The following is a 110,007-nucleotide window of genomic DNA, read 5'->3' on the forward strand; positions in this document are numbered from 1 at the left end:
GCTGATCTTCGACATGGACGGCACGCTGCTCGACACCGAAACCGTCAAACTGGCGGCGTTCCGAGACGCGTTCGCACCGCTGTGCGCCGGGAACCACCGGTCGCTGGCAGCGGTCCACGAGTACAACGCGGCCCATCGCGGCGTCCCCCGGGACGCCAAGTTCCGGCACGTCCTGGCGATGCTCGGCGCCCCGGAGGGCGAACTGGCGGCTGTTGCCGGGCGGTACGCGGACCTGCTGGCCGACCGCCTGCCCTCGTGCCAGCCGCTGCCCGGTGTGGCCGGGTTCCTGAAGGCGGTGCCGGCGGTTCGTTTCGTGGCCAGCAGCGCTCCGCGCGCGGAGATCGTCGACAACCTGACCCGCCACGGCCTCGACGCCGCCTTCACCGACTTCTACGGCCACCCCTGGTCCAAGGAGCAGGCACTGCTCGACGTGGCGCGGCGTCATCCAACGGCCGCCCGGGTCTTCTTCGGAGACGCGCCCGCCGATCTGGCCGCGGCCCGGGCCACCCGGACGAGGTTCATGGCGATCAACCCGAACCCCCAGCCCGAACCCCTCACGCCGGACCAGGCCCGCGACTTCCAGGACGTGGGCGCACTCGCGGAGTTCCTCCGCGACGGGTGACGGCTCGTTCGAGACCGGTCCCGTGCCGAACCTCGATGAGCACGCTTCCGAACCGCTGTGATCAGCGGATCCTCCGCGAGTGCGAACGCGGGCGCGACGCCACAAATCCGGCCTGGTCCGCGCATGTCTCAGCATTCTTCGGGCACGATGTGACGGTGAGTCAGCAACAGAGCGCAACGAGTACGCAGGACATCATCCGCACCGACATCCCCGCCCGGCTGGACCGGTTGCCGTGGTCGCGGTGGCACTGGCGGATCCTGGTCGGGCTGGGCACCGTCTGGATCCTGGACGGCCTGGAGGTGACCATCGTCGGCAATGTGGCCGGGCGGATGGCGCAGCAGGGCAGCGGGATCGCGATCAGCACCGAGCAGGTCACCACGGTGGCGGCGGCGGTCTACGTGGCCGGCGCGTGTGTGGGGGCGCTGTTCTTCGGGTGGCTGACCGACCGGCTGGGCCGCAAGAAGCTGTTCATGGTGACCTTGGCCGTCTACTTGGCGGCCACGGCGGTGACCGCGTTCTCCTGGACGGCGTGGTTCTTCTTCCTCTGCCGGTTCTTCACCGGTTTCGGCATCGGCGGGGAGTACGCGGCGATCAACTCGGCGATCGACGAGCTGATCCCGGCGCGGATCCGGGGGCGGATCGACCTGGTGGTCAACGGCAGCTTCTGGGTCGGCGCGGCGGTCGGCGCGTTCGCCTCGATCGCGCTGCTGAACACCGCCTTCTTCGCGGAGGACCTGGGCTGGCGGCTGGCGTTCGGGATCGGTGTGGTGCTGGGGCTGGTGATCCTGCTGGTGCGCCGGCACGTGCCGGAGAGCCCGCGCTGGCTGGCCCTGCACGGGCGGACGGGCGAGGCGGAGCGGGTGGTGGCCGAGGCGGAGCGGACGGTCGCGGAGCAGACCGGCGAGCCGCTGCCCGAGGCGCACGGCACGATCAGCATCCGTCCGCGCGGCGCGCTCGGGTTCGCGGCGGTGGCGCGCACCGTGGTCACGCGCTACCCGCGCCGCACCGTGCTGGGCCTGGCGCTGTTCATCGGGCAGGCGTTCCTCTACAACTCGGTGACCTTCGGCTTCGCGGTGATCCTGACCACGTTCTTCGCCGTGCCGAACGGGGACACCGGCTACTACTTCGCGGTGATCGCGGTCGGCAACTTCCTCGGCCCGGTGCTGCTGGGGCACCTGTTCGACTCGGTCGGCCGCAAGGTGATGATCAGCAGCACGTACATCGGCTCCGGGGTGCTGCTCTTCGGCACCGCCTGGCTGTTCCAGCGCGGGGAGCTGTCGGCCGTCACCATGACGGCGTGTTGGACGGCGGTGCTCTTCCTGGCCTCGGCCGGGGCGAGCGCGGCCTACCTGACGGTGAGTGAGATCTTCCCGCTGGAGACCAGGGCGCTGTGCATCGCCTTCTTCTACGCGGTGGGCACGGCGATCGGCGGGATCACCGGGCCGCTGCTGTTCAATGGGCTGGTGAGCAGCGGCCGGGTCCCGGACACCACGCTGGCGTTCTGCATCGGCGCGGCGCTGATGACGCTGGCGGGGCTGGTGGAGGCGGCGATCGGGGTGCGGGCGGAGCGGCGGAGCCTGGAGTCGCTGGCGGCGCCGCTCAGTTCGGTGGACGAGTCGGGCGCTGCGGTGCCCTGACCGGCCGCCCGCCACCTGCCCGCCACCCGTCCGGCCAATCGCTGCACAAGTGGTGCGAGTGGGAAGGCGGTGCGCAAGCGCTGCACCTTGACGGTGTGACTGCGCGTACCGCACCAGCGACCTACCCACGGCCCACCGGACGCTCCCGCGCCGGGTCGGCCCCGGCGACGGCGGACGAACTCGGGCCCCTGGTCAGATCGGTGGTCCTGGGCGACCGCGCCGCCTTCGAGCTGCTGTACGACGCGCTGGCCCGCCCGGTCTACGGGGCGGCGCTGCGCACCCTGCGCAGCCCGGCGCACGCCGAGGAGGTGGCGCAGGAGGTGCTGCTGGAGGTGTGGCGCACGGCCGCGGCCTACCGGCCCGAGCGGGGCACCGTGATGACCTGGGCCCTCACCATCGCCCACCACCGGGCGGTGGACCGGGTCAGGTCGGTGCGGGCGGCCGTCGAGCGGGAGGCGCGGGTCGCCCTGCGGGACGGGGCGGCGCGCGACTCGGTCAGCTCGCCGGCCGAGTCGCTGCTCGACCGGCAGGGCGTGCGGACCGCGCTCGCCCGGCTGACCGGTGCCCAGCGCGAGTCCCTGGTGCTGGCGTACTACGGCGGGTACTCGCAGAGCGAGATCGCCCGGCTGCTCGGCATCCCGCTGGGCACGGTCAAGACCCGGATGCGGGAGGGGCTGCGGCGACTCCGGGACGCGTTCGAGGAGTGGTGACCCGCGCGGCGGCGCGGGAACGAGGATCATGACAGCGCCGGGCCCGCGCGGGCCCGGCCGATCAGGAGGTATGGACCATGGCCGCCACCGTCCGCACCACGGCGCGGCAGCTCACCGGCCCCGCCCAGGGACCGCCGGAGGGGACCGACGCGCCGGAGGGTCCGAGCGAGCCCGGCATGCCGACGGGGGCGGTGGCCCGTCACCTGGGGGTGTCGGCGACCACCGTCCGTTCCTGGGAGCGCCGTTACGGCATCGGCCCGTCGGAGCGTCAGCCCGGCCACCACCGCCGCTGGCGGCCCGAGGACATCGCGCTGCTGGAGGCGATGTGCCGGCTGACGGCCCGTGGGGTGCCGCCGGCCGAGGCCGCCCGCGCCGTGCTCGCCGAGCAGCGGCACGCCCGGAGCGTCCTACCGGAGCAAACCGCCCAGGCAGTCAGGGAGCCCACGGCGGCCGCACCCCCCGCCCCGCGCGGCCCGGGCGGCAGCGGCGTGCTGCCCGTGGGCACCGTCCGCCCCGAGTGCCGGGGCCTGGCCCGGGCCGCCGTGCGGCTGGACGGACCGCAGGTGGGCCGGATCCTGCGGGAGACCGTCGACGGGCTCGGGGTCGTCGACGCCTGGACGGAGGTGATGGTGCCCGCGCTGCGCGCCACCGGACGCAAGTGGTCCTCCTCGGGCGAGCGGTTCGTCGAGGTGGAGCACCTGCTCTCCTGGCACGTGTCGACCGTGCTGCGCGCGGCGGCGGTGCGACCCGTGGCGGTGCGCCCGATGCCGCCGGTGCTGCTCGCCGCGATGCCCGACGAGCAGCACGCCCTGGCCCTGGAGGCCATGGCGGCGGGCCTGACCGACCGGGGACTGCCGTTCCGGATGCTGGGCGCGGCCGTCCCGCCCCGGGCGCTGCTGGACGCCGTGCACCGGGTCGGCCCCAGCGCCGTGATGCTCTGGTCGCAGCTCCCGCGGACCGCGGACCCGGGCGTGCTGCGGCAGGTGGCCCACACCGTCTGGGGCCCGCGCGGCTCGCGGGGCGGCGCCCTGGTGGTGGCCGGCGGGCCCGGGTGGGACCGGTCCACCCGCCCGCCGGGCACCGCCGGGCCGCGCAGCCTGACGAGCGCGCTCGACCTGATCGAACGGGCCGTCAGCGACTGACGGACCGTCACTCCGCCCTGGCGCAATCCGCACGGCCACCCCGCTCCGAACACCCCGACCGCCCGACCCGACCATCCCGACCCGACCATCCCGACCCAACCATCCCGACCATCCCGACCAGCACACCCGCGAGGCCCCGCCCGTGACCACCTCGATCGCCCTGTTCACCCAGGACCTGCGCCTGCACGACAACCCGGTCCTGCACGCCGCCGCCACCACCGCCGACCAGGTCGTACCGCTGTTCGTGCTCGACCCCGGCATCGAAGCCGCCGGCTTCGCCGCGCCCAACAGAATGGCGTTCCTGGCCGACTGCCTCGCCGACCTGGACTCCTCGCTGCGCCGCACCGGCTCCCGCCTGATCGTGCGCCACGGTGCGACGGCCGAGGTGGTGGCCCGGGTGGCGGCCGAGACCGGCGCCGGCGCGGTGCACCTGGCCGCCGGGGTGAGCGCCTTCGCCCACCGGCGCGAGGCCCGGCTGCGCGAGCGCTTCGGCGACCGGCTCCTGGTGCACGACGCCTCGCTGACGGTGGTCCCGCCGGGGCGGGTCACCCCGGCCGGCCGCAACCACTACGCCGTCTTCACCCCCTACCACCGGGCCTGGCAGCAGGCGCCCTGGCGCACTGTGCTGGGCCCGCCGCGCACGCTGCGCACCCCGGCCGGCGTCGGCAGCGAGAACCTGGTGGTCGGCGGCCCGCTCTCGCCGGCGCTGCCGCCCGGTGGCGAGACGGCGGCGCGGGCCCGCTGGCGCCGCTGGAGCGTCGACCCGTACGAGGAGGTGCACGACGACCTGGCCGCCGACGCGACCTCCCGGTTCTCCCCCTACCTGCACTTCGGCTGCCTCTCCCCCACCGAACTCGCCACCCGCGCCCGGCAGCGCGAGGGCGCGGGCGCGCAGGCCTTCGTCCGCCAGCTCGCCTGGCGCGACTTCCACCACCAGGTGCTGGCCGCCCGCCCCGACGCCGCGCGCCACGACTACCGGGCCCGGGAGGACCGCTGGCACCAGGACGAGGCCGAGGCCGAGGCGTGGCGGCAGGGCCGCACCGGGTACCCGATCGTCGACGCCGGCATGCGCCAACTCGCCCACGAGGGCTGGATGCACAACCGCGCCCGGCTGGTGACGGCCGGTTTCCTCGCCAAGTCGCTGTACCTGGACTGGCGGATCGGCGCCGCCCACTTCCTGTCCCTGCTGGTCGACGGCGACCTGGCGAACAACCAGCTCAACTGGCAGTGGGTGGCGGGCACCGGCACCGACACCCGCCCCAACCGGATCCTCAACCCGCTGCGCCAGGCCGACCGTTACGACCCGGACGGCGCCTATGTGCGGCGCTGGGTGCCGGAGCTCGCGCACCTGCCGGGGCCGGCCGTGCACCGGCCCTGGCTGCTGGCGCCCGACTACCCGGCGCCGATCCTCGCCCCGGACGAGCTCACCGCCCGGTTCCGGCACGGCCGGGCACTGGACTGAGGCGGACGCCGGGGCCGAGCGTCGGGGCAGCCGCGCCGGTCAGAACGCCGAGTGCGCGAACCAGAGGTCGAGCAGGCCCTGGTCGCCCGAGGTCCGCACGGTGGCGGCGGTCCGGTCCAGGCGCCCGTAGAGGAGCAGCAGCAGGTCGGCCGCCGGGGCCTGGACGGTGGCGTCGGCCGGGGCGGCGTCGGGGGCGGTGGCCGCCGGCTCCAGGCCGAACCCGTCGGGGCGCAGCCGGACGGCCCAGTCGCCGTCCCCGTCGGTGCAGCTGAACCGGATGACCCGGTCGTCGGCCCGCAGTTCGGCGGTGCCGGGGGCGAAGAAGACGGCGAACGGGAGGTTCACCAGGAACTCGTCCACGCCGTCCGCCGCGAGCTGACGGTCGATCACCGGGCTGATGCAGAGGGCGAGTTCGGCGTCCGCGCGGTGGACCAGGGTCTCGAAGAGCATCCGGCGGGCCCAGAACCGGGCGTGCTGGTCCGCGCCCCAGGCCCACATCGGCGCGTCGGGCTCGATGCTGCCGAAGGCGGCGGCGGCCTCGGCAGCGCTGTCGGTCAGCCAGTCGGGCAGGCCCTGCGGGTCGGCGGGCAGCTTCAGCTCGACGTCCCGGCTGGTCGGCCGCTCCTGGAGCCGCTGGCGCAGCAGCACCGAGAACCAGCGCTGCACGGAGCCGGCGTGCCGGATCAGGTCGCTCAGCGCCCAGTCCGGGCAGGTCGGCACGGGGGTGGCCAGGTCGGCCCCCTTGACGGTCTCGACGAACCGCGCCGTCTCGGCGGCGACGGCGGCGTGGTGGTCCACGGTGCTCACAGCGGTGCCCTTCCCTGTCCCTGATCTGCCGCGCCGGCGTGCCGTTGGTGGCGCGCCGCGCGGACCTGGTTCGCCGGGCAGCGTCTCACGGCGGTGTGGCGCGGGCCCAACCGGCCAGCCGGTCGGCGAGTGCGGCCACCAGCTCGCGCAGCTCGTCCGGGCGTTCGACGGCGAAGGGCCGGTCGAGGGCGGCGAGCAGCGGCGGCAGCCAGTCGAGCCGCTCCACCCGCAGCTCGACCCGCCGCCAGCGCTCCGCCGCCGGCTCCGCCCGCTCCTGCGGCGCCAGCACGGCGACGGCCTCGGGCAGCCGGGCGCGGACCTGCTCGACCGTCGCGTGGATCCGCAGCACCACCTCGTGCCGGTAGCCGGCGGTGGCGAAGCCCGCCAGCAGCCGCCGGGCCGGGTCGGCGGCGGGCGGCGGGTCGAAGGAGCCGGGCAGGGTACGGGCGTCGGCGATCCGGTCGAGGCGGAAGGTGCGGTCCTGGCCGGCGGCGGGGTCGGCGCCCGTGACGTACCAGCGGTCGGCGTGGGCGACCAGGCCGTGCGGGTGCAGGGTGCGTTCGCTGGGCCGGCCGTCCCGGTCGGTGTAGTGCAGCCGGACCGGCCGGCCGTGGCGCACCGCGTCGGCCAGGGTGAGCAGCACGCCGGTGTCCGGCGGCGCGGGCTCGCCGGGCCGGTCGGTGAAGGCGACCGACTCCAGCAGGCCGTCGAGCCGGTGCACCAGGTGCGCGGGCAGCACCCGGCGGACCTTGGCCGAGGCGGTCTCGGCGGCGGTGCGCGCGGCTGCCGTCAGCCCGGTCCGGCGCCCGGCGACCAGGCCGAGCAGCACGGCCAGCGCCTCGTCGTCGGTGAGCATCAGCGGGGGCAGGCGGTAGCCGGGGGCCAGCCGGTAGCCGCCGTAGCGGCCGCGCACCGACTCCACGGGCAGGTCGAGCTCGACCAGCTGCGCCACGTAGCGCCGCACGGTGCGCTCGTCGACGCCGAGGCGGTCGGCGAGTTCGGCCACCGTCCGGGTGCCGCCGGACTGCAGCAGTTCGAGCAGGGTCAGCACGCGGCCGGTGGGTCGAGCCATGCCCCAGAGCCTAGACGGTGAATACCGGGCCGATCCTGTCCGGTATCCCGCCTAGCGTGCGGAGCGACCGATTCCGTCACTCCCGAAGGAGCTCCCCGTGGACTTCGTCTCCATCCGCGTCATCACCGCCGACGTCGCCCGCCTCGTCGCGTTCTACGAGCGCGCCACCGGTGTGCCGGCGGTGTGGGCCACCGAGGACTTCGCCGAACTGCGCGTCCCCGGCGCGACCCTCGCCATCGCCGGCACCCGCACCGTCCCGCTGTTCGCCCCCGGCTCCGCCCGGCCGGCGGAGAACCACAGCGTGATCACCGAGTTCCTGGTCGCCGACGTGGACCAGCTGGCCCGGGACCTGGCCGACGTGGTCGACGAGTTCGTCGCCGGGCCGACCACGATGCCCTGGGGCAACCGCTCCCTGCTGCTGCGCGACCCGGACGGGAACCTGGTCAACTTCTTCACCCCGGTGACGCCGGCGGCCGTCGCGAAGTACGCCCGCTGAGGCGGACGGCCGGCGAACCGCACCTGAGCCGTGCTCAGGACGCCTTCGGCAGCCGGATCACCGCCGAACCGCGCGCCAGGTCCACGCCGGTGCGGTTCGGCGGGGCGCCGGCCTCGTCCTCGTCGCGCAGCAGCAGCGCCGACTGGCGCTCCTTGAGCTCGTGCTGCTTGCCGGCCGCGAAGGTGGCGTGCAGCTGCTCGAAGCCGGTCGCGGAGATCTGCCCCTGCCGCGCGCCGGTCCGCCAGGGCAGCAGGCCGGCCCGGCCGGCCCGCAGCAGCACCTGGTCGACCAGGGCGAGCGCGGTGAGCAGCAGCACCAGGCCCGGCAGCGTCAGGAAGAGGAGGAATCCCATCGGGCCAGTATCCCCGGCGAGTTCAACTGCCGGCCAGCAGGTCGGCCCGGCGGCAGCCCGGCACGGCCGCCGGGTGGTCGGGGGTCGGGCCGCCGGCCCGGCGCTCCGCGTCCCGCAGCGCGCCGGCCAGCACCGCGGCGTGCACGGCGCGGGCCAGCCGGGCGCCCCAGCGCGAGCGCGGGCCGCCGAACTCGTCGGCCGGCTCGCCCGGGTGCGGAGTGCGGACGGCCACGCAGACCGCGTCGGACGGGGTGCCCGAGCAGTCGAAGCCCGCGTCCAGCAGGGCCTGGACCTTCGCCTCGGTGGCCGTGGCGAGCAGGTTGACCAGCCCGGCGTCGGCGACCGGCGCGGGGACCACGGCGAGGATGTTGATGGTGCCGGGCACGTACTGGGGCGCCGCGACGGCCGCCGGGTCCGCCGCCCAGGTCGGCGCGCCGATGCCGGTGGTCACCGCGGCGGTCACGCCCTGGTCGTCAGCCCAGGTGCAGTCGTCGACCTGAGCCGCCGTCATCAGCCCGACGCCCGGCCCGGTCAGCCCGTGCGCGGCGGCCAGCTCGGCGAGGTGGCGCTCCGGGTCCATCCGGGCGTAGCCGGGCCGCACCTGGGCGTTCAGCACCCAGCCGCGCTCGCCGAGGCCGCCGCCGAGCACGGCGCTGCTGACCATCCGCCAGCCCGGCCCGGCCCGCCAGAGCAGCAGGTGCCGGCAGGCCCCGTCCTCCTGGCGGGCCCCGCGCGCCAGCACCGGCCTCACCCGCGCTCCCCCGACCGCCCCGAACGCAACTGCCCGGCGGCCAGCCGCCGGGCGCGCAGCTCGGCCTCCACCCGGACGGCGTCCGCGCTGGCCCGCACCTCGTGCACCCGCACGGCCCACGCGCCCTGGGCGGCGGCCAGCACGGCGCTCGCCGCCGTGGCGTCGTCGCGCGCGCGGGCCGGACGGGGCTCGCCGGTGGCCGGGTCGGCGAGCAGCTCGCCCAGGAAGCGCTTGCGGGACGGGCCGACCAGCAGCGGGCGGCCGAGCACCGACCAGGCGTCCAACTCGGCGAGCAGCGCCCAGTCGTGCTCCCTGGTCTTGGCGAAGCCGAGCCCGGGGTCGACGATGATCTGCGCCGGGTCGACGCCGGCCGCGACCGCCGCGTCCAGCTGCCGCTCCACCTCGCCGAGCACCTCGGCCACCAGGTCGCCGTCGCCGTACTCGGTGAGCCGGTCCATCTCGGTGGACTGGCCCCGCCAGTGCATCACCACGAACGGCACGCCGGTGCGGGCCACCGCCTTGGCCATCGCGGGGTCGGCCTGGCCGCCGCTGACGTCGTTGACGATCCGGGCGCCGGCCTGCACGGCCGCCTCGGCGACGCTCGCGCGCATCGTGTCCACGCTCACCAGCACGCCCTGGCGGGCGAGTTCGCGGATCACCGGGATCACCCGGTCGAGCTCCTCGGCCTCCGGCACCCGGCGGGCGCCGGGGCGGGTGGACTCGCCGCCCACGTCGACCAGGTCGGCGCCCTCCGCCACCAGGGCCAGGCCGCGCTCGACGGCCAGTCCGGCGTCGAGCCAGTGCCCGCCGTCGGAGAACGAGTCGGGCGTGACGTTGAGGATGCCCATCACCCCGCAGCGGCCCCAGTCGGGCAGCCCGGGCGGCGGGTAGGCGCGTGTGGTCATGCGGACATTCTCCAGACCGCTGACCTGCACCCGGTCGCCGGGTGCCGGTCTCCGGCTCCGGTCCCGCCAAGCGCTTTGACCGCTCACGCACCGCCCCCTAGGGTCGGCCTGGGAACGCGACGACGTCTGGAGGCCCCACCGGTGGTAGCGACCCTCGCCCAGGTGGCCGCGCTCGGCCCGTTCTTCGCCTGCGAGACGCACGGGGACGGGCCGCCCGCCGCGCCGTGGTACCCGATGGGCCAACTGCTCGACGACCCCGGCGTGCTGGCGGCCCGGGTGGCCGCGACCCGGGAGCACCTGGCGCGGGTCAACGGCCGCCCGGTCGAGGCGGTCGAGCCCCGGGTGGCCGCCTCCGTCACCCAGCTCGGGCTGACCGCCCGGCTGCTCTCCCCCGCCTTCGGGCTCGCCGTGCTGGGCGGCGCCGTGCTGCCGTACGGGCTGCGCGACCTGCACTGGCAGCCGGAGCAGCCGGGCGGGATCGTGCCGCTCTCGCTGCCCGGCCGCGCGCCCGAGCCGGTCGGCGGCCCGGCGGAGCTGGCCGACCGGGTGGCCGCCGAACTGCGCGACGGCGCGGTGCGCGAACTGGTCGAGCTGGCCGGCGCCCACTCGCTCTCGGCCCGGGTCCGCTGGGGCAACGTGGCCTCCGCGGTGCACGGCGCGGCGGCCGCGATCGCCTGGTCGGCGCCGCACCTGGCACCCCGGGCGCGGCAGTTCACCGCACTGCTGCTGGACCGGACGCCGCTGCGCGGCACCGGCGCGCTCACCGCCCGGGGCTTCCGCCGCCGCAGCTGCTGCCTGATCTACCGCGCCGCCCCCGACGGCGCCGGGGCACTCTGCGGCGACTGCGTGCTGGCGGGGGTCCGCTCCAGCGGTACCTGACCGATCGTCAGGGTGCCTGGTCGGGCGCGCGGAAGGCGGACAGGATCCGCTCCGCCGCCAGGGTGGCCGTCAACTCGCCGTCCCGGACCTCCCGTTCGAGGCCGGGCACGAGCTGACGGACCGTCGGGTGGGCGTGCAGCTGGGCGAGCAGCTGGTCGTGCACCATCGCCCAGGTCCACTCCACCTGCTGCTCGCGGCGCCTGGCCGCCAGCTGGCCGGTGGCGTCCAGGATCTTCCGGTGCTGTCGCACCCGGTCCCAGACGGTCTCCAGGTCCGTGCCCTCGCGGCCGCTGCAGGTCAGCACCGGCGCGTTCCAGGCAGCCTCCGGGTTGCGCAACAGCCGCAGCGCACCGGCGAGTTCGCGGGCCGCGGCGCGCGCGTCCAGCTCGTGCGGGCCGTCCGCCTTGTTGACGGCGACCAGGTCGGCCAGCTCCAGCACGCCCTTCTTGATGCCCTGGAGCTGGTCGCCGGTGCGGGCCAGGGTGAGCAGCAGGAAGGTGTCCACCATGCCCGCCACGGTGGTCTCCGACTGCCCCACGCCGACCGTCTCCACCAGCACCACGTCGTAGCCGGCGGCCTCCATGACCACCATGCTCTCCCGGGTGGCCCGGGCGACCCCGCCCAGGGTGCCCGAGGTCGGCGAGGGGCGGACGAAGGCGTTCGGGTCGACGGCCAGCTTCTCCATCCGGGTCTTGTCGCCCAGGATGGAGCCGCCGGTCCGGCTGGAGGTCGGGTCGACGGCGAGCACCGCGACCCGGTGGCCCTGCCCGGTCAGCATGGTGCCCAGGCCCTCGATGAAGGTGGACTTGCCGACCCCGGGCACGCCGGTGATGCCGACCCGCACCGCGTTGCCCGCGTGCGGCAGCAGCTCCATCAGCAGCCGCTGGGCGAGCTCGCGGTGGTCGGGCCGGCTGGACTCCACCAGCGTGATGGCCCGCGCGATGAACGCGCGCGAGCCCTCCAGGACACCCCGCACGTACTGGTCCAGATCGATCACCCGGGCCATCGGCGGATCAGAGCTCGTGGCCCAGCTCGGCGGCCAGCGACCGGAGCAGGTCCTGGGCCGCCTCGGGGATCACCGTGCCCGGCGGGAAGACGGCGGCGGCGCCGGCCTCGTACAGGGCGTCGAAGTCCTGCGGCGGGATCACGCCGCCGACCACGATGGTGATGTCGTCGCGCCCGGCGGCGGCCAGTTCGGCCTTCAGCGCGGGCACCAGGGTGAGGTGCCCGGCGGCCAGCGAGGAGACGCCGACGATGTGCACGTCGGCCTCCACCGCCTGGCGGGCCACCTCGGCCGGGGTCTGGAAGAGCGGGCCGACGTCGACCGTGAAGCCCAGGTCGGCGAAGGCCGAGGCGATCACCTTCTGGCCGCGGTCGTGGCCGTCCTGGCCCATCTTGGCGACCAGGATGCGCGGGCGGCGGCCCTCCGCCTCCTCGAACGCCTCGACCAGGTCGCGGGTCTGCTGCACGGCGGTGGAGGCTCCGGCTTCTTCTCGGTACACACCGGTGATGGTACGGATCTGGCCGGAGTGGCGCCCGTACACCTTCTCCAGGGCGTCCGAGATCTCGCCGACGGTGGCCTTGGCGCGGGCCGCGTCGACCGCGAGCGCCAGCAGGTTGCCCTCCAGGCCGCCGCCGTTGACCGGGCCGCGCTCGGCGGAGGCGGTCAGCGCGGCCAGCGCCGCCTGGCAGGCGGCCTCGTCGCGCTCGGCGCGCAGCCGGCGCAGCTTCTCGATCTGCTGGGTGCGCACGGCCGAGTTGTCGACCTTGAGCACGTCGATCTGCTCGTCGCTGGCGACCTGGTACTTGTTGACGCCGATCACCGGCTGGCGGCCGGAGTCGATCCGGGCCTGGGTGCGGGCGGCGGCCTCCTCGACCCGCAGCTTGGGGATGCCGGCGTCGATCGCCTTGGCCATGCCGCCGGCCGCCTCGACCTCCTGGATGTGCTGCCAGGCGCGCTCGGCCAGGTCGTGGGTGAGCTTCTCCACGTAGGCGCTGCCGCCCCAGGGGTCGATCACCCGGGTGGTGCCGGACTCCTGCTGGAGCAGCAGCTGGGTGTTGCGGGCGATCCGGGCGGAGAAGTCGGTCGGCAGCGCGAGCGCCTCGTCCAGCGCGTTGGTGTGCAGCGACTGGGTGTGGCCCTGGGTCGCGGCCATCGCCTCCACGCAGGTCCGGGTGACGTTGTTGAACACGTCCTGGGCGGTCAGCGACCAGCCGGAGGTCTGCGAATGGGTGCGCAGCGAGAGCGACTTGGGGTTCTTCGGGTCGAACTGCCCGACCAGCTTGGCCCAGAGCAGCCGGGCCGCGCGCAGCTTGGCGACCTCCATGAAGAAGTTCATGCCGATCGCCCAGAAGAACGACAGCCGGGGCGCGAAGGCGTCCACGTCCATCCCGGCGGCGATGCCGGCCCGCAGGTACTCGACGCCGTCGGCCAGCGTGTAGGCCAGCTCCAGGTCGGCCGTGGCCCCGGCCTCCTGGATGTGGTAGCCGGAGATGGAGATCGAGTTGTAGCGCGGCATCTTCTGCGAGGTGTACGCGAAGATGTCGGAGATGATCCGCATCGAGGGCTGCGGCGGGTAGATGTAGGTGTTGCGGACCATGAACTCCTTGAGGATGTCGTTCTGGATGGTCCCCGCGAGCTTCTCGGCCGGCACCCCCTGCTCCTCGGCCGCCACGATGTAGAGCGCCAGGACCGGCAGCACCGCGCCGTTCATGGTCATCGACACCGACATCTTGTCCAGCGGGATGCCGTCGAAGAGCTGGCGCATGTCGTAGATCGAGTCGATCGCCACGCCCGCCATGCCGACGTCGCCGGTCACCCGGGGGTGGTCGCTGTCGTAGCCGCGGTGGGTCGGCAGGTCGAAGGCGACCGACAGGCCCTTCTGACCCGCCGCCAGGTTGCGCCGGTAGAAGGCGTTGGACTCCTCGGCGGTGGAGAAGCCGGCGTACTGACGGACCGTCCAGGGCTGGTTGACGTACATCGTCGGGTACGGGCCGCGCAGGTAGGGCGCGATGCCCGGGTAGGTGCCCAGGAAGTCCACGTCGGCCAGGTCGGCCGCGGTGTAGAGCGGCTTGACGCCGATGCCCTCGGGGGTGTCCCAGAGCTGCTCGTCGAGCGGCTTGCCGGTGGCCTGCTCGAAGGCGGCCCGCCACTGCGCGGCGTCCGTCCCGCTGCCCGCGTCCGCGGCGTCGAGGTCGATCTGCGTGAAGTCGGGGATCATCGCGCCGCTCCGTCCTGGTCAACAATCCGGTCGAACACGGTGCCGAGGACGGCGACCGCGTCGCTGCCCAGGTGGACGAACTCGTCCACCCCGGCCCGCTGGTAGGCCTCGCGCTGCTCGCCGGGCTTGCCGGCCAGCAGGACCAGGCGGGCGCCGGCGCCCTTGAGCGCAGTGGCGAGCGCCTCGGCGTGCTCGGCGTACAGCTGGTCGCTGGAGCAGATGCACGCCACGGCGGCCCCGCTCGCGGCGAACTCGGCGGCCAGCGCCTGCGGTTCGGTCACGGCGGCGGGCACCGTCTCGATGCCGCCGGCCTGGAACAGGTTGGCCGCGAAGGCGGAGCGGCCGCTGTGCACGGCCGCCGGGCCGATCGAGGCCAGGAAGAGCCTGGGGCGGGCACCGGTCCCGGCCAGCACCGCGTCGGAGCGGCTGCGCAGCGCCTCGAAGGCCTCCGCCCGGCGCACCCGGGGCAGGCCGCCGCCGAGCGGCGCGGGCGCGGCCTCGCGGACCACCGGCTGCTCGGCCAGGTTCGGGAACTCGCTGACGCCGGTGATCGGCTCGCGCCGGCGGGCCAGCGCGGTGGAGCGCTTCGCCCAGGTGGCGGCGATCCGCTCGCCGACCAGGCCGGCGGCGAGGGCCTGGCGCTGACCGCCGGCCCGCTCGATCTCCTGGAACCAGGCCCAGGCGGCCCGGGCCAGCTCCTCGGTGAGCTGCTCGACGTACCAGGAGCCGCCGGCCGGGTCGATCACCCGGGCCAGGTTGGACTCCTCCAGCAGGACCGCCTGGGTGTTGCGAGCGATCCGGCGGGAGAACGCGTCGGGCAGGCCGAGCGCGGCGTCGAACGGCAACACCGTGACGGCGTCGGCGCCGCCGACCCCGGCGGCCAGCGCGGCCACCGTGGTGCGGAGCATGTTCACCCACGGGTCGCGCTCGGTCATCATCACGGTGGAGGTGACGGCGTGTTGGCGCTGCGGGGCGGCAGCGGCGCCGCTCACCTCGGTGACGCGGGACCAGAGGCGGCGCGCGGCACGGAACTTGGCGATGGTGAGGAACTGGTCGGCGGTCGCCGCGTAGCGGAAGTCGAGCTGGCCGACGGCCGCGTCGACGCTCAGCCCCGCCTCGGTGAGCGCGCGCAGGTAGGCGACGCCGGTGGCGAGCGCGCAGCCGAGCTCCTCGGCGGCGGAGGCACCCGCGTCGTGGTAGGCGAGCGCGTCCACCGTGAGGGCGCGCACATCCGGGAACTCGCCCGCGCAGCGGGCGGCGAGCGCGGCCGCCTCGGCCAGCTGCCGGTCGGTGCCGGCCTCCTCGCCGGTGCGGGCGAACAGGCCCAACGGGTCGGCGCCCAGGTTGCCCTGAGCGGCCGCGGCGGGCACCTCGCGGTCGGCGTACACCTTGAACAGCTGCTCGGCAGCCGCCCCGAACTCCGGCCCGGCGTCCAGCACCACGGGCGCCAGGTCGAGGTAGACCCCGTCCAGCACGGCCGGCAGCTCGGCGACCGGCAGACCGGCCGCGCCGACGGTCAGCCAGACCGAGGACACCCCGTTCTCCAGGTCGGCGAGCACCGCCTCGTTCGCCCGGCGCGGGTCCGGGTGGCCGTGCAGTTGCCGCACGTCCCACCCGCCCGGCGCGGCGCCCTCGGCGCGACCGCCGCGGGTGTACGGCGCGAAGCCCGGATAGCCGGGCTCCACCGCCGTGTCCTCGGCGGTGTAGAGGGGACGGACGCGCAGCCCGTCCCCCACCTCCGTGGCGAGCGCATCCTCGGCGGATGCGCCGTCGGCGAAGGTGGCGCCTGACTTGCGCAGGACGCCTTCGACCAGGGTTTGCCACTGCTCGCGGCCTGCCGCCGGGAATTCGGCGGCCAGGGGAAGCCTCTCGGGCGGGACCGTCATGATCGGAGGTTAGCGCCCGCCGTCGGGATCGCAGCAGGTCCCAGCGGTGTGAGCTTTGCCATTCCCGAGTAATTCGGGGGTTCTACAGGGGGACTCCAGTGTGACTCCAGGGGGCGTTAGGGGTTGCTTTAGCTCAGCGGGACGCGCAGCGCCTCGAACCCGGCTGACGGCCCGTCAGCTCGGCCGACCGGCCGTGTCCGCCCGACCGGCCACCCACACCGCCCCCCGCACCCCACCTGACCTGCACACCTGCCCCGATCCACGGCCGGCCGCAGCTGTACGCTGTGCGCCACCACCCACCCCCCGGAGGATCGATGTCGCACACCTTCAACCAACTGACGGGCATAGTGATGAGCGTCGCGTTCTTCATCGCCGGCCTGTTCACCTTCCAGGGCATCATCACGCTCCCCCCGCCGTCCCGCCCCTACCCCACCTTCGAACGGGTCTTCCCGAAGTTCCTGGGCGGCTTCGGCATGGCCATGGGGGTCTACGGAGTGATCTGCGCCATCCTTGCACTCGTCTGACCTGACCCTCTTTCACAGCGGTGCGCCGCGGTGGACGGCATCACACCCCTGGCGGGATGGCGAACGGGTCGTACTCCTCCGGCATGAAGCAGCCGTAGTCCTGGAGCGGCTGCGGATCGTTCAGCACGATGTGCCTGCACTCGCCCGCAGGTGAGAGACCGTCCGGGCGGTCCAGGATCCGTTGGCCGGAGAGTCCGGCGGACGCCGGTGCGTCGGCGGCAAGTCGACCGAAGCGGTCCAGCAGAGCCCACACGGCGTCGTAGACATCGCGGATGTCCTCGGCCGCCCTCTCCTCGGTGATGTCAGGGGAGGCTTCGCGGTACGCCGCGCGGGCCGAGGCGACGAAACGCTCCGGATCGACGATCACCACGTCCTGGCGCATCCGAACGCTGACCGTCATACCCGCCGTCGGAGCTGGCATCTCATCCACCGGCCCACGGTACTGCGTCACGAGCGCGACCTACCGCGCACTCAGAGGCAGATCCAGCAGTAGACCCGCTCGTCGGCCTCGCGTGCGCGGCGGGCCAGGGCTGACAGCTCGTCGAGGACCTCGCGGAGCGTCTCGGGGCGGGCCGGGTGCAGTTCCTCGGCCCGGGCCCAGCGGGTGGCGATCGCGAGGGCGTCGGTGTCCGCGACCCCCGCCAGGGCCGCGCACGTCCTCGGGTCGAGCTCGAACACCCAGGGTCCGGTGCTCCACGGATCGTCGTCATCCGGGATCATGCCCGGACCGGGCTCGGGGCCGAGCGGCCACACGGCCGTGTCCTGCCGAGCCGGATCGAACGGCGCCTGCTCGATCGCGGCGATCAGCTGCCCGAGGACGACGCTCGGCTCGATCCCCTTCGCGTCGATCCCGTCGAACGCCGCGTCCTCGCCGATGACCGGGGAGGAACCCTCCGTCAGCTCCAGTACCCGCCGCACTGCCTCCGCGTCCGGCGCCCGGAAGTAGTCGCACAGTATGCCCACGTTCGTCCTCTCCTCTTCCCGTACCGCTGGAGTGCACCACACCCCTCGGACACAACTGCATTCTGCGTTGCGCGTGGTCGTAGCGGCAGCGCAGGCCGAGGGCCGATCCAGCGGGTGATGGGGACGGCGGCTCCGGGCTCTGCGGTGGTGACGGCTTCGCGGTAGCGGGCGAGGCCCCGGTCTCAGACGGCGAGCTCGACCTGGCCCTCAGCCTCAGCCTCGGCCGCGGCCGCGCGATCGCCGACCGCGGCGTCGACTTGAAGGCTCTTCACGATCGAGGGTGTGGTCGCGGTCGCGGTCCGGAGCCCGTGACCTACTGCCGCCCGGCCTCAGGCTGGTGCACAGCCGCCGCCACTCCTCCTGCGCGAGTTCCCGCACCCGCGCGAGCCCCGTCTCCCCGAGGATGCTGCGGTAGTCCTCCAGAGGCCTGTCACTCCTGTTTATCGCGGCCGCTTTCGAGGATGCGTGGGAGTGGTCGGGGGTGCTGATCGACGTCATGGTCCACATCGGCGCCACGCTCCTCCTGGTCCCTCTGCTGCCGTTCGTCGAGAAGAGCCTGACGCGGCGGGTCGTCCAGGAGAACAAGCGCATGGTCTGAGGTGGCCCCCAGGCGGCGCACCCAGCCCGGTGCCAGATAACCCGCCCAGTCACATGGGTGCGTCCTCAGACGGACTCCCAGCCCCGGTCGACCGGCTGCGGACCGAGCTGGCCGGCCTGCCGCGGGCCGCGGACGGCCGCCTGGTGCTCGCGGTGGACGTCCCGCCGCGGCTGCGGCCGGACGCCGGGACCCGCCCGGACCGCTCCTTCTGCCATACCTACGGCCGCGGCGACGCCAAACACCAGACGATCCCCGGCTGGCCGTACTCGTTCGTCGTCGCGCTGGAGGCCGGGCGGACGTCGTGGACGGCGATCCTGGACGCGGTGCGGCTGGAGCCCGGCGCCGACCTGGCCGCCGTCACCACCACCCAACTCCGCGACGATCTCGACGGTCGGCCTGATCACCGGGTGGCCGGGGTGGACCACGGGTGGCGAGGCGCCCCGTCCGTCAGATGTCGATCAGCTGTTGATCCCGGCCCTCCAAGATCCCCGTGCAGGACGGGCAACGAACCTTCGGCAGAGGAACAAGTATTGAAGACCAAGAGCAAGACCAGGATCAAGGGCAGGCTCGGCGCGCTGACGGCCGCCACCTTGCTGACCGCGGGCGTGTCGGCCCTGGCCACCGGCACCGCCCAGGCCTCCACCGGCGGCGGCTGCGCCGGCCAGTGGAGCCAGGCCTGCATCAGCGAGAGGCCGGACGGCGTCTACTCTGACGCCTACACCAACTTCGCCACCGGCGGCTGCACCGTTGACGTCGTCCTGTGGGACGTCACCACCAGCTACCGCTGGGATCACTGGTACACCTGCGCGACCGGCGAGGCGCACTACGACGGCGAGCAGCTGCACGGCCCGACCCAGGGCCACGACTACCGCACCGACCTGGTGGTCAACTGGCCGGGCAGTTATCCGCAGACCATCACCGGACCGGACCTGTGGGCCGACGCGGTCGGCACCGGCGGCGGGGGCGGCACCGGCGGCGGGGGCGGCACCGGCGGCGGGGGCGGCACCTGGACCCCGACGCCGCTGCCCAAGCCGGGCCCCAACGCGATCAGCATCCACAACTTCTGCCTGGACGCTCAGAACGGCGGCACCACCCCCGGAACAGTCGTCCAGCTGTCGGCCTGCAACGGCAGCGCCGCGCAGCAGTGGAAGATGACGTTCGACGGCACCCTGCGCAACGACACCAGCCTGGTGAACACCGGATCCGGCCTGTGCCTGGACATCCCGTCGGACAACACCGCCAGCGGCACCCAGCTGCAGTTGTGGACCTGCAACAACTCCGACGCCCAGCACTGGGACATGCCGGATGAGCCCACGGGCGGGGCATTCGTCGGCCCGCGGTGGACCCGCATCCGCAACTACCCGTCCGGCCAGGTGCTGGACGTCCCCGGCGGCAAGTTCGACCTCGGGGTGCGCCCGCAGCTGTGGGGCAGCAACAACACGAGCTCGCAGACCTGGTTCCCCGACATCTACGGGGCCGGCGGCGGCGGCGCCGTCGACCCCTGCTCCCGCTCGGCGGAGCTGCCGCACAACTGCGACCAGTAGAACCCGCTGCAGACCCCGCCTCCCGCCCCCACACCCAGGGGCGGCGGGAGGCGGCATGCATGCCCGGAAAGGAACATCGCACGGGAGCTCGGGATCAACGAGACCACCCTGGCCACCTGGGTCTCGCGAGCGCGGAAGGCCGGCGGCGACGGCACGCTGGGCGGGTCCGAGCGCGAGGAACTGGCCCGGCTGCGGCGGCAGGACGCCGAACAGGCCAAGCACGTGCGAGAGTTGGAGATGGATCGTGATGCCCTCAAACGCTGCATGGTCCTGTGGGTGAAGTGGCTGTGGCGGACCCGGCGGCACTCGTCGGCGCGATCAGCGACCAGAGGGCCGAGCACGGCGTCCCACACACCGCCTCCTGCCGTGCACTCGGCGTGTCCGAGGCGTGGTACTACAAGTGGCGCCGCAGACCCGCCGAGCCCACGGATCGCGAAGTCAGGCGCGCGCGACTGGAGGAGAGGATCACGCACTTCTTCTGCCGGTCGGGCGACACCTACGGCTCGCCGAGGATCACGTTCGACCTGTGGGCCGAGGGCTGGAAAGTCTCGGTGAACACGGTCGCCGAGATCATGGCCGAGCTCGGGCTCCAGGCCCGCAAGCCGCCGCGTAGGCACCGCTCGCTGACCCGGCAGGGCAAACGCAGAGGAGCCACGTCTGCCGACAGCCACGGATTCGCGGGCAGCCACAGATCCGATGCTCACTCAGATAGGTGAACTCCGACCGGTGCTCTCGACATCTTTTCCTGCCCGGCGCCAACCTGTCCCTGAACGATCCTGCGCAGACTTATCAATCAAGTTCCAGCACCGCAGATGCCCACTCCATGTTGGCGAATGGTGCAAGTCCCCCCACTGACACCCCCTCACCCCCGGCGCGGCGGGCGGGGCAGGAAGGAGCTGGTGCGGGCGGCGTAGGCGGCCCAGTCGGGGCGGGTGGCGGCCATTCGGCGCTCCAGTAGGGGGCGGCCGCTGCCGAAGGCGAGCAGCCAGGTCATCAGCAGCGGGGCGGGCAGGAACGCCCAACCCAGCGGCGAGTCGGCGCCGAGCAGGAAGAGGCCCCACCAGACGCAGGCGTCGCCGAAGTAGTTGGGGTGCCTGGTCCAGCTCCACAGGCCGCGGTCCATGATCGCGCCCCGGTTGGCCGGGTCGGCCTTGAAGCGGGCCAGCTGCCGGTCCCCGACCGCCTCGAAGAAGAGCCCGAGGCACCACAGGGCCACGCCCACCCCCAGCAGCGGGCCGGGCGAGGCGGTCAGGTAGGCGGCGGCCTGCACCGGCAGCGAGACGAACCAGACCAGCACCGCCTGGAGCAGGTACACCTTGCGCAGCGCGTACCGGGTGCGGGCCGGGCCGGCCGGTGCGCGGGCGAGCATCCGGGCGTACCGCGGGTCCTCGGGGGCGCCGCGCGAGCGGCGCCCGATGTGCACCGCGAGCCGCAGGCCCCAGGCGACCACCAGCACGGTCACCAGCAGCCGGCGGGTGGCGTCGCCGTAGCCGCCGGACGCGGAGAGCCCGTAGCCGGTCAGCGCGACGGCGGCGAAGGCGGCGCCCCACGCGACGTCGACCACCCGGTGCCGCCCGGTGCGCACGCCGACCGCGAAGGCGGCGAGCAGGACCAGCAGCGCGGCCGCGGCGGCGGCCAGCAGGTTGACCCCGAAGGCCGCGCCGTTCACCGCGCATCCCCCTCCCGGTCCGTCCCGTTCCGGACCGTCCCGTTCCGCACCGCCAGGATCTGGTCGACGCCCATCCTGCCCTCGGCGAAGGCCAGCGAGCTGCCGACCGTGTACAGCCGCCACAGCCGCACGGTCGCCGCCCCGACCAGCACCTCGAACTCGGTCCGGCGGCTCTCCAGGGTGGCGTGCCAGGCGTCGATGGTGCGGGCGTAGTGCTCGCGCATCGCCTCGACCGCGCGGACCTCCAGGCCGGCGCGCTCCAGCAGGGCGACGGTCTCGCCGACCGGCCGCATGTGCATGTCGGGGGCGATGTAGGTCTCGATGAACGCGCCGCCGCCCGGCCGGGTGCCGGCCGCCCTGGACATCTGCTGGACCAGCAGCCGCCCGCCGGGGCGCAGCAGCTCGAACAGCCGGGTGGCGAAGGCCGGGTACTGCTCGGCCCCGACGTGTTCGCCCATCTCGATGCAGCTGATCGCGTCGTAGCCGCCGTCCGCTCCCCCGTGCAGCTCGCGGTAGTCGCGGCGCAGCACCTCCACCCGGTCCGCGACCCCGGCGTCCGCCATCAGCCGGGTGGCGTAGGCGTGCTGACGTTCCGACAGGGTCACCGCCGTCACCCGCGCCCCGTACCGCAGCGCCGCGTGCCGGGCGAGCCCGCCCCAGCCGCAGCCGAGGTCCAGCAGCCGCGTGCCGGGGCGCAGGCCGAGCTTGCGGCAGACCAGGTCGGCCTTGGCCCGCTGCGCCTCGGCCAGATCCTCGCCCTCCCCGGTCCAGTAGCCGCAGGAGTAGGCCATCTCGGGGCCGAGCAGCAGGGCGTAGAACTCGTTGGAGAGGTCGTAGTGGTGGCTGATCACCGCCCGGTCCCGGGCCCGGGTGTGCGGGGCGCCGTGCACGGCGGCCCGGCCGGCGGGCGGTGCCGGTCGGGGGCCGAGCGCTCCCAGCCTGGCGGCGCGGGCGAGCAGCCGGGGCCAGTCGCGCGGGGCGGGCCGCTGCGGCGCGCGCTGCTCCAGGGCCCGCCGCACCGCCCTCAGTCCGCTCCGCAGTTCGCCCTCGACGTCGAGCTCCCCGGTGATGTAGGCGTCGGCGAGGCCGAGTTCGCCCGGCTGCCAGAGCAGCCGGCGCAGTGCCCGGCGGTGGCGCAGCACGACGGTCGGGGCGTCCTCGGGGCCGAGCGCGGAGCCGTCCCAGCAGCGCACCCGGACTGGCAGCGGGCTGCCGAGCAGGCCGGTCAGGGGTGCCCGCAACAGCTCGGCGGCGGCGCTCACGGGGTCACCCCGGCTCGGGTCAGCAGGAGTTGCTTGACGTCCAGGTAGCCGGTGCGGAACCCGGCCTCGGAGTAGGCCAGGTAGAGCTCCCACATCCGGCGGAACACCTGGTCGAAGCCCAACTCGTCGATCTCCGCCTGCCGTTCGAGGAAGCGTTCGCGCCACAGCCGGAGCGTCTCGGCGTAGTGCGCGCCGTAGCCCTGGTACATGGCCATCCGCAGGCCGGCGCCGGCGGCGCCCTCGTCGATCGCCCGGATCGAGGGGATCAGGCCGCCCGGGAAGACGTACTTGATGATCCAGGTGTACTTCTCCGCGGTGGCGAGCATCCGCGCGTGCGGCATGGTGATGGCCTGCAGCGCGATCCGGCCGCCGGGCGCGAGCACGCGTTCCAGGCAGCGGAAGTAGGTGGGCCAGAACGCGCGGCCGACGGCCTCGATCATCTCGACGCTGACCACGGCGTCGTAGCGTCCCTCGGCGGCCCGGTAGTCGCACAGCCGCACCTCGGCCCGGTGGGCCAGGCCGGCCTCGGCGATCCGCCGCCGGGCGAGGGCGAGTTGCTCCTCGGAGAGGGTGAGGCTGACCACCCGGGCACCCCGGGCGGCGGCGCGGATCGCCAACTCGCCCCAGCCGGTGCCGATCTCCAGCACCTGAGAGCCGACGCCGACCCGGGCCAGGTCGAGCAGTTGGTCGATCTTGCGGTGCTGGGCGGCGGGCAGCGCGGCCCAGTCGGCCACCGGGCGGCCGCCCGGGCCGGTGCGGAAGACGGCGGAGGAGTAGCTCAGGGTCGGGTCGAGGAAGAGCGCGAACAGGTCGTTGGACAGGTCGTAGTGGCGCTGCACGTTGCCGGGGGCGTTGGCCACGGTGCCGAGTTCGGCGGCGGGCCGGTGGCGGTCGTGCAGGCGGCGCAGCCAGCGGGCGCCGACCGGGACCAGCTTGTCGGGGTCGGCGGCCAGCGCGGTCAGCAGGCCGACCGGGTCGGGGGTGTCCCAGTCGCCGGCCTGGTAGGACTCGCCGAAGCCGATGAGTCCGAAGGCGCCGATCCGGTGCAGGAAGTCCCGGGGTCGGCGCAGCCGCAGCACGGGTGCGCCGGCCGGGCCCGGCACCAGGGCCCGGCCGCCGGGCAGTTCGATCCGCAGGCCCCGGTGGCGGGCGACGTACCGCAGCAGCCGTTCGGCGACGGCCGCCCTGGCGGGGACGTTGGGCACCCGGGCGACGTCGGGCCACCGGGTCGGGTCGATGCCCTGGACGGTGCCGATGCGGGCGGGCGGTGCGGAAGGGTTCACGGTCGGGGTGCCTCCTCCTGGGGCGCGTGCTGGGGTCGCGGGTGGACCGGCAGTCCGCGCAGCCACAGCCGGACGCCGTGGTAGCGGATGCCGGCGCTGACGGCGAAGGTGGCGAGCGGGTGCCGCAGCACCGCGCCGAGCAGCGCGGCCGGGCCGGCGGGGCGGCGGCTGCCGTGCACGGTGGCGGTGAACGGCCGGGCGCCGTCGAGCTCCAGGCTGACGGCGAGCCGCAGCCGCGGGCCGGGTTCCGGCAGCGACATCCGGTAGCGGCCGGCCACCGGGAAGAACGGCGAGACGTAGAACTCCTTGGCCGTCTCGGCCCGTCCGCGCGCGTCGGTGCGCAGCAGGTAGCGGTGGCGCTGCCCGTAGGTGTTGTGCACCTCGGCGACGGTGCAGACCGGTCGGCCGGCCCGGTCGTGGCACCAGTAGACGGTGAGCGGGTTGAAGACGTGGCCGAGTGAGCGGGCCTGACAGAGCATCAGGACCCGCCCGCCGGGCGGCTCTAGACCCTGGGCGGCGAGGAACGCGTCGAGGTCGGCCCGCAGCGCGGCGCCTGCCGGGAAGCGGGCCAACGGCCGCAGCGGGGCCGGGAGTTCGGGCATCCGGTCGAGGTCGACCAGCCACAGGTAGCCGCGCTGGCGGACGGCGTGCCGCACGGGCGCGGTGCGCAGGTGGCTGATCCGGCTCTCGTAGAGCGCGGCGCCCCAGCGGCCGGGCAGCGGAGTGCTCAGCGCGTTCACGGCGCACCCACCGGCAGCAGCGCCCGCGCGGCCGCCAACCCCGAGCGGCAGCCGTCCTCGTGGAAGCCCCACCCGTGGTAGGCGCCGGCGTAAGCGGTCCGCCCGCCGGTCAGCTCGGGCAGCCGGCGCTGGGCGGCGACCGAGCGGGCGGTGTACACCGGGTGTTCGTAGACGGTGCGCGAGACCACGAGTTCCTCGGGGACGGGGTCCTGCCGGTCCTCGTTGAGGGTGACCAGGTACTCCTCGTCGCAGTCCAGGCCGAGCAGCCGGTTGAGGTGGTAGCTGACCCGCACCCGGTCGGCCCGCTCCTGACAGTCCGTCATCCGGTAGTTCCAGCAGGCCCGGGCGCGCGGCGCGGTGGGCAGCTCGGAGGCGTCCCGGTGCAGCACGGTCGGGTTGCGGGAGTAGTCGAACGCGCCGAGCACCGCGCGCTCGGCCGGGGTCGGGTCGGCCAGCAGCCGCAGCGCCTGGTCCGCGTGGGTGGCGATGACCACGGCGTCGGCCTCGGCCCGGGCCCCGTCCGCGGTGGTGATCGCCACGCCGTCGGGGTGGCGGCGCACGGCCCGCACCGGCGCGCCGACGCGGACGTCGGGCAGCGCGGCCGCGATCCGCTCGACGTACACCCGGGAGCCGCCGACCACCGTGCGCCAGGCCGGCGAGCCGGTGACGCCCAGCATGCCGTGGTTGCGCAGGAAGGCGAACAGGTAGCGGGCCGGGTAGTCGCCGGCCAGGTCGGGCGCGCAGGACCAGACGGCGGAGACCACCGGAGTCATGAAGTGGCCGACGAAGTACCGGGAGAAGCCGCCGTCGGCGAGGAAGCGGCGCAGCGAGGGGTCGCCCGCCGCCGGGTCGGCCAGCAGGGCGCGGGCCCGGCGGTGGAAGCGCGGCACCTCGGCCAGCAGCCGCAGGTAGCGCCCGTTGCGCAGCGCCGCGCCCTGGGCGAGCAGCCCGGCGGGCCCTTTGGCGCCGGCGTACTGCAGGCCGCAGCCGTCGCACCGCACCGACATGCTCATCTCGCTCGCCCGGGTCGGCACGCCGAGTTCCCGGAACAGCCGCACCAGCTGCGGGTAGGTCCGCTCGTTGTGCACCAGGAACCCGGTGTCCAGGGGCAGCAGCCGGCCGTCCCGCCCGGCGGTGGGCTGGGTGTGGGCGTGACCGCCGAGCCTGCCCTCGGCTTCGAAGAGCACCACATCGGCGCCGGCCCGGCGCAAGGTCCAGGCCGCCGTCAGCCCCGCGACCCCCGCGCCGACCACCGCCACCCGCCCGGCCCGACCACGATGGGCGGGTGCGGTGTCGACGGTTCCGGGGATGGTCATGGGGTTCCCTGTCTGCTCGGTCGGGTGCCGCGCTGCTGCCACCCGGGATTCGGGGCCGGGCGGCGAGCGGATTGGTCGGCCCGGAGTCCGTGTTCGCACCGAACCGCGACACGGGCCCGCGCCGAACCACTGGTGCGGGCGGGTGCGCGGGAGATCATCGAGCCGTCCGGCCCGCACGCGGCTGACCTGGAGGCCTCGATGAGCGAACCGTCCAATCCCCGCCTGCCATGGAGGCCTCGATGAGCGAACCGTCCATCCCCCACCTGCCGTGGAGGCCTCGATGAGCGAACCGTCCACCCCCCGCCCGACCTGCCTGGTCACCGGCGCCACCGGCTACCTCGGCGGCCGCCTGGTGCCCGAACTGCTCGCCGCCGGGCACCGCGTGCGCTGCCTGGTCCGCGACCCCGAACGGCTGCGCGACCACCCGTGGCGCGCCCGGGTCGAGGTCGCCACCGGCGACGTCACCAAGCCCGCCACCCTGCCGCCCGCCTTCGAGGGCGTGGACGTCGCCTACTACCTGGTGCACTCGCTGACCACCGGCCCGGACTTCGAGGCCACCGACCGCGCGGCCGCCCGGGCGTTCGCCGCGGCGGCCGAGGCGGCCGGGGTGCGCCGGATCGTCTACCTCGGCGGCCTGGTGCCCCCGGACGTCCCGGCGACCGGGCTCTCCCCGCACCTGCGCTCGCGTGCCGAGGTGGGCCGGATCCTGCGGGAGAGCGCGGTGCCGACGGCCGAACTGCGCGCGGCCGTCATCCTCGGCTCCGGCTCGGCCTCCTTCGAGATGCTGCGCTACCTGACCGAGCGGCTGCCGGTGATGGTGACGCCGAGCTGGGTCGGCACCAGGATCCAGCCGATCGCCGTGCGCGACGTGCTGCGCTACCTCACCGCCGCGGCCGGCCTGCCGCCCGAGGTGAACCGCACCTTCGACCTGGGCGGCCCGGACGTGCTGACGTACCGTCAGATGATGCTCCGTTACGCCGAACTGGCCGAGCTGCCGCGGCGCCGGATCGTCCCGGTGCCGGTGCTCACCCCCGGCCTGTCCAGCCACTGGGTCGGCCTGGTCACCCCCGTGCCGAACGCGATCGCCCGGCCGCTGGTCGAGTCGCTGCGCCACGAGGTGGTCTGCGCCGAGCACGACATCGCCCGCTACGTGCCCGACCCGCCCGAGGGGCTGATCGGGTTCGACCGGGCCGTCCGGCTCGCCCTGCGGCGGATCAAGGACGCGCAGGTCACCACCCGCTGGTCCTCCGCCAGCCTGCCCGGCGCCCCCAGCGACCCGCTGCCCACCGACCCGGGCTGGGCCGGCGGCAGCCTCTACCAGGACGTCCGGGATCTGCGGGTGGCCGCGCCCCCGGAGGCGCTCTGGCGGGTGGTGGAGGGCATCGGCGGCGAGAACGGCTGGTACTCCTTCCCGCTCGCCTGGGCGCTGCGCGGCTGGCTGGACCGGCTGGTCGGCGGTGTCGGCCTGCGCCGGGGCCGGCGCGACCCGGCCCGGCTGCGGGTCGGCGACTCGCTGGACTTCTGGCGGGTGGAGGCGATCGAACGCCCGCGCCTGCTGCGGCTGCGCGCCGAGATGCGGCTGCCCGGCCCCGCCTGGCTGGAGCTCTGCGTCGACCCCGACGGCGCGGGCGGCTCCCGCTACCGCCAGCGCGCCCTGTTCCACCCGCACGGCCTGGCCGGCCACGCCTACTGGTGGGCGGTCGCCCCGTTCCACGCGGTCGTCTTCGGCGGTATGGCCCGCAACATCGCCACGCGCGCCCTGGCCGACGGTGCGGGTGACGCGGCTTGATAGCGTCCAGCAGGTGCCCACGACCGACCACCACCAGCACCTCCAGGACGCCCTCGCCGCACTGGACGCCGCCTTCGCCCCCGTCACCGAGCAGCGGGTCGCCCGCGTGGGCGGCTGCACCCACTGCTACGGCGTCGACGACCTCGAAGTACTGGCCGGCCCCGCGCGCCTGGTGCCGGAGGAGCTCATCCCCACCGTCGCGGCCGAGTCGATCGACCACTGGGACGACTTCCCCACCACCTACCGCCGGTTCACCCCCCGGATCGTCCGCGCCCTGGTCACCGACACGCTCCACGTCGACCACGGCCTGATCGGCTCCCGCCTGCGCGCCGCCGGCTGGCAGGAGTGGCCGCAGCGGGAGCGGGAGGCGCTGGAGACCGTCTGGCACGCCTGGTGGCTGGCCACCCTGCACCACCACCCCGGGCAGGCCCACGTCACGGACGTGCTGGAGACGGTCGCCGTCAGCACCGGCGCCCTCACCCCCTGGCTGGCCACCTGGTCCGCCACCCGCACCGATGCCGCGGACCAGCACCTGGGCGACGCCCTCGACGTCTGGCTCCACCAGGGCGGACTCGCCGACCTGCACCTCGGCTTCTACAGCGAACTGCCCGCCACGCCCGAACTGCTGCCCTGGCTGCTCGCCCTGACGGCGGGCCGGATCGGCGCCGCCCAGCTGGCCGAGGTCGAGCGGATCGCCTACAGCTGATCTCCCGGTCTGACGGCCACGCCCACCCGGTCCGGCCTCCAGGGGCCACCGCCCGGGCCGATCGGATCCGCGCACGTCCCTTCCTCGCATTCGAAGTCGAAGCCGTCGAGCTCCAACCACCGCGCCACGGCGGAGAAGTTGGCGACCAGCCGATGGTGCGTCCGGAGGGCTCGGAAGTCATGGTCGGGTCACACTCCCTGTGTCCAACTGGGCAGTCCCCGAAAGTGAAGGCGGTGACGAACCGAAGCGAGGAAGCACGGTCACCTCTGCTGGGGCAGTCAGGGGCGGAGCGTGGCGACCGCGCGGGCGACGACGTCGCAGGCCGCGTCCTGGTGGGCGTGCCAGTGGGGCCGGTAGGTGCCGGCGGGGACGGGAGCGGCGCCCCCGGTGTAGACGATCAGGGCGCGTTCACCGGGGCGGATCAGGCCCTGTTCGATGGCGTCGAGCGTGCCGACCAGCGCGTAGAGGCCGGCGCGCTCGCGGGGTGTGCCGTCGGGGTCGAGGGCGACGGTGACGCCGGCCTCCCGGAGCAGGGCGACGGCACGCGGCTCCCACCGGAGGTAGCGGCTGTTGGTGAGGGCACGGACAGTGCCGCGGCTGTACGCGCACAGATCCCGCATGCGCCGCACGAGGTCCTCGGTGAGGGTCTGCCGGAACAGAGTGGGTTCGAGCATCGGGACCTCGCCGGTCCCGTTCGGCTGCCCGCCGAGGGCCCGGACGAACGGGGTGACCGCCTCCTGCTGGACGCCGAGGAAGCGGGGCACGTGGACGGGCTGCGTGCGCTGGAGCTCGCGCAGTCCTGCGTAGTACCCGAGCGGCCCGTACCCGCTGGACAGGGCCTGGATGTGCCAGTCCCACCGCCGGCCCAGCTCGCGTCCGGCGTCGCGCAGGAAGTGGGCGCGCAGCCTGTTCGCTTCGTCCTGGTCGGCCGGGGATGGGGCCACCGGGATCCCCAGGGTCTCGGCGCAGGCCGCCAGGACGGCCTTGATCCGGTGCTCTGGTGCGTCGACCTCGACGAACCGCACGGCGTCGGACTCGGCGAGCCGGGGCACGATGCGGCGGCGGGAGGCCTGCGGGTGGAGGATCACCGCACGTAGGCCGACATGGTCGGCATAGGCGGCGAGGGCGTTGGCGGTGTTCCCCGAACTCTGGGCGAGGACGAGCGGCCGCTCCTGCCGCAGGAAGCGGGAGACGGCCAGGCAGGCCAGCCAGGACTTGAAGGTGCCGGTGGTGTTGCCCGTCGACAGGTCCAGCACGTCGGCGAAAACGCCTTCTTGGGGCGGCAGTTGGACGACGCGCCCGCTCTCTTGGAGGCTCGCCCGGCGGATCAGCTCGGGGTCGGCCGACAGGTGCGCCGCGTACCGCCGCACGACGTCGTCCTGTGTATAGATCTCCATGACCGGCTCCCCTCCCCGTGACCGCTGACGGGCGGCGGTGAAGTAGCTGCGAGGTGTGCCGCCGACCTTCCCGGTTCGCACCTGGATCGCCGCAGTCCATATAGCCGCAGTCCATATAACCGGTTGTCCCGCCTCGCCTCGGCGTCCGACAGCCGAAACTCACCTGCACGAGTGACTGCTGGCCCGGCGGGCACCTCGTGGGCCGGTTCCGCCTTCACCATGGGGGCGGAATTCGGATCGGTATCCGGGCGGCCTCGGACTGGAAGTGAGCACGCGACGCATGGACGACACGGGCCTGGACCGGATCGCGCAGTTCGCCCGGCAGGAGATCGGCCCCTACCTGGCCGCCCACCCGGAGGACCGCTACCCCCTGCCCCTGGTGCGGCGACTGGCCCAGTTGGGTGCCTTCGGGGCGGCCGTGCCGACGCAGCACGGCGGCGGTGACTGGAGCCGGCGCGACATCGCCCTCATCGGATACGAACTGGGCCGCGGCTGGCAGCCGTTGGCCGGTCTTGTCAGCACCCACCTCAAGCTGTGCCGGCAGGTGTCGGAGCACGGCACCCCGCAGCAGCGCGAGCGGTGGCTCGGCGCGATGGCCCGCGGCGAGAGCGTCTTCGCCCGCGCCTACCACGAACAGGGCATCGCCCACCCGGCCCAGCTGCGCACCCGCGCCATCCGGCGTGGCCGGGTCGCCGTGCTCGACGGACGCAAGAGCTGGGTGACCAATGCGCGCAACGCCGACCGGGTGCTGGTGATCGCCCGTAGCGGCAACGCCGCCGTGGGCGTCCTCGTGGACCCCGGCCGCCCCGGGGTGACAATCGGACCGGAGCTGCCCAGGCCCGGCCTGCTCGGTGTCTCGCTCGCCGAAATCGCCTTCGCCGACTACGAGTTCGACCCCGAGGACGACGTGCTCGGCGGCTGGGACCACGACCTGACCCAATCCCTGCTGGCCAACGACGTGACCAGCTACACGGCCCGGGCCGTGGGCTCGGCCGACGCCGTTCTCGAACACGCGGTGCGCTTCGTGCGCGACGGCCTGGCCCACCGGTCGGCCGACGTCCAGGGCGCCATCCGCCTGCGGATGGGCGAGCTGGCGGCCAAGGTCGCGGTGATGCGGACGGTCTGGCACGCCCTGCTCGATCCGCGGCCGCCCGCGGACGGGACACCGCCCGAGGCGCCGAACCCGCCGATGACCTCCGCGGTGGCCAAGGTGTTCTGCACCGCAACCCTCCAGGACGTGGTGCGGGAGGCTGCCACGCTGTGCGGCGGCGCCGGGTACGCCGCCGCCGACCACGCCCTGGGACGCCACTACCGCGACGCCCTGGCGCTGCCCATCATCGGAGCACCCAACGACGTCCTGCTGTCCCGGATCGGCGAACGAGAGCTGGGCCCGGTGGCGGCCGATTCGCATGCCACAACACCTACGCCCACTCCCGCGACTACGTCGAAGGCGACCTGATCCCCGCACTCGGCCGACAACCGGGAAGACAACACATCCACAAGAGAGTTGGAATCGGACAGTTCACCCTGACGCGCCGACGTCAGCAACCAGTGCCTCGTGCACCTCCAGCCCTCCCTGTTCCGCCGGCCGACCGGTACCCTGCGGAGACGATCTTCCGGGGGGGGTGGGCCGATGCGGCCGATGCTGTTGCTGGACGTGGACGGACCGCTGAACCCCTATGCGGCGAAGCCGCACAGGCGACCCGAGGGCTACCGCACCCACCGCCTGATGACGCCACGCTGGCAGGCCGCCGAACGCCGCCGCCTGCACGAGTGGGGCCTGCTCGACCGCTCGGCGAAGCCCCTGCGCGTCTGGCTCAACCCGACCCACGGCCCAGCCCTCACCGCACTCCCGTTCGACCTGGTGTGGGCGACCACCTGGGAGGAAGAGGCCAACACCTTCCTCGCCCCACTCCTGGGCCTGCCCACCCTCCCGTTCATCACCTGGCCCGTCCCCCGCCCCGAGCCAGCGGACGGCGTGTTCTGGAAAACCCCGGCGATCGTCGCCTGGGCACAGGGCCGCCCCTTCGCTGGGTCGACGACCAGATCACGCCCGCCGACCACACCTGGGTCCGCGCCCACCACGCGGGCCCGGCGCTCCTGCACCACGTCGACCCGAAGACCGGGCTGACGGCCGACGACTTCACGCGCCTGCGGGAGTGGGCAGGGGCGGTGGACTGACACTGTCCCTGAATCCACGTCAGGAACACCTGCCCGGAGGTTCCGAGCACAACCGCTACGGGACTGCCCGCTGACAGCTGGGGAGCTCGTCACTACCGCTACTCCCTCCTCGGCACCGCGCCATCTGCCACCACCTCATCGGCCCGGCCGATCAGCAGCTCGACCCGGGCGAGTGCCGCCCGCGTCGACTCGACCAGCTCGGTGTCCCCCTTCGCGATCCGCAACCGCAGCGCCTCTCGCAGGTGGATCCGGGCCCCCGCGAGGTCTCCGCGCTCCATCAGGTGCTTGCCGGTGTGCTGGAGCGCGAAATCGACGAGTTCCGGCTGCTGGCTTCGCGCGGTGTCGAGGGCACTGCGGTAGAGCGCGTCCGCGCTGTGCACGTCACCGGCGTAGCGGTGCGCGTCGCCGAGGTTGAGTCCGGTGGCGACAACGGCTCGGGTGTTTCCGATCGATGCGGCGAGGTCGAGCGACTTCCGGAGAAACACGCGGGCCTCCTCGTAGTGCCCCAAGCACATCTGGCCGATGCCGATCCATCTGGCCAGGACCCGGGTACGAGCGGGGTCGGCGCCCTCCGGCAAGGCCCTCAGTTCCTTGTGGAGTCGGCCGATCGCGGCGGTCAGCCCGCTCCGGTCGGTGGGGACCATCCGCAGGTCGTCGTCGTGAGTGATGAGGTGATCCAGCACGTGACCCTCCGTCAGTCGGTTGTGCTCAGCGTGGCACTACAGCTGGTCGGCCAGCAGCCTCGCGAGTGGTGCCGCCCGGTGGTCACCGACAGCCAGTCCCCCGAGCCTGGCCGTGAGCATGACCGGCAACGCCCGCCCGGCCCCGGCCGCGCATGGCATCCTGGCGTTGAGGGACAACTCGCGATCTGCCGGGGGGCCGGAATCGTGTTGCGCATTCACTTCACAGCTGCGGACCTGGGGCGCGTGCAGGTGGCGGCGGGTCAGGATCCGCTCTGGGAAACCACCCTGGGGCTCCAGCAGTTGACCGCGGGACCGCGCGGCGCCGCTGCGTTCCGGACCTGGCGGCGGCAGGCGAACACTGCAGTCGAGGAACGTCACCTGGGCCGCGAGGTCCGGCTGTTGCGCACGGTGGTGCCCAACAGCGGGTACTACCCGGACTTCCTCACCCCGCCGGAGGCCCTCGACGGCCTGGCGGCCGGCCTGGACGCGATCCGTGGCACACCGTCCGAGCGGCTGCGCGGGGAGCTCGGACGGCTGGCCGCCGGTCCGGCGGTGCGCCGCTCGGCGCGGTCCTGGCTGCGGAGTCTGGCCGACGGGGACCGGGAGAGCATGGCCGAGTTGACGGGCGCGCTGCGCGCAGTGCATCAGGCAGTGATCGCCCCGGAGTGGTCCCGGGCCGAGGTCCTGGTCGAGGTGGACCGTGCGCGCCGGGCCCGCGCCCTGCGCGACGGCGGGGTGCCCGGGCTGCTCGCCTCGCTCGGCCCGGCGTTCCGCTGGGAACCACCGGTGTTGTGCATGGACTACCCGGTCGACCGCGACCTGTGGCTCGCCGGGCGCGGACTGCGGCTCGTCCCGTCGTACTTCTGCTGGCGCACCCCGATCGCCCTGGCCGATCCGGGGCTGCAGCCAGTACTCGCCTACCCGGTGGACCGCGACACCCGGACAAGCGCCCAACAGGCGGATCCGCAGGCGCTGCCCGCCCTGCTGGGCCGGACCCGCGCGCGCACCCTCGCGGCGCTGCGTGAGGCAGCCACCACCGGCGAACTCGCACGTCGGCTGCGGGTCTCCCCCGCCTCGGCCAGCCAGCACGTGCACGTGCTGACCGCCGCGCACCTGGTCCACAGCCAGCGCCTCGGGAACCAGGTGCTGCACAGCCTCACCCCGCTCGGCGCCGCGCTGCTGACGGGACGTCAGCCCGCTTCGCTCGCCCGGTCCTGATGGGTTCGGCCGCACACCGCCTGCCCAAGTGGACTGCGGCTTACCGACATCGCACTGGCCCCGGAGTTTCGGGCAGCGCTGAAAGTCGTCGCGAGGCTCGCGGGCCGACGGCCAGGATGAGGACCGGGCCGGATCGGACCGGCCCGGTCGGCTGACCGGCCGATCGACCACCGCAAGGGGGAGCTCCCAAATGGCACTTCGCAAGCCCGCCGCCCTGCTGGCTGCCACCCTGGCGCTCAGCGCCGCCTCCGTAGTCGGCATCACCGGCACCGCCTCGGCCGCACCCGCCACCCCGGCGCACACCGCACTGACCCTGCAGCAGGCGAAGGCGATCCTGGACAGGGACCTGCGGAACCACACCGTGCTGTCTCCGAGCCAGGTCCACTCCGCCGGCGTGCACCCCGACCTGAGCTGCGCGCTCGGCTACGTCTGCGGTCAGGGCGCGAACGGCAACAGCTTCGCCTACAGCCAGTGCAACCACACCTACACGCTGCCCAATCTGATCGGCAACGGTCCGCTGAACAACAACCAGACCGGGCACGCGGTGGCGTACTTCTTCGAAAGCAGCGGCCTCTTCCTCTTCAGCTCCCAGGCCCCCGACTACGAGACGGTGAACTGGACCCCAGTCCAGTACGCGATCGCCTGCTGAACCCACCCGAGACACCCGGCCACCATCGCTCCGCGCGGCCGCGGGGCGACGGTGGCCGGGCCCGGTGCCCGAATGCCGGACGAACCTCAGGCCGCCGGCGCCGCCAGGATCACCCGGGTCTCGCTGACCCGGTAGCCGGCGCGGTGGAAGGCGGCGGCCATGGGGGCGTTGGCGGTGTCCGTGGTAGCCGTGATCCGGGTTGCTCCCCGCTCGATGTGGGAGCGGGTGATCTCGGCGAGGATGTCGTCGATGTACCGGCGGCCGCGCAGCTCCGGGACGACGCCGAGGTAGCCGACGTTGGGGCCGGTGGGCGTGCGGGAGGGGATGGCGAAGCCGGCGAGTCGGCCGTCCGGGGTGCGGGCGATCCGCCACCAGTCGCGCTCGCCCGGGCAGGCGAGGTAGAACGCCAGGTCGTCGCGGGCGGTGGCGTCCTCGCCCAGCGAGGCGAGGTTGGCGATCGTCTCCTGGTCCAGGCTGCCGCGAGCCACCTGACGGAAGACGTCGACGAACGCCTCGTCGTCCGGCTCGGCGGTGAAGACCAGCCGGTCGGACGGGTCGGGGGCGCCGGCCTCGGGCGTCCACTCGAAGCGCAGCCGGTCGATCCGCCGCGTCAGGCCGACCCGAGCGGCGGCGTCCACCCGCCAGGCGACGGCGGCGGCCCGGGCAGCCTCGTCGAGCGGGTCCTCGTGGGGCAGCATGATGTTGTACTCCGGCGCGGTGGCGAGCCCCTGCGCGGCGAACGTCCGGTGGGCGGCGGCCAGCAGTTCGGCGGCCAGCGCGGCCGGGTCGGCGACGGAGGGGTGCACGGACAGGCAGTCCAGCACGATCGGCCGGTCACTGTCGGACCTGCCCCACCACAGCGCGCGGCCCAGCACCCGGCCGTCCTGCTCGGCGAGCCACGTCCACTCGGGCCGCAGCCGGCGGGCGGCGGACTCCGCACGGTGGCGGTCGGCCGTGATCCAGCCGACGGGCTCGGCGACGTGCCAATCCAGGACGAGGTCGAGGTCGCGGTCGCGGTCGACTGCGGCGGTCGGGCGAAAGTGCATGCGATCTCCGTGGTGCGGCGGCTGGGCGGCGGCGGCCGCCCAGCAGAGGCTACGCCCACGAACGGAGCTGACGCCGCCTCATTTCAGCTGCCTCATTTCAGCTGAACGCCAGCAGCATCACCGGCTGCCCGGTCGGGTGCGCGGAGCCGCCGGACGGCTCGACCGTCACACCGACGCCGACCGCGCCGTCGATCGCGCCGGTGAGCAGCAACTGCCCAGTGCCGCCCGGCAGCAGGCCGGCCGGGCGCATCGTGCCGGCGTCGTTGAACCAGAGCTCGTAGGTGTGCCCCTGGGGCGGGGACGGCATGCCGGTCGCGAGGAAGGCGGCCTGGCCCCGGCCCTGCGACCAGACCACCGTCCCCGCGCCACCGCTCGCCGGCGCCGCCGCCGTCGCGGTGCGGGCGTCCGGGGCGGTGAGCAGCGCGCCGATGGCGGCCTGCTGGTCGTGCAGCCGGGTGGCCTCGGCGCGGGCCTGCTGGGCCTGGTCGTGCTGCTCGACGGCGAGCGCGCCCGACCCGGCCGCGAGGGCGAGGCAGGCCGCCAGCGCCAGGTTCGGCCAGCGGCGGCGCAGGCGGGACCAGCGGCCCGCCGGCGTGGTGGGCCCGGCGGCGGGCGGCAGCTGGCGGATCTCGCCGAGGCCCGCCAGCACCCGCTGCTTGAGCTCGGGCGACGGCAGCACCGACTCGGCCGTCCCCAGCCGGGCCAGCGTCGCCCGGAACTCGGCGACCTCCTGCGCGCAGGCGGGGCACTGGGCGAGGTGGCGTTCGAAGGCGAGCTGCTCGGCTTCGGGCAGCGCGTGCGCGGCGTAGGCGCCGGTGAGCGTGTGCAGATCGGGTGCGGCGTTCACGATCCAACCCCCAGGCAGTCGCGCAGGCGGATCAGCCCGTCCCGCATCCGGGTCTTGATGGTGCCGAGCGGGGTGCCGAGCAGGTCGGCGACCTCGGGGTAGCTGTACCCCCGGTAGTAGGCGAGGGTGACCGACTCGCGCTGAAGCTCCGTCAGCGCCTTGAGGCAGCGCCGGACCTGCTCGCGTTCGAGCCGGTTCTCGACCTGCTCGGCGACCTCGTCGAAGGCGGGGGTGTGCGAGCGGGCGGCCTCCCGGTGGTCCCGGTCGGCGGCCGCCTGGGCCGCGCGCACCCGGTCCACGGCCCGCCGGTGCGCCATGGTCAGCACCCACGGCAGCACCTCGCCCCGGTCCGGCTGGTAGCGGGCGGCGGTGCGCCACACCTCGAACATCACCTCCTGCGTCACCTCCTCGGACTGCGCCGGGTCGCGCAGCACCCGCCGCACCAGCCCGAGCACCGGGCCGGCCACCGCGTCGTACAGCCGGGAGAACGCGTCCTGGTCACCGCGGGCCGCCTTGGCGAGCAGCTCCTTGAGGTCGGGGCCGCGCCGCCCGGGCCCGGACAGGTGGACGACGGTGTTCACCGGCCCGCCCTCCGCAGTCGCACGGCAGCCATCGCATCCTCCGATCGGGCCGGGCGGGGCGTCCCGGCGTGCACGAGCATCACAGTTCCCGGGAGGAGTTCGGCGCCGCCACGCGCGCGGATTGGTCGCCGTCCGTCAGGCTTCTCGCCGCGCCCGGGCCCATTCGCGCTCGAAGTCCGCGCGGTCCGTCTCGGCCTCGGCGTGCTCGGGGTCGTACAGGTCGTACGGCGGGTTGAACAGCCAGTCCTCCGGCGTGCTGCGCACCACGTCACCGTCCACGCCGATCACCACCTGCCGGGTGCGCCGACCGTCCGGTCCGAGCTCCGCTAGGTACACGTCCCCGTCCTCGTCCGCCGGCCAGCGCAGGTGCACCAGCTCCCGCCCCACCAGCGCGCCGAACCCGGGCCGGCCGCGCTGGGCGTCCCGCTTCGCGCAGAAACTGGCCAGCTCGGGCCCGTCGAGCCGCACCTCCTTCAGCCCCGACCGCTCCGCCCAGGCCAGCCGCTCCGGGTCGGCGATCACCTCGACCTCCGCGCAGTCCCGGACGATCTCCTCCGCCGACCCGGCCCACACCCACCACCACAGCCCGCCCATGCCGTAGTCGTGCAGCACCAGGTGACGCGTCCTCACACCTTGATCAGCCATGCGCGCGAGCCTACGCGGCCGGGCTCCTGGTACTCCCTACGCGTGGGCGGTCCGCTCGTAGATGCTTCCCCCTGGGGCGTACCACCCCGCCTTCTTCCGGACGGCCGGGCTCGGGTCCTGCGCGCAGCACGCCTGCAGGGCGGCGACGGCCCGGGCGTCGGTGTGGGCGAACTTGCCGACGAGCTCGGCGGCCCTGGCCCGGACACCCGCATCGGGGTCGGCGGCCAGGTGCCGCAGTGCGGGTTCGAGCACCTGGTCCGCGCCCGGTGCGCAGGTGTCGCCCTTGCACCGGTCGCAGGCCAGGGCGTGGAACGCGGCGATCCTGACCCGGGCGTCGAGGTCGTCGGCCATGGCGATGAGCAGGCCCATGGAATCGGTGTCGACCAGGTGGTCCAGGAGGCGGCAGCAGCCCTCGCGGACGGCCGCGCTCTCGTGGGACAGGCCGGCGCGGATGGCGCCGAGCGCGTCCTCCTTGCGCCGCAGCAGCTCCCGGTAGGCCGCCACGGTGCGGTGCGGGTCGCCCAAGCAGGAGACGAGGGCGTCGTTGTCGGTCCTGACGAATCCGAGCATGCCGTCAGTGTCGAACCGCACGGCAGAGCCGGGCAACGGGATTTCGCCGCAACCGAGCTGACCCAGCGTCACGCCGACGCCGAACGACCGGACGCGGTCGGCACCACCCCCACGCCGCCTCCCGTCAGAACATGCCGTTCCGGTTGCGCGCCTCGTCGGGGACCTGCTGCATGACGTCCCAGTGCTCGGCGATCCGCCCGCCCTCCAGTCGGAAGATGTCGACGATCGCCGTCACGGGGCCGCCGGGCACCCGGACCCCGTGGACGTGGGCGATGACGTGGTCGCCCTCGGCGAAGATCCGCCGCACCTCGCAGCGGAGGTCGGGGAAGTCCACCCTGAGGGTCTCGACGAACTCCCGGAAACCCTCCAGCCCGTCGGCGATCCGGGGGTTGTGCTGGATGTAGGTGTCGCCGAGCAGCTTCGCGGCCGCGTGGTGGTCCTTCTCGTTGATCGCGGCCTGGTAGAAGGCCAGGACGGTCCGCTTGTTCGCTTCGAGTCGTGCATCGGACGCAGTGGAACCGGTGGACACAGTGGACATGACTCCCCCTCATGACTGAACAGCTGTAGCGCTACGACTGTAGGGCAACGGATGTGCAGATACAATCGACCATCGTGGAAGCCAAGTCACCGACTCAAGGACGGCCGCGCGGGCGCAACCCCCGGGGCCAGGGCGAACGTCTCCGGGAGGAGGTCGTCACCGCCACGCTGCGCATGCTCGACGAACTCGGCGACGACCAGGCGCTCTCCCTGCGCGCCGTCGCCCGCGAGATCAACGTCGCCGCGACCTCGGTCTACCTGCACTTCCCCGACCGCGATGCCCTCGTCCTGGCCGCACTGGAGCGCTGCCACCAGGACCTGGTGCTGGCCGTGCGGCAGGCGGAACTCACCGAGGACCACCCGGTCGCCCAACTCCGCGCCCGCACCCTGGTATTGGGCACCTGGGCACACCAACACCCCGGGCTCTACAAGGTCCTGCACGAGAGCACCCTCAACCAGCGCGCGGACATGGGGTTCAAGGAGGAGCTCGGCCGCGCGACGACGGCCGCCGTCCAACGCTGCATGGACGCCGGCCTCGCCCCGGCCAACGACGCCGCCACCGTCGCCCTCGACCTGCGCGCCGCCGTGCACGGCGCGGTCTCGATGCGCGTCAACGAACCCGATCAGGACTGGCCCCCGCTGGAGGACCAGGTCGACCGCTTCCTCCGCAAGCTGGTGGGGATCTCAGTACCTGCTTCTGAGGGTGCGTGAAGCGTTCGTCCCGGCTGGGATTCGTCCCGGCTGGGAATCGACAAGGGCGGCGAGCCGCTGGTGGAGAGGCAGACTGCCCGCCATGACAACGGCTGATAACGACGTCCTGACCTCCTGGAGCCGCGTCGGCACCTGGCTCGCCGCTCACACGCGGCGCGGCCCGGCGAGGCCAGCGCCGGATGCTGCCCGCCTGGACGCGTTCGAGGCAGACCTCGGCCTGCCCCTGCCCGCCGACCTGCGGGCCTGGTGGCTGCTCCCCGACGTCACCGCGAGCTACTGGATTCCGGACGCGTTCGCCCCGGTCTCGCTGGACGAGGCCCTGGAGACCCACGAGATCTGGCTCCTGGTCGCAGAGCAGGAAGGCGACTCATTCGACGAGAACGGCCATCCCGAGAGCCGCTACCAGCGGGAGTTCATGCCGATCGCGCTGAGCCCCGGCGGCGACGGACTGATCGTCGATATGCGCCCCGGTGACAGCCACGGCGCCGTACTTCTCTGGGACCACGAGACCTGGAACCTGGACGTCCCCCAGTGGGCCTCGGTCACCTCGATGCTCAAGGACATCGCCCAAGCCCTGAAGGCTGGCACGCCCGCGCTACTAGGCCACGCAGCCCGCGGTGGCTCCCGGGAACCCGGCACCGCCGCAGTCAACGACGCACTCGACCTCACCTGGCAACCCACCCGCCACGCGACCCGCCAGAGCACCATGCATCAGGCAGCGCCAGCGACTGATCATTCGCGGATGAGACCAGAAGTGCAGGCGTTCGTGGCCGACGGGCCACTCCCCGACTGGGACGCCGAGGGCGAGGAGATCGACCGGCGAGTCGAGCAGCTCGAAGCCATCGCCAAGCCCGTCACTGGCGAAGAAGCCCGAGCACTGGTCGCCTGCTTCGGCCCGGACGACTGTTACGGCGTCGCCTGGACCTTGCTGCACCTCATCGAGACCGGCCCGAATCCAGTCCTGACCACCGAGCCAGCTCCGGATGCCAATGAGTGGCACCACACCCTCTGGGCCCGCATCGTCAACAGCGGACTGGCCCCCTCAGCTTGACGCGCTAACACCGTGCGATGTCTGCACTGACAACATGCAGGAAGGAGCAGCGGCAGCTACGCGCTCGGCCGCGGGGTGGGCTTCCGGGTCGGGGGCTGATTCTTGACGGCGCTGCAGGCCAGCAGTTCGGTGCCGGTGGCGTCGAAGTAGAGGGTGAAGAACCAGGACCGGTCCGGCGCGTCGAGGGAGCCGGTAAGGAACGATACGTCGCGGTGCCGGGAGAGGATCTCGACCGACTCGTCGAGGCCGAGGGTGACCAGGCCGACCTTGCGTGCCAAGCCCAGCCGGGTGGCGGCGATGCCGCGCACCATCCAGTCGGGCGTGACCCGGCCAGAGAACCGCAGCTTGCCGCCGGCCAGGAGGGCCTCCCGCGCCGGGGCACAGGCGACGGTCTGCCCGGTGAGCGTGGCGGCGAGATCGGGCCGAGCTCGGTGCTCGCTCTGGCTGGTCATACCGACACCGTAGTCACCGGCCGCTTGGCCGTGCCACCGGATTCGGGTAGCGGAGTTCCCGGGGTCGGAGCAACCTGCTTTTAAATCAGACAAGTTAAGCGAAATCAGCTGACGCTGGTGGCACATCACGCAACGAAGACCGCTCCAGTGCGAGCCCAGTGGATAGAGAACAAGCTAACCGAGGTAGACCCCGGGGTGATACCGGGCCCACTCGGTCCGGCGCTCGTCGGCCTCGGCGAGCACCGCCGCTCTGACGTCCGCCTCGGCGTCGAACGGTGCCGGGGAGAACCGGTTGCAGGACCCGACATGGCGTGACCACTCGTCCTGCCAGAACTCCACCGTCCACCCCGGCCACAACTCCGGTACCCGGTAGGCCTCCGGGGAGGAGTAGAGGGTCCACCAGCCCAGGCGTCGGCGCTCCGGGTCAAGGTGGATACCGGAGTTGACGTGCAAGCGGCAGACTCCGTGCTCGGGTGCCTGCGCCAGGCGGTCGAGCAAGGACTCCCCCTCGCGGGCCGGGTGATCGAAGCAGTTGGAGGCGACGTGGCAGCGACCGCCGCCGACCGTGACCACCAGACCGAGCGGGGCGGGCCGGTCCAGGTCCTCGTCTCCGGGCGCGAGGAACGGGGCGAGGGAGAGCTCCGAGTCGCAGCACCGGACGTACTCCGGATCGAGCCCGACGTACGCGCGCAGTTCGGCCGCACCGTCGTACAGCCAGCGCACCTCCCAGCCCGGCCACGCCGCCCGGACCAGCTCGAACATGACCGCACGGCTGCGGAGTTCAGCGCTCGGCCCCTCCCAGGCGAAGAACAGCAGCACCTTCCGCCCGAGGTCGACCAGCACCCCGGCCTGGGCCATGACGTCGTCCAACCACCAGCCGTCCTGCCGGTGCCCGGGAAGCATCGCGAGAACCGCCGCCGGCCCGCCCAACAGGTCGAGGTCGATGCCGACCGCCCAGCCGGTCCGGTACAGCTCGTGCGCGCCGCTCTCGCGGACCACGAGGACGTTGGCTCTGTCTCCTATGGGGTCAGGATGACCGGGCGGGAGGCTGCCGGCCATCCGTTTTCGGCATCGCGCAGGCTGCGGTGTGGGTACGACGAGCGAGTGGGCGGGCGGCGCGCCGCAAATGGTTCGTCCACGCCCTATGGCGATCGGCGCTGTACCGTCAGTGACACACGGTGACAGCCGTGCGCAGCCCTCTCCCTTCAGGAGGATCCCCATGGGTACCGAGCCGGCCCCCGCTCCGCTCTCCCAACTTCCCGACAGCATCGACGGTGTGATCCAGCGGATGAAGCAGCTGGACGCGGAGCTGGATGCCCGGGACGGCGTCGCCGCGTTCAACCGGATGTACCTGAGAGTCACCGAACTGGTGGGCTCCAAGCTCATCGACGGGTTCTTCCAGGACACCGCGTTCATCGAGCGGATGGACGTGATCTTCGCGGACCTGTTCTTCCGCAACGTCGACGCGGCCAAGGCGGGACGGCCGGTGAACCCCGCCTGGCAGCCGCTGATCGACGCCCGCCGCCGGGGCGCGGCGATCTGGCCCATCCAGTTCGCCTTCGCCGGGATGACCGCCCACATCGGCCACGACCTGGCCCTCGCCGTGATCCTCGCCTGCGAGGAGCGGCACACCAAGCCCAACACCCCGCCGGTGCACGCGGATTACCAGAAGGTGAACCAGCTGCTCTCCCAGGTGGAGGCCGAGGTGCGGGCCGCCTTCGAGCCCGAGCTGCTCAAGCTCGCCACCACCGACGCCGAGGCGCTCAAGCACCTGCTCGCGAGCTTCAGCATGGAGGCCGCCCGGGACGCGGCCTGGATCGCCGTGCAGGGCCTCTGGGCGCAGAAGAAGGAGCCGTTCGCGATTCCCGGCTTCGAGCTCTCCTGCCAGGCGCTGGCCGCCTCCGTCGGACTGACCGCCCAGGCGCTGCTCGCCCTGGTAGCTCCGGTGGCCCCGCCGAACGCCTGACTCGCCATCAGGAGGACGCCCTCGCCGACCACTGCCACGACTTCGCCTTCGCCCTCAGCTTCGACGTGGCGGTGGGCGTCGACTACGTTTGAGTGATCGCCGACGCCCTGGCTCCGGGGCACCGAGGAGCTGTCGATGCGTCACTCCGACTCTCAGCACGCCGCGCGGCTGGCTGCCTACCGGACCGCCGCCACCCGCCTGTCCCTGCTGAGTGACCGACGACTCGGCGAGCTCGTGGCATCCGCCCAGCCGGTCGGATCCGGGATCGGCGGCAGGTCAGCGGAGTTGGAGGTCGACGGGACACGGGTCTTCGTCAAGCGGGTGCCGTTGACGGACGTCGAGGCCCGGCCCGCGAACGTCCGGTCCACGGCGAACCTCTTCCGGCTGCCGACGTTCTACCAGTACGGCGCGGGCTCGGCCGGGTTCGGCGCCTGGCGGGAGCTGGCCGTGCACACCATGACCACCAACTGGGTGTTGGGGAGGGAGTACGAGGGCTTCCCACTGATGTACGACTGGCGCGTGCTGCCCGACTCCCCTCCCGAGGGCTTCGTGGACGAGTTCGGCGGCATCGACGGAGCGGTCGCCCACTGGGAGGGCTCGCACGCCGTACGCGAGCGGCTGGAGGCCATCGGCCGGTCCTCCCACAGCCTGGTGCTCTTCCTCGAACACGTGCCGCAGACCCTCGCCGCCTGGCTGCACGAGCTTCCGCAGCAGGCCGCGCCGACCGGCACCGAATCCCCCTACGCGTGGGTGGAGGAGTCCCTGGCGCAGGGAGCGGCGTTCATGAGCTCTCGCGGGCTGGTGCACTTCGACGCCCACTTCCGCAACGTCCTGACCGACGGCCGGCTGATCTACTTCGCGGACTTCGGGCTGGCCTTGAGCTCGGGTTTCGAGCTCTCGACGGCCGAGCAGCGGTTCCTGACGGACCATCTGGTGTACGACCGCCACTACACCACGAACCATCTGATCCGCCACCACCTCGTCGACCGCGTGCGGGGCGACCGGGAGAAGGACGTGTTCCTTCAGGAGTGGATCGCCGGCCGCAGGCCCGACAGCGTTCCGCCGGAGATCGCGGCGATCATCGACCGGCACGCCCCGGCCGCCGTCGTGCTGGACGGGTTCTTCCGCCGGCTGCTGTCGGAGCGCAAGCGGACACCGTTTCCGGGCCCCGAGCTCGACCGTGCCGCAGGCGCCGCCGGGGCACCGGTCACGGGCCCGAGTTTCCCTCGAAACCTCCGAAGTTGATCAGGCTCACCCGGTTGTCCCAGGCGTCCCACTTCACGTGCTTCTTGGCGCCCCAGTAGTAGGCGTCGTACGCCATGAGATCGCCGTACGCCTCGTTCTCGTGCACTCGGTCGGGGGTGCCGAACGCGGTCAGGAACTCCTGGTAGGAGGCCAGGTGCGCGAAGTGGGACAGGTGCGGACCGTAGACGGCGAAGCCGACGACCGTCCCACCCTGAACCTTGTAGGTGAGCTTGTCGGTGCAGTACAGGAATCCATCTGACAGGGCAGCATGGTCGACGACCTCATCGAGGGTCAGCCGCCGTCCGTCGGCAGCGTAGTACTCACTGTCGATGTTGGTCCCGCCGCGGTACCGGGTCACGATGGAGGACTTGGCCTCGACGATGCTCCCGCGCGGAACACTGGTGGCCGGTGCCCCCACGGCAATGCCGTTCATCGCGACGGTCGTGAGGTCGAGGTGTGGCCGGGAGAGCAGGTCCAGGTTGTCGAGGATCTCGATCATCAGCAGAGTCTAGGCGTAGACGCAACGAGGGAGGCAGCAATGGATCAAGGAACCCGCGACGAGCTCATCACCCGGCTGACCGAGGCGATCGGCTCCACCACGACCGCGCACCCGCTGCGGGTCGCCATCGACGGCCCGCCCGCCGCCGGCAAGACCACGCTGGCCGACGAACTCGCCCTCGCCCTGCGCGGGCAGGGCCGCACCGTCATCCGCGCGACCATCGACGACTTCCTCTTCCCCCGCGCACAGCGCTACCGCCGCGGCCGGTACTCGGCCGAAAGCTGCTACTTCGACGCCCACGACCGCGCCGCCCTGTGCCGGGTCCTGCTCGACCCACTGGGCCCGGGCGGACACCGAAGGATCCAACACACGGTCTACGACAGCGCCACCGACACCCCCCTGTCGCCGCCGCCCACGGCCGCCGCCGAAGACGCCGTCCTGCTCTTCGACGGCGTCTTCCTCCTGCGCCCGGAACTCCTCGACCGCTGGGACCTGCGCATCTTCGTCTCCGTCCCCTTCGAGCAGACGGTAGCCCGAGCCCGGACCCGAGGCACAACGCCGGCCACCGACATCGAACGGTCCTGGCGCGACCGCTACATCCCCGCCCAACAGCTCTACTCCGCCACGGCCCACCCGACCGACCACGCCGACTTCATCGTGCACAACGCCCAGCTCCAGCGGCCGGCTTGGGAAGCCCGCCGACCGCGCTGACCGGTACTCAGGGTTTCTACGGGCGGCAGGACAGAATCCCGCCGAGGCATGTGATCTTGAAAGAGCCTCGGGATTCGATGGTGGCAGCGGCGATCTCAGCCGCTCTGTTGACGGTCTCACGGAAGGGGACACCGCACTGCTCGGCCCACGCCTCGTAAGAGGCCAGGTGAGCGACGATCGGTGCGGGGTCCGTCACCTCGATTACGCCAGGCAGCTCTCGGACCTGAACGTCCGTGAACACCACACCGAGACAGCTCGCCGCCTTCTCCAACGAGAAGCGCGAACTGAGCGAGACTCGCGCGGGCCCCTCCGGGATGCCGAGAACATCGCCCGCAGCTCTGGCCCAGAGCTGGTCGAGTTCCCGTTTGTCGTGGTCACTGTTCGTCGAGGCGATGAGCACGCCGCCATCCTGGAGAACCCGCGCCAGCTCCTTGATCGTGGCTTCGATGTTCCCCACGTGGTACAGCATGTGAAGGGCCAGAACCGCGTCAGCACTGTCGTCGGCGAACGGCAGGGCCTGGGCGTCCGCCACCAGAACCGGCTTCTCGACGCCGGCGAGGATTCCCGCCGAGATGTCCATTCCGACGACCCGAAGATCCGGCCGGTCCTTGTGCAGACGGCTGACGAACTTGCCGTTGCCGCAGCCGACGTCGAGGACGATCCCGCTCGTGCCTGCCAGCTCGCCGAGGACGATCCCGGGCAGGTCGTACTGCGGCTGCTGCCACTGGTAGATGGACTGTCGGGCAGTCAGGTGGCGCCCGTCGGCATAGGCGCTGTTCGCGAGAATCGACCTGTCGGCGACCGCGGCGTCCTGCTGTGCGGTGTTGCTCGTCACTGGGGCAGCTCCGGAGGGTTCGTGAGTGCGGGTCGAGCGCAGGCCCTGACATTCTCACGGCGGCCAGAACGATCGGGGAGCCTTCGCAGCTGCGCCCACACGGGGGCCATGTACGACGAGGCCCCGACCTGCCGTCAGATCGGGGCCGTCGCGTGGGTTCGGTCGTCAGGTGCGCGGGAAACTACGCGCCTTGACGTTCTCGATGAAGCCCAGCCACTCAACTGCCGGGAACGTCAGGGCAGGCCCATCGGGATCCTTCGAATCCCGGGTCGCCACCGCACCCGCAGCCGTCGCAACCTCGATGCACTGACCGTTGGCGCTGCTGTAGGAACTCGTCCGCCAGTTCAGCGCGGAGGGTTCATTGCTGTTCACTCTGTCACCTCCTCTCCAGCTTGCAGCTCTTCTGCAACCTTCTTGATCAGGTTCGTCGAATCGTCCGGCCCCAGGGCAACTGCGCGCAGGTTGTCGAAGAGCAACTCGTACCGGCGCACGTCGACCTCCGCCTCCAGGAAAAGGTCCCCCGCCATGCTGTCGATGTAGATGATCTCCGGGTCCTCGCTGTCCGGAAAGCTCATCAGGACGAAGGAGCCCGGCATCCCCGCATGAGCCCCAGCTGCAAAGGGGATCACTTGTATCGTGACGTTGGGCGCCTCTCCCGCCGAGACCAGGTAACGAAGCTGAGCGCTCATCACCTCCGGCCCACCGACGATTCGCCGGATCGCAGCCTCGTCCGTGATCGCCCAGAGGTGCAACGGGCGCTCGCCGGTAAGAGCAGCCTGCCGCTCCAAGCGAGCCTGAACTCGTTGCTCGACCACTCGGCTGTCTGCCATCGGCAGCCCACTGCGGATCACCGCGCGAGCGTAGTCCTCCGTCTGCAACAACCCTGGGATGAACAGCGATTCGTAGTTTCGCACGCTTCGAGCCTCGGCCTCGAAGCTGATGTACGCCGTGTACTCCTCCGGGAGTTCACTGTGGTAGGGCCGTAGCCAACCCTGAGCATCCGCCCCTTGGGACAGGGCAACGAGCTCCGCGAGCTGCGACTGCGAAACCTCGTACAGCTTGAGCAATGCCATCAACGTTCGCTGCTGCGGCTTCCCGCGAGCGGTCTCGATCCGGTACAGCGTCGCCGGATTGATCCCCGTCTCCCGGGTGACGTCCTCCCTGGTCAGGTCGGCATCGGCGCGAAGCCGTCGCAGTTCGGCCGCCAGGCGGCGAAGGCGGACCGTCGGCGGTCGCTGACCCGGCATGCTCCCCGACCCTTTCGTCTGCATAGCTGTCACCCGCGATTCTGATCAGCAACGAACCGAAGAGCAAGCCGCGATGGCAAACGCAATCATTGCAAATACGGCCCTTGCATCTGACGCCTGGTCAGGTGCATCCTAGGCATGCAGTCACCGTCAGTGACGCCATGGTCACCGAATGGCTGCTCCGGGCTGGCCGCGCCCTCCTGCGGCTTTCAACTCGTTTCACGCGATGCGCCAGAGGAGCTGCGCCGTGTCTGAATTGGTTGATCAAGAAAGCAAGGAACCCACTGGCGGACACCAGTGGTTCCCCCGATCCGAGCGAGCCGCCGGCCAGGCCCGACGCCTGGTCAGTGAGTTCCTCGCGCAGGTCGACGGCGGGGAGCGCTACCTGGACGACGGGCGCCTGGTCGTCAGTGAGTTGGTGGCCAACGCGATCCAGCACGGAACCAGACGGGGACAGCGGATCCGGGTCAGCTGGCGGCTGGCCGAGGGCCTCCTGCACCTCGCCGTCGACGACGCCAGCAACGTCCACCCGATCCCCCGTCAGGCCGGCGCCGATCACGAGGCGGGCCGTGGGCTCTCGCTGGTCCAGACGCTGACGAAGGAGTGGGGCGTCAGTGCGCGCGAGGGCATCGGGAAGCGCGTCTGGGCCAAGTGCGCCCCCACCGAGCCGGATCGCGTCACCTGAGTTCCGGCCCCGGTGGCGTCGCCTGGTGACCGCCACCGGGGCCAGTACGACATTGCACAATTGCGGTGCCGTCAGCTGACCACCTGTCACCGGCTGCCCGCATCATGACCTCATGGACTTCGAGCCCTACCGCTCCGAACTCACCGCCTACTGCTACCGCATGCTCGGCTCGTACCACGACGCCGAGGACCTGGTGCAGGAGACGCTGCTCCGGGCCTGGAAGGCGCGCGAGAAGTACGACCCGGGGCGTGCCTCCGTCCGCACCTGGTTGTACCGGATCGCCACCAATGTGTGCCTGACGGCGCTCGACGGGCGGCAGCGGCGGGCGCTGCCCTCGGGGCTGGTGGCGGTGGGTGAGGATCCCGGGGTGCCGTTGGTGCCCGCTCCCGAGGTGCCGTGGCTGGAGCCGTTCCCCGGTGGGGAGGCGCGGGCGGACCTGCGGCTGGCGTGGGTGGCGGCGGTGCAGTTGCTGCCCGCGCGGCAGCGGGCTGTGTTGGTGTTGCGCGAGGTGTTGGCGTTCTCGGCCGCCGAGGTGGCCGAGCAGCTCGACACCACCGTGGCGGCGGTGAACAGTGCGTTGCAGCGGGCCCGCACGGCCGTGTCCGCGGCGGACGAGGGGGAGGTGCGCGAGCCGGGCGATCCCGAGGTGCGGGCGGTGGTCGAGCGGTACGTGCGGGCGTTCGAGGCGGCCGACGTGCCCGCGCTGGTCCGGCTGCTCGCCGAGGACGTGGTGATGGAGATGCCGCCGGTCGCGCTCTGGCTGCGGGGCACGGCGCACTACGCGCAGTTCATGGCGGACGTCTTCCGGCGGCGCGGTGCGGGCTGGGTGCTGCGCGCGGTGGTGGCGAACGGCCAGCCGGCCCTCGCCGCCTACGTGCCCGGCGACCCGGCCGGCGGCGTGCCCCGGCTGCACAGCATGACCGTGCTCAGCGTGACGACGGACGGACGGATCAGCAGGATCGTCGCCTTCACCGACCCGAGCGGCCTCGCGGCTTTCGACTTGCCGGGGAATCTCGACGACGAGCGATGAGTCCGGGCACCCCGGCCGGTACGTACTGGTGAGCACCGGAAGGGGCTCACCAGGAAACGACCGCAGGAGCAGATCATGACCGCCCGACTCATCGTCGTCTACGAGGCCCCGAGCGACCCGGAGGCCTTCGACCGCCACTACAACGACGTCCACCTCCCGCTCGCCCACCGCCTCCCGGGCCTGCGCAGCTACACCGTCGGCCGCAACGCGGTGCCGCTGCGCGACAACCGGCCGTACTACCTGATCGGCGAGCTGACCTGGGACAGCATGGACGACCTGCGCACGGCGTTCGACTCCCCGGAGGGCCTGGCCGCCGCCGAGGACGCGGCGGAGCTGCGCAAGTACGCCACCACCCGGAGCATGGTCTACGAGGCCACCGAGACCGTGGCGACCGCGGGCTGACGCTGTCTCAGCCCGTAGCGTGAGCGCATGCGCGCCTCCTCGACCGCCCAGCCGAGCGCCCTGCACCTGGTCACGCCCGCGGTGGTGTTCACCATCCCGGTGCTCAAGCTGGCCTGGACACTCGGCGGCGGGGACGCGGCCCGGGACGCGCTGCTCGCCATGGGGCCGGCCAACTGGGTGGACGTGGTGATCGGCATGTTCTTCGCCGAGCCGGTGCTGGCCGCCGTGCTCGCCGCCGTGACCTGCCACTTCGGGTACGCGTACCGGGCCGCGCACGGCTCGGCGGCCCGCCACCAGGGGCGCGCGCTGGCGGAGACGGCGGCCCGGGCGGCGATCCTGCCGGTGGCGCTCGGGGTGGTGGTCGGCGCGTTCAACGGGGTCTGGTGGGGTGTGGCGGCCGGGTTGCTCGGCTACGCGATGCGCCTCGGGGTGATCGCCGAGTACCGCACCGGCGCCCGCTCCGCCGAGACCGGCCACCGCACCGGCCGACGGCCCGTCAACCCCTGGCACCGCGTCACCGAGGTGGTCCGGGTGGCCGCGCTGGTCCTCGGCCTGGTGGTGCTGCCGGTGCTGGCGGTCACCGCCGCGCTGGACGGGCGGTCCTGGACCAGCGTGCTGCGCTGCGACGTCAACACCGGCGCCGGGCCGCAGCGCGCCCGGCTGGTGGAGCTGGACCGCTCGGCGCCGGGGGTGGTCGGCTGGGACGTCCCGGCGCACGAGGTGGTGAGCGCGGACAACTGCGCCGCCGACCCGGACGACGTGATCCGCGCACCCTGGTGGCGCAGCTGACGGCGAGCCCTGGGAAAAGGTGACGTGAACTGTCACCTTTGGCGTGCACCGTGGAGTCATGGAGCACACCACCAACACCCCCCTGACCGGCCGGATCGCCCTGGTCGCCGGCGCCACCCGGGGCGCAGGGCGCGCCCTCGCCGTCGAGCTCGGCCGGGCCGGCGCCACCGTCTACGTGACCGGCCGCACCACCCGCACCCGGACCAGCGAGGTCGGCCGCAGCACCGAGACCATCGAGCAGACGGCGGAGCTGGTGACCGCGACCGGCGCCGGCTCCGGCATCGCGGTGCCCACCGACCACCTGGCCGAGGAGCAGGTGCGCGCGCTGGTCGAGCGGATCGACCGCGAGCAGGGGCGGCTCGACGTCCTGGTCAACGACCTGTGGGGCGGCGAGCACCTGATGACCGGCTCGGTCTTCGGCAAGAAGAGCTGGGAGACGCCGCTCGCCGACGGACTGCGGATCCTGGAGCTCGGCGTGCGCTCGCACGTGATCACCGCCGCGCTCGCCCTCCCCCTGCTGATCCGCTCGCAGGCGCCGCTGCACGTGGAGGTGACCGACGGCACGGCCGCCTACAACCGGCGCTACCGGGAGAACCTCTACTACGACCTCGCCAAGACCGCCCCGATCCGGATCGCCTTCGGGCTCGGCGAGGAGCTGGCCGAGTACGGGGGCACGGCGGTGGCCGTCAGCCCGGGGTTCCTGCGCTCGGAGCAGATGCTCGCGCACTTCGGCGTGGCCGAGGCGAACTGGCGCGACGCCGTCGCCCAGGACGCGGACTTCGGGATCGCCGAGTCGCCGTACTACCTGGGCCGCGGGGTCGCGGCGCTGGCCGCCGACCCGGACCGGGCGGCGCGCTGGAACGGGAAGTCCACCTCCAGCGCGGAGCTCGCCGAGGTCTACGGCGTGCGTGACGTGGACGGCAGCCGGCCGGACGTCTGGGCCTACTTCGAGGCCAAGGCGGCGGGCAGGGCCGTGACGGTGGACGACTACCGCTGAGCCTGCCCGCCCACCCGGTACAGGGCGGCGAGGGCCTGCGCGTGCTCGCGGAAGCGGGCCCGCAGGCCGGGCGGGGCGAGCACCTCCACGTCGGCGCCGAGCCCGGTCAACTGGGCGAAGGCGATCTCCTCCGACTCCACCGCCACCTCCACCGTCCACCACCCCCGTGCGTCCGGCTCTCCCGCGCCGGCCGGCGGCTCCGTCACGCCGGCCGGGTCCACCAGGCCGGGCAGCAACCGCATCCCACGCTCCGTCAGGCGCACCGTGACGGTGGTGCGCAGCAGCGCCCGGGCGAAGCCGGCGGCGTGCGCCTGCCAGTGGTCGGCCAGCTCGAAGTCCGGGTCGCGGTCGAAGGGCTCGCCGGTCGCGCCGAGCGCGGTGACCCGGTCCACCCGGTAGGTGCGCCAGGGGCCGCCGCCGGGGATCCGGGCCACCAGGTACCACTCCCCCGCCTTGAGGACGAGGCCGTACGGCTCCAGCACCCGGGTCACCTCGCGGGGCGGCGCGCCGTCCCGGCCGGGCCGCGCGTAGCCGAGCTCGACGGTCCGGTCTGCCCAGACGGCGCGGGCCAGCTCCGGCAGCAGCTCGGGGGTGGACGGCTCGCGGAACCAGGCGGGCGCGTCCAGGTGGAACCGGCGCACCGAGGACTCGGCGGCCGCGCGCAACGAGGGCAGCAGGGTGGCGGAGAGCTTCAGCCGGGCGGTGCCCGCCGCGTCGGAGAGCCCGAGGTCGCGCAGCGCGCCGGGCAGTCCGGACAGGTAGAGCGTCTCCGCCTCGGTGGGGTGCAGCGTGGTGAGCCGGGTCCGGTACCCGGGCGCCAGGTGGTAGCCGCCGCTGCGGCCGCGCTCCGAACGGACCGGCACGCCCGCCTCCTGGAGCGCCTGGACGTCGCGGATCACCGTGCGCTCGGAGACCTCCAGCTCCCGGGCCAGGGCGGCGGCGGTCACCCCGGGGGTCGACTGGACCAGCAGGGCCATGCGGATCAGGCGGGCGGCACGCATGCCTCCAAGCATCCCCGGCCCAGGTCCCGTCCGGTGTGCTGACCGCCCGTCACCGTCTCCCAGAGCCCGTCCCGCTCCACCACCCGCCGCCCGAGCAGGCGCTGCCAGGCCCGCTCGCCGCCGTCCTCGTCGCGCCAGGACCACATCCGCGTGGTGGCCTCGTGCAGCGGGCTCAGTCCGGTGAACCCGATCGCGCCGTGCAGTTGGTGGGCGATCCGGGCGATCTCGGCCACCGAGGCGGCGGCCTGTGCGGCGGCGATCCAGGCGGCGGTCTCGATCTCCTCCGCGCCCGCCCGGCCGACGGCGTCGACGGCCGCCGTGACCAGGGCCGTCTCCTCGACCAGCCGCGCCTGCTCCTGCTTGACCGCCTGGAAGCGGTCCAGCGGGCGGCCGAACTGCACCCGCGAGGCGGTGTGAGTCACCGTCAGCTCGACGCACCGGCGGGCCGCTCCGGCGATCAGCGCGGCGCGCGCCAGGCCGGACCGCCAGTGCGCCTCCCGGGCCAGCTCGGCCGGCACCCGGCGGACCCGTTCGGCCGGGACGGCCGCGTCGAGCAGCACCAGCTCGTCGCGGGGCTCGCCCGCCAGGTTGCCGCCGGGCAGCAGCCGGTACTCGCCGGCGGTCAGCACCAGCAGCGCGGGCCCGCCCCACGGGCCGTCGGTGAGCACGACCACCGCGTCTGCCCCGCGCGCCCAGGGCACCCGGTGCAGGGTTCCGCTCACCCGCAGGGCGTCGTCGAGTCCGCGCGCGCCGACCGGGCCGACCCGGTGCTGTGCGTCGGGCCGGGCGAAGCGGGCCTCCAGCGGGCCGGCGGCGAAGGTGACCACGCCGGCGGGCAGCGCGAGCCCGGCCCGTTCCACCAGCGGGCCCGCGACCAGGGCGGCCTCCGCCACCGGGCCGGCGGTGCCGTGGTACCCGGCCTCCCGCGCTACGGCCAGTTCGTTCTCGATGCTCATCGGGCCGCCTCCAGGCCTCGGGTGATGATGCCGCGCAGGATCTCGTTGGTGCCGCCGCGCAAGGTGTAGCCGGGCGAGTGCAGGACGGCGGTGGCGAGGAGCTCCGGGTAGCTGCCCCGGGTCGCGTCGGAGCGGGCCGGCACTGGGAGGATCTCCCGTGCCTCGTTGACGAGTTCGCCCTCGAAGCGGGTGCCGAGGTCCTTCACCAGGGCTGCCTGCACGTCCGCCGCCCGGCCGGCCTCCAGGGCGGCCGCGACGCCCAGCGAGAGCTGCCGGATCGCGGCGAGCCGGGCGGTGAGCCGCCCGACCCGAGCGTGCTGCTCGGAGCCGCAGGCACCCCGGCGCAGTTCGGCGACCAGCGCGGTCAGCAGCGGCAGGGTGGAGAGGAACCGCTCCGGGCCGCTGCGTTCCAGTGCCAGTTCGCCGGTCACCTGCCGCCAGCCGTCCCCGGGACGCCCGAGCAGCGCGTCCTCGGCGAGCTCGACGCCCGCCAAGTGCAGGTAGTTGAAGGTGTGTTCGCCGCTCAGCAGCCGGATCGGCTCGACCCGCACGCCCGGAGCCCGCAGGTCCACGACGAACTGGCTCAGCCCGGCGTGCCGGTCCGTACTCTCGGCGGTCCGGGCGAGCACGATGGCGTAGTGGTTGACGTGGGCGCCGCCCGTCCACATCTTGGTGCCGTTCAACCGCCAGCCGCTGTCGGTGCGTTCGGCCCTGGTCCGGACGGCGGCCAGGTCCGAGCCGGCTTCGCGCTCGCTCATGCCGATCGAGAAGAAGCACTCGCCGGCCGCGATGGCGGGCAGGTAGCGCCGCCGCTGCGCGTCCGTCCCGTGCCGCAGGATGGACGGCCCGGCCTGCCGGTCGGCCACCCAGTGCGCCGAGACGGGGGCGCCTGCAGCCAGCAACTCCTCGATGACGACGTACCGTTCGAGGTTGCCCCGGCCGTGCCCGCCGTACTCGCGGGGCAGCGCCATGCCGACCCAGCCCCGCGCGGCGAGCCGGCGGCTGAACTCCGGGTCCCACCCGGTCAGCCACGAGTCGGGCCGGCCCAGCACGGTGCCCGCGGCCCGCTCCGCGGCCAGGAACTCCCGCACCTCCCGCCGCAATTCCCGAGTCTCGGCCGGAAGTCCTACTGCTTCACTGTCCAACATTCGCCCTCTCCCTCCGGTCAGTTGCCGGTGAACCGCGGCCGGCGGCGCTCGCGCTGGGCCTGGACTCCCTCGCGGAAGTCCTCGGTGGTGACGGTCACCGGCTGGGCCAGCGCCTCCCAGGCCAGCGCCTGTTCGACGCCGAGGTGCCCGTGGGCCAGTCCGCTCTTGGTCAACCGCACGGCCAGCGGTGCGGCGGCGGCGATCTCCTCGGCCGTTTCGAGGGCGACCGCCAGCACCTGCTCGGCGGGGACGGCCCGGTGCACCAGCCCGATCGCCGCTGCCTGACGGCCCGTCATCAATCGCCCAGTCAGCAGCAGTTCGCGTGCCCGGGCCGGGCCGACCGCGTCGGCGAGCAGCGTGGTGGTGGCCATCCCGGGGTGCAGTCCTAGCCGCACGAAGGGTGCGCCGAGTCGCGCCTCCTCGGCCGCGTAGCGCAGGTCGCAGGCCAGCGCGAGCGCCAGTCCGGCGCCCACCGCGTGCCCGTTGACGGCGGCGATGGTGGGCACGGGCAGGTCGCGGACGGTCAGCCAGCTCCGGTAGAACGCGGCGAGTTGCTCCCGGGTGTCGGCCAGGCCCTGCCCGTGCCGGTCGGCGAGCTCGCCGAGGTCGGCCCCCGAGCAGAACGCGGGCCCGGTGCCGGTGACCACAACGGCCCGCAGGTCGGGGTCGTCACCCAGCTCCCGGACGGCTCGGCGCCAACTCCCGGTCAGCCGGGCGCTCATCGGGTTGCGCTTCTCGGGGTGGTCGAAGGTCAGCAGCGCCACGCCGTTCGGTCGGCGCTCGACGCGCAGTGGTTCCTGTTCGCTCATCGTGTGCTCCAGTCGGAAATGACAGCTAGTGCCGCGTCAGGGGCGTTGGCCGAGCTCGGCGAAGACCTCGTCGGTGTGCTCGCCGAGCCGGGGGCAGTGCCGGTGCAGGCCGGCGGGGGTGGCGTGGAACCGGACGGGCTGGCCGATCAGTTGGTAGGCGCCCTCGGTCGGGTGCTCCGCCGCCTGTACCAGGCCGCCCTCGATCGCGTAGTCGCTGCTCGCGGCCTGGTCCAGGCTGAGCACGGGCGCGGCCGGGATGCTCACCGAGTCGCAGTACTCCTGCCACTCGGCGTTGCTGTGCCGGGCCGCGAACCCGTCCATCAGCGCGTACAGTTCGTCGGCGTTGCGGGCCCGCTCGGCGAGGCTCGCGAAGCGCGGGTCGGCGGCGAGGTCGGGGCGGCCGACGTGGGCGAAGAAGTCCTGCCAGTTGCGGTCGCTGTAGGGCAGGATGCACATCCAGCCGTCGGCCGTCCGGGCGGCCCGGCGCTGCGAGCTGAGCGCCCGCGAGTAGCCGAACGGGCCCTGCGGCTCCAGGGTGGCGGCGGCCAGGTGCTCCACCAGGTTGAAGGCGAGCATGGTGTCGGCCATCGGCACCTCGACGTGCTGGCCCTGGCCAGTGCGGTCGCGGTGGTGCAGCGCGGCGAGCACGGACTGCACGATGACCAGTCCGCAGATCTTGTCCGCGAGCACCGTGGGCACGAAGTACGGTACGCCGCTGACCTGTTCGTTCAGCCAGACCAGGCCGGAGGCGGCCTGCACGATGTCGTCGTAGGCGGGTCGCCCGCCCAACTCCGAGTCGCTGCGGTAGCCCTGGGCGTTCAGGTAGACCAGCCCCGGGTGACCGGCCGCCACCTGCGGGTAGCCGAGCCCGAGGCGGTCCAGCGCCTGCGGGCGGACGTTGGTGACGAACACGTCGGCGGTCGCCAGCAGCGCCAGCAGCGCGTCCCGGCCGCCCGGCGCCTTGAGGTCGATCACCACGCTGCGCTTGTTGCGGTTGAGGTTGAGCGCGGCGGCGCCCATACCCGGGCTGCGGGTGGGCGGGAGGTGGCGGGTCAGATCGCCCGTGGGCGGCTCTACCTTGATCACGTCGGCGCCGAGGTCGCCGAGCAGCTGCGTGGCGTAGGGCGCCATGATCACGCTGGCGAGTTCGACCACGCGGACGCCGTCGAGCGGGCCAACCTGGGGTGTGCTGCCCTGTGGCGCAGTCGCCATGGCACGTCTCCGATCTGCGTCGGGAACCGGGCTCATCCACCGGTCCGGTGACATTCAGTCAACCGCCGGGTGCTCCATAGCGTCCAATACATCTTCCCCGCCCGTCCCATATGCTCTGCCATATGCCGCGCCGCATGCCGTACTCCAGGAACCGGAGGGAACTGCCATGGAACTGACCCAGCGCCTGCTCCAGCAGGTCGTCGTGCTGGCCGAGGAGCAGCACTTCGGCCGCGCCGCCGAGCGGCTCGGCATGAGCCAGCCGCCGCTGAGCCAGGCGATCCAGCGCCTGGAGCGCGGGCTGCGGGTCAGCCTCTTCGACCGGGGCCCGCACGGCGCCCGGCCGACCCCGGCCGGGCGCGCCTTCGCCGAGGACGCCCGTCGGCTGCTCGACGCCCAGCAGGCCGCCGTCGACCGGGCCCGGCGGATCGCGGCCGGCGAGCAGGGCGAGCTGCGGCTCGGCTTCGTCGGCAGCCTCGGCTACCGGCTGGTGCCGCGGCTGCTCCGCCTCGCCCACGCCGAACTCCCGGACCTGCGGCTCCAGTTGAGCCAGCGCCCGTCAACGGAGTTGCTGGACCTGCTGCGCACCGGCGCCCTCGACCTCGCCCTGGTCCGCCTCCCGGTGGCCGACACCGACCGACTGACGGTGCAACAGGTCGGTGTCGAGCGGCTGGTCGCCGTGCTGCCCGACCGGCACCCGCTGGCCGGCCGGAGCTCGCTCGCCCTGCACGACCTCGCCGGCGAGCCGTTCGCGCTGCCCCGGCCGGGCGCCCTGCCCGGCCTCGCCCGGCAGGTCGCCCTCGCCTGCGCCGAAGCCGGCTACACCCCGCAGGCGCTGGGCCACGCCGACGACCTGCCGGGCCTGCTCAGTTACGTCGGCGCCGGTCTCTGCGTCGCTGTCGCGCCCGAGCAAGTGCGCTCGCTGGGCCTGCCCGGCGTCAGCTGCCGCCCGCTGGACGGGGACTCACCCCACCTGGAGACCACGGTCGCCGCCGTCCACCGCCCGGAGCAGCCGGACGCCGCCACCCGCCAGGTGCTGCGGCTGCTCGGCATCGCGACGGCGACGGACACGGCAACGGACACGGACACGGAGCCCGGGACCTGAGCCCGCCTCAGTCCCCCTTGCACAGCAGCAGTTGCACCGCCTCCACCGTGTTGCCGTTCATCGTCGCGACGTCCAGCCGGCGCTCCCGGACCAGCTCGAACTCCCCGAGCAGCTCACGCAGGTGACCGATCTCGTGGTGGCGCACCAGCGCGCCGTCGCCGGTGGCGAATACCCCGTACGGGGCGCCGGAGCGCTCGGCGTGCGCGGCGTAGCGGGTGCGGTTGCGCGCGTCCTGCTGGAGCAGCACGTCGCTGACGTAGAGCAGGCCGCCCGGCGCCAGCACCCGGTGCAGTTCGGCGATCATCGCGCGCTGGTCGCCGGCGTCCGGCACGCAGGTCAGCACGGCGAACAGCAGCACCAGGTCCAGGCCGGCGTCCGGCCGGGCCAGGCGCGGGGGCGCTTCCAGCACGTCGAACCGCAGGCCCGGCAGCAGGCCCCGCCCCCGCTCGACCAGCGCGGGCGACAGGTCCGCCCCGGACACGTCGGTGAAGCCGAGCGAGCCCAGCTCGCCCATCAACCGACCGTAGCCGCAACCGTAGTCGAGCACCCGGGCGCCCCGGTCCAGCTCCGCCAGCCAGTCGGGCGCGAGCGGGTGGGTGAAGGTCTTGGTCGCGCCGATGCCGTCCCAGTAGGCGAGGTGGGTGTCAGGTTCGTTCATGCCCGGAGCATACCGACGCACCGTCAACCATATTCGAACGACTATTTCCCACGTTCGAGTGACACTCCGTCACCGCCTGCGCCAGGCGGCACCGGCTCGCGGACCACGATGGGGGCGACCCCCGGTTCACCGATCCTTGGAGCCCCGTCATGGCACTCCGTTCCTGGCCCCTGGCCACCGCCCTGTCCGTCGCCGCACTGCTGCTCCCGGTCGTCGGCGCCCAGAGCGCCCGGGCCGACAACCCGCCGCCCTGCAACGGCGGTTCGATCTGCTTCTGGAGCGAGGACGGCTTCCACGGCGCGACCTGGGAGTGGACCTCCAACAGCGGCTACCGCGACATGCCGCCGAACCTGCACGACCACGTCGGCTCCTTCGTCGCCAACACCCGTGCCTGCTTCATCAACTGGCAGCCGGTCGAGAAGCGCGACGTGTTCTCGGGCGACTGGCGCTCCCAGTACCTGGGCGACTTCGGCGGGCGGATCGACGGGGTCGGCCCCGGCAAGTGCTGAGCCTCGCAGCGCTCCGTCAGTCGATGGGTGCACCCACGTAGTTCACCGCGAACGCCGTCGAGTGGGCTGGTGAGTCGCGGAGTTGGGCGAGCCGGGAGAGCTGCAACCGGTGCAGGAACGGCGCGTCCGGCCCGTCGGGATCGGGGCTGTGCAGCAGGTGCAGCAGCCAGTGCGAGAACTCCTGGGCCTGCCAGATCCGCGGCAGCCGCGCCGCCGAGTAGCCCGCCAACTCGCCCTCCCGGCCCGCGTAGTGGGCGAGCAGGCGGCGGGCGAGCTCGGCGGCGTCGGCGATGGCGAGGTTCATGCCCTTGCCGCCCGCCGGGGAGATGATGTGCGCCGCGTCGCCGAGCAGGAAGAGCCGCCCGTGCCGCATCGGCTCGGTGACGTGGCTGCGCATGTCCAGCACGGCCTTCTCGGTGATCGGGCCGGGCTTCAACTCGTCGCCGGTCATGGCGAGCCGCCGGTGCAGCGCCGACCAGATCCGCTCGTCGGGCCAGTTCGCCGGATCGTCGCCCAGCGGGCACTGGAGGTAGAAGCGCGAGACCGAGGGCGTGCGCAGCATGTGGCCCGCGAACCCGTCCTCGTGCAGCGCGTAGACGATCTCGCGCGTGGCCGGCGGGGTCTCGGCGAGCACGGCGAGCCAGCCGAACTCGTGCTGCTTGCCATATTCGTGCTGGCCGAACTCGTGCTGGCCGTGTCCTTGGCGCAGCCGCTCGGGCACGGCCGCGCGGCTGATCCCGTGGAACCCGTCGGCCCCGGCGACGAACTCGCACTCGATCTCGACGTCCGCCGCCCGCACCAGCGCGCGGTCGCCGTCCAGTCCGGTGAGTGCCTCGGCCCCCTGCTCGAAGAGCAGCGTGCCGCCCGCGTCGAGGTAGGCGTCGATCAAGTCCCGCACCAGGAACTGCTGCGGGTACACGTGGTGCACCCGCCCGCCGGACAACTCGCCGTAGGGCACCGAGAACCGCTCGCCGCGGTGGCGGAACTCGCAGGCGCCGTGCTCGGCGCCCTCGGCCACCAACTGCCCGGCCAACCCGTGCCGGGCCAGGAACTCCACCGTCCCGGGCTCGATCAGCCCGGCCCGGGCCCGCGCCTGGACGTACTCCCGGCTGTGCCGCTCCAGCACCAGGCAGTCGATCCCGGCCTGCCGCAGCACGTTCGCCAGCACCAGCCCCGCCGGGCCGGCGCCGATCACGGCCACCTGCGTGCGCAGACGCTCCACGGGCCCCTCCCTCCGTCGACGTCCGAGCCTACGACGCCCCCTAGTGTGGCAGGTAGGCGGCGGCCGGCGGGCCGGCGGACGGGCCGAGGTAGGGGGCCAGCCAGTGCGCGTAACTCGCCTGCCAGGGGCCCTTGCGGTAGTCCTCCAGCACCTGGTTCACCCGGGCCAGCAGGTCGGTGTCGCCGAGGTTGGTCGCGACGCCGAAGTACTTGGTGCCGTAGGGGTGGTCCACCAGGCGCACCGTGGCGTCCTGGGCCACCAGTGACGACCCGTAGGCGGCGTCGGTGAACACCGCGTCCACCTTGCCCAGTTGCAGCTGGACCAGGCAGTCCACCTCGCTCACCGCGAACACCACGGCGGCCGCGCCGTGCGAGTCCTGGGCGATCTCGTCCTGCTCGTTGGAACCGGAGGTGATGCACACCCGCTTGCCGCGCAGCGCCTGGTCCAGCGTCTTCGCGGGCGAGCCAGCGCCCACCACGGCCTGGTGGCCGGTCTGGAAGTAGACGGTGGACATGCCCACTTGGGTCCTGCGCTGGCAGGTGATCGCCATCGCCCGGACCACCAGGTCCACCCGGCGCTGCTGGAGGGCGGGGATCCGGTCTGCGGCGGGCGTGCTGACGTAGTGCACGTTGCCCGGGTGGTCGCCGACCAGGGCGTTGGCGATCGCGTGCACCAAGTCGATGTCGAAGCCCTCCAGTTGGCCGGTGATCGGATCCCGCGCGCCCCAGTGGTAGGCGTTCTGGTCCACCCCCACGGTGAGGTAGCCCTGTTTCAGGATCCGGTCCACCTCCGGGCCGGTGGCGGTCGCGCTCGGCGGCACGCTCCGGGTCGGGTCACAACCGGTGTCGTCCGCCGGGACGGCCGGCGGCGCGCTCACGCCCGCCCCGGGTGTCGCCGACCGCGCGGCGGCCGGCGCCGGGCCACCGACCGAGCCGCCGACCGAGCCGCATGCCGCGACCAACAGAACCGCCCCCAGCGCCGTCCCCCAGCACCTGGCGCGGACACGCATCTTCGCCATCCACGATGCTCTCCACGGCCGGGTGTCCGGCAGGCATCCTGCGGCGGGGCGGGAGCTGAACCAGGGCTCAACACTTCACACTTCAGACGCCGTCAGGTCAGCCCCCGGCCCCGGCCCCAGCCCCGGCGCGCGGCAGCCGGATCAGCGCGGCGATCAGGACGAGCGCGACCAGGACGAAGAGCGCGGCGACGGCCATCGCGACACCGACCCCGTGGGTGAGCGCCCGGTGCGCCTCGGTCACCGGATCGGCCGCGGGCCGGCCGCCCGGGTGCCGGACGGCGCCGCTGTAGCAGGTGACCAGCACCGCCGTGCCGACCGCGCCGCCGATCTGCTGCATCGCCTGGAGCAGCCCGGAGGCGGCCCCGGCGTACTCCGGCGGCACCCCGCCCAGGATGCCCATGCTCAACGGCACGAAGACGAAGCCGCCGCCGACCCCGAAGACCACCATCGGCCCGAACACTCCGGACAGGTAGCCGGTGTGCAGCCCGATCGGGGTGAGCCAGAGCAGCCCGCCGCCGACCAGCAGCGAGCCGGCCACCAGCACGCCGGTCGCCCCCAGCCGCGCCATGATCCGCGGCACGGCGGTGGCCCCGGCGAACATCGCGACGGCGAACGGCAGGAAGGCGAAGCCGGTGCGCAGCGCGCTGTAGCCGAGGGCGGTCTGCAGGTACTGGGTGACGAAGTAGAACATGCCGAACATGGCGGCGGCGACCAGCAGCAGCGCCAGGTAGCTGCCGCCGCGGGTGCGGTCGGCGAGCAGCCGCAGCGGGACCAGCGGGTGCGCCGTGCGGGCCTCGACGGCGACGAACGCGCCGAGCAGCAGCACGGCGGCGACCAGCAGGCCGACGGTGGTGCCGTCGCTCCAGCCGTGGGAGGCGGCCCGGATGAAGGCGTAGACCAGCGCGACCGCGCCGGCGGTCACGGTGAGCGCGCCGGGCACGTCCAGCGGGGTGCGGACCCGGGCGGGCTCCTTGATCACGCGCGGGGCGAGGACCACCACGGCGAGCCCGAACGGCACGTTGACGAAGAAGTCCCACCGCCAGGAGAGCCCGGAGGTGAGCACCCCGCCGAGGATCATGCCGATCGCGGCGCCCGCGCCGGTGACGGTGGAGTAGAGGGCGATCGCCCGGGCCCGCTTGGCGTCGTCGGTGTAGGTGGTGATGATCAGCGCGAGGGTGCTGGGTGCGGCGACCGCGGCCGCCAGGCCCTGCACGGCGCGGGCGGCAAGCAGCAGGCCGGAGCCGTCGGCCAGGCCGCCGACCAGCGAGGCGAGGGTGAAGAGCGCGACGCCGTAGCCGAAGATCCGGCGGCGTCCGAGCACGTCGCCGAGCCGGCCGCCGAGCAGCAGCAGTCCGCCGAAGGCGAGCATGTAGGCGTTCTGCACCCAGGACAGGCCGGTGGCCGAGAAGGACAGCGCCTTCTGCACGTCGGGCAGGGCGATGGTGACCACGGCGGAGTCGAGGACGACCATCAGCTGGCAGGTGAGGATCACGGTCAGGGCGAGGCCGGTGCGGGCGGGCGATCCGGGCGCGGAAACGGTGCCGGTGGTGCTGGCGGCACCGGTGGTCGTGGCGGTCCCGGTGGCGGTGGTTGCCGGGTGGGCGCCGTCGGGCGCGAGAGTGCTGTCGGACACGTCTTCTCCCTGGTCAGGAGTGGTGTGGTCAGGAGCGTGGGCCGAGCTTCAAGCTAACCGGAGAGGTTCTCTGGTTATGCCGCGATAACATACGAAGAAGTTCTCCGTTTTGCAACCAGGGACGTGACGATGGCTGCTCGACCGGCTGCTCAGACCACCCCGACCAGCGCCACCGGGCGCCCGATGCGCGCCGACGCCCGGCGCAACCGCGAGCGGATCCTCGCCCAGGCCCGCGACTCCTTCACCGAGCACGGCGCCGACGTCCTGCTCGACGACGTCGCCCGGCGCGCCGGGGTCGGCGTGGCCACCCTCTACCGGCACTTCCCGACCCGCGAGGCGCTGCTCGACGCGGTGGTGCGCGAGTGGTACGCCGCGGTGCTGGACGAGGCCGAGGAGCTCGCCGCCTCCCCCGAACTCGCCGCCGCCCTGCGCACGTTCATGCACTCGCTGGTCGACCACATGAGCGTCTACCGCGGCCTGGTCGCCGCCCTGGTGCCCTCGATGCACGACCAGGACTCCGCGCTCCACCCCTCCTGCCAGGTGATGGCCGACGCCACCGAGCTGCTGCTCGACCACGCCCGGCGCGGCGGCGTGGCCCGGGCCGACGCCACCGCGGCCGAGCTGCTCCAGCTGGTCAGCGGGGTGGCCTGGGTCTGCGAACAGGCCGGTCCGAGCGCCGACCTCGACCGGCTGCTCGACCTCACCCTCACCGGCCTGCTGGCCCCCGCGGCGCGCTGACGCCCGGTCAGCCCGCCGCACCCACCGGCGGGCGCGCCCCAGGACCACCCGGGGCCCGCGCGGACGCGCCCGGGTCGCCGCCCGTCGCCGGGCATGCGAGCGTGAAGGGAGTGGGTCCGAGTGAGAGGAGAGCGGCGATGTCGTCCAAGCGACGCCGGAAGAAGAAGGCACGCGCCAAGCGCGGAGCCAACCACGGCCGCCGGCCGCAGTGCTGATACCCGAGGCGCCGACCCCCACGAAGGGGGTCGGCGCTTCGCGCTGCTCCGGGACGAACCGCCGCGCTTGACTTCGAGTGCGCTCCAAGTGATCAACTACGAACGAACCTGACGCCCTGTCACCAGCGCGTCCACCCACGGGCAGTCGCCCGAGCACATACCTGAGCACTTACAGGAGCTGACGATGACGGATTCCCCGGTCACCCTGATCACCGGCGGCAGCAGCGGCATCGGCGCGGCCGCCGCCCGCCAGTTGCTGAAGCTCGGCCACCGGGTCACGGTCACCGCACGCGGCGAGGAGCGGCTGCAGCGGTTCGCCGAGGAGCTCGGCCGGCCCGAGGCGCTGCTCACCCTCACCGGCGACGCGAGCGACCCGGCTGACGTGCAGGCCGCCGTCACCGCCACCGTCGAGCGGTTCGGCCGGCTGGACAACGCGGTGGCGAACGCGGGCTTCGGCACGGCCGGCACGCTGGCCGACGGCGACCCGGAGCACTGGCGCGCCATGGTGCTGACCAACGTGCTCGGCCCGGCCCTGCTGATCAACGCGGCGCTGCCGGCGCTCAAGGAGTCGCGGGGCCGGATCGTGCTGGTCGGCAGCGTCGCCGGACACATCAACATCCCCGGCAACTTCTACGGCGCCACCAAGTGGGCGGTCACCGGCCTGGCCGAGAACACCCGGCTGCTGGTCACCGGTTCCGGGGTCGGCGTCACGCTGGTCGCCCCGGGCCGGGTGGAGACCGGCTTCTGGAACCAGCCGGGCGGCTCGGCCCGGCCGGACGCCCCGATGCTGACGGACGACCAGATCGCCGCCTCGATCGTCTGGGCGCTGACCCAGCCGGCCGGGGTGGACGTCACCAGCGTGATGGTCCGACCCATCGGGCAGGACCGCTGAGCGCACGGCCGACACGGACACGGCCGCTCCGGTGGCGCGCCCCGGTCCGGGAGCGCGTCACCGGCGGGGCGTCAGCAGGAGATGTTGCCGCCGCCCACGTTGGTGCCGAGGATGCCGACGAACTGCTTGAACAGGTTGATCCGGTCGTTGCGCTCGTCCGGGTTCTTGCCGTTGCACTCCAGGTCGCCGTTGATGCTGCGGATGGTCTCGCCGAAGCCGCGGCCGTTGACGATCGAGTTGTGCGGGGTCGCGGTGCCGGCGCCGTTCTGGGTGTCCCAGAACCAGAGGCCGGTCTTCCAGGAGACCGCCGGGTCCTTCTCCACCTTGTAGGGGTCGTGCAGCAGGTCGATGCCCAGCGCGTCGCCGGCGGCCTTGTAGTTGAAGTTCCAGCTGAGCTGCAGCGGGCCGCGCCCGTAGTAGGCGGACTGCCCGGCCGGGCAGCCGTAGGGCTGCGAAGCGTCGCAGTAGTGCGAGTAGTTGGCCTTGTTCTGCTCGACCACGTAGCGCAGCCCGCCGGTCTCGTGGCTGACGTTCGCCAGGAAGGCGGCCGCCTCGCGCTTGCGGGTGGCGTCATCCCCGGTCGCGGCGAAGGCCGGGTAGGCGGAGAGCGCGTTCAGCAGGCCCTGGTAGGTGTAGAACGAGTTGCGGGACGGGAACATCTGGTTGAACTGCGACTCGCTCACCACGAACCCGGCGGCGGAGGCGGGTGCGGCGGCCGGCATGGTCACCACCAGCGCACTCAGCAGGGCGGTGGAGGTGGCGGCGGCAACGGCCCGGAACACGGTCATCTTCGCTCCTCGGAAGGCTGGCTGACGGCACATCAGATCCAGCGCGGAAATGGGCGATACGCCAACGAAGTATCCGCGATAGATCATTTCCGAGGCGCCGAAAGATCACGAACGGGGGACAACATCACCCGTTCGCGATCAAACGGCCCAGCGAAGTTGACGGTCAGTCAGCCCCGTTCAGCGGGCCAGGAACTCCGCGGCGCGGCGGCCCCAGGTGTGGATGTCGGCGAGGGTGCGCGAGACGTGCAGCTCGGCTCCGGGGAGCAGGTCGGCGAGTTGGCGGGCGGTTTCCTCCGGGTGGGTCGGGTCGGTGTCCCAGCAGAGCACCAGGCCCGGGTGGGGCAGGGTGCGCAGGGCCTGTGGGGCGGGCAGGTCGTTCGCGGCGACGGCGCGCAGGAGGGTGGGAAGGAGTTCCTCGGCGACGTCGAACTCCGGTGGGAAGTCGGGCATCCCGGCCAGCACCGGGGGCGGGCCCTGGCGGCGGGCGGCGGCGAGGAAGGCGGCGCCGCCCTGCTGCTCGACCAGGTCGGCGGCGCCGAGCAGGCCGGCCCGGCGGGCCTCCCGGGCCTGCCAGGCGACGCCGGGCATGGCGAGCACCAGCCGGTCGAAGCGCTCGGGTTCGGCCAGCGCCGCGTACAGCACGGTGGCGGCGCCCATCGAGCTGCCGACGGCGTCGATCCGCTCGCCGGGGGCCAGGTGTTCGCAGAGCGCCAGGTAGTCCGCGCCGAGGGCCGGGTAGGCGTAGTCCGCCTCGACGGGGCGGCCGGTGGAGCGGCCGTGGCCCCGGGCGTCGTAGCGGGCCAGGCGGTGGCCGGCGGCGGTGATCGGGGACCAGTCGAAGCCGAGCCGCCGGTCGTGGTCGCGGCTGGAGAGCGCGCCGTGGGCGTAGACCACCAGCGGGCCGGTGCCGTCCTCCTGGTAGGCGAGGCGGGCGTGCGGGCGATCGAGGGCGGCGGGCATCGACAGTCCTCCAGGTGCGACCGGTCAGCGGATCAACGCAGTCGATCATCATCAAATGCTTGATCCCCGTCAATCCTTCGATGGCGGCATTCCGCCTTGTAGGATCGCCCCCATGGGAATGCCGGTCAGCGAACGCCTCGGAGTCGACATCCACCGCACCCAGGTGGAGTTGATGACCGCCAAGCGGGCTGCCGTCGAGCCGGCCGGACTGACCGTGCCGCAGTACGCGGCGCTGCACGCGATCGACGCGAACTCCGGGATCAGCGGTGCCGCGCTGGCCCGGGCCTGCCAGGTCACCCCGCAGGCGATGGCCGTGCTGCTGCGCACCCTGACCGAGCGCGGCCTGGTGGAGCGGGCGCCGCACCGCTGGCACGGCAACGTGCTGGAGACCCGGCTGACCGAGCAGGGCCGCAGCGCCCTGGCGCTGGCCGACGAGCGGGCCGGCGCGATCGAGCGGGAGATGGCGGACGAGCTGTCCGAGGCCGAGCGGGCCCAGCTGCGCGCGCTGCTGGGCCGCTGCCAGGACGCGATCCACCGGGCGGCGGAGCGTCAGCGGGCCGAGTCCGACTGAGCCTCTCGCGCGGCGGTCTCTGACACCTTTTCAGTCCCGTCGCTCGGGCGCCCCCGGCGGCTCGATCCCCCGCCGCACCAGTTCGGCATCGAACAGCCGCTGGAACTCCTTGGTCTGATCGTCGAGTTCCCAGGTCTCGTCGTCCTCGTCGTCCAGGTTCACGCCCTGGGCGCGCAGCTTCTGGTCCTGCAACTTCACCGGGTCCTCCGGATCCGGGTCCGAGGGGCGCGGGCCCTCGGGGCCGTCCGGCCCGATCCGCACCACCCGCTCCACCCGGATGATCCGCAGCAGCCGGCCCTCGACGGTGATCTCGTCGTGCTTGCCCTCCTCCAACCGGTCCGCCGCGGCGGCGTAGTCGGCGCGCCGCGCGGCGTCGAGCCCGCGGTGCACCGGCTCCCCGACCCGCAGGTGGAGCGAGAGGGTGTCGCGGGCCCGGAACGGGGTGGGCCCGTCGGGGTAGCCGGTCGGCGTCCAGCGCCCGTCCTCCCGCTCGGCGACGGTGAACCCGGGCGGCAGCAGCACCACGCCCGGGTGGGTCTCGCGGGCGGCCAGGGCGTCCTGGTGGATCGCGTCGGAGAACCGCACCCGGCCCGGCAGCAGCCGCATCAGGTCGCTGCGCAGGATGCCCTCGGACATCCCGGAGGGGGTGGTGGGGTCGATCACGAAGCCGTCCAGCGGGTCCGGCGCGGCCGGCAGGTCGCGCTCGCGGGGGTCGGCGGGGTCGGTGGAGCGCGGCGGCTCCGGTCCGTCGGGGCCGGTGCGGGCGAACCGTTCGACCCGCACCACCCGGTAGCGGCCGTCGAGTTCGACCTCGTCGACCTTCTCCCAGTCCAGCCGGTCCACCACCGCCCGGTAGCGCGCGGCGGCCTCGGTGTCCCCCGCCTGCTCCGCCTCGCCCGCCTTGCCCCGGGCAATCGAGCCCAGGTCGTCGCGGGCGCTCTGCGGCATCGGTTCCAGGTAGCCGTGCAGCTCCCAGCCGCCCTGCTCGCGCTCCCGGGCGACGCCGAACACCGGGCCGCCCGCCGAACTGAGTGCCGGATAGCCCTTCCGGGCCTGCCAGGCCTCCACGTCCGCGAGCTCCGCCACCGGGCCGTCCGGCGCGGTGACCCTGATGGTCAGGTAACCAGGTGCGTTGTCAGCGAAGTTCACCATGGCCGACATGCTCGTGACGGCCACGGACCGGCGCGGCGGTTCGGCACCGGTGTCCCTCGAACGGGTGGTCCGCGCCGGGTCCGCCGCGTGTCGCGGCAGCGGTCAGGAGACGATGCCCAGTTCACGCGAGGTGGTGTTGAACCGTCGGCCGCCGTCCTCGGTGACGGTGACGATGTCCTCGATCCGCACCCCGAACCGGCCGGGCAGGTAGATCCCGGGCTCGATCGAGAAGCACATCCCGGGGACCAGTTCCAGCTCCTCGCCCTCCACCAGGTACGGCGGCTCGTGGGTGGTGACGCCGATGCCGTGGCCGGTGCGGTGGATGAAGTACTCGCCGTACCCGGCCTCGGTGATCACCTGGCGGGCCACCCGGTCGATGTCCTGGCAGGAGAGGCCGGGGCGGACCGCCTCGAAGGCGGCCTGCTGGGCCCGCCGGACGGTCTCGTGCACCTCGCGCAGCTCGGCGGACGGCTCGGCGCCCTCCGCACCGACGAACACGGTGCGGGTGGTGTCGGAGCCGTAGCCGTGCTTCAGGCCGCCGAAGTCGAGCACCACCGTGTCGCCGGGCTCGATCCGGCGGTCGCCGGCCTCGTGGTGCGGGTTGGCGCCGTTCGGGCCGGAGCCGACGACGGTGAAGTCCACCTGGCTGTGGCCGTGTTCCAGCAGCAGCGCGGCCAGGTCGGCGGCCACCTCGCGCTCGGTGCGGCCGGCGAAGCGGACCTGGAGGATGCCGCCGTAGGCCGCGTCGGCCGCGGCTCCGGCGGCGGCCAGCCGGGCCAGCTCGGCGGCGTCCTTGACCGCGCGCAGCATCGGCAGCGCCTCGGTCAGCGAGCGGTAGCGGCTGGCGGGCAGCGCCTGCTGGAGCGCGAGCAGGTGCATCGCCCAGGCCGAGTCGGAGATCCCGTAGCGGCCGACCGGGTCGAGGTGGTCGGCGGTCAGCCGGTAGGGGTCCTGGCCGTCGGTCCAGTCGGCCAGCCGCAGCGCGCCGGCCCCGGCGGACCGCTCGGCGTCCGGGCGCTCCAGCTTGGGCACCACCAGCAGCGGCTCGGCGCCGGGGGTGATCAGCAGCGCGGTGAGCCGCTCGGTGATCGCGGTGGGCTGGTAGCCGGTCAGGTGGACCAGGTCGGGGCCGGGGGTGACGACCAGTCCGGCCAGCCCGGCGGCGCGGGCCGACTCGGCGGCCCGGGCGATCCGGGCGGCGTACTCCTCGGTGGTGAAGCCGACGGTGAGGCCGGCGGCGAAGTCGGCGGTGGGCGGCGTGGGCACGGGTGACTCCCCTTCGGGTCCAGAGGCATGCAACGTGACAGAGTAGTGCTCATGTGCGGTCGTTTCGTCTCCACCACGACTCCGGTGGACCTGGTCGAACTGCTGGGCGAGCTGCGCTGGGACCCGGCCGAGGCGCTGGCGCCGAGCTGGAACGTGGCGCCCACCGACCCGGTGCCGGCGGTGCTGGAGCGGGTGGACCGGGAGACCGGGGAGCTGGTGCGCCGGCTGCGGCCGCTGCGCTGGGGGCTGGTGCCGTCCTGGTCGAAGGACCCGTCCGGCGGCGCGCGGATGATCAACGCCCGCTCGGAGACGGTGCACCAGAAACCGGCCTTCCGCAAGGCGTTCGCGGCCCGGCGCTGCGTCATCCCGGCCGACGGGTACTACGAGTGGCGGCCGGTGCCGGCGGCGCCCGGGCGCAAGGCGTACAAGCAGCCGTACTTCCTGAGCACCGGGTCGGTGATGCTCTTCGCCGGGCTGTACGAGTTCTGGCGTGACCGCTCGCTGCCCGAGGACGACCCCGCGGGCTGGCTGGCCACGGCGACCATCATCACCACCGACGCCACCGACGCGGCCGGCCGGGTGCACGACCGGATGCCGCTGACCATCGCCCCGGACGACCTGTCGGCCTGGCTGGACCCGGCGCTCGGCGACCAGGCCGAGCTGCACCACCTGATGCACTCGCCGGTCGAGGCGGCGCTGTCCGTGCGGGCGGTGCCGACGACCGTGAACAGCGTCCGCTCGGACGGCCCGGAGCTGCTGGAGCGGGCGGCGGACCCGCTGGGGCTGGCGGACTGACGGAGCGTCGGAGCACCGGAACGCCCGAGGCGGGGCGGGTCAGCGCGGCAGCAGGCCCGCGATGATCTCGGGCACCAGCGCCGGGCAGCCGCGGACCTCGGCGTCCCCGGCGCTGAGCAGCCAGCGGTAGTAGACCGGCGCGTAGATCACGTCGACCATGGTGCGGGTCGGCAGGTCGGTGCGCAGCTGCCCGTCGGCGACGGCGGCGTCCAGCCGGGCCGTGCAGAACCGGATCCGCGGCTCCAGCACGGTGGCGCGCAGCTCCTGGGCCAGCTTCGGGTCGGTCTGGCACTCCCCGATCACGCCGCGGTACAGCCGGCCGAGGTCGCCGGTCATGATGCCGGTGACGGCGGTGATCTGGCTGGTCAGGTCGGCGACGATGTCCCCGGTGTTGGGGAAGTCGATGGCCGTGCCGATCCGGTCGTTGATCACCTCCAGCGCCACGGCGCCCTTGGAGGCCCACCACCGGTAGATGGTCGGCTTGCCGACGCCGGCCCGGGTGGCGACGGCCTCGATGGTGACCTTGGCGTACCCCTTCTCGACCGCGAGGTCGTAGAGCGCGTCGAGGATCGCACGTCTGGAGCGCTCGTTCCGGCGCTCGGGGTTGGGTTGCGCGGGCATGCGAAGCAGCCTATCGCAGACGTGACGGAACGTTCCGTCTTGACGGGATGTCAACGGGGATCGTAGGTTCGCCTCACGTGACGGAACGTTCCGTGACGATCCGCGCCAAGCACGCAGGCGGAAGGAAGCCCCCCATGTCCACGCACTCCACCCTCGTCTCGGTCCCCGGCTCCCCCGGCCTGCGGGCGGGTCAGGGCTTGCGGGCGACCGCCGCGTAGGCGGACACCTCGGCGTCCTCGGCCTCGACCTTCCCGTCCGCCGGACGCCACCGCTGGGTCGGCACCAGACCCGGCTCCAGCAGCTCCCAGCCGTCGAAGAACCTGGCTATCCCGGCCTTGTCGCGCATCCGCACACTGGTGCCGGCGGCCGCGTAGACCTGGGTCACCCGCTCGGTCTCGGCCGGGGCGAACTCGGGGGTGCCGTGGCTGATCGCCAGCGTGCTCCCCGACGGCAGCGCCCGCTTGAAGTGCTCGACCACGGCCAGCGCGGCCGCGTCGTCGGCCACGAAGTGCAGCAGGGCGTTCAGGCTCAGCGCCACCGGGCGGCCCAGGTCCAGCGTCTCGCGCACCTCCCGGGAGGCCAGGATCCGCTCCGGGTCGGCCACGTCCGCCTGGAGGTAGGCCGTCCGACCCGCGTCGGTGGAGCGCAGCAGCGCCTGCGCGTGCGCCAGCACGATCGGGTCGTTGTCGGTGTAGACCACCCGGGCCCGGGGATCGGCCCGCTGGGCCACCTCGTGCAGGTTGGGGCTGGTGGGGATGCCGGTGCCGATGTCGAGGAACTGGTCGAGGCCGAGCGCGGCCAGCGCCTCGGTGGAGCGGTGCATGAAGGCGCGGTTCTCCCGGGCCCCGGTGCGCGCCCACGGGAAGACCGCCATCGCCTGCCCGGCCGCCTCCCGGTCGGCCGCGAAGTTGGTGGTGCCGCCCAGGTAGTAGTCGTACATCCGGGCCGAGTGCGCCCGGTGCAACTGGAGGTCGACCGACCCCGGTTCCTCGGTCCCGCCCATCGGGAATCCCCCACTCCTGTGTCTGTCAATCAGCTGCCACAGTAGTCATACTTTGACGGTCAGTCAGCTTTTCATCTCCGCGTTGCACGGCGGGCCCGCTCATGCGCTTGCATGTGTCACACGGGCCACCCGGGGCCGAACCGCGCTCGACGACCGGGAGTTGCCGACACGGGGAGGACGGGAAGCAGCACATGACGAACGACCGGGACGCGCCGGCCCGCACACGGCCGCGCATCGAGAGGCAGACCATGAACGACAACAGCGGCTTCGCCCCGGACGGAGCCCGCCTGCAGCTGACCTTCGAGGCGTTCTGCCGCACCCACGAGCGCGCGTGGACCGGCTTCGCCCGCACCCAGGTCGGCGCCGAGCACGGCACCGCCGCCGAGCTGGTCCAGCGGATGAAGGAGCACCTGCGGGCCAACTGGCCGCTGGCGCTGCGCCAGGAGATACCGGCCGCCTACGCCTGGCGCCTGTTGAAGGAGCACATCGCCGCCTGGCTGGCCGCGCAGAGCCAGCCGGCCGCGCTGCAGACCGCCGCGATGGACGCGGTGATCGGGCACTTCTGCCGGCAGGCCCGGCTCAGCCTGGAGAACCTGCCCGAGCAGATCGGCCTGTTGACGGCGATCCTCGACCTGCCGGAGCGTCAGCGCGACATCATGGTGCTCAGCTACTGCCTGGACCTGAGCGACGAGGAGGCGGCCGGCTTCCTCGGCACGCCGGCGGCCACCCTGCGCTCCAACCGGCGGCACGCCCGCCGCCGGCTGGCCCGGGCGATCGGCCGGCCGGACCTGGCCGAACGGGAGGACCGTTGAACCCCGACCACCGGCTGCTCTCCTGGCTGGACTTCGGACCGCCGCCGCCCCCCGGAGGGGCCGAGGAGCGCCCGCCGCGGGTGCCGGAACAACAGGTGCGGGTCTACCACTGCACGCCGCACGCCGCCCCGGCGCCGGCCGCCGCCCGGGTGACCGCCGCGCCCTCGCCGTTCCCGTCCGAGCACGAGCAGGCCGCGCACGAGCTCGACCTGGCGATCGCGCTGGTGCTCAACTCCCCCGAGGCCGGGCGCTCGCTGCGGCTGCTGGCCGACGAGGACCGGATCCACCCGGAGGGCGCACTGGTCTTCGCCTGCCTGCTGGCGCTCACCGACCGCGGCGAGGCCGCGCAGTTCTGGTGGCAGTTCGCGGCCGGCTCGGGCAGCCCCACGGCCGCGTACCTGCTGCACCTGCACCACCTGCGGCTCGGCGAGCCGCGCGACGCGGCCTACTGGCGCTCCCAGTCCGAGGCGCTGGCCGGAGCGCCGCGGCGCCGGCCGGTGCGCCCGGGGCCGACCGCGCCGCTGCTGCCGGACGAGGTGCGGCACGAGATCCTGGCCCGCTGCCACGAGGGCCTGGGCGCCCGGCTGCCGCTGGCCGCCGAGGCGGCGCTCAACCGGCTCACGGTGGTCGCCGTGGACGAGGACTTCGGCGAGATCCCGCAGCCGTCCACCGCGCTCACCGACCAGTTGGCGGCCGCGGACTGACGCGGTCGAGCGGGCCCGGTCGGATCGCCCGGGCCCGCTCCAGCCGAGTCAGTGCCCGTTGAGGCTCTCGCCGAGGGCGGCGGTCAGGCTGCCGTCGCTGGTGTCGCCGTCCATCGACCAGACGAAGGTGCCGCGCAGGCCCTTGGCCCGGATGTACTGGCCCTTGATCCAGACCGAGGCCGGGTCGTCGTAGCTGGAGAAGGTGCCGGTGGCCGGGTCGTACTTGTAGGGCTCGGCGGCCAGCGGGTCCCAGTAGGTCTTGCCGGGGGCGGTGACCACCTGGTTGTAGTTCGGGGTGCCGGGCACGCCCGCGGTGGCGGTCTGGAAGAGGCCGTCGCCGTTCGGGCCCGGGGCCACGCCGGTCCACTCGTGGGCGTAGTACGGGATGGCCAGGCCGATCTGACGGGGCTTCACGCCGTTCTGCTCGTAGTACTTCACCGCCTGGTCGACGGTGTAGCGGTTGGCGGCCGGGTTGAGGTCGCGCGGGTCCTGGAACAGCGCCGAGGAGAAGTCGGTGGGCCCGGCCGGCTCCCAGCTGCCGTGGTAGTCGAAGGTCATGACGTTGAACCAGTCCACCACCTTGGCCACCTTGGCCAGTTCCAGCTTGGCGGCGAAGGCCGGGTTGGCGGAGGTGTTGGCGGTCAGCAGGTAGTGGGTGCCGGTGGCGGCGCCGGCCTGGTCCAGCTGGCCGCGGAACTCCTGCATCAGGGCGGTGTAGTCGGGGGTGTCCTGCGGGCCGTTGGGGTTGCCGTTGCCGGGCTCGCCCGGGTACTCCCAGTCGACCGCGAAGCCGTCGAAGATGCCCGCGGCGGCGCCCGCCGGCAGGCCCGGCAGGTTGCCCTTGAGGTACTGGTCCACGCAGGAGGCGACGAAGTTCTGCCGGCCCTGCGCGGTCGAGGCGAGCTGGGAGAACTGGCCGGACCAGGACCAGCCGCCGATCGACATCACGATCTTCAGCTTCGGGTACTTCGCCTTCAGCTCGCGCAGCTGGTTGAAGTTGCCGAGCAGCGCCTGCCCGGCCTGGTCGGCCTGGCCGTTGACCGACTCGGTGGCGGAGAACGGCCGCTGGTAGTCGGCCCAGCTGTCGCCGCTGCTGCACAGGCCGGCCGCGGAGATGTCGCTGAAGCCGTAGTCCAGCTCGGTCAGGTGGCTGATCTCCCCGGTGGTGATCAGGTTCTTCTCCATGAAGCCGGAGTAGATGCCCCACTGGGTGAAGTAGCCGGTCAGCTCCTTCTGGCCGCCGCCCTGGTGGTCGGGGGCGGCGCTGGCCGGGGCGGTGCCCAGCAGGGCGACGGCGCAGGCGGCCGCGGCCGCGACGGTGGCGGCTCTGCGCAGGGCGGCGGGGCGGTTGGCGGGCATGGGGGTCTCCTCGGCGGGCGCCGCGCACGGCAGCGGCGGTGGGGGAGGTGCTGGGGACGGTACTGGAGCCGGCATTGGTGTGGACCAATGAGAGGGAAGGTATAGTCCACTGCCCGCGTGGTCAATGGTTGCGGCCGGGCGCAGCTGACCACCCGTCAGCCCCCGCCCGGCACCCGGCCGCACCCGGGACCCGGCCGGCGGACCCCAGCCCCCGATCAGTCGTGGTCGTACCAGGAGAAGGCGGCGATCCGCCAGCCGTCCGGGGTGCGGACGAGCTGGAAGGTCTTGTGGCCGCCGCCCTCGTAGGGCTCGCCGTTCAGCGTGCCGGACTTGCGGTAGGTGCCGAACCGGCAGGCGACGTCGCCCATCAGCTCGGTCTGCTCCGAGGTCTCCCACTCGGCGAAGCCGACCAGCCGGCCGTCGGAGAGCAGCAGCTCGCGCGGCCCGACGAACTCCTCGACGGTGAAGGCGGAGTACTTCTCGCCGGTGGCGACGATCACCCCGCCCGGGAGCATCAGTCGGCGCAGCCGCCCGACGTCGGCCGGACCGCCGGCCCGGTTGTCGAAGGCACCGAAGAACTCGGCGACCAGCTGGTCTATCGCGGTCTTGTCATCCTCAAGAGTCGTCATGGGCGCGAAGGTACCATTTTACTGACGGGTAATGAGCTCCTTGATCCGCTCCTGGCCCAGCACCAGCAGCAGCGTGGGCAGCCGCGGACCGGTGGCCCGGCCCACCAGCAACTCGTACAGCAGGACGAACAGTTCGCGCTGCGCCCGCTTCAGCTCCGGGGTGGCGGGGGCGTCCGGCTCCAGGCCGGCCAGGCGCTTGGGGATGCCGTAGAGCAGCGCGGTCAGGCCGTCCAGGGACCAGTGCCCGGCCAGCCCGTCGAGCAGCAGGTCGAGCGCCGCGCCCTGCCCCGGGGTCAGCGCGGCCAGCCGCTCCCGGTCCGGCTCGGTGCGCACCCGGGTGCGCTCGGCGGCCGGCAGGTGGCCGTCCACCCAGGCGCGGGCGCGGTCCAGGCGCGGGCGGGCCTGGTCGAGCGAGTCCAGCGGCCGGTCCGCGCCCACCTCGCGCAGGATCCGCAGGGTCTGCGCCGGATCGCCGCCGGTCAGGTCGGCGACCGAGGCGAGCAGCCGGAACGGCAGCGGGCGCTCGGTGGCCGGCAGCGGCCCGGCGGCGGTGCCGACCGCGCGCTCGCGGGCGGCCGCCTCGGCGGGCTCGGCGGTGCCGGCGGCCACCTTGCGGCCGAGCGCGTCCCACTCGTCGTAGAGCCGCAGCACCTCCTGGTCGAAGGCGACGGTGATCGCCTGCCGGGGCTGGCGCCGCCCGTAGATCCAGCGCAGCAGCGGGGCCTCCAGGATCCGCAGCGCCTCCCCCGGGGTCGGCGCGCCGCCCGCCGAGCTCGACAGCTTGGCCGTCCCGCTGCTGCCGACGAAGCTGAAGCCCAGGTAGACCGGCGGGTGCCCGCCGAACACCTCGCGGACCAGCTGCGAGCCGACCGTGAAGGAGGAGCCGGGCGAGGAGTGGTCCACCCCGCCGGTCTCGAAGGCCACCCCCTCGTGGGCCCAGCGCATCGGCCAGTCCACCTTCCAGACCAGCTTGCCGCCGTCCGCCTCGGCCAGCCGGATCACGTCGCGGTGCCCGCAGGCGCAGCGGTAGGCGGTGTCGGTGCTCACCGGGTCGAAGGACTCGACGGTGGTGGTGTCCCGCCCGCAGGCCGCGCAGTACGGCTTGTACGGGTAGTAGGCACTGGTCGGCTCGCCGGACGGCGCGGCGGTGCGGTGCCGCCCGAGCACGGCGTCGATCCGGGCGCGCTCGCGCATCGCGTGCGTGATCTGCGTCCGGTAGGCGCCCGAGGTGTACTGCTCGGTCTGGCTGATCTCGGTGAGCTCGACACCCAGCTCGGCCAACGCGGCGCGCAGCGGGGCCTTGAAGTGCTCGGCCCAGCTGGCGTGTTCGCCGCACGGGTCGGGCACGGCGGAGAGCGGCCGGCCGAGCTGCTCGGCGAAGGAGTCGGGCAGCCGCAGGCCGGCCGGCACCTTGCGCAGCCGGTCGTAGTCGTCCCAGCTGAGGATGTGGCGGCAGTCCAACCCGCGCCGGCGCAGCTCGTCGGCGACGAAGTGCGGCACCATGATCTCGCGCAGGTTGCCCAGGTGGACCGGCCCCGACGGGCTGATCCCGGAGGCGCAGACCAACGTGCCCCCGGTGCCGCGGCGTTCGGCCTCGGCGATCACCCGGTCCGCCGCCGCGGCCACCCAGTCGCCCTGATTCCCGCCTGCCACGCCGGTCTCCTCCCGTTTGCACCCGCACCACCTGCGACGAAACGTACCGACCGGCTGACGGTGCGTCACCCGGATTTCGGGCCGTCCGCACCCTGGACAGGGCCGCCCCGGATGCCGCACCCTCCACTCCATGACCACAGCACAGACCCCCGAGCGGGTGCCCGACCGGGTGCCCGAGCGCCTGCTCGCCGCGAACACCGCCACCGCCGAAGCGATCGGCCGGCTGCTGCGCGAGGGCGCCGACCCGCGGGCGCGGATCCCGGGAGCACGGTGGTCAGTGGGCGAGGCGGCGGCCCACCTGGCGATGGCCAACCGGCTGATGGCGCAGATCGCGGCGGGCGCGGACCGCCCGTACGGGGACGGCACCCCGGGCGGGCTGGCGGCGGCCAACGAGGAGTCGCTGCTGGCCTACCCGGAGCGCGACCCGGCGGTGCTGGCGGAGGTGATCGAGGAGCAGGCGGCGGCGTTCGCGGCGGCGGTGGCCGGGCGCGACGCGGCCGAGCCGGTGACCACGCCGATGGGCCCGATGGACCTGGGCACCTTCGGCTCCTACCTGCTGGTGCACCAGCTGGGCCACGGCTACGACCTGGCCCGGGCACTGCGCCGGCCGCACATGGTGGACCGGGAGCGGGTCGAGCTGTCGGTGCCGTTCCTGCTCACGGCGATCCCCCGAGTGGTGGATCCGCGCACCACGGCCGGGCTGCGGGCGCGGTTCACCATCGTGCTGCGCGGCGGCGGGCCGCGCTTCGGGGTGACGCTGGCGGACGGGGTGGCCCGGGTGAGCGAGCGGCCGCTGCCGCGCCCGGACTGCGGGATCCACTGCGAGCCGGTGGCGTTCCTGCTGCTCGCGCTGGGCCGGATGACGCCGGCTCAGGCGATGCTGCGCGGGCGGACCTTGGCCTGGGGCCGCCGGCCGTGGCTCGCGCCGTCCTTCCCGCGGTTCTTCCGGGCCCCCTGACGCAGCGTCATCACCTGACGGGCGCTCAGCCCGTCGAGGCCGCCTCGCCGTCGACGGCGGTCAGCCGGGGCGCGCCGGAGGCGGTGACGATCACCTCGTCGAGCACCTCGCGGGAGCGCAGCAGGTCGGCGATCTGCGCGTCCAGCCGGGAGCGTTCGCTCTCCAGGCTCTCGACCAGACGCGGGGTGGTGCGCTCGTTCGGGCCACCGTCGGAGTCGCGCATGCAGGGCAGCAGTTCGGCGATCCGCTTGCTGTGCAGGCCGGCCGCGAAGAGCTCCTGGATCAGCACGACCCGGTCCACCGCGCCCTCCGGGTAGTCCCGGTGGCCGCCCAGCGTGCGGTCCGCGAAGAGCAGCCCCTGCTGCTCGTAGTAGCGCAGCGAGCGCTCGCTGACGCCGGTGCGCCGCCCGAGTTCACCGATCCGCATTCCGCTCCCCCGTCCCTGGAACTCCCGCTCGAAGCCTCTTGAAGCCTCTTGAACCTGACAGTGATGGTAGCTTCTACGGTCTTCGCATGACCACGAACTCTCCTTCCAGCGCCCTGTTCCAGCCCGCCGACCTGGGCGGCCTGCGGCTGCCGAACCGTCTGGTGATGGCTCCGATGTCCCGCACCCGGGCAGCCGCCGACGGCACCCCGACCCCGCTGATGGCGGCCTACTACGCGCAGCGCGCCTCGGCCGGCCTGATCGTCGCCGAGGCCGCCACGCCGAACCCGGTCGGCCAGACCTACGCCCACATCCCCGGCATCCACCGCCCGGAGCACCTGGCCGGCTGGCGCACCGTCACCGAGGCGGTGCGGCAGGCGGGTGGGCGGATGTTCCTGCAGTTGCAGCACGGCGGCCGGATCGGCCACCCGGAGAACAGCGGGCTGCTCCCGGTGGCGCCCTCGCCGGTCGCGCTGCCGGACACCGTGCACACCGCCTCGGGGCACCGGCCGGCCGTGGTGCCACTGGAGCTGACTGTCGATCAGATCGACGCCACGGTGGCGGACTTCGCGCGGGCCGCCCGCGACGCGGTGGCGGCCGGGTTCGCCGGGGTGGAGGTGCACGCGGCCAACGGCTACCTGCTGCACCAGTTCCTGGCGCCGAGCAGCAACCGGCGCACCGACGGGTACGGCGGCCCGGTGGCCAACCGGATCCGCTTCGTGCGGGAGGTGGTGCGCGCGGTGGTGGCGGCCGTCGGTCCGCAGCGGGTGGGGGTGCGGGTGTCGCCCGGCTTCTCCGGCAACGGGATCGACGAGGGCGACACGGCCGAGCTCTACCGCGCCCTGGTGCCCGCGCTGGCCGAGGAGGGCCCGGCCTACCTGCACGTGGTCTTCGCCGACCCGGACTCGCCGGTCTTCCGGCAGCTGCGGGCGGACTGGCCGGGCACCCTGATCGCCAATCCGGACCTCGGCTGGGGCGCGCCACTGCCGGCGGACGGCGGCCGGGCGGCGGCGGAGCGGCTGCTGGCGGCGGGGGCCGAGCTGATCTCCTTCGGCCGGGGCTTCCTGGCCAACCCGGACCTGGTGGAGCGGCTGCGCACCGGCGCGCCGCTGAACGAGCCGCGCGGGCACCAGATGTACTCGGGTGGTGCGGAGGGGTACACCGACTACCCGACGCTGGCGCAGACCCGCCCCCTCGCCGAACTATCTTGACATCAAGAGATCTGATGGCATGCTGGACCCGACCGAAGTCTCTTGACGTCAAGATATCTGGAGGCCGTGCCGTGCCCGTGCCCACCACCCCCTCCTGGGACCCCCAGCAGTACCTGCGCTTCGCCGACCAGCGCACCCGCCCGCTGCGCGAGCTGCTCGCCCGGGTACCCGAGCCGCAGCCCCACCCCGCCGGCAGCCCGGCCCGGATCCTCGACCTGGGGTGCGGGCCGGGCAACTCCACCGCCGTGCTGCGCGAGCGCTGGCCCGGGGCCCGGATCACCGGCATCGACTCCTCCCCCGAGATGCTCGACACCGCCCGCACCGAGGGCGAGCCGAGCGCCGACTACCTGCTCGCCGACCTGCGCGAGCACGACCCGGCGCCGGCCCGCCCCGACCTGATCGCCGCCAACGCCCTGCTCCAGTGGCTGCCCGGCCACCTCGACCTGCTGCCGCGCTGGATCGCCGCACTGCGCCCCGGCGGCACGCTCGCCTTCCAGGTGCCCGGCAACTTCGAGGCACCCAGCCACACCCTGCTCGCCGAGCTCTGCCGCAGCCCGCGCTGGCGGGACGCGCTCGGCGACCTGGCCCGCACCGCCGACGTCCACCGCCCGGAGGAGTACCTGGCCGCACTGGCCGCCACCGGCTGCACCGTCGACGTCTGGGAGACCACCTACAGCATGCTGCTCACCGGCCCCGACCCGGTGCTCGCCTGGACCAAGGGCACCGCCCTGCGCCCCGCCCTCACCCGCCTGCCCACCCCGGCCGACCGGGAGGCGTTCACCGCCGAGTACGCGGCGCTGCTGCGCGAGGCCTACCCGGCCGCGCCGTACGGGACGGTCTTCCCGTTCCGCCGGATCTTCGCGGTGGCGACCCGGACCTGAGGAGGCGTCGGCCCCCGGGCTCGCGCCCGGCTCCGCAACCGGGGAATTCGGTTGCACGGTTCCACCGCTGCGGGCAGCATCCGCGTCATGACCACGCGAAAGGGCGACCTGCCCACCAGCTGTTGACCGGCCCGTGCGCGCGCGGCGGCGGCGCGGACGCCCTGATCCGGCGCGCCCTGGCGGCCGACTCCCCGGAGGCACACCCGTGACCGCGACTCCCCCTCGCCTCCAGCCGTACGCCCGACTGCCCGACCGCTACGGCGGGTGGGAGGTCGCGGCAGCCACCGTCGACGCGCTCGGACGTGCCGTCACCCTGCTCGCCCCGCCGGAGGCCGCCTGCACCCGCCGCGTGCCGCCGGAGCAACGACCGCGCTACGACGCGCTCGTCGTGGTCGCGGACGGCACCGAGGTGCACGAGGTGGAGCTGCCCGGCCTCGACCTGCACTTCCCCAGGATCGACTCGCTGGACGGCGGCTTCGTGCTGGCCTCCGCCCGCTGCCGCCTGCCCTCCGGGCCGCCTGCCGCCACCTTCGAGGACCTTGAGCGGGAGATCCCCCACAACGCACTCGTCGTGGGCGACGACGGCGCGGTGCTGCGGACCTTCCACGCGGGCGACGACATCCAGCACCTGCTCACCGACCTGAACGGCACCATCTGGATCGGCTACGGGGACGAGGCCGTCATCTGCGCTCGGCCGCCCGTCAGCCAGCGACGGGCCGGTGCCACAGCCACCGGTCCCGTCCCGCGGATGACCATGCCGCTGCCCGGGCTCATCCGCTGGACCGGCGCCGGCGAGCCCGCCTGGTACGCGACCTCCGACCCGGTGGGCCCCGGCAGCTGGGTCGACTGCTACGCCCTCAACGTCGGCGCGGACCTGGCCTGGGCCTACCCCTACACCGGGTTCCCGCTGGTGGAGATCGATGCCGTCGGCGTCCGTTGGAGCCGGCGCTCACCGGTCCGCTTCGCCTCGGGCGTCCTGGTGGACGAGGGCGGCGCCGCCTTCCTCGCGGCCGACACCCGGCCCCGAGGGGTCCCCGGCCACTACACCGTCACGCTCGCGGAGAGCCGGCAGGGCCTCCTCGAACCCGTGGCCACGGCGCCGCTCCTCCTCCCGGACGGCACCCGGCCCACCACGGCGGTGCGCCGCACGGTCTGCCGCGGCAACCGGGCCTGGCTGCAGTTCCAGGACCGACGCACCTGGCACCTCCTGGAGATGTGACCACCGGGAATACCCCACGGACGGTATTGTTGAACTGTCAACAATACCGACCGCCTGAGGAGGACCGCAGAGATGGCTTCCGTACTGGACGTCCGCCGCGCCGAGGATCGCTTCCACACCCGCAACCAGTGGCTGGACTCGCACCACTCGTTCTCCTTCTCGCGGCACTGGGACTCCGCCAACACGCACTTCGGCCTGCTGCTGGTCTCCAACGACGACGTCGTCGCCCCCGGCACCGGCTTCGACACCCACCCGCACCGCGACATGGAGATCATCACCTGGGTGCTGGACGGCGCCCTGGTGCACCAGGACTCCGAGGGCCACAACGGGATCATCTACCCGGGCCTGGCCCAGCGGATGAGCGCGGGCAGCGGCATCCTGCACAGCGAGAAGAACGACTCCTGGACCATCGACGGCTCCCCGGAGCACCGCGACCCGGTGCACTTCCTGCAGATGTGGACCATTCCGGACGCGGCCGGCATCCAGCCCGGCTACGAGCAGCTCGACATCAACGGCGAGCTGGACCGGGGCGGTTGGACGACGCTGGCCTCCGGCATGGCCAAGCACGCGGGCAACCGGGCCATCGGCATCCGGCAGAAGCACGCCGCACTGCACGTCACCCGGATCCGGGCGGGCGAGACGCTGGAGCTGGCCACCGCGCCGTTCGTCCACCTGTTCGTCGCCCGCGGCGGCGTGGAGCTGGAGGGCGCCGGCGCGCTCGGCACCGGCGATGCCGTCCGGATCAACGGCGCCGAAGGGCAGCGCGTCACCGGCGGGCCGGAGGGCGCGGAGCTGCTGCAGTGGGAGATGACGGCCGCCGCCGTCGTGCAGTGAGCCCGCCGCCCGGGCGCCCCCGCTCGCCGCGGGGGCGCCCGGCCCGATGAACGGACGGTCTGATGTCCAGTCAGCCATCCCGGTTCCGCCGTGCCGACACCGGCCGGGTGGAGGCGTTCAGCGACGGCGTCTTCGCCATCGCGATCACCATCCTGGTGCTGGACCTGCACCCGCCCGCGCACCCGCCGGGCGGGCTCGGCCACGCGCTGCTGGAGCAGTGGCCGGCCTACGTCGGCTACCTCACGTCCTTCGCCTACATCGGCGTGATCTGGCTCAACCACCACCAGGCCTTCACCCGGCTGCGCTCCACCGACGCCGGGCTGCACGCCGCCAACCTGTCCCTGCTCTTCACCACGGCCGCACTGCCCTTCCCGACGGCCGTGGTCTCCACCGCCTTCCAGCACTCGCTCTCCGACTCCGACGCCCGCACCGCCGTGCTGCTGTACGCGTGCGTGGCGGCGGCGATGTGCCTCAGCTGGTACCTCCTCTTCCGCCACCTGGAGCGCACGCCGGCCCTGCACGTCGCGTCGATGGAACCGTCCTTCCCCCGGCACGGGATGGTGCGCTCGGCGGCCGGCGTGGTCGGCTACCTGGCGGCCGGGCTGGTGGGGTGGGCGGTGCAGCCGGTGATCGCCGCGGTGGTCTTCCTGCTGCTGCCGGCCTTCTACGGGCTCACCACCGAGGGGCTGATCGGCCGACGGCCCGTCGGCTCCTGACGATCCGTCATCCGGGGGATCCGCGCGGCCCGGTGGCCGTCCATTGCGGTGACCGGGCCGATCGACTGCCCATAGTGACGGCATGACGAACGGCTTGATGAGACGGGCGCGCGGCCCGGTACGGCTTCGTACTCACACGGCCCGCATCCTGAGCGCGGCCGCGGCCCTCGGGCTGGCGGTCGGCCTGACCGGACCGCTCGGCCGGACGGCGCGGAGCCTGGCCGCCCAGCTCGTGCTGCCGGACAGCGGCGCCTCGGTCGCCTCGCTGGCGCTCATCGCACTCGCCCTGCTGGTCACCGGCAGCGCGGCGGTGGCCTGGTCGCACCGCTCCTCGCAGCGGGCCGACCGCTCCGAGCCGGACTGCTGACGGACCGTCGGCGTGAGCTGCGGTGCCGCCGGTCCGCCGTCGGCGAAAAACCTGGGCGGCGGTCCGCGTTCCGCGCCATGATCTGTGCGGCAATCGATCACCGCAGCACGGAACAGAGGCAGAAGATGAAGATCGCCGTACTGGGCACGGGCGAGGTCGGCCGGACCCTCGCCACCCGGCTGGCGGGCCTGGGCCACCAGGTCACGATCGGCTCGCGGACCGCCGACAACGCGCAGGCGGCCGAGTGGGCGGCCGCCAACGGCGGGGCCCACGGCACCTTCGCGACGGCGGCGGCCGGGGCCGAGCTGGTGCTGAACGCGACCGCCGGGGAGCACGCGCTGGCGGCCCTGACCGCGGCCGGCGCGCAGAACCTGGACGGGAAGACCGTCATCGACGTGTCCAACTGGCTGGACTTCTCGGCCGGCTTCCCGCCGAAGGTCGTCGTCCCCGACGAGGGCAGCCTGGTGGAGCACCTGCAGGCCGCCTTCCCCGGCGCGCGGTTCGTGAAGACCCTCAACACCGTCAACATCAAGGTGATGGTCAGTCCGCAGGAGGTGCCGGGCCGGCACGCCATCTTCGTCAGCGCCGACGACGCGGGGGCCAAGGCGCAGGCGGTCGAGCTGCTGCGCTCCTTCGGCTGGACCGACGAGCAGATCACCGACCTCGGCGGCCTGGCCACCGCGCGCGGCACCGAGACGTACCTGAACCTGTGGCTGCTGCTCTACGGCAAGATCGGCCACGGCAGCTTCAACATCTCCCTCGTCGAGGGCGCTGTCCAGGGCAGCGCCGAAGCCGCTGTCGAGAGCGCTACCGAGAGCACTGTCGAGGCCTGATGGAACGGGTCCTGGTGACCGGCGTCTCCGGGGCCGGCAAGACCACGCTGGCCACCCGGCTGGCGGCCCGGCTCGACCTGCCCAGGTACGAGCTGGACGCGCTGCACCACGGCCCGAACTGGACGCCCCGGCCCGAGTTCCGGGCCGAGGTGTCCGCCTTCGCGGCCACCGGGCGGTGGGTGACGGAGGACCAGTACACCGGCCTGCTGGAGCAGGTGCTGATCGCCCGGGCGGACACCTACGTCTGGCTGGACCTGCCCCGGCGCACCGTCATGCAGCGCGTGGTGCGGCGCTCGCTGCACCGGGCGCTGACCCGGCGCGAGCTGTGGAACGGCAACCGGGAGGGGTTCCGGGACTGGCTGGACCCGGAGCACCCGATCCGCTGGGCCTGGGCGCGGCACGCCACGCACCGCGAGCGCACCCTGCGCCGGATCGCGGCCAACCCCCAGCTGACCGTGGTGCGGCTGACCTCGCCGCGCGCGGTCCGGGCCTGGCTGCGCGGGCTGCCGGGCTGACCGGCCCTCCCCCGGGCGTCCGTTGGGCGTCCGTTGGGCGTCCGTTGAAAGGATTCCCACCGCCACACCGGGTGCGCTAGCGTACGCGACCTGATTGACAGTCAGTTCTGTTGTCGCACATGGCTGATCACTGGGGGACAGCATGCACGATGCCGGCCGGGACGGCCCGGCTCCCTGGACGACCGCGCCTGCCGCACCCGGCGCACCTGCCGCACCAACCAATGCCGTCGCACTGACCATCAGCAAGCGCCTGCTCTTCATCGCCAGCGCCGCCTACCCGCTGCACAACATCGCCCGGGTGTTCACCTTCGTGCTGCGGCCGCGCCGCTGGGAGGCGTTCCTCAGGTTCCTCAAGCGGGCCGGCGCCACCGTGGTCGCGATGGTGCTCCTGCTCCAGTTGGAGAAGCTCCAGGCGACCAACGGCGACGGCAGCCAGACCACCGATCCCTGGGTGGGCCTCACCTGGGTGGTCGGCCTGCTGACCCTGGTCGGGTACGCGATCGCGCTGCTCGCGGTGCTCGCGGCGCCGACCCACTACGTGTTGGCGGTGGAGACCTGCTCCTCCTCGTCCGCGCTGATCACCACCCCGGACCCGGAGGAGCTGCGCCGGATCGGCGGCGCCATCGCGCACGCGATCGAGAATCCGGAGGCCGAGCTGCACCTGATGGTGCAGAGCCTCAGCTTCAAGCCCGAGCACTACTACTTCGGCGACACCGTCAACATGTACGGGGGCGCGAGCAACGTGGGGATCAAGTCATGAGCGGTCAGGGCCAGGGACAGAACCACAACTACTACGGCGACGTCGTCCACATGCACGGCGGCAGCGGCAACACCGGGATCGACAAGCGCGGGTCCGGCGCGTCCGACCTGGCGGCCGAGCTCGGCCAGCTGCGCGCGCTGGTCGGGGAGTTGCGGGCCGCCGTGCCGGCCGGGGCGCACCAGGTGCTCGACGACTCGCTGGCGACCGCGGAGTCCGGCAGCGCGCCGGGCCGGGAACGGCGCGGCGCGCTCGCGACGCTCAGCGCGATCGCGGCCACGGCGGGGTCGGTGGGCACCCCGGTGGTGGAGCTGGTCACCCGGATCCTGGCCCTGATCAAGGGCTGACGAAGGGCTGAGCCGGGGCCGCCCCATGAGCCGACCGGCGTCCCGCCCTGTGTCCCGTCCCGCCCGCCCCGGCTCAGCCGAGCACCGGCAGGGCCGGGAGGCAGGGTGGCGGGGTGGCGTGCGCCGGGTCGAGGGCGTTCAGCACCAGGTGGGCCACCAGCGGGTCGTAGGGCGAGCCGAGGTGGTCGGAGAGGTCGGTCGGGCAGAGGTCCTGGAGGGTCAGGTTGCGCACGGTGGCGCCCGGGCCGGCGGTCAGGAAGCTCTGGGTGTACGGGAGGATCACCTCGTCGGCCCGGCTGGCGATCACCGTGTACTGAACACCTGGCACGGTGTCACCGCCCCGGTCGAGGCGGGTGTTGAGCGCCGAGCCGATCGCCTGCTGCTCGCCGGCGGGGCCGAGCACCTGGTCGGTGACGACGCCGAGGCCGACCTCGCGGGCCAGTGTGAACAGCCCGGCCAGCGCGGTCCCGTGATTGCTCGGGTTGATGCCGATCAGGCTGTGAACCTTGTTTTCGGCCTGATCGCCTGACGCCGCGCCATCGTCGAACTTCAGGTACTGCCGGGGCAACACCCCGCCGCCCTGTGAATGGCCCACCAGGTCCACCTGCGCGGCGCCGGTGGTCCGCCGGACCCGGTCGACGAAGACGGCCAGCTGCCGCGCCGAGTCGGCGATGTCGGCCTCGCCCTTGAGCAGCGCGTGCGGGGTCTGCTCGCCGTAGTCGATGGCGAAGACGCAGTACCCGGCCTCGGCCAGCTCCGGGGAGAGCGCGTTCCAGTTGTCGAAGGCGTTCTCGAAGGTGCCGTGGACCAGCACCACCGGGCGGGGGTGCGCGGGGCTGGGCCGGCAGCCCCAGTCGTCGGCCCCCGGCGGCGGCGCGTCCGGGTCGAGCGCGGAGGCGAGCAGCGCGGTGGGGAAGGTGCTCAGGCCGGGCAGGCGGGTGGCCGCCCGGCCGGGCGCGGCGAGCGCCACGGTGAGCGCGAGCGCGGCGGCGGCGGGGAGCAGCACCCGGCGACGGAGCCGGCGGAGCGGACGGGAGCGGGGCAACTGCGGGCCTTCCACTGGCGGTTCAGGCGGTACGGGAGGTACGGGCGGTTCGGGGGTGGCGGCGAGCCGGGCCCAGAGATACCCCAGCTCGGCCCGCCCGCGCGAACCGGTGGGCGGCCCCGGCCCGCAGGTTCACCCGCTCGGCGCAGCCGACCGCCTGACGGCCCCTCACCTCGCGGGGAGGGGCCGCCCCGCCGGGCCGGCCGCCGAGCCGCCCGTGTCGGCCGGCTGCCCGCCGGCCTACCCGCGCGCCGCCAGCAGGTCGGCCGGCCGGGCGTGCAGCCCGTGCCGGCGGGCCCAGAACAGGTGGTCCGGCCAGCGCTGTTCGAGGCCGTAGTAGGTGGCCCGGTTGCGCTGGTGGGCGGTGCTCGCGGCGCCCAGCGCGGTGGCGTAGCGCCGCAGCGCCTCGGCGTCGCCGCCCAGGTGCTCGTGCACCGCGAGGCCGGCCGCCTGCCCCGTGTGCAGGGCGGTCAGGATGCCCTGGGAGGAGAGCGGGTCGAAGGCGAGGGCCGCGTCGCCGGCGGCGATCCAGCCGTCGCCGTGCACCGGGTCCAGCCGCGCGCCGTGCGCGGGGGCACGGGTGGGCGCGGCCTCGGCCGGGGGCCGGTGCCCGGCCAGCCGGGCGAGCGTGGGGCCGGTGGCGGCGAGCTGCTGGTGGAAGCCGGTGGTGCGGGCGGCGGGCAGGTCCGCGTCGGTGAAGAAGGCGAGCAGCAGGCGCCGGCCCGGCAGCAGCGCGCTGTACCACCAGCCGTCGGGCGCGGCCTCGACCAGCGTGCCGCCGTCGCCGTCCGGTTCGGGCGCCTCGACCTCCAGGTGCAGGGCGACCAGCCGGTCGTGCACCCGGCGCCGCGCACCGTAGCGGGTGGCGAGCCCGGCCCGGCGGCCGGTGGCGTCCACCAGCCAGCGGCAGTTCACCCGTACCGACCGCAGGTCGCCCTGACCGACCGTCAGCTCCCAGCAGCCGAGCCGCCGGGCCTCCCGCACGGTGCCCGTCACCACCTCCCCGCCCCGGCGGACCACCGCCTCGCGCAGCTGCCGGTCGAAGAGCGCCCGGTCCAGGTGCCACCCGGCCCCGTGCGGGTCGAGGATGCTGTCCACCGAGTGCACCAGCGGCGAGCCCCAGACCGAGCGGTTGGCGAGCGCGGGCAGGTGCGAGTCACCGGGCACGGTGTCGGCCACGCCCAGGTCGCCGAGCAGCACCCGGGCCGCCGCGGGCAGTGCCTCGCCGACCTGGGCCGGCCCGACCGTCCCGTGCACCAGCAGCACCGTGCGCCCCCGGGCGGCCAGCGCGAGCGCGGCGGCCGAGCCGGCCGGGCCGCCGCCCGCGACGACCACGTCGTAGCGGGCGGCCGACGGGGCGGCGGGGCGGGCGGTGCCGGCGGTCGCGGTGCCGCTCACCGTTCCAGGCCGAGCGGGTCGAGCTTGTCGAAGTACCCGACGGTGACTTCGTGGGGTGCCAGGCCAGTGAGCGCGAGGACGTCCCCGGCGGCGGCCGCCACCGCGGAGTCCTGGGCCGCCGTGGCGGCGTCCACGTGGATGGCGACGAGGTTGGCGCTGTCCGGGACGCCCTCCAGCGGGAAGCCGGGGACGGACTCGACCTGCAGCCGGTCGGGGTAGCGCCCGTCGCCCACGGTGTAGGGCCGGACCTCGACGATGCCGAACTTGTACCACTCGGCCACGCCTTGGGCGAGCTGGTCGGTGGGCGAGCCGTGCAGGCCGCGCAGCCAGGAGGCGCGGTTGGCGAAGGCGTCCGCCCGCTCGTCCTCGGTGGGCCGGCCGGTCTCCTTGTTGACGGTCCGGTAGTCGCGCTCGGTCAGCACGTGGTTGGGCACCCGGGCCGGCCAGAAGGTGGGCAGGTAGGGGTCGTAGCGCGGGCCGAGGCCGGCGGCCGACTCGTAGCCGGAGCGGCAGCTGACGGTGTCGGTCTGCCAGGGCACGGCCATCCAGCGGGTCAGGTCGCCCGGCCCCTGTTCCTGCAGCGGGCCGTCGGCGGCGAGCACCTGGGCCTGGCCGAGGGTGGGTCCGTACTCGCGCCCGGGCGTGCCGTCGGCCCGGTGCTTCAGCCGCAGCGGCGAGCGGTACATGCTGGTGTGCCGGACCGGCCAGGTGACCTCGCAGCCGGGGTGGAAGGCGTCGGCCAGGCAGAAGTCGAGGGCCGCCCGGTCGAGCAGGTCCGGCTGGTCGGCGACCGGTGCGTCGGCCAGCCGCAGCGGGGTGCCCGCGGCGTCCCCGTCGGGGTCGAAGTCGCCGTTCATCCAGGCGAGCAGCAGGCCGTCCTGGGTCGGCGAGAGGGCCAGGTACTGCAGCGGGGAGCTGGGCCGGCTGGACATGCCGTCGCCGTAGAACCAGGGCCAGGGCACCGGGGAGAGGCCGTCGCGCGCGTGGTCGCGCAGCGAGGTGTAGACCTGGCGGCGCAGTTCCCGGTCACGGTCGGCGGTGCTGCCGAGCCGGGCCAGCGCGGCGGGGTCGAGGAAGTGCTGCGGGCCGCCGAAGCCGAAGGCGGTCGCGAAGCCCTTGTTGACCCACTGGAGTTCGCAGAACCGGCGCAGGATCGGTTCGACGTCGCGGGCGAAGGAGACCCGCTTGGGTGCTTGCAGGGTGCCGGCCTGGACGAAGACGTCGACCAGTTCGTCGTGCAGGGTGCGGATGGTCTTGACGTCGGGCGCGTAGTTGGGCGGGGCGACCACCACCCAGGCGGGTTCCACGGTCAGCCGCCGGCTGCCGATCGAGACGGTGGCGGTGACCGGGCCGTCGGCGGTGTCGTCGCACCAGCCGTCGTTGTTGCCGAAGGAGACCAGGTTGTCGCCGTGCGGGTTGCGGGAGGTGCCGGCGCCGCCGAGCACCACCAGGTGGCCGTCCTGGTCGGTGTGCATCGCGCCGAGCGGGACGGGGGTGCCGAGGAAGCTGCCGCCGGTGAACTCGACCGGGGTGCGGTCGGTGGCGTTGATGCTCTTGGGCCCCGGGTCGATGATCAGACTGGCGCGGTCGGTGATCTTGGCGTTGCGCTGCGGGACCTGGACGTCCTTCATGTCCGGGATGTCATTGGGCAGTCGGAACTCGTACCAGGCCGCCTTGGTGTTGGCCAGGTGCACCTGCCACTCGATCGCGGTGTCCGGGTCGCCGGGCGTCAGCTCGCGGACGGCGCGGCCGTCGGCGTCGTAGCCGTAGATCCGGAACCGGGCCGCCTGGCGCTTCACCGCGCCCTGCTCGTCCTTGTAGAAGCCGGGGGCCTCGGCGGGCGGCTCGGGCACTTCGGGGCCGTAGAACCAGCCGTCCGGCCGGGTGCTGTTCCCGACCCGGGCGATGCCGATCGCGGGATGGATCCGGGCGTAGGCGATCTCGTCGCTCAAGGGGCAGGCCTTCCTGGGACGGAGTACTCGTCGGGATCATCGGCAGACGAACCATCGGAGCACAGGGCGCATCGGAGTGCGCCGGGGGCGCGCCTGGCTGCTGACCACCTGTCAGGCAGGGCCGGGCAGGCGCCGCACGGGTGCCGCACCTGCGGGAGACCCGCACCGCGCCCGCACCACGCCCGCACCGCTCCCGCACCGCGCCCGTCGCGCGTCAACGGCGCGTCAATGCCACTGGACGACATATGCCGGTTGACGATATATGTAGGCGTCATGGTCGAACGTTCGTTGCAGGAGCCGACGCTGCTCCTGCTCACCGCACTGGCCGATGCCCCGAGGCACGGCTACGCACTGATCCAGGAGGTGGCCGCGATCTCCGACGGGAGGGTGCGGCTGCGCACCGGAACGCTCTACGGCGCCCTGGAACGGCTGCTCGGACAGGGCCTGATCCGGGTGGCGAGCGAGGAGGTGGTGGACGGCCGGGCCCGTCGCACCTACGCGCTCACCGATCCGGGGCGCGAGGTACTGGCCGCCGAGGCGGAGCGGCTGCAGGCCGTGGCCGTCGAGGCGAAGCGCCGGCTGACGGCGGGGCACACCGCGCCCCGCCCGCGATTGGGAGGGGCGCACTGATGCGGGGGGAACGCGGACTGCGGCTGGCACTGCGCCTGCACCCGGCGCGGCACCGGCGCGAGTGGGGCGAGGAGATGGCCGCCGTCTTCGCCGACACCACGGCGGGGGCGGGGCGCTGGGCGGTCGCGCGGGAGCTGTTCGACCTGGCCGGGCACGGGCTGCGGGCCCGCACCGGACTCGGTTCGGCCGGGCGGCCGGCCAAACTCGCGGCGCTGGCCGCGCCGTTCGCGGTCGGGGCGCTCGGCGGGTTCGCGCTCTTCGCGCTGGCCGAGTCGCTGCTCTGGCCGCTGCTGCACGGCTATCCGCCGAGCTGGCGGATGCTGCTGCCGCCCGCCGACCCGTTCGTGGATCGGATCAGCCAGGTGATCCAGACGCTCGGCCGGTCGTCACCGCCGCTCTTCGTGGCCGCGCTGGTCGCGGCGCTGTGCGGCCGCTGGTCGGCCGCCCGGGTACTGGCACCGCTGGCGACGGCGCTGATGATCGCCGGCGACCTCACGACGGAGCTGTCGCGCAGTCACTCGACCACGTTCACCGTGCTGCGCGGCCTGGTCGCGATCCTGCTGGTGATGAGCCCGCAGATGTTCTGGGGGACGCTGGTCCTCGTCGCGCCCCGGGACCTGCTCGGTCCGCCACTGCGGGGCGGCGGCGTCCGGGCCTGGCTGATGGGCGGGGTCTTCGCGCTCGGCATGGCGACCGGCGGGCCGGTTCTCTCCGGCGCGATATGGGGCAACCGGATCTTGAAGTCGTGGCCCGCCCTCCCGAGCGCGATGACGCTGCTGCAGGCGTGCGCCGCCTGTGCCCTGGCGCTGCTGCTGGTCGCCCCGCTCGCGCTGCGGCGCGGATGGCTCGGCCCGGCCGCGGCCGCGCTCGCGGGGTTGCCGTTCGCGACGCTGGACCTGTTGATCCTGGCGCTCGGCCGGACCTCCGACGCCGGCACGGTCGTCCTGGCCGCACTGGGGGTCGGCGCGGTGGGCGCGGTGGCCGTGCTGCGGCGGTCGAAGAGCGGGTCGAAGGGCGGCCGGACCGCCGCCGAGTGAGCTGACTGCGGGTCAGCAGGGAAGCCCGGGAGGTGCGATGCACCTCCCGGGCTCTGTTTTTGGGCGTTGGCGTTGAGTCTTGTGTAATTTTGTTCGACTCCGTTATAACTGACCCGTCGATTCCCCCCACTTCAGCCGGAGAAGCACCGATGGGCCTGAGCTCCGCCACCAGTCCCGGCCGCGCGGGCACCCCGAACCAGGACCTGGTGATCACCGCTCCCGACCTCGTCGTCCTGCTCGACGGGGCCGGCGGCCCGAGCGAGGACGGCGGCGGCTGCCTGCACGGGGTGCGCTGGTACGTCCGGCAGCTGGGCAGCCGGCTGAGCGCCGCGCTGCTCACCAGGCCGGACCCGATCGCCACCGTGCTGGCCGAGGCGATCACCGAGGTCGCGGGCCTGCACCGGACCAGCTGCGACCTGCTCCACCCCGGCACGCCCTCCTCGACCGTCGCGGTGGTCCGCCGGCGGGCCGAGCACCTGGAGTACCTGGCGCTGCACGACTCCACCATCGTGCTGGCCGGCCCGGCGGACTGCCGGACCGTCAGCGACCGCCGGGTGCAGCGGATCCCGGCCCTGCGGGAGCTGTGGCAGCGGATGGCCCGGCACGCCGTCGGCACCGCCGGCCACACCGCCGCCCGGCGCGCCTACATCGCCGAGGAGCTCCCCCACCGCAACACGCCCGGCGGCTACTGGGTGGCCGGGGCCGACCCGCGCTGCGCCGAACAGGCCGTCAGCGGCACCGTCCCGCTGGCCGGCCTGCGCTCGGTCTCGCTCGCCAGCGACGGCGTGGCCGACTACGTAGACGCGCCCCCAGCCTTCGGCCGGGAGGTGCCCCCAACCGGGCTCACCGACTGGCCCGGCGCGGTGGGCCTGCTCGACCGGCACGGCCCGGAGGCGCTGATCCGCAAGGTCCGCAGCGCCGAGGAGCTCGACCCGCTGGGCCGCCGCTGGCCCCGGTTCAAGAAGCACGACGACGCGACCGTCGCGCACTGGCGGCTCTGAGCCGACCCCGACCCCGGCGGCTTCTCCCGCCGGTCACGACCCGGCGGCCGCGCCCTGGTGCCCGGCCCGCGCGCGTGGCACCGTCGACGCATGGGCCTGGGCGCCGCCGGACTGACGGCTGGTCAGCCGTGAAGCCGCCGTGCGCGGTCCACGGCGGTCCGGTGGACCCCGGTTCCGAGGTGGCACCACGGGCCGGACGGGACTTGACGGCGCATGTACGCGGAGCGAAGGTGAGCAGCAGAATCTGACATGTTACGTGTGCTATTGCACAAGCGGCGGCCCGCCCGGCGCCACCGGACGGGTGGGCCCGGGCGGGCCGCCGTGCAAGGGAGGGGCCCATGGAATTGGAGCTTCGGCACCTGAGGGTGCTCTGCACGATCGCCGACACCGGGAGCGTCGGCCGGGCCGCCGCGATCCTCGGCGCTTCGCAACCGGCCACCAGTACCCAACTGCGACGGATCGAGCACCACCTGGGAGCACCACTGTTCGAACGGACCGCCTCGGGCGTGGCACCGACCTGCTACGGCGTCGAGGTGCTGGCCGCCGCCCGGGACGTGCTGGCCCGGGCCGACGTGCTCGGGCGCCGGACCGCCGAGGAGGCCCAGGGCCACCGGGAGCTGCGGCTGGCCGCGACCAACTCACCGATCCTGCCGGGCCTGCTGACCCGGGCCAGGCACCAGCAACCGGATCTCCAGTTCACCGTGAGCACGGTCTACCGCTCCTCGGAGATCGTCGAGTTGCTGGAGGGCGGCGAGATCGACGCCGCGCTCGCGGTGGACTACCCGGGCCAGGAGTTGCAGCACTCGGCGGCGCTCGCGCACCGCGGCATCGTCACCGAGCCGTCCTTCGTCACCCTGCCGGCCGGGCACCGGCTGCGGCACCGCACCGAGGTGGCGCTGGCCGACCTGGCGGGCGAGGCCTGGTTCCTGACGCCGGACGACGGGGCGGGCTGGCCCGGCGTCTTCTACGGCGCCTGCGCGGCAGCGGGGTTCTCGCCCGTGACCGTGCACGAGTTCCTCGGCGGCCGGCTGGAGCTGCAGGAGATGATCGCGGCCGGGCTCGGCATCTCGCCGGTCCAGGCCACCAGCCGACCACTCACCGAGGTGGTGATCAAACCGCTGATGGGCAGCCCGGTCTGGACCCGGTACCTGCTCGTCTGGCGCCCGGCGGCGGTCAGCGGGGACGTGGTGGAGACGCTGTTCGGCGCCGCCACCGCCGCCTACCGGGACCTGATCGCCGAGTCCGCGCACTTCCAGACCTGGGCATCCCGGACCTACCGGGCCGCCCGCCCGTGACGCCGTCGGTCGACCACGACCCCGCCATCGCACGGTGTTATGGCGGCTCTCATCTATGTCATATGACCTGTGACATTGTTCTGACTGTCAGTCGATGACAGGATTCACGTCAAATCCCCCCAGCCTCGCCTGATGCTCAGTGAGCTCCCCCCACAGGAGAAGGACCAGCAGTGCGCCTGCGTATACCCGTTCCCACCCTGATGGCCGGCCTCGTCGCCGGGTGCGCCACCGCGGCCACCCTGCTGCCGGCCCCCGCGTTCGCCGCGGCCCAGTCCGCCACCGGCGACAAGCCGGCGGCCGCCTCCTCCCCCGTCGTGCCGCAGTCGCCGGTCGTCCCGGGCGCCGAGCAGCCCGGCACCGCCGCCGCCCCGCTGTCGGCCGCCGAGCTGACCCGGGCCCAGATGACCCAACCGGTCGGCACCGCGCAGCGCCTGACGCAGCGTCCGACCGGCAAGCCCGCCGCCTCGGCCAACACCAGGACCGCCACCGCCCAGAGCTGCACGCCCGCCGACTTCGGCAGCCGCAGCGGCAGCGACCTGGTCTCCTTCATCCAGGGCTCGACCACCGACTGCGTGGGCGGCCTGGTCAACGTCACCGGCAGCGACGCGAGCAGCATCTTCAAGGAATCCCAGATGCTGACCGTCGCCAAGGCCTTCGCCCAGCAGGCCCACCACTACGACGGCACGAACTCCTCGAACATCTGGCAGTTGGCGGTCTTCCTTCAGGCCGGCTACCAGGTGCAGTCCGCCAACGCCGCCACGGTGGGCGGTTACGACGCGGCGCTGACCGCGGCCGTGCAGGGCGGGCTGGACGCGTTCTTCGGCTCCAAGCACTGGACGGACGTCACCGACGCCAACGGCGCGGTGCTCTCCGACGTGCTGGTCCTGACCAACAGCGCCAACCTGCAAGCCCGTTACCTGGACGTCTACAACCGGGTGCTGACCGGCTACAACGCCTCGTGGAACGCCTCGCCGAAGATGGTGGCCGCGGTCGACGCGGTGCTGTCCGCCCCGCTCTGGCTCGGCAACGCCAACACCGCCTTCACCAGCGCGATCGCCGCCCACCCGCAGCTGATCAAGAACCTGGCCGCCTTCGTGCTCGGGCACCGGGACCTGCTCGGCACCGCCAACTCCGGCCTGGAGCTGGACGCCGGGAACGCGCTGGCCCGGATGGCCGGCGACGGTCCGGCCGTCGAGGCGCTGGTCAAGCCGCAGTTGAAGGCCGCCCTGGACGCCGTCACCGTCACCGGGCCGACCGGGCCGCTCTACGTGCACCTGGCCTGGAACGCCGACAACTACGACAACGCGCAGTGCGGCTACTACGGCACCTGCGACCTGCCCGCCAAGCTGACCACCGCCGTGCTGCCGCACCAACTGGTCTGCGACAACCGCACCCTGGAGGGCGAGTCGCTCTCGGCGGCCGACCTGCAGGCGGTCTGCACCAGCCTGCGCGGCGAGGACACCTTCTTCCACAACCTGGTCAAGGACAACGGCCCGGTCAACCCGTACGGCAAGACCATCACGCTGGCGGTCTTCTCCAACGCCACCGACTACCAGAACTACTCCTGGGCGATCTTCGGCAACGACACCAACAACGGTGGCGAGACCGTGATGGACCCGACCGACCCGACCAACCAGCCCGTGTCGGTGATGTACCAGAAGTCGTGGAACGACAGCTTCCCGGCGAACGTGTGGAACCTCAACCACGAGTACACCCACTACCTCGACGGCATCTACGACATGAAGGGCAACTTCGGCACCGAGATCTCGGTGCCGGACATCTGGTGGATCGAGGGCGTCGCCGAGTACGAGTCCTACACCTACCGCGGCCTGACCGACACCCAGGCGATGGGCGAGGCGGCCAAGCACACCTACAAGCTCAGCACCATCTTCCAGAACACCTACGACAACTCGGACTCGATCCGGACCTACCCCTGGGGCTACCTGGCGGTGCGGTACATGTTCGAGAAGCACCCGGACGTGATCCAGAGCATGCTGGGCCACTTCCGCACCGGTGACTACACCGGCGGCTACGCCGTCTACAACTCGATCGGCACCGCCTACGACGCCGACTTCGACGCCTGGCTCAACGCCTGCGCCGCCGGCGCCTGCTACGCGGACGGCCCGACCGCGCTCTTCACCAGCACCGTGAACGGCGCGACCGTCAGCCTGACCGACACCTCGGTGCTGCACGACTCCACCTCGCCGATCACCAAGTGGCACTGGACCTTCGGCGACGGCACCTCCTCCGACGAGCGGAACCCGAGCCACACCTACGCCGCCGCCGGCACCTACACCGTCGCGGAGACCGTGACCGACGCCAACGGCAAGAGCGACAGCACCCCGACCTCGGTCACCGTCACCACCGGCGCCGGCACCACGCTGCCGACCTGCACCGACCCGCGCACCGACGCGCTCGGGCAGAACTGCGCCCGCCCGAACCAGTCCGCCACCGCCGGCAACATCGACTACCTGTACGTCTACCTGCCCGCCGGCACCAGCACCCTGAAGGTCAGCACCTCCGGCGGCACCGGCAGCGCGTTCCTGTACTACGACGACAAGACCTGGGCCTCGCCGAAGACCTTCACGGCCTCCTCGACCAGCCCGGGCACCAGCCAGTCGATCACCGTCACCAACCCGACGGCCGGCTACCGCTACATCAGCCTGTATGCCGCCACCGACTTCACCGGCGTGACGGTCAGCACCCAGTTCTGAAGCGCTTCCTGACGCCCCATCACACTGCCGCCGGGCGACGACCCCTGGTCCGGAGGCACTGAGTACGGCCCCGTCCTCCGCCTCCCCACCAGTGCGAAGGGCGGGGTCTTCGGGCGTTCGGGGGCGGCGGGTGTTGCGGGGCGGCAGGCGTTCAGGGCGGCAGGCGTTCAGGGCGCCGGGCGGACGGCGCCGAGCACCGGCATCGCGGCCAGCGGGGCGACCTTGACCACGGCTCCGGTGTGCGGGGCGTTGACCATCAGCCCGCCGCCCAGGTACATGCCGACGTGGGTGGCGTCGGGGAAGTAGATGACCAGGTCGCCCGGGCGCAGCGCGTCCAGCGGGACCCGGGGCAGCACGGCCCACTGGTCCTGGCTGGTGCGCGGGATCGGCACGCCCGCCGCCTCCCAGGCCTTGGAGGTCAGGCCCGAGCAGTCGTAGGAGTCCGGACCGGTGCCGCCCCACAGGTAGGGCTTGCCGATCTGCGCCATCGCGTAGGTCACCGCGGTGGCGGCGGCCGGGGTGGCCGGCCCGCCGCCGGTGCCGAGCACGCCGGAGGCGAGCAGCTGGCGCTGCGCCTGGTCGGCCAGGGCGGCCTCGCGGTCGTCGAGTTGGGCCCGCTGCGCGGGGTCCAGGGTGGTCAGCCGGGCCTGCACGTCCGCTGCCTGCCGCTCGGCGTCGGTGCGTGCGGCGCGGGCCTGGCCGGCGGCCAGTTCGGCGCCGCTGCGGGCTTGTCGGGCGGTGTCGCGCAGGGCGGCCAGGGCGGCCCGGCGGTCGCGCACGTCGTGCACCACGTCGGCCTCGGAACGGGAACGTTCCTGCAGGTCGCCGGCCTCGGTGAGGAGCCCGGTGGGGGCGAAGGAGAGCAGGAACCGGGCGATCCCGGAGAGGCCGCCGCCGCGGTACTCGTCGCCGGCCAGTTGGGCGGCCTCCGCCTCGCTGGCGTCCACCTGTTGCTGTTCGGCCGCCACCCGGCCGTTCGCCCGGTCCAGTTCGCCCTGCCGGGCCGCGAGTTCGGCGTCCCGCGCGGTGGACTGCTGCTCGGCCTGCTCCTCCTGGTGGCGCAGGTCCTGGAGCCGGACCAGCAGGGCGGCCACGCCGTCGGTGCGGGCCAGGACCTCGGCGCTGGTCGGCGGCGGGGGCGGGGGCTGGGGGTCGTCGTCGGGGTCGGCCCGGGCGGACTGTCCCATTGCCAAGGGCAGTAACAGTGCCACCGCGCAGGCCGTCCCCCAGCGTCTGCCGCCCCGATCGCTGCCCCGTCGTCCGCTGGTCGTCCGCCTGATCACTCGGCCTCCACCATCACTCGGCGCCGGGCGGTCCGCCCGGCGGGCACCGCCACAGAATGGCACCACGGGTACCCGGCCCCCGGGTTCGCGCACCTGTGCGTCGCCCGCTTCACCCGCTCGGCGCAGGGGCCGGGCACGGTGGCCGACGGTGCGTCAGCGGCGGCCCTTCGGGCGCTCCACCGGCACGCCCCGGGGCTCCTTGATCCGCTTCATGATGATCTGCGAGTTGACCTCGGTGACGCCCGCCAGCGCCGTCAGCCGCTCGATCCAGAGCCGCTCGTAGGCCTGCAGGTCGGCCACCGCGATCCGCAGCAGGCAGCCCGGGCTGCCGAACAGCCGGTAGGCCTCGATCACGTCGGGGATGTCGGCGAGTGCCGCCTCGAAGGCCTCCACCGCCGCCCGCTCCCGGCGCACCTCCACCGAGACCAGCACCTCGAACCCCCGCCCGACCGCCTCCGGATCGACCACCGCGCGGTAGCCCTTGATCACGCCGTCGCGCTCCAGCTGCCGCACCCGGCGCATGCAGGGCGAGGCGGTCAGCCCCACCCGGTCGGCGAGTTCCTGGTTGCTGAGCCGGCCGTCGTCCTGCAACTCGCGCAAGATCTGAAGATCGATGTCATCCACGGCGCAAGAATCCGCCACCGCCGCCGCCCGGTCAAGCAAGGGTTCGCGCTCCCCGGTGCGCCTGCCGGGAACCCACCGACCCCGGCGGCAGAATCGGCGGCATGGCCGAGACGCACACCTTCAGCTACACCCTCTACCTCGGCGCCGGCCCCGAGCAGGTCTGGCGGGCACTCACCGACGCGGAGGCGACCGGACGCTACTGGGGCCACCGCAACGTCTCCGACTGGCAGCCCGGTTCGCGCTGGGAGCACCAGCGCACCGACGGCAGCGGCGTCGCGGACGTGATCGGCACCGTGCTGGAGGCCCGCCCGCCGCGCCGGCTGGTGAGCACCTGGGCCCGCCCCGACCAGGACCCGGCCGACCCGGCCGCCTCCGTCGTCACCTTCGACCTGGAGCCCTACCATGAGCTGGTCCGGCTCACCGTGACCCACGAGAAGCTGGCCGACGCGGCCGAGCTTGCGGCGGCCGCCAAGGGCTGGGCGGCGGTGCTCTCCAACCTGAAGACCTACCTGGAGACCGGCCGCCCGCTCCCCCACGACCCCTGGCTGATGCCGTAGCGGGCCGCCCGTCGACCGCCCCGGGTTTCCGACCCCGCCGCACGGGCGATACTGTCCGCGCGACGGGGCGACGACCGGGGGGCGTCATGGTGAAACCACTGCTGTACCTGGATGTTGACGGGCCGTTGAACCCGTTCGCGGCGCGGCTGCTCCGGCGGCCGCGCGGGTACACCTCGGTGCGGGTGGACCACGAGCCGAAACCCTTCCGGATCCGGCTCAACCCGCGGCACGGGCCCGCGCTGCTGGCGCTCGACTACGAACTGTGCTGGGGCACCGCCTGGATGGCCTCGGCGAACCAGTGGATAGCGCCGGTGGTGGGGCTGCCCGAGCTGCCGTTCGTGGACTTCGCCGCGGTGCTCCACAAGAAGCGTGCGGACGGCGTGCACTGGAAGACCGAGCCCCTGATCGGGCACGCCGCCGGGCGCCCGTTCGCCTGGGTGGACGACGAGTTGGGCGAACTCGACGAGGCCTTCGTGGCCGAGCACCACGGCGCGCCGGCCCTGCTGCACCGCATCGATCCGCGGCTCGGGCTGCGCGAGCAGGACTTCGCGGCACTGGCCCGCTTTGCCCGCTCCGTGGCCTTGTCCAGCCGTTGATCTTGCCGAGTCCTTGACGGGGCGTGCGCTTCCGAAGCCCCCGGGCCGGGCGGATACTGAGCCGCATGGCAACAGTTGACGTCGACGGCTCCTACCTGGTGGTCCGGCTCAGCCCGTTGGAGAAGCTGGGTTCGCTCCACGGCGACCTGCGGATCCCGTTGGCGACCGTCACCGAGGTCCGGGTCAGCGAGCAGCCCTGGTCCGAGCTGCGCGGGATGCGGGCGCCCGGAACCGGCCTGCCCGGGGTGATCTCGCTCTGCACCCGGCGGGGCGTGGGGATCAAGGACTTCGCCGCCGTCTACCGGCGCGGCCCCGCCGTGGTGATCGAGACCGACGGCGGCGGCTTCGACCGGATCGTGCTCTCCCGCGAGGACGCCCCCGAGGTGGCCCGGCGGGTGCGCCGGGCCACGACACTGGCGGAGGCTAACGCCGGGTGATCCGCAGCACCCCGGTCTCGGTGCCTTGGTAGAGGGTGCCGTCGGGGGCGGTGGTGCCGGTCATCTGGAGCGGGTTGTAGAGCAGGCCGAGCCCGATCGGCGTGCTCGCGACCTGCCGGCCGGTGGCCGGGTCGAGCGCCGCGTAGGAGTACGCGGCGAAGGTGTCGCTGCCGACCAGACCGGTCGGACCGCTGACGGCGACCGTGTAGATCAGGCCGTCGGCGAGCGAGAGCCGGGGCAGCGCGGCCGACTTGACGGTGCTGTTCCAGACGGTGTGGCAGGTCGTGCCGTCGGCGTCCAGGTCGACCCGGGTCAGGCCGCCGTCGAAGCCGGCCGAGGCGGGCGTGCTGGCCGGCGCACCGGCCGGGAGCGCCGGGTACGGGTAGCCGTAGGTGTTGGTGACGAAGACGCTGCTGCCGGTCGCGATCACCGCGTCCTCGGTGCCGCTCTCCTGGTAGGCCGTCAGCACCGGGGTGCTGCAGACCGGAGCGGGGCCGGACGCCACCCGGTAGACCAGCAGGTTCTCGTGCGGGGCCGCGTTGTCGGTGATGGTGACGTACTCGGTGCCGTCGCCCGGGCCGAAGAAGCTCGGGGTGGCGCCGGTGCCCCAGCTGAGCTGACCGGGCTTGCGGCCGGGGCCGCGGTCGTACGGCGCCCGCCAGTCGACCACCGGGCCGCCGTCCGGGCCTTCGGAGAGCAGGTAGAGGGCGTGGTCGGTGGCGACCGCGGTGTGGCCGGGGACGGTGGAGATGCTGTTGCCGATGCCCTCGCCGGTGCTGATCGTGCGCACCGTCCCGGTACCGGTGTCCACGGTGCCGATCACCCCGCCGGCGGTGGCGAACCAGACCCGCCCGTCCCACCCGGGGCTGAGGCCGACGATGGAGTCGCCCGCCGGCACCGCGCCGGCCAGCGGGGTGGACTGATCGACCGTCAGGGACCAGCTGCCGTCGGCCGACTGGTGGTGGCCGATCCGCAGCAGGTTGTCGTTGCCGTCCACCACGACCAGCGCGTTCGCGCTGTCCAGGTAGGCGTAGACCCCGCCGAACAGGCTGCCCTTGGGCAGGGCGAGCGAGGCGAGGTCGGCACCGGTGCCCGGGTCGAGCAGGTGCACGGTCGGGGTCCGGCCGAAGATCGTGGTGCAGAGGGCGATCGGCCTGGCGTCGGACCCGATGACGACCGTCGGGCAGGCGGAGGCGAGCGCGGTCCGGGTCCAGGCGACCGGGCCCCGGCCAGGGCCCGGGTAGGGGGTGGTGTCGCTGGAGGCGCTGTCGCCGTGCATGGTGGCGGTGCCGTTGGGCGCGGTGGCCGGGTTCTGCGGCGGTAGCGGGCCGAAGCCGGTGGCGGCCTGGGCCGGTGCGGCAGTGCCGCACAGGGTGGCGGCCGCGGTCAGGGCGGCGAGGGCGGGCAGGGTGCGCAGGCGCATCGTGGGTCCTGTTCCGGGTCTGGGATACGGGAGGGTGTGCGCCGGCCGGGGGCGGCCAAGGGTGCGGGCGGCGGGGTGCACGCGGGCACGGATCGGCGGGACCGCCTCGGTCCGGCGAGGGCGTGGCGCGGCCCGGGGCTGCCGGAGGGCGTGGCTCCGCTCAGGGACGGGACGGTGTCCGGTGCGGGAGCGTCCGGCGAGGGACGGTGTGGGCGCGCGTCAGCTGACGCGGCGACAGGCCATGGTGGTGGCGCGGCCGTGGTCCACGTGTCTACGGCTCACCAGCATGGTCACGGGCTCACTGTAGCGGAGTCGGTGGCGGGCGGGGACGGCTGTCCGCGCACGGCTCGACGCAGGACGGTCAGCGGCCGGCCGGCGGGCGCAGCGCGGACGGCAGGGACGGCGGTCAGCGGACGGCGGGGACGGCAGGGACGGCAGTCAGCGGACGGCAGGGACAGCGGTCAGCGGACGGCTCGCGGTGAGCAGCCGGTGGCCGAGCTGGGTGCAGCTGTGCCGGACCGACCGACCGGTGCGCACGGTGGCCAGCAGGCCGGCCCGGCGCAGGGCGCGGGCGTGTTCGGAGGCGGTGGCCGCCGAGATGCCGAGCTGCTGGGCGAGTTGGCCGGTGGTCGGCTCGATCAGGGCCAACCGCAGGACGGCCGACCGGGTCCGGCCGAGCAGGGCCGCCAGCGGCTCGTCCGGGTCCGCCCCCGGCGCCGGCGCGTCCTCGGCGAGGCAGGCCAGCGGGGTGAGGGCCGGGTAGAGCAGCAGCAGCGAGCCGTCGGGCAGCGGGCCGCACAGCGGCTCCCCGGACCACTGCGCGGACGGCAGCAGGAGGACCCCGCCACCCTCCAGCCGGACCTCCAACTGCCGGTCGACAGCGATCTCCAGGGTGCTGCCGTCCCACCGGCTGCCCGGGTAGAGACCGGCGAGCATGCCGCGCAGCCCGTGTTCGCGCTGCACGTGGCCGCGCCAGGCGAGGTCGGCCGCGAAGCCGGAGCACAGCTGCGTCCAGTCGGACTCGACCAGCGCCGCGTGCGCGGTCCGCATGCTGAACTCCAGGTGGTGCCAGGCCTGTCGGTCCTCGCCCGCCAGCGAGCGCATCAGCGGGGTGACGGGCAGTCCGTTGCGGCAGATCCGGTCGAGCTCGCTGCGCACGAATCCGTTGCCGGCGGAGCGCACCAGCTCCAGGCCGTCCTCCAGGTCGCTGCTGAGCGGGTCGAGGAAGAACGGGCCGGTGCCGGTCGGCGGGACCAGCTGGGTCAGCGGTGCCAGCGAGCGCGCGGTGGCGGCCGAGGCAGCGCGCGACCGCCGGTGGCGGGTGAACGCCCTTTGGGCGTCGTGCCGTTGCAGCATCGCGACGGCCAGTTCGAGCTCGACCAGCGGCGCCGGGCCGTCGGCGAACCGGATGTCGAGCAGGTCCTCGGCGGTGAAGTGGATCCGCAGCACCCCGCTGTGCCCCCTCCGCGTGCGCCCGGGTTTCTCGGCCCTGAGCTTTTCGGCCCCGGCCGAAAGGCTCGCCCCGGGGCCGCCGGTGGTCCGACGATACCCAGTGCGGGGCCGCGGCGGCAGTGGGTCGCCGGTGCGGCCGACCGGTTCCGACTCACCCCAGTTCCAGGAGGCTTCCTTGCGCATCCCGAGTTATCCCCGGCGGACCGCCCTCGGTGCGGCACTGGCGGCGACGGCCGCGCTGCTGCTGCTCGCCCCGGCCGCGCAGGCCGCCGGCGCTGCTGGCGGCGGTGGCAATGGCAGCGGTGGCAGTGGCGATGGCGGCTGGCATTCGTACCACGGTCAGGACACCGACGATCCGGCCGGCACGGTCTGCCCGTTCCACCTGCACATCGCCTCGCTGGTCGACCAGGAGGAGACCAAGACCGTCAGCCGGTACCCCGACGGCTCGCCGGAGAAGGTGCTCTGGCGCGGCCCGCTGATCCTGCGTTACACGAACGTGGACACCGGTGCCCACGTGGACCGCGACCAGAGCGGGCGGGGCACCCAGTACCTGCTGCCGGACGGCGGCACGCTGTGGGTGCTCCCGAAGAGCTCGCACATGTCCGCCCGGATCCGCCCCGGCAACCCGTACCACGCGGCTGGCGACTACCTGTTCAGCGGCGGCGTGGTGCTGCTGGTGCACGCCGACAAGCAGGTCCAGGTGCTGGCCCAGCACCAGGTGGAGAACCTCTGCGACACCCTGGGCTGACCGCGCCGCGCGGCCTGGCACCGGGTTCCGCCCGCGACGGGGGTGTGGGCGGACCCCGGTGCCGGACGTGTGCCGGCTCGCTGTCGGTTCAGGCCTTCTGGCCCCAGCAGGTGATCAACTGAGCAGTGGTGACGTCCAGTTCGCCGCCCGCCAGGTTCGCCAGGTGGGTGTCGAACTCGGCCTCGGTCACCCCGGCGGCGAGCAGCTCGGCGCGCAGGTGGCGCACCGTCGCCGCCTCCAGGGTGCGGCAGGCGGGCGAGGTGAGCGGGAAGTAGCCCTCGGCGGCCACCTGCGTCAGACCCGCCGTGCGGAGCAGTCGGGGCAGCGTGCGCCCGAAGGACAGGTCGGCGCCGCGCTCGGCCAGCAGGGCGCGGAAGGCCCGCCGGATCCGGTTGGCCAGCACCTGGTCGGGCCCGTGCTCGTCGGGGCAGGCGAGCGGCTGCAACTGCGGGTCGGCGTCCTCGATCACCAGCCAGCCGCCCGGGCGCACCGCCTCGACGAGCCGCTCCAGCACGGCCTGCCGGTCCGGCAGGTGGACCAGCAGCAGCCGGGCGTGCACCAGGTCGAACCGCCCCTCGGGGAGCGGGTCGGCGACCACGTCGTGCCGGGCCACCTCGACGTTGCCGGGCAGTTCGGTCAGCCAGCTGGTGTCCAGGTCGGTGGCGAGCACCCGCCCGCCCGGGCCGACCCGCTCGGCCAGCGCGCGCGGCACGCCCGGTGCGCCCGCGCCCACCTCCCAGCACTGCCAGCCCTCGGCGACCCCGATCCGGTCCAGGTGCTGCAGCGTCCAGGGGTCGAACAGCTCCGCCATTGCGGCGAACCGCTCCCCCGCCTCGCGCCGCCGGTTGTCCAGCAGGTAGCCCTGCTCCTCGGCCATCGTCCACCGCCATCTCGTCTCGGAAATCCAGTTGATCGTATCCGGCTGATCGCGGGTGACGATGCGTCATGTCCTGCCGATCCGGCGCCGCCCGATCCGGCATGCTGGCGGCATGACGTCTCGCCACGGTCTGAACCGCCGCGCCCTGCTCGCCTCCACCGGTGCGCTGGCCGCGGGTCTCGCGGCCGGCACCGCCGTCCCGGCCGCCGCCGAGGACGACCACTCGCCCGCCGCCCCCGCCGTGCTGGTCCGGCCGGGCGACCGGCGGTACGACAGCCTGTTGCGCGGCAACAACTTCCGCTTCGTCGGCAGTCCGGACGAGATCCGGGTGGCCGCCGACACCGCGCAGGTGGTCGCGGCGGTGGCCGACGCGGTGCGCTGCCGCCGGCAGGTCTCGGTGCGCAGCGGCGGGCACTGCTTCGAGGGCTTCTGGGCCGACCCGGCGGTGCGGGTGCTGCTCGACCTCTCGCCGATGAACGCCGTCGAGTACGACCCGGCGAAGCGGGCCTTCCTGGTCCGCCCGGGCGCCACCCTGGGCCAGGTCTACCGGCGGCTCTACACCGACTGGGGCGTGACCATCCCGGCCGGCGGCTGCTCGGAGGTGGGCGCCGGCGGCCACCTGTGCGGCGGCGGCTACGGACCGCTCTCGCGGCGTTACGGGTCGGTGGTGGACCACCTGTACGCCGTCGAGGTGGTGGTGGTGGTCGACCGCCACGGTGCAGTGCGCGCCGTGACGGCCACCCGCGAGCCGGACGACCCGAACCGCGACCTGTGGTGGGCGCACACCGGCGGCGGTGGCGGCAACTTCGGTGTGGTGACCGGCTACTGGCTGCGCTCGCCGGACGCCACTGGCGACGACCCGGCCGGTCTGCTGCCGCCCGCGCCCGCGCACATGCTGGCCGGCGAGGCCACGTGGGCCTGGGACAGCAGCATGACCGAGGGCGCCTTCACCACGCTGCTGCGCAACTTCGGCCGCTGGCACGAGCGCAACAGCGCGCCCGGCGCGCCCGGGACCGGCCTCTACGCCGTCTTCACCCCGGCCCACCGAACGGCGGGCAGCTTCACCATGACGGTCCAGGCCGACGCCGAACTCCCGGGCGTGGCAAGCCTGATGCAGGATCTGGTGGACGCCGTGACGGCCGGCTCGGGCACCTCACCCGCCGTCGGCACCGTCACCATGCCCTGGATGTACCCCGCGACCTGGCCGGGCATCGGGACTCCGGGCAACCTGCTGACCCGCCGCTACAAGGAGAAGGCCGGTTACCTGCGCCAGGGCTACCCCGATGACCAACTCACCACCATCCACCGATGGATGACCGGCGAGAACGGCAACGCCGCCTGCGGCATGCTGCTGGTCGGCTACGGCGGCCAGGTGAACACCGTGGCGCCCGCGGCGACCGCGGTGGCCCAGCGGGACTCGGTGATGAAGGCGGTCTTCCACTCGATCTGGGCCGACGAGTCCGAGGACGCCGCCAACCTGGCCTGGGTGCGCGGCTGTTACCGCGACGTGTACGGCCGGACCGGGGGCGTGCCGGTGCCGGGCGCGGTGAGCGACGGCTCGTACATCAACTACGTGGACGTGGACCTCGCCGACCCCGCCTGGAACACCTCGGGCGTGGGGTGGCCCACGCTCTACTACAAGGGCAACTACCCGCGCCTGCAGCGGATCAAGGCGGCCTGGGACCCGCTGAACGTGTTCCACCACCCGATGTCGGTGCAGGCTTCCGGCTGACGGATCGTCATCATCAGCGAACAGTACGGTACTTGACTGACGCTGTCGACGATCGGCCGGTCCTTGACGTGACCGTGCGGCGCGGTCCAGTCTTGGGTCACTCCCCATGCGGCTCGGCGTTCACCCCCACCGGACTCCGAGCCGTCGCACCGCCCCCGCCCCCCACGACCGCGGAGGACCACCCATGCTCGACAGAGCCGGGCCCATGCGCCCGGCCACGCCCGCACGCCCCCACCGCCCCCAGCTCCTGCGCTGCTGGGCCATCCCCGTGCCGTTGACCGCCCGCCCGACTCCCGACTGAGCTGACGACCAGTCAGTTGGTGCTCGGGGGAAGGCGCTTCGGCGCGCGGCGCTTCAAGTGGACGACAGGCACCCCGGACGCGCGGGTCACCGCCGCCGTCGCGACCGGCGACGGCGACCCGCGCTTCGGCGCGCCCCGCTTGGGCGCACCGCCGCTCACCCGGCCAGCCGCAGCGCCAGCAGGGTGGCGTCGTCCTCGGAGAACGGCCCCGACATCGCGTCCACCACCTGGTCCACCAGCGACTGCGGTGGGAGCCCCGGCGGATGCTCGCCCAGCACGGCGAGCAGCGTGGCCAGCCGGTCGTCGATGTCCCGGTCGCGTCGCTCGACCAGCCCGTCGGTGTAGAGCAGCACCGTCTGCCCCGGCTGGAGCACCGTCTCCACCGCCTCGTAACCGGTGCCCGGCAGCACGCCGAGCGGCAGGCCGATCGCCGGGGCGAGCAGCCGCGGCGGCCCGTCGCCGAGCAGCACCGGCGGCAGGTGGCCCGCACAGACCCAGCGGAGCAGCCGACTGGGCGGGAAGTAGCGGGCGATCACGGCGGTGGCCGTCGACTCCGGCCCGTCGTCGCAGGCGATCTCGTTGAGCCAGCCCGTCATCTCCTCCACCGAGGCACCCGTGTACGCGATGCCGGCCAGCGCGTGCCGCAGCGTGGACATCAGCGCGACCGCGTCCAGCCCGTGCCCGCGGGCGTCCCCGACCGCGATCAACGCCGGGCCGCCCGGCAGCGCCCGCACCTTGTACCAGTCCCCGCCCACCAGCCCCTCGGTCGGCCGGTACGCCACCGCCGTGCGCAGCCCCGCCTCGTCCATCCGGGCGGAGATCCGGGGTTGCAGCGCGTCCTGCAACCGCCGCACCACCGCCTCCTCGGCATCGGCGCGCCGGGACTGGCGCTCGATCTCCTCCTGCTGATGGCGGACCCGGCGCCGGCTCTCCGACAGCTCGGTGATGTTCTGCAGCACCCCGCGCACCCCCCGGACCGGCCCCTGGTCCTCGCCCACCGCCTCGGCGACCAGCCGGATCCGGTGCACACCCCGGTGCACCCGGAGCAGCAACTCCACGTCCACCGGGTCACGGGTCTCCAGCAGCAGGCGCAGGGCGTCGAAGAGCCTCGGCTGATGCACCGGCAGCACCCGGTCGAGCAGGTCCGCGGCGGTCGGTGACGGATCGCCCGCCGCCAGGCCGAGCAGGTCCCGCAGCCCGCCGGAGCTCTGCGTCACCCCGTCGAGCAGGCTCCACTCGCCCCAGCCGACCCGGGCGATCCGCTGGGCCGCGCGTGCCATCCGGGCCAGGTCGCTGGTGCCCCAGACCATCAGCAGTCGGCTGCCCAGCCGGTGCACCGTGAGCAGGTCGGTGTGCCGCTCCACCCGCCCGCCGGCCCGCCGCACCTGCCAGCGCACCTCGATCCCCGGAGTCGGCTCACCGGTGCGCAGCACCCGGGTGAGGTCGGTCAGCAGCTCGGCGGTGACCAGGCCCGGGAAGACGTCGCCGGCCGGCAGCCGGCGCCCCGGCGTGCGGTCGCGCCGCAGGGCCGAGCGCTGGTGCAGGTAGCGCAGCCCCGCCGGGTTGACCGCCACCGCGACGAAGTCCCGCACCGTCCCGTCCGGCCCGACCAGCGGGTCGGCGAGCGCGGCCGGCAGCGGCAGCGCCCCGAGCAGCTCCCCCAGGTCCGGCTCGCCCTCGGGCCCCGTGAGCCGCACGTCCGGGGTGGGGAGGGTGACCCCGCTCGGCGCCGCCTCCTCCCGCCGGTACTCCCGGTTGGCCCGCCGCAGCCCGGCCACGGTCCGGCGCAGCTCGCCGCCGGGGTCGCGGTCGGCGTCCCGGGCGGGGTCCCGGGCAGCGTCTCGGGCGGCGTCGAGCTCGGGTCCCGGTCCGGGGCCGGTTTCGGGTCCGGGTCCGGGTCCAGGTCTGGGGCCGGGGCCGGGGCCGGGGCCGGGTCCGGGTGGCGTCGGTGTCGGCGTCATACCCGCCAGCATGCCGCCGGGCGGGCCGGGATGCGGTGAACGCGCCCGGCGGGGCGCCGGGAAGGGGCTGCGGGTCACCCGCGGGGGCGGCGCGCTGGTGGTGCCGACGAGATGGCGGTATGACAGGACCGTTCGACGCCCTGTCAGTTCCCCGCCCCGCTTCGCCGACTCAGGAGAGCAGATGCGCAACGGACACCGCGTGCTACCCGTCGTCCTCCTGGTCGCGGCGCTGTCCTCGTGCGGCGGCTCCGGTTCGACGGCGTCCCCGTCCCCCTCCCCCTCGCCTGCTTCGGCGCCGCCCGTGCTGAACGCGCTGCTGGCCGGCCGGTGCCCGGAACCGGCGCCGGCCTCGATCGGCAGTCCGCACCCCGGGAAGGCGCCGCTGGTTCCGCCGGGCCTGTCCGGGGAGTTGGTGATCTGCCGCTACCCCGGCATCAACGCCCCGGCGGGGGCGACGGCCTCCCCGCCGACCGCAACCGTCGTACGGGACGCGGCCGCGATCCGGACCCTCGCCCAGCAGCTCGACGCCCTTCCCCTCCCGCTCACCGGAACCGTGAACTGCCCCGCCGATGACGGATCCTCGGCGCTCCTCGGTTTCACCGGGACCGCCCCGGGCGGCGTGGTGCTGCTGGCCGAGCTCAGCGGCTGTGCCACGGTCACCGACGGCCACGTCCTGCGGGAGCTGACCGGCCCCGCACTGGCCCAGCTGCGCCGGCCCGACATGGAGAGGATGTCAGGCCGGCCGTCGACCTGACACCCTGTCAGGGTGACGCTTCCTCCATTGCGGCTGCGCGAGATCACCCTGGACGACTGGCCGGCGGTGCACGCCTGGGCGAGCCTGGAGCAGGCCTGCCGCTACCAACCCTGGGGACCGAACACCCCCGAGCAGACCCGCGCCTTCGTGCAGGCCGCCGTCGACGCGCGGTCGCGCTCGCCGCGCAGCCGGTACCCGTACGCGGTCTGCCTGGCGGGCGAGGTCGTCGGCATGGGTGAGCTGCACGTCCGCAGTCACGGCCACCACCAGGGCGAGATCAGCTACATCCTGCACCCGCGGCTCTGGGGCCACGGCCTGGGCACCGCGATCGGCCGGGCACTGCTCGCCCGCGGCTTCCAGGAACTGGCGCTCCATCGGATCCACGCGACCTG

At 73.5% G+C, this 110,007-nt stretch carries 112 protein-coding genes and 2 pseudogenes (2 of these 114 cut by a window edge); 57 read left to right on the top strand and 57 right to left on the bottom strand.

Annotated elements, in window-relative coordinates:
* The 5 genes from FHX73_RS32025 to FHX73_RS32045 form a co-directional block, all read left to right on the top strand.
* Nucleotides 1-622, top strand: the 3' portion of a protein-coding gene (locus FHX73_RS32025; RefSeq protein WP_145909443.1) for an HAD hydrolase-like protein. The gene continues 38 nt to the left of window position 1, outside the view; only the last 622 of its 660 coding nucleotides appear in the window; the start codon falls outside the window, past its left edge; its stop codon occupies nt 620-622.
* Between the two features lie 155 nt (nt 623-777).
* Entirely contained in the window at nt 778-2,259 is a 1,482-nt protein-coding gene (locus tag FHX73_RS32030) for an MFS transporter (protein WP_246214010.1), read from the top strand.
* Nucleotides 2,260-2,459: 200 nt separating this feature from the next.
* Nucleotides 2,460-2,969: a sigma-70 family RNA polymerase sigma factor gene (locus FHX73_RS32035; protein WP_246214011.1), complete on the top strand. Its 510-nt coding sequence runs from the start codon at nt 2,460-2,462 to the stop codon at nt 2,967-2,969.
* Nucleotides 2,970-3,046: 77 nt separating this feature from the next.
* A complete protein-coding gene (locus FHX73_RS32040) occupies nt 3,047-4,111 on the top strand; it encodes a MerR family transcriptional regulator (protein ID WP_145909446.1) in 1,065 nt (354 codons plus the stop codon).
* A 142-nt stretch (nt 4,112-4,253) separates the two neighbouring features.
* Entirely contained in the window at nt 4,254-5,573 is a 1,320-nt protein-coding gene (locus tag FHX73_RS32045) for a cryptochrome/photolyase family protein (RefSeq protein ID WP_145909447.1), read from the top strand.
* A 39-nt stretch (nt 5,574-5,612) separates the two neighbouring features.
* Here FHX73_RS32045 and FHX73_RS32050 read toward each other — a convergent pair whose 3' ends face one another.
* Together FHX73_RS32050 and FHX73_RS32055 are read right to left on the bottom strand one after the other, a co-directional pair.
* Nucleotides 5,613-6,380 carry a maleylpyruvate isomerase family mycothiol-dependent enzyme gene (locus FHX73_RS32050; RefSeq protein ID WP_145909448.1) on the bottom strand — a complete coding sequence of 256 codons (768 nt, stop codon included), beginning with the start codon at nt 6,378-6,380 and terminating at the stop codon, nt 5,613-5,615.
* A gap of 85 nt (nt 6,381-6,465) precedes the next feature.
* The gene (locus FHX73_RS32055) at nt 6,466-7,452 is read right to left on the bottom strand and encodes a helix-turn-helix transcriptional regulator (protein WP_145909449.1); all 987 of its coding nucleotides are present in this window, start codon (nt 7,450-7,452) and stop codon (nt 6,466-6,468) included.
* 97 nt (nt 7,453-7,549) lie between these two features.
* On the opposite strand from FHX73_RS32055, the gene FHX73_RS32060 reads away from it, so the two are divergent.
* Nucleotides 7,550-7,948, top strand: a complete 399-nt coding sequence (locus FHX73_RS32060) for a VOC family protein (protein WP_145909450.1) — start codon at nt 7,550-7,552, stop codon at nt 7,946-7,948.
* A gap of 34 nt (nt 7,949-7,982) precedes the next feature.
* Here the strand turns inward: FHX73_RS32060 and FHX73_RS32065 are convergent, their stop codons facing one another.
* From FHX73_RS32065 to folP, 3 genes are read right to left on the bottom strand one after another with little or no spacing between them, the layout of a single operon-like run.
* On the bottom strand, nt 7,983-8,300 hold the full coding sequence (locus tag FHX73_RS32065; protein ID WP_145909451.1) for a DUF6191 domain-containing protein: 318 nt from the start codon (nt 8,298-8,300) through the stop codon (nt 7,983-7,985).
* Between the two features lie 22 nt (nt 8,301-8,322).
* Nucleotides 8,323-9,051: an adenosylcobinamide amidohydrolase gene (locus FHX73_RS32070; RefSeq protein WP_246214012.1), complete on the bottom strand. Its 729-nt coding sequence runs from the start codon at nt 9,049-9,051 to the stop codon at nt 8,323-8,325.
* Nucleotides 9,048-9,956, bottom strand: coding sequence for a dihydropteroate synthase (gene folP / locus FHX73_RS32075; protein WP_246214013.1), 909 nt, complete (start codon nt 9,954-9,956; stop codon nt 9,048-9,050). The genes FHX73_RS32070 and folP overlap by 4 nt, the downstream gene beginning before the upstream one ends.
* A gap of 141 nt (nt 9,957-10,097) precedes the next feature.
* Here folP and FHX73_RS32080 point away from each other — a divergent pair, with 141 nt between their 5' ends.
* Complete coding sequence (locus tag FHX73_RS32080; protein ID WP_246214014.1) at nt 10,098-10,835, top strand: (2Fe-2S)-binding protein; 738 nt, start codon at nt 10,098-10,100, stop codon at nt 10,833-10,835.
* 7 nt (nt 10,836-10,842) lie between these two features.
* On the opposite strand, the gene meaB is transcribed toward FHX73_RS32080, so the two are convergent.
* The 3 genes from meaB to FHX73_RS32095 are packed head-to-tail and all read right to left on the bottom strand — an operon-like array spanning nt 10,843 to nt 15,942.
* On the bottom strand, nt 10,843-11,841 hold the full coding sequence (meaB, locus tag FHX73_RS32085) for a methylmalonyl Co-A mutase-associated GTPase MeaB (RefSeq protein ID WP_145909452.1): 999 nt from the start codon (nt 11,839-11,841) through the stop codon (nt 10,843-10,845).
* 7 nt (nt 11,842-11,848) lie between these two features.
* The gene (scpA, locus tag FHX73_RS32090; RefSeq protein ID WP_145909453.1) at nt 11,849-14,056 is read right to left on the bottom strand and encodes a methylmalonyl-CoA mutase; all 2,208 of its coding nucleotides are present in this window, start codon (nt 14,054-14,056) and stop codon (nt 11,849-11,851) included.
* A complete protein-coding gene (locus tag FHX73_RS32095; RefSeq protein ID WP_145909454.1) occupies nt 14,053-15,942 on the bottom strand; it encodes a methylmalonyl-CoA mutase subunit beta in 1,890 nt (629 codons plus the stop codon). Before FHX73_RS32095 ends, scpA begins: the two co-directional genes overlap by 4 nt.
* A 314-nt stretch (nt 15,943-16,256) precedes the next feature.
* Here FHX73_RS32095 and FHX73_RS32100 point away from each other — a divergent pair, with 314 nt between their 5' ends.
* Nucleotides 16,257-16,466, top strand: coding sequence for a hypothetical protein (locus tag FHX73_RS32100; protein WP_145909455.1), 210 nt, complete (start codon nt 16,257-16,259; stop codon nt 16,464-16,466).
* A 40-nt stretch (nt 16,467-16,506) separates the two neighbouring features.
* Here the strand turns inward: FHX73_RS32100 and FHX73_RS32105 are convergent, their stop codons facing one another.
* Together FHX73_RS32105 and FHX73_RS32110 are read right to left on the bottom strand one after the other, a co-directional pair.
* The gene (locus FHX73_RS32105; protein WP_145909456.1) at nt 16,507-16,896 is read right to left on the bottom strand and encodes a hypothetical protein; all 390 of its coding nucleotides are present in this window, start codon (nt 16,894-16,896) and stop codon (nt 16,507-16,509) included.
* Between the two features lie 41 nt (nt 16,897-16,937).
* Nucleotides 16,938-17,429 (bottom strand): hypothetical protein, encoded by a 492-nt coding sequence (locus FHX73_RS32110; protein ID WP_145909457.1) that lies wholly within the window; start codon nt 17,427-17,429, stop codon nt 16,938-16,940.
* A 687-nt stretch (nt 17,430-18,116) separates the two neighbouring features.
* On the opposite strand from FHX73_RS32110, the pseudogene FHX73_RS47715 reads away from it, so the two are divergent.
* Nucleotides 18,117-19,571 (top strand): annotated as a pseudogene (locus FHX73_RS47715) (RICIN domain-containing protein); the annotation flags it as partial.
* Nucleotides 19,572-19,852: 281 nt separating this feature from the next.
* Nucleotides 19,853-20,287, top strand: a complete 435-nt coding sequence (locus FHX73_RS32125; RefSeq protein WP_170305175.1) for an IS3 family transposase — start codon at nt 19,853-19,855, stop codon at nt 20,285-20,287.
* Nucleotides 20,288-20,433: 146 nt separating this feature from the next.
* Here the strand turns inward: FHX73_RS32125 and FHX73_RS32130 are convergent, their stop codons facing one another.
* From FHX73_RS32130 to FHX73_RS32150, 5 genes are read right to left on the bottom strand one after another with little or no spacing between them, the layout of a single operon-like run.
* On the bottom strand, nt 20,434-21,240 hold the full coding sequence (locus tag FHX73_RS32130) for a DUF1295 domain-containing protein (protein ID WP_145909460.1): 807 nt from the start codon (nt 21,238-21,240) through the stop codon (nt 20,434-20,436).
* On the bottom strand, nt 21,237-22,502 hold the full coding sequence (locus FHX73_RS32135; RefSeq protein WP_145909461.1) for an SAM-dependent methyltransferase: 1,266 nt from the start codon (nt 22,500-22,502) through the stop codon (nt 21,237-21,239). Before FHX73_RS32135 ends, FHX73_RS32130 begins: the two co-directional genes overlap by 4 nt.
* Entirely contained in the window at nt 22,499-23,851 is a 1,353-nt protein-coding gene (locus FHX73_RS32140) for a class I SAM-dependent methyltransferase (RefSeq protein ID WP_145909462.1), read from the bottom strand. The genes FHX73_RS32135 and FHX73_RS32140 overlap by 4 nt, the downstream gene beginning before the upstream one ends.
* Nucleotides 23,782-24,525 carry a DUF1365 domain-containing protein gene (locus tag FHX73_RS32145; RefSeq protein WP_246214016.1) on the bottom strand — a complete coding sequence of 248 codons (744 nt, stop codon included), beginning with the start codon at nt 24,523-24,525 and terminating at the stop codon, nt 23,782-23,784. Before FHX73_RS32145 ends, FHX73_RS32140 begins: the two co-directional genes overlap by 70 nt.
* Entirely contained in the window at nt 24,522-26,171 is a 1,650-nt protein-coding gene (locus tag FHX73_RS32150; protein ID WP_342795339.1) for an NAD(P)/FAD-dependent oxidoreductase, read from the bottom strand. Before FHX73_RS32150 ends, FHX73_RS32145 begins: the two co-directional genes overlap by 4 nt.
* Here FHX73_RS32150 and FHX73_RS32155 point away from each other — a divergent pair.
* Nucleotides 26,122-27,630, top strand: a complete 1,509-nt coding sequence (locus FHX73_RS32155; protein ID WP_145909464.1) for an SDR family oxidoreductase — start codon at nt 26,122-26,124, stop codon at nt 27,628-27,630. The two genes, FHX73_RS32150 and FHX73_RS32155, sit on opposite strands and share 50 nt — an antisense overlap.
* Before the next feature lie 13 nt (nt 27,631-27,643).
* The gene (locus FHX73_RS32160; protein WP_145909465.1) at nt 27,644-28,336 is read left to right on the top strand and encodes a hypothetical protein; all 693 of its coding nucleotides are present in this window, start codon (nt 27,644-27,646) and stop codon (nt 28,334-28,336) included.
* Nucleotides 28,337-28,614: 278 nt separating this feature from the next.
* On the opposite strand, the gene FHX73_RS32165 is transcribed toward FHX73_RS32160, so the two are convergent.
* Nucleotides 28,615-29,733 (bottom strand): pyridoxal-phosphate dependent enzyme, encoded by a 1,119-nt coding sequence (locus tag FHX73_RS32165; protein ID WP_145909466.1) that lies wholly within the window; start codon nt 29,731-29,733, stop codon nt 28,615-28,617.
* A 280-nt stretch (nt 29,734-30,013) separates the two neighbouring features.
* On the opposite strand from FHX73_RS32165, the gene FHX73_RS32170 reads away from it, so the two are divergent.
* Together FHX73_RS32170 and FHX73_RS32175 are read left to right on the top strand one after the other, a co-directional pair.
* A complete protein-coding gene (locus FHX73_RS32170) occupies nt 30,014-31,192 on the top strand; it encodes an acyl-CoA dehydrogenase family protein (protein ID WP_145909467.1) in 1,179 nt (392 codons plus the stop codon).
* 183 nt (nt 31,193-31,375) lie between these two features.
* Nucleotides 31,376-31,914: pseudogene (locus FHX73_RS32175) on the top strand (HAD domain-containing protein).
* A gap of 98 nt (nt 31,915-32,012) precedes the next feature.
* Here FHX73_RS32175 and FHX73_RS32180 read toward each other — a convergent pair.
* Nucleotides 32,013-32,597 (bottom strand): tetratricopeptide repeat protein, encoded by a 585-nt coding sequence (locus FHX73_RS32180; RefSeq protein WP_145909468.1) that lies wholly within the window; start codon nt 32,595-32,597, stop codon nt 32,013-32,015.
* Between the two features lie 204 nt (nt 32,598-32,801).
* On the opposite strand from FHX73_RS32180, the gene FHX73_RS32185 reads away from it, so the two are divergent.
* Entirely contained in the window at nt 32,802-33,815 is a 1,014-nt protein-coding gene (locus FHX73_RS32185; protein ID WP_145909469.1) for an ArsR/SmtB family transcription factor, read from the top strand.
* A gap of 190 nt (nt 33,816-34,005) precedes the next feature.
* Entirely contained in the window at nt 34,006-34,464 is a 459-nt protein-coding gene (locus tag FHX73_RS32190; RefSeq protein ID WP_145909470.1) for a hypothetical protein, read from the top strand.
* A gap of 86 nt (nt 34,465-34,550) precedes the next feature.
* On the opposite strand, the gene FHX73_RS32195 is transcribed toward FHX73_RS32190, so the two are convergent.
* The 6 genes from FHX73_RS32195 to FHX73_RS32220 all read right to left on the bottom strand — a co-directional run bounded on the left by FHX73_RS32195 (nt 34,551) and on the right by FHX73_RS32220 (nt 38,691).
* Nucleotides 34,551-35,510, bottom strand: a complete 960-nt coding sequence (locus tag FHX73_RS32195; RefSeq protein WP_246214017.1) for a GNAT family N-acetyltransferase — start codon at nt 35,508-35,510, stop codon at nt 34,551-34,553.
* Between the two features lie 97 nt (nt 35,511-35,607).
* Nucleotides 35,608-36,357, bottom strand: coding sequence for an anti-sigma factor (locus FHX73_RS32200; RefSeq protein WP_145909471.1), 750 nt, complete (start codon nt 36,355-36,357; stop codon nt 35,608-35,610).
* Nucleotides 36,354-36,938 carry a sigma-70 family RNA polymerase sigma factor gene (locus FHX73_RS32205; protein ID WP_145909472.1) on the bottom strand — a complete coding sequence of 195 codons (585 nt, stop codon included), beginning with the start codon at nt 36,936-36,938 and terminating at the stop codon, nt 36,354-36,356. The genes FHX73_RS32200 and FHX73_RS32205 overlap by 4 nt, the downstream gene beginning before the upstream one ends.
* Nucleotides 36,939-37,073: 135 nt before the next feature.
* The gene (locus FHX73_RS32210; RefSeq protein WP_145909473.1) at nt 37,074-37,583 is read right to left on the bottom strand and encodes a hypothetical protein; all 510 of its coding nucleotides are present in this window, start codon (nt 37,581-37,583) and stop codon (nt 37,074-37,076) included.
* A gap of 36 nt (nt 37,584-37,619) precedes the next feature.
* Nucleotides 37,620-38,153, bottom strand: coding sequence for a HEAT repeat domain-containing protein (locus FHX73_RS32215; RefSeq protein WP_145909474.1), 534 nt, complete (start codon nt 38,151-38,153; stop codon nt 37,620-37,622).
* A 124-nt stretch (nt 38,154-38,277) separates the two neighbouring features.
* Nucleotides 38,278-38,691, bottom strand: coding sequence for a nuclear transport factor 2 family protein (locus FHX73_RS32220; protein WP_145909475.1), 414 nt, complete (start codon nt 38,689-38,691; stop codon nt 38,278-38,280).
* Between the two features lie 74 nt (nt 38,692-38,765).
* Here FHX73_RS32220 and FHX73_RS32225 point away from each other — a divergent pair, with 74 nt between their 5' ends.
* Together FHX73_RS32225 and FHX73_RS32230 are read left to right on the top strand one after the other, a co-directional pair.
* Entirely contained in the window at nt 38,766-39,401 is a 636-nt protein-coding gene (locus FHX73_RS32225) for a TetR/AcrR family transcriptional regulator (RefSeq protein WP_211786399.1), read from the top strand.
* An 82-nt stretch (nt 39,402-39,483) separates the two neighbouring features.
* Nucleotides 39,484-40,452, top strand: a complete 969-nt coding sequence (locus FHX73_RS32230) for an SMI1/KNR4 family protein (RefSeq protein ID WP_145909476.1) — start codon at nt 39,484-39,486, stop codon at nt 40,450-40,452.
* 56 nt (nt 40,453-40,508) lie between these two features.
* Here the strand turns inward: FHX73_RS32230 and FHX73_RS32235 are convergent, their stop codons facing one another.
* On the bottom strand, nt 40,509-40,904 hold the full coding sequence (locus tag FHX73_RS32235) for a hypothetical protein (RefSeq protein WP_145909477.1): 396 nt from the start codon (nt 40,902-40,904) through the stop codon (nt 40,509-40,511).
* Nucleotides 40,905-41,078: 174 nt separating this feature from the next.
* Nucleotides 41,079-41,903, bottom strand: a complete 825-nt coding sequence (locus FHX73_RS32240) for a hypothetical protein (protein ID WP_145909478.1) — start codon at nt 41,901-41,903, stop codon at nt 41,079-41,081.
* A gap of 220 nt (nt 41,904-42,123) precedes the next feature.
* Here FHX73_RS32240 and FHX73_RS32245 point away from each other — a divergent pair, with 220 nt between their 5' ends.
* Both FHX73_RS32245 and FHX73_RS32250 read left to right on the top strand, forming a co-directional pair.
* On the top strand, nt 42,124-42,870 hold the full coding sequence (locus FHX73_RS32245) for a DUF5995 family protein (RefSeq protein ID WP_145909479.1): 747 nt from the start codon (nt 42,124-42,126) through the stop codon (nt 42,868-42,870).
* Nucleotides 42,871-43,005: 135 nt separating this feature from the next.
* Entirely contained in the window at nt 43,006-44,115 is a 1,110-nt protein-coding gene (locus FHX73_RS32250) for a protein kinase family protein (RefSeq protein WP_145909480.1), read from the top strand.
* Here FHX73_RS32250 and FHX73_RS32255 read toward each other — a convergent pair.
* Nucleotides 44,078-44,614: a hypothetical protein gene (locus tag FHX73_RS32255; RefSeq protein WP_145909481.1), complete on the bottom strand. Its 537-nt coding sequence runs from the start codon at nt 44,612-44,614 to the stop codon at nt 44,078-44,080. The two genes, FHX73_RS32250 and FHX73_RS32255, sit on opposite strands and share 38 nt — an antisense overlap.
* Nucleotides 44,615-44,653: 39 nt before the next feature.
* On the opposite strand from FHX73_RS32255, the gene FHX73_RS32260 reads away from it, so the two are divergent.
* Nucleotides 44,654-45,325: a cytidylate kinase family protein gene (locus tag FHX73_RS32260; RefSeq protein ID WP_145909482.1), complete on the top strand. Its 672-nt coding sequence runs from the start codon at nt 44,654-44,656 to the stop codon at nt 45,323-45,325.
* Nucleotides 45,326-45,341: 16 nt separating this feature from the next.
* Here the strand turns inward: FHX73_RS32260 and FHX73_RS32265 are convergent, their stop codons facing one another.
* The 3 genes from FHX73_RS32265 to FHX73_RS32275 form a co-directional block, all read right to left on the bottom strand.
* Entirely contained in the window at nt 45,342-46,160 is an 819-nt protein-coding gene (locus FHX73_RS32265) for a class I SAM-dependent methyltransferase (RefSeq protein WP_145909483.1), read from the bottom strand.
* A 165-nt stretch (nt 46,161-46,325) separates the two neighbouring features.
* Nucleotides 46,326-46,532 (bottom strand): DUF397 domain-containing protein, encoded by a 207-nt coding sequence (locus FHX73_RS32270; protein ID WP_145909484.1) that lies wholly within the window; start codon nt 46,530-46,532, stop codon nt 46,326-46,328.
* Nucleotides 46,529-47,407, bottom strand: coding sequence for a helix-turn-helix domain-containing protein (locus tag FHX73_RS32275; RefSeq protein ID WP_145909485.1), 879 nt, complete (start codon nt 47,405-47,407; stop codon nt 46,529-46,531). The genes FHX73_RS32270 and FHX73_RS32275 overlap by 4 nt, the downstream gene beginning before the upstream one ends.
* A gap of 247 nt (nt 47,408-47,654) precedes the next feature.
* Between FHX73_RS32275 and FHX73_RS32280 the strand changes: the two genes are divergently transcribed.
* The 5 genes from FHX73_RS32280 to FHX73_RS32300 all read left to right on the top strand — a co-directional run bounded on the left by FHX73_RS32280 (nt 47,655) and on the right by FHX73_RS32300 (nt 51,310).
* On the top strand, nt 47,655-48,092 hold the full coding sequence (locus FHX73_RS32280) for an ATP-binding protein (protein WP_170305176.1): 438 nt from the start codon (nt 47,655-47,657) through the stop codon (nt 48,090-48,092).
* Nucleotides 48,093-48,204: 112 nt separating this feature from the next.
* Nucleotides 48,205-49,122 carry a sigma-70 family RNA polymerase sigma factor gene (locus FHX73_RS32285; protein WP_145909487.1) on the top strand — a complete coding sequence of 306 codons (918 nt, stop codon included), beginning with the start codon at nt 48,205-48,207 and terminating at the stop codon, nt 49,120-49,122.
* Between the two features lie 75 nt (nt 49,123-49,197).
* Nucleotides 49,198-49,524, top strand: coding sequence for an EthD family reductase (locus FHX73_RS32290; RefSeq protein WP_145909488.1), 327 nt, complete (start codon nt 49,198-49,200; stop codon nt 49,522-49,524).
* A 27-nt stretch (nt 49,525-49,551) separates the two neighbouring features.
* Entirely contained in the window at nt 49,552-50,313 is a 762-nt protein-coding gene (locus FHX73_RS32295) for a hypothetical protein (RefSeq protein ID WP_145909489.1), read from the top strand.
* Nucleotides 50,314-50,371: 58 nt separating this feature from the next.
* Entirely contained in the window at nt 50,372-51,310 is a 939-nt protein-coding gene (locus tag FHX73_RS32300; protein ID WP_145909490.1) for an SDR family oxidoreductase, read from the top strand.
* Here the strand turns inward: FHX73_RS32300 and FHX73_RS32305 are convergent.
* Genes FHX73_RS32305 through FHX73_RS32325 form a run of 5 tightly spaced genes read right to left on the bottom strand, consistent with a single transcriptional unit; the run spans nt 51,301 to nt 56,436 of the window.
* Nucleotides 51,301-52,311: a helix-turn-helix transcriptional regulator gene (locus tag FHX73_RS32305; RefSeq protein WP_145909491.1), complete on the bottom strand. Its 1,011-nt coding sequence runs from the start codon at nt 52,309-52,311 to the stop codon at nt 51,301-51,303. The two genes, FHX73_RS32300 and FHX73_RS32305, sit on opposite strands and share 10 nt — an antisense overlap.
* Entirely contained in the window at nt 52,293-53,267 is a 975-nt protein-coding gene (locus tag FHX73_RS32310; protein ID WP_145909492.1) for an acyl-CoA dehydrogenase family protein, read from the bottom strand. Before FHX73_RS32310 ends, FHX73_RS32305 begins: the two co-directional genes overlap by 19 nt.
* On the bottom strand, nt 53,264-54,415 hold the full coding sequence (locus tag FHX73_RS32315; protein ID WP_145909493.1) for an acyl-CoA dehydrogenase family protein: 1,152 nt from the start codon (nt 54,413-54,415) through the stop codon (nt 53,264-53,266). The genes FHX73_RS32310 and FHX73_RS32315 overlap by 4 nt, the downstream gene beginning before the upstream one ends.
* Before the next feature lie 17 nt (nt 54,416-54,432).
* A complete protein-coding gene (locus tag FHX73_RS32320) occupies nt 54,433-55,224 on the bottom strand; it encodes an enoyl-CoA hydratase/isomerase family protein (RefSeq protein WP_145909494.1) in 792 nt (263 codons plus the stop codon).
* A 36-nt stretch (nt 55,225-55,260) separates the two neighbouring features.
* Nucleotides 55,261-56,436 carry a CaiB/BaiF CoA transferase family protein gene (locus FHX73_RS32325; protein WP_145909495.1) on the bottom strand — a complete coding sequence of 392 codons (1,176 nt, stop codon included), beginning with the start codon at nt 56,434-56,436 and terminating at the stop codon, nt 55,261-55,263.
* Between the two features lie 166 nt (nt 56,437-56,602).
* On the opposite strand from FHX73_RS32325, the gene FHX73_RS32330 reads away from it, so the two are divergent.
* On the top strand, nt 56,603-57,538 hold the full coding sequence (locus FHX73_RS32330; protein WP_145909496.1) for a LysR family transcriptional regulator: 936 nt from the start codon (nt 56,603-56,605) through the stop codon (nt 57,536-57,538).
* 7 nt (nt 57,539-57,545) lie between these two features.
* Here the strand turns inward: FHX73_RS32330 and FHX73_RS32335 are convergent, their stop codons facing one another.
* On the bottom strand, nt 57,546-58,196 hold the full coding sequence (locus FHX73_RS32335) for a class I SAM-dependent methyltransferase (protein ID WP_145909497.1): 651 nt from the start codon (nt 58,194-58,196) through the stop codon (nt 57,546-57,548).
* Nucleotides 58,197-58,345: 149 nt separating this feature from the next.
* Here FHX73_RS32335 and FHX73_RS32340 point away from each other — a divergent pair, with 149 nt between their 5' ends.
* Nucleotides 58,346-58,705 (top strand): peptidase inhibitor family I36 protein, encoded by a 360-nt coding sequence (locus FHX73_RS32340; RefSeq protein WP_145909498.1) that lies wholly within the window; start codon nt 58,346-58,348, stop codon nt 58,703-58,705.
* 16 nt (nt 58,706-58,721) lie between these two features.
* On the opposite strand, the gene FHX73_RS32345 is transcribed toward FHX73_RS32340, so the two are convergent.
* From FHX73_RS32345 to FHX73_RS32355, 3 genes are all read right to left on the bottom strand, one after another.
* Nucleotides 58,722-59,927: a 4-hydroxybenzoate 3-monooxygenase gene (locus FHX73_RS32345; RefSeq protein WP_145909499.1), complete on the bottom strand. Its 1,206-nt coding sequence runs from the start codon at nt 59,925-59,927 to the stop codon at nt 58,722-58,724.
* Nucleotides 59,928-59,967: 40 nt separating this feature from the next.
* Entirely contained in the window at nt 59,968-60,945 is a 978-nt protein-coding gene (locus FHX73_RS32350) for a transporter substrate-binding domain-containing protein (RefSeq protein ID WP_145909500.1), read from the bottom strand.
* 97 nt (nt 60,946-61,042) lie between these two features.
* Nucleotides 61,043-62,578: an MFS transporter gene (locus FHX73_RS32355; RefSeq protein WP_145909501.1), complete on the bottom strand. Its 1,536-nt coding sequence runs from the start codon at nt 62,576-62,578 to the stop codon at nt 61,043-61,045.
* A 129-nt stretch (nt 62,579-62,707) separates the two neighbouring features.
* Here FHX73_RS32355 and FHX73_RS32360 point away from each other — a divergent pair, with 129 nt between their 5' ends.
* Nucleotides 62,708-63,316, top strand: coding sequence for a TetR/AcrR family transcriptional regulator (locus FHX73_RS32360; protein WP_145909502.1), 609 nt, complete (start codon nt 62,708-62,710; stop codon nt 63,314-63,316).
* Nucleotides 63,317-63,715: 399 nt separating this feature from the next.
* The gene (locus FHX73_RS32365) at nt 63,716-64,423 is read left to right on the top strand and encodes an SDR family oxidoreductase (protein WP_145909503.1); all 708 of its coding nucleotides are present in this window, start codon (nt 63,716-63,718) and stop codon (nt 64,421-64,423) included.
* A gap of 71 nt (nt 64,424-64,494) precedes the next feature.
* Here the strand turns inward: FHX73_RS32365 and FHX73_RS32370 are convergent, their stop codons facing one another.
* Complete coding sequence (locus tag FHX73_RS32370) at nt 64,495-65,211, bottom strand: chitinase (protein ID WP_145909504.1); 717 nt, start codon at nt 65,209-65,211, stop codon at nt 64,495-64,497.
* Nucleotides 65,212-65,388: 177 nt separating this feature from the next.
* Nucleotides 65,389-66,171 (bottom strand): alpha/beta fold hydrolase, encoded by a 783-nt coding sequence (locus FHX73_RS32375; protein WP_145909505.1) that lies wholly within the window; start codon nt 66,169-66,171, stop codon nt 65,389-65,391.
* A gap of 112 nt (nt 66,172-66,283) precedes the next feature.
* Here FHX73_RS32375 and FHX73_RS32380 point away from each other — a divergent pair, with 112 nt between their 5' ends.
* Complete coding sequence (locus FHX73_RS32380) at nt 66,284-66,742, top strand: MarR family winged helix-turn-helix transcriptional regulator (RefSeq protein ID WP_246214019.1); 459 nt, start codon at nt 66,284-66,286, stop codon at nt 66,740-66,742.
* A 30-nt stretch (nt 66,743-66,772) separates the two neighbouring features.
* Here FHX73_RS32380 and FHX73_RS32385 read toward each other — a convergent pair whose 3' ends face one another.
* Nucleotides 66,773-67,894 (bottom strand): DUF5954 family protein, encoded by a 1,122-nt coding sequence (locus tag FHX73_RS32385; protein WP_145909506.1) that lies wholly within the window; start codon nt 67,892-67,894, stop codon nt 66,773-66,775.
* Between the two features lie 102 nt (nt 67,895-67,996).
* Nucleotides 67,997-69,160, bottom strand: a complete 1,164-nt coding sequence (locus FHX73_RS32390; RefSeq protein ID WP_145909507.1) for an aminopeptidase P family protein — start codon at nt 69,158-69,160, stop codon at nt 67,997-67,999.
* 51 nt (nt 69,161-69,211) lie between these two features.
* Between FHX73_RS32390 and FHX73_RS32395 the strand changes: the two genes are divergently transcribed.
* Nucleotides 69,212-69,955, top strand: a complete 744-nt coding sequence (locus tag FHX73_RS32395; protein ID WP_145909508.1) for an SOS response-associated peptidase — start codon at nt 69,212-69,214, stop codon at nt 69,953-69,955.
* 39 nt (nt 69,956-69,994) lie between these two features.
* Here the strand turns inward: FHX73_RS32395 and FHX73_RS32400 are convergent, their stop codons facing one another.
* Nucleotides 69,995-70,576, bottom strand: coding sequence for a TetR/AcrR family transcriptional regulator (locus FHX73_RS32400; RefSeq protein WP_145909509.1), 582 nt, complete (start codon nt 70,574-70,576; stop codon nt 69,995-69,997).
* Between the two features lie 190 nt (nt 70,577-70,766).
* Nucleotides 70,767-71,579 carry an SAM-dependent methyltransferase gene (locus tag FHX73_RS32405; RefSeq protein WP_145909510.1) on the bottom strand — a complete coding sequence of 271 codons (813 nt, stop codon included), beginning with the start codon at nt 71,577-71,579 and terminating at the stop codon, nt 70,767-70,769.
* Between the two features lie 191 nt (nt 71,580-71,770).
* On the opposite strand from FHX73_RS32405, the gene FHX73_RS32410 reads away from it, so the two are divergent.
* Nucleotides 71,771-72,391 carry a sigma factor-like helix-turn-helix DNA-binding protein gene (locus FHX73_RS32410; protein WP_170305177.1) on the top strand — a complete coding sequence of 207 codons (621 nt, stop codon included), beginning with the start codon at nt 71,771-71,773 and terminating at the stop codon, nt 72,389-72,391.
* Nucleotides 72,388-73,095 (top strand): hypothetical protein, encoded by a 708-nt coding sequence (locus tag FHX73_RS32415; RefSeq protein ID WP_246214020.1) that lies wholly within the window; start codon nt 72,388-72,390, stop codon nt 73,093-73,095. Before FHX73_RS32410 ends, FHX73_RS32415 begins: the two co-directional genes overlap by 4 nt.
* 48 nt (nt 73,096-73,143) lie before the next feature.
* Here FHX73_RS32415 and FHX73_RS32420 read toward each other — a convergent pair whose 3' ends face one another.
* The 3 genes from FHX73_RS32420 to lysS all read right to left on the bottom strand — a co-directional run bounded on the left by FHX73_RS32420 (nt 73,144) and on the right by lysS (nt 76,736).
* Nucleotides 73,144-74,454: a glycoside hydrolase family 18 protein gene (locus FHX73_RS32420; protein WP_145909512.1), complete on the bottom strand. Its 1,311-nt coding sequence runs from the start codon at nt 74,452-74,454 to the stop codon at nt 73,144-73,146.
* Between the two features lie 215 nt (nt 74,455-74,669).
* A complete protein-coding gene (locus FHX73_RS32425) occupies nt 74,670-75,083 on the bottom strand; it encodes a YybH family protein (RefSeq protein ID WP_145909513.1) in 414 nt (137 codons plus the stop codon).
* A gap of 18 nt (nt 75,084-75,101) precedes the next feature.
* Entirely contained in the window at nt 75,102-76,736 is a 1,635-nt protein-coding gene (gene lysS, locus FHX73_RS32430; protein WP_246214021.1) for a lysine--tRNA ligase, read from the bottom strand.
* A 130-nt stretch (nt 76,737-76,866) separates the two neighbouring features.
* Here lysS and FHX73_RS32435 point away from each other — a divergent pair, with 130 nt between their 5' ends.
* Nucleotides 76,867-77,694, top strand: coding sequence for a maleylpyruvate isomerase family mycothiol-dependent enzyme (locus FHX73_RS32435; protein WP_145909515.1), 828 nt, complete (start codon nt 76,867-76,869; stop codon nt 77,692-77,694).
* A gap of 25 nt (nt 77,695-77,719) precedes the next feature.
* Here the strand turns inward: FHX73_RS32435 and FHX73_RS32440 are convergent, their stop codons facing one another.
* Nucleotides 77,720-78,121 (bottom strand): MerR family transcriptional regulator, encoded by a 402-nt coding sequence (locus tag FHX73_RS32440; RefSeq protein ID WP_145909516.1) that lies wholly within the window; start codon nt 78,119-78,121, stop codon nt 77,720-77,722.
* An 86-nt stretch (nt 78,122-78,207) separates the two neighbouring features.
* On the opposite strand from FHX73_RS32440, the gene FHX73_RS32445 reads away from it, so the two are divergent.
* From FHX73_RS32445 to FHX73_RS32490, 10 genes are all read left to right on the top strand, one after another.
* Nucleotides 78,208-79,329: an oxidoreductase gene (locus tag FHX73_RS32445; RefSeq protein WP_145909517.1), complete on the top strand. Its 1,122-nt coding sequence runs from the start codon at nt 78,208-78,210 to the stop codon at nt 79,327-79,329.
* 77 nt (nt 79,330-79,406) lie between these two features.
* A complete protein-coding gene (locus FHX73_RS32450) occupies nt 79,407-80,210 on the top strand; it encodes a trans-aconitate 2-methyltransferase (protein ID WP_246214051.1) in 804 nt (267 codons plus the stop codon).
* Nucleotides 80,211-80,415: 205 nt separating this feature from the next.
* A complete protein-coding gene (locus FHX73_RS32455; RefSeq protein WP_145909519.1) occupies nt 80,416-81,429 on the top strand; it encodes a hypothetical protein in 1,014 nt (337 codons plus the stop codon).
* Between the two features lie 72 nt (nt 81,430-81,501).
* Complete coding sequence (locus FHX73_RS32460; protein WP_145909520.1) at nt 81,502-82,263, top strand: pirin family protein; 762 nt, start codon at nt 81,502-81,504, stop codon at nt 82,261-82,263.
* 62 nt (nt 82,264-82,325) lie between these two features.
* Nucleotides 82,326-82,979: a TMEM175 family protein gene (locus FHX73_RS32465; RefSeq protein WP_145909521.1), complete on the top strand. Its 654-nt coding sequence runs from the start codon at nt 82,326-82,328 to the stop codon at nt 82,977-82,979.
* 82 nt (nt 82,980-83,061) lie between these two features.
* The gene (locus tag FHX73_RS32470) at nt 83,062-83,346 is read left to right on the top strand and encodes a hypothetical protein (RefSeq protein WP_145909522.1); all 285 of its coding nucleotides are present in this window, start codon (nt 83,062-83,064) and stop codon (nt 83,344-83,346) included.
* Nucleotides 83,347-83,471: 125 nt separating this feature from the next.
* Nucleotides 83,472-84,179, top strand: coding sequence for an NADPH-dependent F420 reductase (locus tag FHX73_RS32475; RefSeq protein ID WP_145909523.1), 708 nt, complete (start codon nt 83,472-83,474; stop codon nt 84,177-84,179).
* Nucleotides 84,179-84,694 (top strand): P-loop NTPase family protein, encoded by a 516-nt coding sequence (locus tag FHX73_RS32480; protein WP_145909524.1) that lies wholly within the window; start codon nt 84,179-84,181, stop codon nt 84,692-84,694. The genes FHX73_RS32475 and FHX73_RS32480 overlap by 1 nt, the downstream gene beginning before the upstream one ends.
* 142 nt (nt 84,695-84,836) lie before the next feature.
* Nucleotides 84,837-85,454 carry a DUF6232 family protein gene (locus tag FHX73_RS32485; protein ID WP_145909525.1) on the top strand — a complete coding sequence of 206 codons (618 nt, stop codon included), beginning with the start codon at nt 84,837-84,839 and terminating at the stop codon, nt 85,452-85,454.
* Complete coding sequence (locus FHX73_RS32490) at nt 85,451-85,798, top strand: hypothetical protein (RefSeq protein ID WP_145909526.1); 348 nt, start codon at nt 85,451-85,453, stop codon at nt 85,796-85,798. Before FHX73_RS32485 ends, FHX73_RS32490 begins: the two co-directional genes overlap by 4 nt.
* A gap of 73 nt (nt 85,799-85,871) precedes the next feature.
* Here the strand turns inward: FHX73_RS32490 and FHX73_RS32495 are convergent, their stop codons facing one another.
* The 3 genes from FHX73_RS32495 to FHX73_RS32505 form a co-directional block, all read right to left on the bottom strand.
* Nucleotides 85,872-86,843: an esterase/lipase family protein gene (locus FHX73_RS32495; protein ID WP_246214022.1), complete on the bottom strand. Its 972-nt coding sequence runs from the start codon at nt 86,841-86,843 to the stop codon at nt 85,872-85,874.
* 240 nt (nt 86,844-87,083) lie between these two features.
* Nucleotides 87,084-88,241 carry an NAD(P)/FAD-dependent oxidoreductase gene (locus FHX73_RS32500; RefSeq protein WP_145909527.1) on the bottom strand — a complete coding sequence of 386 codons (1,158 nt, stop codon included), beginning with the start codon at nt 88,239-88,241 and terminating at the stop codon, nt 87,084-87,086.
* The gene (locus FHX73_RS32505) at nt 88,238-90,193 is read right to left on the bottom strand and encodes a LodA/GoxA family CTQ-dependent oxidase (protein WP_145909528.1); all 1,956 of its coding nucleotides are present in this window, start codon (nt 90,191-90,193) and stop codon (nt 88,238-88,240) included. Before FHX73_RS32505 ends, FHX73_RS32500 begins: the two co-directional genes overlap by 4 nt.
* A gap of 273 nt (nt 90,194-90,466) precedes the next feature.
* Between FHX73_RS32505 and FHX73_RS32510 the strand changes: the two genes are divergently transcribed.
* The 5 genes from FHX73_RS32510 (at nt 90,467) to FHX73_RS32530 (ending at nt 96,870) form a co-directional block, all read left to right on the top strand.
* Nucleotides 90,467-90,823 (top strand): PadR family transcriptional regulator, encoded by a 357-nt coding sequence (locus FHX73_RS32510; protein WP_145909529.1) that lies wholly within the window; start codon nt 90,467-90,469, stop codon nt 90,821-90,823.
* Nucleotides 90,823-91,860, top strand: a complete 1,038-nt coding sequence (locus tag FHX73_RS32515) for a hypothetical protein (RefSeq protein ID WP_145909530.1) — start codon at nt 90,823-90,825, stop codon at nt 91,858-91,860. Before FHX73_RS32510 ends, FHX73_RS32515 begins: the two co-directional genes overlap by 1 nt.
* Before the next feature lie 149 nt (nt 91,861-92,009).
* The gene (locus FHX73_RS32520; protein ID WP_145909531.1) at nt 92,010-92,861 is read left to right on the top strand and encodes a protein phosphatase 2C domain-containing protein; all 852 of its coding nucleotides are present in this window, start codon (nt 92,010-92,012) and stop codon (nt 92,859-92,861) included.
* A 338-nt stretch (nt 92,862-93,199) separates the two neighbouring features.
* On the top strand, nt 93,200-94,156 hold the full coding sequence (locus FHX73_RS32525) for a LysR family transcriptional regulator (protein ID WP_145909532.1): 957 nt from the start codon (nt 93,200-93,202) through the stop codon (nt 94,154-94,156).
* A 170-nt stretch (nt 94,157-94,326) separates the two neighbouring features.
* Nucleotides 94,327-96,870, top strand: a complete 2,544-nt coding sequence (locus FHX73_RS32530) for a collagenase (protein WP_145909533.1) — start codon at nt 94,327-94,329, stop codon at nt 96,868-96,870.
* Between the two features lie 167 nt (nt 96,871-97,037).
* Here the strand turns inward: FHX73_RS32530 and FHX73_RS32535 are convergent, their stop codons facing one another.
* Together FHX73_RS32535 and FHX73_RS32540 are read right to left on the bottom strand one after the other, a co-directional pair.
* A complete protein-coding gene (locus FHX73_RS32535) occupies nt 97,038-98,057 on the bottom strand; it encodes a C40 family peptidase (RefSeq protein ID WP_145909534.1) in 1,020 nt (339 codons plus the stop codon).
* A 249-nt stretch (nt 98,058-98,306) separates the two neighbouring features.
* Entirely contained in the window at nt 98,307-98,777 is a 471-nt protein-coding gene (locus tag FHX73_RS32540) for an Lrp/AsnC family transcriptional regulator (RefSeq protein ID WP_145909535.1), read from the bottom strand.
* Nucleotides 98,778-98,878: 101 nt separating this feature from the next.
* Between FHX73_RS32540 and FHX73_RS32545 the strand changes: the two genes are divergently transcribed.
* The 3 genes from FHX73_RS32545 (at nt 98,879) to FHX73_RS32555 (ending at nt 100,367) form a co-directional block, all read left to right on the top strand.
* Nucleotides 98,879-99,334, top strand: a complete 456-nt coding sequence (locus tag FHX73_RS32545) for an SRPBCC domain-containing protein (protein ID WP_145909536.1) — start codon at nt 98,879-98,881, stop codon at nt 99,332-99,334.
* An 86-nt stretch (nt 99,335-99,420) separates the two neighbouring features.
* Nucleotides 99,421-99,930 (top strand): hypothetical protein, encoded by a 510-nt coding sequence (locus FHX73_RS32550; protein WP_145909537.1) that lies wholly within the window; start codon nt 99,421-99,423, stop codon nt 99,928-99,930.
* 65 nt (nt 99,931-99,995) lie between these two features.
* Nucleotides 99,996-100,367, top strand: a complete 372-nt coding sequence (locus FHX73_RS32555) for a PH domain-containing protein (protein ID WP_145909538.1) — start codon at nt 99,996-99,998, stop codon at nt 100,365-100,367.
* Here FHX73_RS32555 and FHX73_RS32560 read toward each other — a convergent pair.
* Together FHX73_RS32560 and FHX73_RS32565 are read right to left on the bottom strand one after the other, a co-directional pair.
* Nucleotides 100,354-101,790 carry an NHL repeat-containing protein gene (locus tag FHX73_RS32560; RefSeq protein ID WP_145909539.1) on the bottom strand — a complete coding sequence of 479 codons (1,437 nt, stop codon included), beginning with the start codon at nt 101,788-101,790 and terminating at the stop codon, nt 100,354-100,356. The two genes, FHX73_RS32555 and FHX73_RS32560, sit on opposite strands and share 14 nt — an antisense overlap.
* Nucleotides 101,791-102,228: 438 nt before the next feature.
* Entirely contained in the window at nt 102,229-103,239 is a 1,011-nt protein-coding gene (locus FHX73_RS32565) for an ArsR/SmtB family transcription factor (RefSeq protein WP_170305178.1), read from the bottom strand.
* Between the two features lie 178 nt (nt 103,240-103,417).
* Here FHX73_RS32565 and FHX73_RS32570 point away from each other — a divergent pair, with 178 nt between their 5' ends.
* Nucleotides 103,418-103,990, top strand: coding sequence for a hypothetical protein (locus FHX73_RS32570; protein ID WP_145909541.1), 573 nt, complete (start codon nt 103,418-103,420; stop codon nt 103,988-103,990).
* Nucleotides 103,991-104,078: 88 nt separating this feature from the next.
* On the opposite strand, the gene FHX73_RS32575 is transcribed toward FHX73_RS32570, so the two are convergent.
* Nucleotides 104,079-104,867, bottom strand: coding sequence for a methyltransferase domain-containing protein (locus tag FHX73_RS32575; protein ID WP_145909542.1), 789 nt, complete (start codon nt 104,865-104,867; stop codon nt 104,079-104,081).
* 112 nt (nt 104,868-104,979) lie between these two features.
* On the opposite strand from FHX73_RS32575, the gene FHX73_RS32580 reads away from it, so the two are divergent.
* The gene (locus tag FHX73_RS32580) at nt 104,980-106,599 is read left to right on the top strand and encodes an FAD-binding protein (RefSeq protein ID WP_145909543.1); all 1,620 of its coding nucleotides are present in this window, start codon (nt 104,980-104,982) and stop codon (nt 106,597-106,599) included.
* 456 nt (nt 106,600-107,055) lie between these two features.
* On the opposite strand, the gene FHX73_RS32585 is transcribed toward FHX73_RS32580, so the two are convergent.
* Entirely contained in the window at nt 107,056-108,678 is a 1,623-nt protein-coding gene (locus tag FHX73_RS32585) for a PP2C family protein-serine/threonine phosphatase (protein WP_145909544.1), read from the bottom strand.
* Nucleotides 108,679-109,042: 364 nt separating this feature from the next.
* Here FHX73_RS32585 and FHX73_RS45095 point away from each other — a divergent pair, with 364 nt between their 5' ends.
* A complete protein-coding gene (locus tag FHX73_RS45095; RefSeq protein WP_170305152.1) occupies nt 109,043-109,615 on the top strand; it encodes a hypothetical protein in 573 nt (190 codons plus the stop codon).
* Nucleotides 109,616-109,627: 12 nt separating this feature from the next.
* A protein-coding gene (locus FHX73_RS32595; RefSeq protein ID WP_145909545.1) for a GNAT family N-acetyltransferase crosses the window boundary here: on the top strand, nt 109,628-110,007 show its 5' portion. It continues 157 nt past the right edge of the window; the window shows 380 of its 537 coding nt (coding positions 1-380); its start codon is at nt 109,628-109,630; the stop codon falls past the right edge of the window.

It is taken from the genome of Kitasatospora viridis (assembly GCF_007829815.1).
Classification (GTDB): domain Bacteria; phylum Actinomycetota; class Actinomycetes; order Streptomycetales; family Streptomycetaceae; genus Kitasatospora; species Kitasatospora viridis.

What these genes read in the sequence shown, in the direction of transcription:
- FHX73_RS32040 (WP_145909446.1), top strand. Translation starts at nt 3,047, where the DNA reads ATGGCCGCCACCGTCCGCACCACGGCGCGGCAGCTCACCGGCCCCGCC.
- FHX73_RS32055 (WP_145909449.1), bottom strand. Translation starts at nt 7,452, where the DNA reads ATGGCTCGACCCACCGGCCGCGTGCTGACCCTGCTCGAACTGCTGCAG.
- FHX73_RS32065 (WP_145909451.1), bottom strand. Translation starts at nt 8,300, where the DNA reads ATGGGATTCCTCCTCTTCCTGACGCTGCCGGGCCTGGTGCTGCTGCTC.
- folP (WP_246214013.1), bottom strand. Translation starts at nt 9,956, where the DNA reads ATGACCACACGCGCCTACCCGCCGCCCGGGCTGCCCGACTGGGGCCGC.
- meaB (WP_145909452.1), bottom strand. Translation starts at nt 11,841, where the DNA reads ATGGCCCGGGTGATCGATCTGGACCAGTACGTGCGGGGTGTCCTGGAG.
- scpA (WP_145909453.1), bottom strand. Translation starts at nt 14,056, where the DNA reads ATGATCCCCGACTTCACGCAGATCGACCTCGACGCCGCGGACGCGGGC.
- FHX73_RS32095 (WP_145909454.1), bottom strand. Translation starts at nt 15,942, where the DNA reads ATGACGGTCCCGCCCGAGAGGCTTCCCCTGGCCGCCGAATTCCCGGCG.
- FHX73_RS32100 (WP_145909455.1), top strand. Translation starts at nt 16,257, where the DNA reads ATGTCGCACACCTTCAACCAACTGACGGGCATAGTGATGAGCGTCGCG.
- FHX73_RS32155 (WP_145909464.1), top strand. Translation starts at nt 26,122, where the DNA reads ATGAGCGAACCGTCCACCCCCCGCCCGACCTGCCTGGTCACCGGCGCC.
- FHX73_RS32165 (WP_145909466.1), bottom strand. Translation starts at nt 29,733, where the DNA reads ATGGAGATCTATACACAGGACGACGTCGTGCGGCGGTACGCGGCGCAC.
- FHX73_RS32170 (WP_145909467.1), top strand. Translation starts at nt 30,014, where the DNA reads ATGGACGACACGGGCCTGGACCGGATCGCGCAGTTCGCCCGGCAGGAG.
- FHX73_RS32190 (WP_145909470.1), top strand. Translation starts at nt 34,006, where the DNA reads ATGGCACTTCGCAAGCCCGCCGCCCTGCTGGCTGCCACCCTGGCGCTC.
- FHX73_RS32195 (WP_246214017.1), bottom strand. Translation starts at nt 35,510, where the DNA reads ATGCACTTTCGCCCGACCGCCGCAGTCGACCGCGACCGCGACCTCGAC.
- FHX73_RS32210 (WP_145909473.1), bottom strand. Translation starts at nt 37,583, where the DNA reads ATGGCTGATCAAGGTGTGAGGACGCGTCACCTGGTGCTGCACGACTAC.
- FHX73_RS32215 (WP_145909474.1), bottom strand. Translation starts at nt 38,153, where the DNA reads ATGCTCGGATTCGTCAGGACCGACAACGACGCCCTCGTCTCCTGCTTG.
- FHX73_RS32220 (WP_145909475.1), bottom strand. Translation starts at nt 38,691, where the DNA reads ATGTCCACTGTGTCCACCGGTTCCACTGCGTCCGATGCACGACTCGAA.
- FHX73_RS32230 (WP_145909476.1), top strand. Translation starts at nt 39,484, where the DNA reads ATGACAACGGCTGATAACGACGTCCTGACCTCCTGGAGCCGCGTCGGC.
- FHX73_RS32235 (WP_145909477.1), bottom strand. Translation starts at nt 40,904, where the DNA reads ATGACCAGCCAGAGCGAGCACCGAGCTCGGCCCGATCTCGCCGCCACG.
- FHX73_RS32245 (WP_145909479.1), top strand. Translation starts at nt 42,124, where the DNA reads ATGGGTACCGAGCCGGCCCCCGCTCCGCTCTCCCAACTTCCCGACAGC.
- FHX73_RS32250 (WP_145909480.1), top strand. Translation starts at nt 43,006, where the DNA reads ATGCGTCACTCCGACTCTCAGCACGCCGCGCGGCTGGCTGCCTACCGG.
- FHX73_RS32255 (WP_145909481.1), bottom strand. Translation starts at nt 44,614, where the DNA reads ATGATCGAGATCCTCGACAACCTGGACCTGCTCTCCCGGCCACACCTC.
- FHX73_RS32260 (WP_145909482.1), top strand. Translation starts at nt 44,654, where the DNA reads ATGGATCAAGGAACCCGCGACGAGCTCATCACCCGGCTGACCGAGGCG.
- FHX73_RS32275 (WP_145909485.1), bottom strand. Translation starts at nt 47,407, where the DNA reads ATGCCGGGTCAGCGACCGCCGACGGTCCGCCTTCGCCGCCTGGCGGCC.
- FHX73_RS32285 (WP_145909487.1), top strand. Translation starts at nt 48,205, where the DNA reads ATGGACTTCGAGCCCTACCGCTCCGAACTCACCGCCTACTGCTACCGC.
- FHX73_RS32290 (WP_145909488.1), top strand. Translation starts at nt 49,198, where the DNA reads ATGACCGCCCGACTCATCGTCGTCTACGAGGCCCCGAGCGACCCGGAG.
- FHX73_RS32295 (WP_145909489.1), top strand. Translation starts at nt 49,552, where the DNA reads ATGCGCGCCTCCTCGACCGCCCAGCCGAGCGCCCTGCACCTGGTCACG.
- FHX73_RS32300 (WP_145909490.1), top strand. Translation starts at nt 50,372, where the DNA reads ATGGAGCACACCACCAACACCCCCCTGACCGGCCGGATCGCCCTGGTC.
- FHX73_RS32305 (WP_145909491.1), bottom strand. Translation starts at nt 52,311, where the DNA reads ATGCGTGCCGCCCGCCTGATCCGCATGGCCCTGCTGGTCCAGTCGACC.
- FHX73_RS32310 (WP_145909492.1), bottom strand. Translation starts at nt 53,267, where the DNA reads ATGAGCATCGAGAACGAACTGGCCGTAGCGCGGGAGGCCGGGTACCAC.
- FHX73_RS32315 (WP_145909493.1), bottom strand. Translation starts at nt 54,415, where the DNA reads ATGTTGGACAGTGAAGCAGTAGGACTTCCGGCCGAGACTCGGGAATTG.
- FHX73_RS32320 (WP_145909494.1), bottom strand. Translation starts at nt 55,224, where the DNA reads ATGAGCGAACAGGAACCACTGCGCGTCGAGCGCCGACCGAACGGCGTG.
- FHX73_RS32325 (WP_145909495.1), bottom strand. Translation starts at nt 56,436, where the DNA reads ATGGCGACTGCGCCACAGGGCAGCACACCCCAGGTTGGCCCGCTCGAC.
- FHX73_RS32330 (WP_145909496.1), top strand. Translation starts at nt 56,603, where the DNA reads ATGGAACTGACCCAGCGCCTGCTCCAGCAGGTCGTCGTGCTGGCCGAG.
- FHX73_RS32335 (WP_145909497.1), bottom strand. Translation starts at nt 58,196, where the DNA reads ATGAACGAACCTGACACCCACCTCGCCTACTGGGACGGCATCGGCGCG.
- FHX73_RS32340 (WP_145909498.1), top strand. Translation starts at nt 58,346, where the DNA reads ATGGCACTCCGTTCCTGGCCCCTGGCCACCGCCCTGTCCGTCGCCGCA.
- FHX73_RS32350 (WP_145909500.1), bottom strand. Translation starts at nt 60,945, where the DNA reads ATGGCGAAGATGCGTGTCCGCGCCAGGTGCTGGGGGACGGCGCTGGGG.
- FHX73_RS32360 (WP_145909502.1), top strand. Translation starts at nt 62,708, where the DNA reads ATGGCTGCTCGACCGGCTGCTCAGACCACCCCGACCAGCGCCACCGGG.
- FHX73_RS32365 (WP_145909503.1), top strand. Translation starts at nt 63,716, where the DNA reads ATGACGGATTCCCCGGTCACCCTGATCACCGGCGGCAGCAGCGGCATC.
- FHX73_RS32370 (WP_145909504.1), bottom strand. Translation starts at nt 65,211, where the DNA reads ATGACCGTGTTCCGGGCCGTTGCCGCCGCCACCTCCACCGCCCTGCTG.
- FHX73_RS32375 (WP_145909505.1), bottom strand. Translation starts at nt 66,171, where the DNA reads ATGCCCGCCGCCCTCGATCGCCCGCACGCCCGCCTCGCCTACCAGGAG.
- FHX73_RS32380 (WP_246214019.1), top strand. Translation starts at nt 66,284, where the DNA reads ATGGGAATGCCGGTCAGCGAACGCCTCGGAGTCGACATCCACCGCACC.
- FHX73_RS32385 (WP_145909506.1), bottom strand. Translation starts at nt 67,894, where the DNA reads ATGGTGAACTTCGCTGACAACGCACCTGGTTACCTGACCATCAGGGTC.
- FHX73_RS32395 (WP_145909508.1), top strand. Translation starts at nt 69,212, where the DNA reads ATGTGCGGTCGTTTCGTCTCCACCACGACTCCGGTGGACCTGGTCGAA.
- FHX73_RS32400 (WP_145909509.1), bottom strand. Translation starts at nt 70,576, where the DNA reads ATGCCCGCGCAACCCAACCCCGAGCGCCGGAACGAGCGCTCCAGACGT.
- FHX73_RS32405 (WP_145909510.1), bottom strand. Translation starts at nt 71,579, where the DNA reads ATGGGCGGGACCGAGGAACCGGGGTCGGTCGACCTCCAGTTGCACCGG.
- FHX73_RS32410 (WP_170305177.1), top strand. Translation starts at nt 71,771, where the DNA reads ATGACGAACGACCGGGACGCGCCGGCCCGCACACGGCCGCGCATCGAG.
- FHX73_RS32420 (WP_145909512.1), bottom strand. Translation starts at nt 74,454, where the DNA reads ATGCCCGCCAACCGCCCCGCCGCCCTGCGCAGAGCCGCCACCGTCGCG.
- FHX73_RS32425 (WP_145909513.1), bottom strand. Translation starts at nt 75,083, where the DNA reads ATGACGACTCTTGAGGATGACAAGACCGCGATAGACCAGCTGGTCGCC.
- FHX73_RS32435 (WP_145909515.1), top strand. Translation starts at nt 76,867, where the DNA reads ATGACCACAGCACAGACCCCCGAGCGGGTGCCCGACCGGGTGCCCGAG.
- FHX73_RS32440 (WP_145909516.1), bottom strand. Translation starts at nt 78,121, where the DNA reads ATGCGGATCGGTGAACTCGGGCGGCGCACCGGCGTCAGCGAGCGCTCG.
- FHX73_RS32445 (WP_145909517.1), top strand. Translation starts at nt 78,208, where the DNA reads ATGACCACGAACTCTCCTTCCAGCGCCCTGTTCCAGCCCGCCGACCTG.
- FHX73_RS32460 (WP_145909520.1), top strand. Translation starts at nt 81,502, where the DNA reads ATGGCTTCCGTACTGGACGTCCGCCGCGCCGAGGATCGCTTCCACACC.
- FHX73_RS32465 (WP_145909521.1), top strand. Translation starts at nt 82,326, where the DNA reads ATGTCCAGTCAGCCATCCCGGTTCCGCCGTGCCGACACCGGCCGGGTG.
- FHX73_RS32470 (WP_145909522.1), top strand. Translation starts at nt 83,062, where the DNA reads ATGACGAACGGCTTGATGAGACGGGCGCGCGGCCCGGTACGGCTTCGT.
- FHX73_RS32475 (WP_145909523.1), top strand. Translation starts at nt 83,472, where the DNA reads ATGAAGATCGCCGTACTGGGCACGGGCGAGGTCGGCCGGACCCTCGCC.
- FHX73_RS32480 (WP_145909524.1), top strand. Translation starts at nt 84,179, where the DNA reads ATGGAACGGGTCCTGGTGACCGGCGTCTCCGGGGCCGGCAAGACCACG.
- FHX73_RS32485 (WP_145909525.1), top strand. Translation starts at nt 84,837, where the DNA reads ATGCACGATGCCGGCCGGGACGGCCCGGCTCCCTGGACGACCGCGCCT.
- FHX73_RS32490 (WP_145909526.1), top strand. Translation starts at nt 85,451, where the DNA reads ATGAGCGGTCAGGGCCAGGGACAGAACCACAACTACTACGGCGACGTC.
- FHX73_RS32510 (WP_145909529.1), top strand. Translation starts at nt 90,467, where the DNA reads ATGGTCGAACGTTCGTTGCAGGAGCCGACGCTGCTCCTGCTCACCGCA.
- FHX73_RS32515 (WP_145909530.1), top strand. Translation starts at nt 90,823, where the DNA reads ATGCGGGGGGAACGCGGACTGCGGCTGGCACTGCGCCTGCACCCGGCG.
- FHX73_RS32520 (WP_145909531.1), top strand. Translation starts at nt 92,010, where the DNA reads ATGGGCCTGAGCTCCGCCACCAGTCCCGGCCGCGCGGGCACCCCGAAC.
- FHX73_RS32525 (WP_145909532.1), top strand. Translation starts at nt 93,200, where the DNA reads ATGGAATTGGAGCTTCGGCACCTGAGGGTGCTCTGCACGATCGCCGAC.
- FHX73_RS32535 (WP_145909534.1), bottom strand. Translation starts at nt 98,057, where the DNA reads ATGGGACAGTCCGCCCGGGCCGACCCCGACGACGACCCCCAGCCCCCG.
- FHX73_RS32545 (WP_145909536.1), top strand. Translation starts at nt 98,879, where the DNA reads ATGGCCGAGACGCACACCTTCAGCTACACCCTCTACCTCGGCGCCGGC.
- FHX73_RS32550 (WP_145909537.1), top strand. Translation starts at nt 99,421, where the DNA reads ATGGTGAAACCACTGCTGTACCTGGATGTTGACGGGCCGTTGAACCCG.
- FHX73_RS32555 (WP_145909538.1), top strand. Translation starts at nt 99,996, where the DNA reads ATGGCAACAGTTGACGTCGACGGCTCCTACCTGGTGGTCCGGCTCAGC.
- FHX73_RS32560 (WP_145909539.1), bottom strand. Translation starts at nt 101,790, where the DNA reads ATGCGCCTGCGCACCCTGCCCGCCCTCGCCGCCCTGACCGCGGCCGCC.
- FHX73_RS32575 (WP_145909542.1), bottom strand. Translation starts at nt 104,867, where the DNA reads ATGGCCGAGGAGCAGGGCTACCTGCTGGACAACCGGCGGCGCGAGGCG.
- FHX73_RS32580 (WP_145909543.1), top strand. Translation starts at nt 104,980, where the DNA reads ATGACGTCTCGCCACGGTCTGAACCGCCGCGCCCTGCTCGCCTCCACC.
- FHX73_RS45095 (WP_170305152.1), top strand. Translation starts at nt 109,043, where the DNA reads ATGCGCAACGGACACCGCGTGCTACCCGTCGTCCTCCTGGTCGCGGCG.